This is a genomic window from Paraburkholderia sp. SSBN10T (assembly GCF_056619545.1).
In genome coordinates this window covers 57,524-172,866 of sequence record NZ_JBWQQI010000006.1, presented here as the reverse complement: position 1 = coordinate 172,866, position 115,343 = coordinate 57,524, and the positions used below count along the sequence as shown (strand labels likewise).

At 62.2% G+C, this 115,343-nt stretch carries 95 protein-coding genes (2 of these 95 running past the window's edge); 19 read left to right on the top strand and 76 right to left on the bottom strand.

Going from position 1 to position 115,343, the window contains the following annotated elements; translation table 11 throughout:
- The 10 genes from AC1ECK_RS11685 to AC1ECK_RS11640 form a co-directional block, all read right to left on the bottom strand.
- Positions 1-353, bottom strand: the start of a protein-coding gene (locus AC1ECK_RS11685) for a LysR family transcriptional regulator (RefSeq protein WP_480319091.1). Its footprint begins 568 nt before the window's first position; only the first 353 of its 921 coding nucleotides appear in the window; it begins with the start codon at positions 351-353; the stop codon falls past the left edge of the window.
- Positions 350-1,429 carry an acetamidase/formamidase family protein gene (locus AC1ECK_RS11680; RefSeq protein WP_480319089.1) on the bottom strand — a complete coding sequence of 360 codons (1,080 nt, stop codon included), beginning with the start codon at positions 1,427-1,429 and terminating at the stop codon, positions 350-352. The genes AC1ECK_RS11685 and AC1ECK_RS11680 overlap by 4 nt, the downstream gene beginning before the upstream one ends.
- Positions 1,430-1,447: 18 nt before the next feature.
- Positions 1,448-2,395 carry a PDR/VanB family oxidoreductase gene (locus AC1ECK_RS11675; RefSeq protein WP_480319087.1) on the bottom strand — a complete coding sequence of 316 codons (948 nt, stop codon included), beginning with the start codon at positions 2,393-2,395 and terminating at the stop codon, positions 1,448-1,450.
- A gap of 38 nt (positions 2,396-2,433) precedes the next feature.
- Positions 2,434-3,261, bottom strand: coding sequence for a 4,5-DOPA-extradiol-dioxygenase (ygiD, locus tag AC1ECK_RS11670; RefSeq protein WP_480319085.1), 828 nt, complete (start codon positions 3,259-3,261; stop codon positions 2,434-2,436).
- Entirely contained in the window at positions 3,258-5,108 is a 1,851-nt protein-coding gene (locus AC1ECK_RS11665) for a dipeptide ABC transporter ATP-binding protein (RefSeq protein ID WP_480319083.1), read from the bottom strand. The genes ygiD and AC1ECK_RS11665 overlap by 4 nt, the downstream gene beginning before the upstream one ends.
- The gene (locus tag AC1ECK_RS11660) at positions 5,105-5,998 is read right to left on the bottom strand and encodes an ABC transporter permease (RefSeq protein ID WP_480319081.1); all 894 of its coding nucleotides are present in this window, start codon (positions 5,996-5,998) and stop codon (positions 5,105-5,107) included. Before AC1ECK_RS11660 ends, AC1ECK_RS11665 begins: the two co-directional genes overlap by 4 nt.
- The gene (locus AC1ECK_RS11655; RefSeq protein ID WP_480319079.1) at positions 5,995-7,056 is read right to left on the bottom strand and encodes an ABC transporter permease; all 1,062 of its coding nucleotides are present in this window, start codon (positions 7,054-7,056) and stop codon (positions 5,995-5,997) included. Before AC1ECK_RS11655 ends, AC1ECK_RS11660 begins: the two co-directional genes overlap by 4 nt.
- Before the next feature lie 16 nt (positions 7,057-7,072).
- Positions 7,073-8,320: an aromatic ring-hydroxylating oxygenase subunit alpha gene (locus AC1ECK_RS11650; protein WP_480319077.1), complete on the bottom strand. Its 1,248-nt coding sequence runs from the start codon at positions 8,318-8,320 to the stop codon at positions 7,073-7,075.
- 41 nt (positions 8,321-8,361) lie between these two features.
- Complete coding sequence (locus AC1ECK_RS11645; protein WP_480319075.1) at positions 8,362-9,918, bottom strand: ABC transporter substrate-binding protein; 1,557 nt, start codon at positions 9,916-9,918, stop codon at positions 8,362-8,364.
- Between the two features lie 148 nt (positions 9,919-10,066).
- Positions 10,067-11,182, bottom strand: a complete 1,116-nt coding sequence (locus tag AC1ECK_RS11640) for a porin (protein ID WP_480319073.1) — start codon at positions 11,180-11,182, stop codon at positions 10,067-10,069.
- A 290-nt stretch (positions 11,183-11,472) separates the two neighbouring features.
- Between AC1ECK_RS11640 and AC1ECK_RS11635 the strand changes: the two genes are divergently transcribed.
- Positions 11,473-12,198 carry an SDR family oxidoreductase gene (locus AC1ECK_RS11635; RefSeq protein ID WP_480319071.1) on the top strand — a complete coding sequence of 242 codons (726 nt, stop codon included), beginning with the start codon at positions 11,473-11,475 and terminating at the stop codon, positions 12,196-12,198.
- A 138-nt stretch (positions 12,199-12,336) separates the two neighbouring features.
- On the top strand, positions 12,337-13,410 hold the full coding sequence (locus AC1ECK_RS11630) for a TauD/TfdA family dioxygenase (protein WP_480319069.1): 1,074 nt from the start codon (positions 12,337-12,339) through the stop codon (positions 13,408-13,410).
- Positions 13,411-13,594: 184 nt separating this feature from the next.
- On the opposite strand, the gene AC1ECK_RS11625 is transcribed toward AC1ECK_RS11630, so the two are convergent.
- Positions 13,595-15,304 carry a thiamine pyrophosphate-dependent enzyme gene (locus tag AC1ECK_RS11625; RefSeq protein WP_480319067.1) on the bottom strand — a complete coding sequence of 570 codons (1,710 nt, stop codon included), beginning with the start codon at positions 15,302-15,304 and terminating at the stop codon, positions 13,595-13,597.
- A 650-nt stretch (positions 15,305-15,954) separates the two neighbouring features.
- Between AC1ECK_RS11625 and AC1ECK_RS11620 the strand changes: the two genes are divergently transcribed.
- On the top strand, positions 15,955-18,150 hold the full coding sequence (locus AC1ECK_RS11620; RefSeq protein WP_480319065.1) for a glycoside hydrolase family 28 protein: 2,196 nt from the start codon (positions 15,955-15,957) through the stop codon (positions 18,148-18,150).
- 172 nt (positions 18,151-18,322) lie between these two features.
- On the opposite strand, the gene AC1ECK_RS11615 is transcribed toward AC1ECK_RS11620, so the two are convergent.
- Together AC1ECK_RS11615 and AC1ECK_RS11610 are read right to left on the bottom strand one after the other, a co-directional pair.
- Entirely contained in the window at positions 18,323-18,643 is a 321-nt protein-coding gene (locus tag AC1ECK_RS11615) for a DoxX family protein (RefSeq protein ID WP_480319063.1), read from the bottom strand.
- A 1-nt stretch (position 18,644) separates the two neighbouring features.
- Positions 18,645-19,025 (bottom strand): DUF4267 domain-containing protein, encoded by a 381-nt coding sequence (locus tag AC1ECK_RS11610; RefSeq protein ID WP_480319060.1) that lies wholly within the window; start codon positions 19,023-19,025, stop codon positions 18,645-18,647.
- Between the two features lie 114 nt (positions 19,026-19,139).
- Here AC1ECK_RS11610 and AC1ECK_RS11605 point away from each other — a divergent pair, with 114 nt between their 5' ends.
- On the top strand, positions 19,140-19,733 hold the full coding sequence (locus AC1ECK_RS11605) for a TetR/AcrR family transcriptional regulator (RefSeq protein WP_480319058.1): 594 nt from the start codon (positions 19,140-19,142) through the stop codon (positions 19,731-19,733).
- A 107-nt stretch (positions 19,734-19,840) separates the two neighbouring features.
- On the opposite strand, the gene AC1ECK_RS11600 is transcribed toward AC1ECK_RS11605, so the two are convergent.
- The 3 genes from AC1ECK_RS11600 to AC1ECK_RS11590 form a co-directional block, all read right to left on the bottom strand.
- Positions 19,841-20,914 (bottom strand): polyamine ABC transporter substrate-binding protein, encoded by a 1,074-nt coding sequence (locus tag AC1ECK_RS11600; protein ID WP_480319455.1) that lies wholly within the window; start codon positions 20,912-20,914, stop codon positions 19,841-19,843.
- A 524-nt stretch (positions 20,915-21,438) separates the two neighbouring features.
- Positions 21,439-21,801 carry a cupin domain-containing protein gene (locus AC1ECK_RS11595; RefSeq protein WP_480319056.1) on the bottom strand — a complete coding sequence of 121 codons (363 nt, stop codon included), beginning with the start codon at positions 21,799-21,801 and terminating at the stop codon, positions 21,439-21,441.
- Between the two features lie 266 nt (positions 21,802-22,067).
- Entirely contained in the window at positions 22,068-22,232 is a 165-nt protein-coding gene (locus AC1ECK_RS11590; RefSeq protein WP_480319054.1) for a hypothetical protein, read from the bottom strand.
- Between the two features lie 360 nt (positions 22,233-22,592).
- Between AC1ECK_RS11590 and AC1ECK_RS11585 the strand changes: the two genes are divergently transcribed.
- The 4 genes from AC1ECK_RS11585 (at position 22,593) to AC1ECK_RS11570 (ending at position 26,607) form a co-directional block, all read left to right on the top strand.
- Positions 22,593-23,399 (top strand): AraC family transcriptional regulator, encoded by an 807-nt coding sequence (locus tag AC1ECK_RS11585; protein WP_480319052.1) that lies wholly within the window; start codon positions 22,593-22,595, stop codon positions 23,397-23,399.
- A 154-nt stretch (positions 23,400-23,553) separates the two neighbouring features.
- Positions 23,554-24,975 carry an NAD(P)/FAD-dependent oxidoreductase gene (locus AC1ECK_RS11580; RefSeq protein ID WP_480319050.1) on the top strand — a complete coding sequence of 474 codons (1,422 nt, stop codon included), beginning with the start codon at positions 23,554-23,556 and terminating at the stop codon, positions 24,973-24,975.
- A 40-nt stretch (positions 24,976-25,015) separates the two neighbouring features.
- Positions 25,016-25,363 (top strand): cupin domain-containing protein, encoded by a 348-nt coding sequence (locus tag AC1ECK_RS11575; protein ID WP_480319048.1) that lies wholly within the window; start codon positions 25,016-25,018, stop codon positions 25,361-25,363.
- A 122-nt stretch (positions 25,364-25,485) separates the two neighbouring features.
- Complete coding sequence (locus tag AC1ECK_RS11570) at positions 25,486-26,607, top strand: polyamine ABC transporter substrate-binding protein (RefSeq protein WP_480319046.1); 1,122 nt, start codon at positions 25,486-25,488, stop codon at positions 26,605-26,607.
- Between the two features lie 188 nt (positions 26,608-26,795).
- On the opposite strand, the gene AC1ECK_RS11565 is transcribed toward AC1ECK_RS11570, so the two are convergent.
- Both AC1ECK_RS11565 and AC1ECK_RS11560 read right to left on the bottom strand, forming a co-directional pair.
- Complete coding sequence (locus AC1ECK_RS11565) at positions 26,796-28,067, bottom strand: ATP-binding protein (protein WP_480319044.1); 1,272 nt, start codon at positions 28,065-28,067, stop codon at positions 26,796-26,798.
- Between the two features lie 233 nt (positions 28,068-28,300).
- Positions 28,301-28,930, bottom strand: coding sequence for a TetR/AcrR family transcriptional regulator (locus tag AC1ECK_RS11560; RefSeq protein WP_480319042.1), 630 nt, complete (start codon positions 28,928-28,930; stop codon positions 28,301-28,303).
- 165 nt (positions 28,931-29,095) lie between these two features.
- Between AC1ECK_RS11560 and AC1ECK_RS11555 the strand changes: the two genes are divergently transcribed.
- From AC1ECK_RS11555 to AC1ECK_RS11545, 3 genes are all read left to right on the top strand, one after another.
- Positions 29,096-29,752, top strand: a complete 657-nt coding sequence (locus tag AC1ECK_RS11555; protein ID WP_480319040.1) for an O-methyltransferase — start codon at positions 29,096-29,098, stop codon at positions 29,750-29,752.
- An 18-nt stretch (positions 29,753-29,770) separates the two neighbouring features.
- A complete protein-coding gene (locus AC1ECK_RS11550; RefSeq protein WP_480319038.1) occupies positions 29,771-31,129 on the top strand; it encodes a hypothetical protein in 1,359 nt (452 codons plus the stop codon).
- Between the two features lie 70 nt (positions 31,130-31,199).
- Positions 31,200-32,540, top strand: a complete 1,341-nt coding sequence (locus AC1ECK_RS11545; protein ID WP_480319036.1) for a carboxylesterase family protein — start codon at positions 31,200-31,202, stop codon at positions 32,538-32,540.
- Positions 32,541-32,640: 100 nt separating this feature from the next.
- On the opposite strand, the gene AC1ECK_RS11540 is transcribed toward AC1ECK_RS11545, so the two are convergent.
- From AC1ECK_RS11540 to AC1ECK_RS11480, 13 genes are all read right to left on the bottom strand, one after another.
- A complete protein-coding gene (locus AC1ECK_RS11540) occupies positions 32,641-33,297 on the bottom strand; it encodes a type II secretion system protein (RefSeq protein ID WP_480319034.1) in 657 nt (218 codons plus the stop codon).
- Positions 33,294-33,683, bottom strand: a complete 390-nt coding sequence (locus tag AC1ECK_RS11535) for a type IV pilin protein (RefSeq protein WP_480319032.1) — start codon at positions 33,681-33,683, stop codon at positions 33,294-33,296. The genes AC1ECK_RS11540 and AC1ECK_RS11535 overlap by 4 nt, the downstream gene beginning before the upstream one ends.
- Positions 33,684-33,692: 9 nt before the next feature.
- The gene (locus AC1ECK_RS11530; protein WP_480319030.1) at positions 33,693-34,232 is read right to left on the bottom strand and encodes a type II secretion system protein; all 540 of its coding nucleotides are present in this window, start codon (positions 34,230-34,232) and stop codon (positions 33,693-33,695) included.
- A gap of 9 nt (positions 34,233-34,241) precedes the next feature.
- On the bottom strand, positions 34,242-36,503 hold the full coding sequence (locus tag AC1ECK_RS11525) for a secretin N-terminal domain-containing protein (protein ID WP_480319028.1): 2,262 nt from the start codon (positions 36,501-36,503) through the stop codon (positions 34,242-34,244).
- On the bottom strand, positions 36,504-37,193 hold the full coding sequence (locus AC1ECK_RS11520) for a hypothetical protein (RefSeq protein ID WP_480319026.1): 690 nt from the start codon (positions 37,191-37,193) through the stop codon (positions 36,504-36,506).
- Positions 37,190-37,765: a hypothetical protein gene (locus tag AC1ECK_RS11515; protein WP_480319024.1), complete on the bottom strand. Its 576-nt coding sequence runs from the start codon at positions 37,763-37,765 to the stop codon at positions 37,190-37,192. The genes AC1ECK_RS11520 and AC1ECK_RS11515 overlap by 4 nt, the downstream gene beginning before the upstream one ends.
- Complete coding sequence (locus tag AC1ECK_RS11510; RefSeq protein ID WP_480319022.1) at positions 37,762-38,292, bottom strand: hypothetical protein; 531 nt, start codon at positions 38,290-38,292, stop codon at positions 37,762-37,764. Before AC1ECK_RS11510 ends, AC1ECK_RS11515 begins: the two co-directional genes overlap by 4 nt.
- Positions 38,289-39,176: a hypothetical protein gene (locus AC1ECK_RS11505; RefSeq protein ID WP_480319020.1), complete on the bottom strand. Its 888-nt coding sequence runs from the start codon at positions 39,174-39,176 to the stop codon at positions 38,289-38,291. Before AC1ECK_RS11505 ends, AC1ECK_RS11510 begins: the two co-directional genes overlap by 4 nt.
- A complete protein-coding gene (locus AC1ECK_RS11500; protein ID WP_480319454.1) occupies positions 39,157-40,806 on the bottom strand; it encodes a GspE/PulE family protein in 1,650 nt (549 codons plus the stop codon). Before AC1ECK_RS11500 ends, AC1ECK_RS11505 begins: the two co-directional genes overlap by 20 nt.
- Before the next feature lie 139 nt (positions 40,807-40,945).
- Positions 40,946-42,148, bottom strand: coding sequence for a type II secretion system F family protein (locus tag AC1ECK_RS11495; protein ID WP_480319018.1), 1,203 nt, complete (start codon positions 42,146-42,148; stop codon positions 40,946-40,948).
- Positions 42,149-42,211: 63 nt separating this feature from the next.
- The gene (gspG, locus tag AC1ECK_RS11490) at positions 42,212-42,661 is read right to left on the bottom strand and encodes a type II secretion system major pseudopilin GspG (RefSeq protein WP_480319453.1); all 450 of its coding nucleotides are present in this window, start codon (positions 42,659-42,661) and stop codon (positions 42,212-42,214) included.
- 166 nt (positions 42,662-42,827) lie between these two features.
- Positions 42,828-43,517, bottom strand: coding sequence for a response regulator (locus AC1ECK_RS11485; protein ID WP_480319016.1), 690 nt, complete (start codon positions 43,515-43,517; stop codon positions 42,828-42,830).
- Positions 43,518-43,547: 30 nt separating this feature from the next.
- Positions 43,548-44,180 (bottom strand): SCO family protein, encoded by a 633-nt coding sequence (locus tag AC1ECK_RS11480; protein ID WP_480319014.1) that lies wholly within the window; start codon positions 44,178-44,180, stop codon positions 43,548-43,550.
- Between the two features lie 416 nt (positions 44,181-44,596).
- Here AC1ECK_RS11480 and AC1ECK_RS11475 point away from each other — a divergent pair, with 416 nt between their 5' ends.
- A complete protein-coding gene (locus tag AC1ECK_RS11475) occupies positions 44,597-45,730 on the top strand; it encodes a PAS domain-containing sensor histidine kinase (protein WP_480319012.1) in 1,134 nt (377 codons plus the stop codon).
- A gap of 18 nt (positions 45,731-45,748) precedes the next feature.
- Here the strand turns inward: AC1ECK_RS11475 and AC1ECK_RS11470 are convergent, their stop codons facing one another.
- Positions 45,749-46,531, bottom strand: a complete 783-nt coding sequence (locus tag AC1ECK_RS11470) for a response regulator (RefSeq protein WP_480319010.1) — start codon at positions 46,529-46,531, stop codon at positions 45,749-45,751.
- Between the two features lie 555 nt (positions 46,532-47,086).
- Between AC1ECK_RS11470 and AC1ECK_RS11465 the strand changes: the two genes are divergently transcribed.
- Complete coding sequence (locus tag AC1ECK_RS11465; RefSeq protein ID WP_480319451.1) at positions 47,087-47,719, top strand: lytic transglycosylase domain-containing protein; 633 nt, start codon at positions 47,087-47,089, stop codon at positions 47,717-47,719.
- A 98-nt stretch (positions 47,720-47,817) separates the two neighbouring features.
- Here the strand turns inward: AC1ECK_RS11465 and AC1ECK_RS11460 are convergent, their stop codons facing one another.
- The 11 genes from AC1ECK_RS11460 to AC1ECK_RS11410 form a co-directional block, all read right to left on the bottom strand.
- Positions 47,818-48,327 (bottom strand): DUF1269 domain-containing protein, encoded by a 510-nt coding sequence (locus AC1ECK_RS11460; protein WP_480319009.1) that lies wholly within the window; start codon positions 48,325-48,327, stop codon positions 47,818-47,820.
- 193 nt (positions 48,328-48,520) lie between these two features.
- Entirely contained in the window at positions 48,521-49,744 is a 1,224-nt protein-coding gene (gene ccsB / locus AC1ECK_RS11455; protein WP_480319007.1) for a c-type cytochrome biogenesis protein CcsB, read from the bottom strand.
- Positions 49,745-50,183: 439 nt separating this feature from the next.
- On the bottom strand, positions 50,184-50,858 hold the full coding sequence (locus AC1ECK_RS11450) for a c-type cytochrome (RefSeq protein WP_480319005.1): 675 nt from the start codon (positions 50,856-50,858) through the stop codon (positions 50,184-50,186).
- 78 nt (positions 50,859-50,936) lie between these two features.
- Complete coding sequence (locus AC1ECK_RS11445; protein ID WP_480319003.1) at positions 50,937-52,283, bottom strand: cytochrome C; 1,347 nt, start codon at positions 52,281-52,283, stop codon at positions 50,937-50,939.
- Between the two features lie 347 nt (positions 52,284-52,630).
- The gene (locus AC1ECK_RS11440) at positions 52,631-54,325 is read right to left on the bottom strand and encodes a type 1 periplasmic-binding domain-containing protein (RefSeq protein WP_480319001.1); all 1,695 of its coding nucleotides are present in this window, start codon (positions 54,323-54,325) and stop codon (positions 52,631-52,633) included.
- A gap of 5 nt (positions 54,326-54,330) precedes the next feature.
- Positions 54,331-55,167, bottom strand: coding sequence for a LolA-like protein (locus tag AC1ECK_RS11435; protein WP_480318999.1), 837 nt, complete (start codon positions 55,165-55,167; stop codon positions 54,331-54,333).
- A 26-nt stretch (positions 55,168-55,193) separates the two neighbouring features.
- Entirely contained in the window at positions 55,194-56,033 is an 840-nt protein-coding gene (locus AC1ECK_RS11430; protein ID WP_480318996.1) for a LolA-like protein, read from the bottom strand.
- 42 nt (positions 56,034-56,075) lie between these two features.
- Positions 56,076-56,576, bottom strand: coding sequence for a hypothetical protein (locus tag AC1ECK_RS11425; protein WP_480318993.1), 501 nt, complete (start codon positions 56,574-56,576; stop codon positions 56,076-56,078).
- A 10-nt stretch (positions 56,577-56,586) separates the two neighbouring features.
- Positions 56,587-64,914: a choice-of-anchor Q domain-containing protein gene (locus tag AC1ECK_RS11420; protein WP_480318991.1), complete on the bottom strand. Its 8,328-nt coding sequence runs from the start codon at positions 64,912-64,914 to the stop codon at positions 56,587-56,589.
- A gap of 17 nt (positions 64,915-64,931) precedes the next feature.
- Complete coding sequence (locus AC1ECK_RS11415; RefSeq protein ID WP_480318989.1) at positions 64,932-66,584, bottom strand: multicopper oxidase domain-containing protein; 1,653 nt, start codon at positions 66,582-66,584, stop codon at positions 64,932-64,934.
- A gap of 10 nt (positions 66,585-66,594) precedes the next feature.
- A complete protein-coding gene (locus AC1ECK_RS11410; RefSeq protein WP_480318987.1) occupies positions 66,595-68,160 on the bottom strand; it encodes a multicopper oxidase domain-containing protein in 1,566 nt (521 codons plus the stop codon).
- Between the two features lie 437 nt (positions 68,161-68,597).
- Between AC1ECK_RS11410 and AC1ECK_RS11405 the strand changes: the two genes are divergently transcribed.
- Positions 68,598-69,449, top strand: coding sequence for a hypothetical protein (locus AC1ECK_RS11405; RefSeq protein ID WP_480318985.1), 852 nt, complete (start codon positions 68,598-68,600; stop codon positions 69,447-69,449).
- Between the two features lie 30 nt (positions 69,450-69,479).
- On the opposite strand, the gene AC1ECK_RS11400 is transcribed toward AC1ECK_RS11405, so the two are convergent.
- From AC1ECK_RS11400 to guaB, 12 genes are all read right to left on the bottom strand, one after another.
- On the bottom strand, positions 69,480-70,064 hold the full coding sequence (locus AC1ECK_RS11400) for a TlpA disulfide reductase family protein (protein WP_480318983.1): 585 nt from the start codon (positions 70,062-70,064) through the stop codon (positions 69,480-69,482).
- Positions 70,054-71,064 carry a transporter family protein gene (locus AC1ECK_RS11395; protein WP_480319449.1) on the bottom strand — a complete coding sequence of 337 codons (1,011 nt, stop codon included), beginning with the start codon at positions 71,062-71,064 and terminating at the stop codon, positions 70,054-70,056. Before AC1ECK_RS11395 ends, AC1ECK_RS11400 begins: the two co-directional genes overlap by 11 nt.
- 184 nt (positions 71,065-71,248) lie before the next feature.
- Positions 71,249-71,563 carry a DUF2946 domain-containing protein gene (locus AC1ECK_RS11390; protein ID WP_480319447.1) on the bottom strand — a complete coding sequence of 105 codons (315 nt, stop codon included), beginning with the start codon at positions 71,561-71,563 and terminating at the stop codon, positions 71,249-71,251.
- A 1,578-nt stretch (positions 71,564-73,141) separates the two neighbouring features.
- Positions 73,142-76,351, bottom strand: a complete 3,210-nt coding sequence (locus AC1ECK_RS11385) for a DEAD/DEAH box helicase (protein WP_480318981.1) — start codon at positions 76,349-76,351, stop codon at positions 73,142-73,144.
- A 251-nt stretch (positions 76,352-76,602) separates the two neighbouring features.
- The gene (locus AC1ECK_RS11380) at positions 76,603-79,047 is read right to left on the bottom strand and encodes a DEAD/DEAH box helicase (protein ID WP_480318979.1); all 2,445 of its coding nucleotides are present in this window, start codon (positions 79,045-79,047) and stop codon (positions 76,603-76,605) included.
- A 137-nt stretch (positions 79,048-79,184) separates the two neighbouring features.
- On the bottom strand, positions 79,185-81,179 hold the full coding sequence (locus tag AC1ECK_RS11375; protein ID WP_480318977.1) for a hypothetical protein: 1,995 nt from the start codon (positions 81,177-81,179) through the stop codon (positions 79,185-79,187).
- Entirely contained in the window at positions 81,176-82,495 is a 1,320-nt protein-coding gene (locus tag AC1ECK_RS11370; protein WP_480318975.1) for a hypothetical protein, read from the bottom strand. The genes AC1ECK_RS11375 and AC1ECK_RS11370 overlap by 4 nt, the downstream gene beginning before the upstream one ends.
- Before the next feature lie 151 nt (positions 82,496-82,646).
- Positions 82,647-82,829, bottom strand: a complete 183-nt coding sequence (locus AC1ECK_RS11365; RefSeq protein ID WP_480318973.1) for a hypothetical protein — start codon at positions 82,827-82,829, stop codon at positions 82,647-82,649.
- Between the two features lie 130 nt (positions 82,830-82,959).
- Positions 82,960-83,760: a hypothetical protein gene (locus tag AC1ECK_RS11360; protein WP_480318971.1), complete on the bottom strand. Its 801-nt coding sequence runs from the start codon at positions 83,758-83,760 to the stop codon at positions 82,960-82,962.
- 490 nt (positions 83,761-84,250) lie between these two features.
- Positions 84,251-85,834: a glutamine-hydrolyzing GMP synthase gene (gene guaA / locus AC1ECK_RS11355; RefSeq protein ID WP_480318969.1), complete on the bottom strand. Its 1,584-nt coding sequence runs from the start codon at positions 85,832-85,834 to the stop codon at positions 84,251-84,253.
- Positions 85,835-86,043: 209 nt separating this feature from the next.
- The gene (locus AC1ECK_RS11350; RefSeq protein WP_480318967.1) at positions 86,044-86,745 is read right to left on the bottom strand and encodes a hypothetical protein; all 702 of its coding nucleotides are present in this window, start codon (positions 86,743-86,745) and stop codon (positions 86,044-86,046) included.
- A 6-nt stretch (positions 86,746-86,751) separates the two neighbouring features.
- A complete protein-coding gene (gene guaB / locus AC1ECK_RS11345) occupies positions 86,752-88,212 on the bottom strand; it encodes an IMP dehydrogenase (RefSeq protein WP_480318965.1) in 1,461 nt (486 codons plus the stop codon).
- A gap of 242 nt (positions 88,213-88,454) precedes the next feature.
- On the opposite strand from guaB, the gene AC1ECK_RS11340 reads away from it, so the two are divergent.
- Positions 88,455-89,438, top strand: coding sequence for a DMT family transporter (locus AC1ECK_RS11340; protein ID WP_480318963.1), 984 nt, complete (start codon positions 88,455-88,457; stop codon positions 89,436-89,438).
- Between the two features lie 95 nt (positions 89,439-89,533).
- On the opposite strand, the gene AC1ECK_RS11335 is transcribed toward AC1ECK_RS11340, so the two are convergent.
- Together AC1ECK_RS11335 and AC1ECK_RS11330 are read right to left on the bottom strand one after the other, a co-directional pair.
- Positions 89,534-89,866, bottom strand: coding sequence for an RnfH family protein (locus AC1ECK_RS11335; protein WP_480318961.1), 333 nt, complete (start codon positions 89,864-89,866; stop codon positions 89,534-89,536).
- Positions 89,863-90,300: a type II toxin-antitoxin system RatA family toxin gene (locus AC1ECK_RS11330; protein ID WP_137958683.1), complete on the bottom strand. Its 438-nt coding sequence runs from the start codon at positions 90,298-90,300 to the stop codon at positions 89,863-89,865. The genes AC1ECK_RS11335 and AC1ECK_RS11330 overlap by 4 nt, the downstream gene beginning before the upstream one ends.
- Before the next feature lie 100 nt (positions 90,301-90,400).
- Here AC1ECK_RS11330 and smpB point away from each other — a divergent pair, with 100 nt between their 5' ends.
- On the top strand, positions 90,401-90,847 hold the full coding sequence (gene smpB, locus AC1ECK_RS11325) for an SsrA-binding protein SmpB (protein ID WP_090694127.1): 447 nt from the start codon (positions 90,401-90,403) through the stop codon (positions 90,845-90,847).
- Between the two features lie 19 nt (positions 90,848-90,866).
- Here smpB and AC1ECK_RS11320 read toward each other — a convergent pair whose 3' ends face one another.
- The 3 genes from AC1ECK_RS11320 to ppsA form a co-directional block, all read right to left on the bottom strand.
- Positions 90,867-91,796 (bottom strand): SPFH domain-containing protein, encoded by a 930-nt coding sequence (locus AC1ECK_RS11320; RefSeq protein WP_480318958.1) that lies wholly within the window; start codon positions 91,794-91,796, stop codon positions 90,867-90,869.
- 27 nt (positions 91,797-91,823) lie between these two features.
- Positions 91,824-92,348: an NfeD family protein gene (locus tag AC1ECK_RS11315; protein ID WP_480318956.1), complete on the bottom strand. Its 525-nt coding sequence runs from the start codon at positions 92,346-92,348 to the stop codon at positions 91,824-91,826.
- A 122-nt stretch (positions 92,349-92,470) separates the two neighbouring features.
- Positions 92,471-94,876 (bottom strand): phosphoenolpyruvate synthase, encoded by a 2,406-nt coding sequence (ppsA, locus tag AC1ECK_RS11310; protein WP_480318954.1) that lies wholly within the window; start codon positions 94,874-94,876, stop codon positions 92,471-92,473.
- A 589-nt stretch (positions 94,877-95,465) separates the two neighbouring features.
- Between ppsA and ppsR the strand changes: the two genes are divergently transcribed.
- Positions 95,466-96,281, top strand: coding sequence for a posphoenolpyruvate synthetase regulatory kinase/phosphorylase PpsR (gene ppsR / locus AC1ECK_RS11305; protein ID WP_480318952.1), 816 nt, complete (start codon positions 95,466-95,468; stop codon positions 96,279-96,281).
- 125 nt (positions 96,282-96,406) lie between these two features.
- On the opposite strand, the gene AC1ECK_RS11300 is transcribed toward ppsR, so the two are convergent.
- The 16 genes from AC1ECK_RS11300 to rpsB form a co-directional block, all read right to left on the bottom strand.
- Positions 96,407-97,198, bottom strand: a complete 792-nt coding sequence (locus AC1ECK_RS11300) for a TrmH family RNA methyltransferase (RefSeq protein WP_480318950.1) — start codon at positions 97,196-97,198, stop codon at positions 96,407-96,409.
- 71 nt (positions 97,199-97,269) lie between these two features.
- Positions 97,270-98,031 carry a ribonuclease HII gene (rnhB, locus tag AC1ECK_RS11295; protein ID WP_480318949.1) on the bottom strand — a complete coding sequence of 254 codons (762 nt, stop codon included), beginning with the start codon at positions 98,029-98,031 and terminating at the stop codon, positions 97,270-97,272.
- Positions 98,028-99,197 (bottom strand): lipid-A-disaccharide synthase, encoded by a 1,170-nt coding sequence (gene lpxB, locus AC1ECK_RS11290; protein ID WP_480318948.1) that lies wholly within the window; start codon positions 99,195-99,197, stop codon positions 98,028-98,030. The genes rnhB and lpxB overlap by 4 nt, the downstream gene beginning before the upstream one ends.
- A gap of 3 nt (positions 99,198-99,200) precedes the next feature.
- Complete coding sequence (lpxA, locus tag AC1ECK_RS11285) at positions 99,201-99,989, bottom strand: acyl-ACP--UDP-N-acetylglucosamine O-acyltransferase (protein WP_480318947.1); 789 nt, start codon at positions 99,987-99,989, stop codon at positions 99,201-99,203.
- Positions 99,990-100,184: 195 nt separating this feature from the next.
- Positions 100,185-100,652, bottom strand: coding sequence for a 3-hydroxyacyl-ACP dehydratase FabZ (gene fabZ, locus AC1ECK_RS11280; RefSeq protein WP_480318945.1), 468 nt, complete (start codon positions 100,650-100,652; stop codon positions 100,185-100,187).
- A gap of 169 nt (positions 100,653-100,821) precedes the next feature.
- Positions 100,822-101,925 (bottom strand): UDP-3-O-(3-hydroxymyristoyl)glucosamine N-acyltransferase, encoded by a 1,104-nt coding sequence (lpxD, locus tag AC1ECK_RS11275; protein WP_480318943.1) that lies wholly within the window; start codon positions 101,923-101,925, stop codon positions 100,822-100,824.
- Between the two features lie 20 nt (positions 101,926-101,945).
- Entirely contained in the window at positions 101,946-102,509 is a 564-nt protein-coding gene (locus AC1ECK_RS11270) for an OmpH/Skp family outer membrane protein (protein ID WP_480319445.1), read from the bottom strand.
- Between the two features lie 52 nt (positions 102,510-102,561).
- Positions 102,562-104,865 carry an outer membrane protein assembly factor BamA gene (gene bamA / locus AC1ECK_RS11265; RefSeq protein WP_480318941.1) on the bottom strand — a complete coding sequence of 768 codons (2,304 nt, stop codon included), beginning with the start codon at positions 104,863-104,865 and terminating at the stop codon, positions 102,562-102,564.
- Between the two features lie 66 nt (positions 104,866-104,931).
- Complete coding sequence (gene rseP / locus AC1ECK_RS11260; protein ID WP_480318938.1) at positions 104,932-106,320, bottom strand: RIP metalloprotease RseP; 1,389 nt, start codon at positions 106,318-106,320, stop codon at positions 104,932-104,934.
- 7 nt (positions 106,321-106,327) lie between these two features.
- Complete coding sequence (locus tag AC1ECK_RS11255) at positions 106,328-107,533, bottom strand: 1-deoxy-D-xylulose-5-phosphate reductoisomerase (protein ID WP_480318936.1); 1,206 nt, start codon at positions 107,531-107,533, stop codon at positions 106,328-106,330.
- A 10-nt stretch (positions 107,534-107,543) separates the two neighbouring features.
- Entirely contained in the window at positions 107,544-108,365 is an 822-nt protein-coding gene (locus AC1ECK_RS11250; protein ID WP_480318934.1) for a phosphatidate cytidylyltransferase, read from the bottom strand.
- On the bottom strand, positions 108,359-109,141 hold the full coding sequence (gene uppS, locus AC1ECK_RS11245) for a polyprenyl diphosphate synthase (protein WP_480318932.1): 783 nt from the start codon (positions 109,139-109,141) through the stop codon (positions 108,359-108,361). The genes AC1ECK_RS11250 and uppS overlap by 7 nt, the downstream gene beginning before the upstream one ends.
- A gap of 63 nt (positions 109,142-109,204) precedes the next feature.
- Positions 109,205-109,765 (bottom strand): ribosome recycling factor, encoded by a 561-nt coding sequence (gene frr, locus AC1ECK_RS11240; RefSeq protein ID WP_480318930.1) that lies wholly within the window; start codon positions 109,763-109,765, stop codon positions 109,205-109,207.
- 98 nt (positions 109,766-109,863) lie between these two features.
- The gene (gene pyrH, locus AC1ECK_RS11235) at positions 109,864-110,577 is read right to left on the bottom strand and encodes a UMP kinase (protein ID WP_074264280.1); all 714 of its coding nucleotides are present in this window, start codon (positions 110,575-110,577) and stop codon (positions 109,864-109,866) included.
- Positions 110,578-110,799: 222 nt separating this feature from the next.
- Positions 110,800-111,681: a translation elongation factor Ts gene (gene tsf / locus AC1ECK_RS11230; RefSeq protein WP_137958700.1), complete on the bottom strand. Its 882-nt coding sequence runs from the start codon at positions 111,679-111,681 to the stop codon at positions 110,800-110,802.
- 166 nt (positions 111,682-111,847) lie between these two features.
- Positions 111,848-112,600, bottom strand: a complete 753-nt coding sequence (gene rpsB / locus AC1ECK_RS11225; protein ID WP_480318927.1) for a 30S ribosomal protein S2 — start codon at positions 112,598-112,600, stop codon at positions 111,848-111,850.
- Between the two features lie 452 nt (positions 112,601-113,052).
- Between rpsB and map the strand changes: the two genes are divergently transcribed.
- On the top strand, positions 113,053-113,865 hold the full coding sequence (gene map / locus AC1ECK_RS11220) for a type I methionyl aminopeptidase (RefSeq protein WP_480318925.1): 813 nt from the start codon (positions 113,053-113,055) through the stop codon (positions 113,863-113,865).
- Between the two features lie 29 nt (positions 113,866-113,894).
- A protein-coding gene (locus tag AC1ECK_RS11215; protein WP_480318923.1) for a [protein-PII] uridylyltransferase crosses the window boundary here: on the top strand, positions 113,895-115,343 show its 5' portion. It continues 1,131 nt past the right edge of the window; only the first 1,449 of its 2,580 coding nucleotides appear in the window; it begins with the start codon at positions 113,895-113,897; its stop codon lies off the right edge, out of view.

Here is a 115,343-nt window from a genome sequence, read left to right as displayed (position 1 = left end):
GCACGCGCCAGCAAACCCGCCCACAGCGGCGCGAGATGCGCGATCCCAAAGCTGACGGGTGCGCTGATGCGCAACTCGCCCGAGGCGTGCTCGCGCTCACCTTGCGCAACCCGCTCCGCTACGTCGAGCCGCTCCAGGATGTCGCGACAAGACCGGTAGTAGGCCTCGCCTGCCGTCGTGAGCGCAATCTTGCGGGTCGTCCGGTGCAGGAGCCGCGCACCGAGCCGGCTTTCGAGTTCCTGGATGGTGCGCGACACCAGTGCGCGAGAAACGCCGCCCGCTTCCGCGGCGGCGGTAAAGCTGCCCGCATCGACTACGCTGACGAACGACTCGATCTCGCGCAACCTGTTCACTTCTTGCCGGGCTTCGAAAAAATTCCGCGCGGCAGGCGCACGTGGGCGCCGAGGGTCGAATCGACCACCTGTGTGATACCCACATCGCCCGCGACGCTCATCAGCGAATACGCATCGTTGCGCGACAGGCCGACGTGCTCCTCCAGCAGCAGCATCGTATCGAGCGATGCATTGCGCAGCGCTTGATTCAATTCCGGGTCGAAGCCGTGGACGATCCAGCTATCGGCCGTTTCAAGCAACGGCGTTGGAAACGCAAAGTCCTTGCGCAGGACGATCTGCATCGTCACATTGAGCGACGCTTCGATCGCGGTGCCACTGATTTCGCCGTCGCCTTGCGATACATGCGGATCGCCGATCGAAAACAGCGCGCCCTCCACCTGCACCGGGTAATACATCGTCGCGCCCGCGCCGATACGCCAATTGTCGATATTGCCGCCGTGGCGTCCGGGCGGAATCGTGCTCACGCGGCCGTCGACGGCAGGCGCGACGCCTGCCGTGCCCAGATGCGGACGGGCGGGAATGCGCACGCCGTCGAGTGCGGGCTGCCGGTCGCAGGCGGGACACTCGGTGATCGTGCCGGGCGTCAGGTACTTGCCCTTGAAGTCGTATGCATACAGCGCGGACGCGTGATTCGCACCGTCGTCCAGTTCGTAGATGGTCACGCGCTCTTTCTCGCCCATCTCCTTGTACAGATAGCCCCAGTTCGCCGCCAGGTTGGAGCCGTAGCGACAGCGCGGCGCCAAGTGCAGAAAGCGCACTTCGAGCATGTCTCCAGGCTGTGCGCCTTCCACATGGATCGGACCTGTCATGATATGCACCCCGGGATTGCGGTCGTGCTCGGGAATCGCGCGCCACAGTGCATGCAGCGCGTCGTCCATCATCAGGTCGGGCGCATCGCCCGCATGATGCGTGACGGCTTCCGCGTACACCAGGTCACCACTGCGCACTTTCAATGCAGGCGCGAGCGACGCGTCGAAATAGCCCCAGTGAACATTTTCACGCGTCGCGCGCAGCGTATGCAGCGCGCCGGGCTGGATGGCGGTGCGCGGCGCGCTTTCGGTCGGAATCAATGCCATGGAATTGCTCGTCGAAGGTTAGAGATCGAGTATAAGAAGCGGGGTTGTCGAACGCGAACAGCATGGCGTGAACACTTTGCCGGAAGCCTGCTCGTCCGCGCTCAGAACCCAGTCACGATGATCAGGCGTGCCGTGGAGCACGCGCGTGATGCACGAGCCGCACACGCCCTGCCCGCACGACGTCGGTATCTGCACGCCGGCGTCCGCAAGGGCGGAGCAGACGCTCTGTCCGGCCGCGACGCTCACGCGCCGGCCCGTCGATGCGAGTTCGACGTCGAAGGGCATATCGGCGTGCGCAGCAGCGTCACGCCCGACCGATGAGGGCGCGCTAAAGCGCTCGTAATGCAGGTGATCGTCGGGCCAGCCCAGTGCGCCCGCAGCGTCCAGCACCGCGTCGATCATCGCGAACGGTCCGCAGACATAGAGATGCCGCCCCGCTTCGTAGCCGCCGATGAGCGGCGCGAAGTCCTCGCACAATCCGAGATGGCGCGTGACGCTGCCGCCCCATGGCGCCTGCGCGATCATTTCGACGAAAGGCTGGCGCTCGCGCGTGGCCGTGAAGTCGTGCATGTCGAAGCGCACACCTGCCGCATGCAATGCCCACGCCATCGCCAGCATCGGCGTGATGCCGATGCCGCCCGACACGAGCAGCGCCGAATGCTGGGTCGCCACTATTGGAAAATGATTGCGTGGGCCGATGGCATCGAGCGTATCGCCCACCCGCACTTCTTCACACATGTAGCGCGAACCGCCGCGCCCCGATGTCTCGTGTTGCACGGCGATGCGATAGCGCAGTGCGTCGGCGGGATCGCCGCACAGCGAGTATTGGCGGGCGCGCCCATCGCAATCGATTTCGATGTGCGCGCCCGCTTCGAAGAACGGCAGCGGCAGGTGGTCGGCCGCTTCGAGTTCGAAGGCGACGATGTTGCGGGCGACCTCCACGCGGCTCACGATGCGCAGTTTCATGCGCGCTTCCGTTTGCCTATGAAAGGCGTCACGCAGGATCATGCGGCCTCCTGCGTACGCGCGCCGGCTGCGGCGCCAAGCGTGAAGCTCAGCATGCTGAGCGAGCCGTATTCGAGGAAGTTGCTTTCGAAGGTGACGACGTCGTCGGCATGCCGTGCGCCGAGCGCATATAGCACGGGCCAATAGTGATCGGGCGTCGGCACCGAGCGCTGCGCCGGCTCGCCCCCCGCTTCATAGTCGATCACGGCGTCGGGGCGGTCTTCCCCAATCGCGCTCACGATGTGGTCGTGAAACGCCTGCGCCCACCCGTAGCCCGCGCCCGGCGTGTTCCAGTCCATCGCCGGCAAGTTGTGCACGATGTTGCCGCTTGCCGCAATCAGAATGCCTTCATCGCGCAGCGGCCGGAGCGCGCGGCCCAGTTCGTAATGAAAACGTGCGTCGCGCGTGCGGTCCATGCTCAGTTGAACGACGGGAATGCGCGCCTCCGGAAACGCCTTCAGCAGCACGGACCACGTGCCGTGATCCAGGCCCCAATGCTCGTCGAGCGCGACGGGCAGCGGCGCGAGCAGCGTAGCGACACGCTGCGCCAATGCCGGGTCGCCCGGCGCAGGGTATTGCTGCGCGAACAGTGCGGGCGGAAACGCGCCGAAGTCGTGGATGGTGCGCGGCTGCCGCGTCGCGGTAACGGCTGTGCCGCGCGTCAGCCAGTGCGCGGAAATCATCAGGATCGCGCGCGGCGCGCCGGCGGCTGCCCCCATCGACGCCCAGGCGCGGGTCGCGCGGTTGTCGTCGAGTGCGTTCATCGGGCTGCCATGACCGAAGAACATCACGGGCAAGCGGTTGGAGCAGGCGGTCAGAGAAGTCATGCGTTCAGTGCGGTGAGTGAGATGGTCTGCGCGACGTGCGGGGCCGAGTCGATCAGGCTTTGGGTATAGGGATGCTGCGGGTTCGAGAGCAACGCTTCCGTCGGACCCGCTTCGACCACGACGCCGCGCCGCATGACGATCACGCGTGTGCACAGATAGCGGACGACGGCCAGATCGTGTGAAATGAGCATCAGCGCGATCTTGTGCGACTCGCGCAGCGCGAGCAGCAGTTCCATGATCTGCGCCTGCACGGACGCGTCGAGCCCCGAGACGATTTCATCGGCGACGAGCAGACGCGGCACCTCGCACAACGCTCGTGCGATGTTCACGCGTTGCCTCTGCCCGCCCGACAACTGTGACGGAAAGCGGTTCGCGTATTCGGGCGCGAGTCCCACTTCATCAAGCAGATCGAGTGCGCGTCGCGCACGGTCCACGTGCAGATGCGGGCGGCTTTCCATCGGCTGCGTGACGATGCCCGAGAGCCGCCGGCGCGGATTGAGCGCCGCACGTGCGTCCTGAAAGATCATCTGGATCGCGTCGATCCGTTTGCGCCACATCTCGCGGCTTGCATCGAGCGCCACGCCGTCGAGCAGGATGTCGCCTTCCGACGGCGTTTCGAGGCCCATGACGAGCCGCCCGAGCGTGCTCTTGCCACTACCGCTCTCGCCTACCACGCCGATGAACTCGCCCGGCGCAACGGTAAGATCGAGGGGCTGCAGCGCGGCAGCGCCGCTTTTTCCGTAGTGCTTGCCGACACCCCGCAGGATGAGGAACGGTGCCTCGCCCATCGCTGCGCGCACGGCTAGCGGTGCGCGCCCGGGCGCATGGGGCAGATCGTCGGCGCGCAGGCAGCGCACGCCGCCGTGCACATCGGTTCGCAAGACAACGGGTGCGCTTTCACAGACCGGCGTGACATACGCGCAGCGCGCAGCGAACCGGCAGCCGCGCAGTCCGCCTAGCTCCTCGAAGCCCGGCATGTGGCCATCGAGCGGTTCGACCCGCACGCGTTCGCCCTTCAGCACTGGATTAGCCCTCAGCAGCGCCCGCGTGTACGGATGACGGGGCGAGGCCACCACTTCCCGCGCCGTACCCCATTCCATCAGATCGCCCGCATACAGCACGGCGATATCGTCGCAGGCGTGCAGCGCAAGCCCGATGTCGTGCGTGACGAATATCACGCTCGTGCCGCGCCGCACCTGCATCGCACGCATCAGTTCGACCACATGGCGTTGCGTAGTGACGTCGAGCGCCGTCGTCGCTTCATCGGAGATGACGAGATCGGGATTGCTCGCGAAGGCCATCGCGATGCACACACGCTGACACATGCCGCCCGACAGTTCGAACGGATAGCGCGCCAGCAGAGCCTCCGGATCGTGCAGCAGCACCTCGGCCAGTGCGTCGATAGCGCGCTGGCGCCGCTCGTGCGACGCCACGCCGAGCCGCGCCAGATGCAGCGCGAACTGCCTGCCGATCGACAAGGTGGGATCGAGCGCGCTCATCGGTTCCTGCGGCACATAGGCGATGCGCTTGCCGAGTAGCGTGCGCTGCTGCGCGGCGCTGGCGTGCAGCAGATCGATGCCGGCGAAACGCAGCGCACCCGCACGCAACGCGAAGCCGCGCGGCAGGCTGCGCGCGAGCACACGCCCGAGCATGCTCTTGCCCGCACCGGATTCGCCGACCAGTCCCAGTGTGCGGCCGCGCCGCACCGTCAGCGTGATATCGCGCAGCAAGGCTACGCCGTCGCGCTCCACGTTGAGTGCGTCGAGCGTGAGCAGTACATCTTCCGCGGTACCAGCATGTGCTGCGACAGTCGCGGGCTGCAGTGAAGTCCTGAAGAGGCGCATCATGCGCGCCGTCCCGAACGTTCGAGGAGACGGTTATCGGTCGCGCGGCGTAACCCCTCGCCGAGGAACATCGTCGCCAGCACGGTGACCACCATGCACGCGATGGGAAAAATCAGCTCCCACGGCGAAGTGAACACGTTCGCGAGGCCGTCGGAGATCATGCCGCCCCAGCTAGGCCGACTTGGATCCGCCGACAGGCCGACGAACGACAGGCTGCATTCCGCAACAATCGCGATGCCCACCTCGAGACTCATCAGCGTGATGAGCGTCGGCAGCAGGGCGGGCAGCACGTCACGCACAATCGTCGCGAAGGTGCCGGCGCCGGCGATACGCGCGGCCGCAACATAGTCGCGCCGCCGTATCACGAGCACCTCGGCACGCAACACGCGGCAAAAGCGCGTCCAGTCGACGAAGATCAGCGCGATGATCACGTTGGCGACGCTCGGCGATAACGCGACAATCAGCACCAGCGCGAGCACGACGGCGGGAAACGACATCCACACCTCGACCACCCGCAGCACGGCCCAGTCGATTTTTCCGCCGCACCAGCCCGCCAGCAGCGCGAGCAGGCCGCCAATCAACGCGGTGCCGAGCGGTGCGATGAAGCCCACCAGCACCGCGATGCGTGCGCCGTAGATCGCGAGGCTCAGCACGTCGCGGCCGAGTGCATCCGTGCCGAGCCAGTGCCCGGCCGCTCCTCCTTGCGCCCAGGCGGGCGGCAACGATGTCGAGAGAAGATCCTGATCGTCGGGGTGAAACGGCGCGATCATGGGCGCACACAGCGCGACGATCACGAGCAGCAGCAGCACGCCGGCGCCGAACAGCACGCGCGGCTCCCGCAGGACACGCAGCGGCGCGACGCAGGCGCGCGGCGGAGTAACGGTTGTGCTCATGCGATCCTCAGACGTGGATTGAGCAGCACTTCGAGCGCGTCGGCCGCGGCGTTCGACAGTTGCACGACGACGGCATAAATCAGCGCCAGCGCCTCGATCACGGGTAGATCGCGTGCGCCGATGGCGTTGATCATCAACGTGCCAATGCCCGGCATGCCGAACACCTTCTCGACCAGCAACGTGCCGCCGATCAGCAGGCTCGCCTGCATCGCGAGAATGTTCATCGTCGGCAGGGCTGCGTTGCGCCAGCCGTGCTGCCACAGGATTTGCGCCTCGCGCAGGCCGCGCAGACGCGCGGCCTGAATGTATTCCTCCGCATACACATCGAGCAGACTCGAGCGCAGCATGCGCATAAGTGGCGGTGCGATGCCCATACCGAGCGCCACGCACGGCAGCACGAGATGCAGCAGCACGTTGCCGAACGCCCCGAATTGTCCGTCGATCAGCGTATCGAGCAGCAGGAAGCCGGTATGACGCGTGACGTTGTACGCGTTGTCGATCGGACCCAGAAACGGTAACCAGCGCAGCACGATGCCGAACAGCAGCATGAGCACGATGCCCCACAGAAAGTCGGGCATCGTCATCGCAAGGCCGTTGAGCATTTCGCAGATGCGCTCGGCCCACGTATCGCGGCGACTGAACGCATATAGCGCGCTCGCGATGCCCACGGCCACGCCCAGCAGCAAACCGCCCGCGAGCAGTTGCAGCGTGGTCGGCAACGCATTGGCGATCAGTACGCCGACCGGTTGCCCGTTTTGCAGAGAGTCGCCGAAGTCGCCGTGCAGCATGCCCGCAAGCCAATGCAGATACTGCATGACAAACGGCTGATCCAGGCCGAGCCTGTGGCGCACTTCGGCGATCTGCGCGATGCTCGCGTTCGGCGGCAGTAGCATCGCCGCCGGGTCCGAGCGCAGCAGGCGCAGCGCGCCGAAGATCACGGCAGATACCGCGAGCAGGATGACGATGCGGCGCAGAGCACGCAGTGCGATTTTCACCGCGCGCTGCCGGGCGAGCTTGACGGGCTCGCGCAGCGCGCTCACTTCGATAGATGTGCTCATCAGCGCCCCTTTTTCGTCAGTCCGTCACGACCACGCCGATCGAGGCCAGCTTGCCCTTCGCGGCGGTGGCGTCCTCGCTGATGCGCCGGTAGGCGGTCTGATAGCGCGGCACGAGCCATGCGTTGAGTTCCTGCTGCGCGCGCTCCTGCCACGAGTAGCGACCGCGCACCGCGTAGCGCGATTGCAGGCCGACCTGCACCATTTCATCGACATGCAGATCCTGCGCGATGATGTCCGACACCGCGCTCATGCTTATCTCGACCCGCTTCGCGAAGAGCGGGTCTTTCATCGCGCCGGGCGCATACAGCACACCCTGATCGAGATAGTGCGTGCCCGCCGAATCGGCGCGCAGAATCATGTAGATCACGCTATCGACCGAGACCACCAGGGAAAGCGTCGGCGGAAGATTGGCAAACAGCATGCGATTGCGCTCTCCGTCGGTCAGCTTCGGGAACACCGGAAAAAGTGCCTTCTGCGTCGGGTTGAATGCCGCATCCGCGTGCAGCGTGCCGTTGAAGCGATAGTAGCCGGCCGTGTCGACGGGCAACTGCGCCGGGAAGGTCGACAGCGAGCTCGGCACGAAATCGTGCAGAGGGCCATGATGCAGACGATTCGCGTGATAGCCGTCGTTGTTGTTCTCGAACATCACTTTCCAGTTCCACTGAAAATGAAACGGCTGCTGGGGACGCGGACCCTCGGCGTGCTTCAGGTCGAAGTTTTCGAGCACGGCTTCGAGCGCGGTGAGGCGCGGCGCAAGCGGGGGAGCGTCATGGTCGAAGTTGATGAAGATGAAGCCTTGCCAGCATTCGACCTGCATCGTCGGCAGGCAAAAGTCCTTCTTCTCGAAGCCTTCGGTGTCCTCCATCGCGGGCGCCGCGATCAGTTCGCCGTCGAGCGAATACGCCCAGTGGTGATACGGGCACAACAGCGCGCGCGCGTTTCCGAAACCTTCAGCGACCACCATCGCGCGGTGCTGGCAGACGGACGACATCGCCTTGATCTCGCGCTTCGCGTTGCGCGTGATGACGAGCGGCTCACCGACGATCGAAGTCGTGAAGTAATCCCCCGGGTTGCGTATCCAGTCCTCGCGTCCGACGCAAAGCCATTCGTGATTGAAGATCGCTTCCTTTTCGAATTCGAAGAAGTCCGGGTCCGTGTAGCACGACGGCGGCAGTGTTTCCGCGCGGCTGACGGGCGCAGCGGAGCGCTCCAGTGCGTCGAAGAAGGCGGCGTCGTACTTCGGATTCAGGCGTGTCTTTAACATTACCGGGTCTCGTGGTGTCGTTGCTTCGTTCGTCGCGCGCGTCACGCGCTCCAGTAATCGGGCAGCATCCAGCCGCTGAGGAACGGCGTGTATTGCAGGCCCTTGCGATACGACGCCGTGGCGATGCCTTGCATCAGCGGTAGCGCATAACCTTCGCCGACCGCCCAGCGGTGAAATTCCTTGTAGCCCGAGATGCGCTTCGCTTCGTCCAGCTCGACGAGCAGCGGGTCCAGACGCGGCGATACGTCCGCGCTGCGCCATACGGAAAATCCCGTCTTCGGATTCAGATACGAGCCAGCCGAGAGTTCGGGGTCGCCGCTGCCGTTCTGCCACATCCACAGCATCGGTCCGGGCAGCGTGCCGGCGACGGCCTGCGCGAAGAACTGGGCGGTTTCGATCGGGCTCAGCTCCGCTTCGATGCCGACCTTCTTCCACATCTGCTGGATCGCGCGCGCCATGTCGTAGTCGCTCGGATACACGCCATTGGTCGCGAGGAATTTCACGCGCACGGGCTTGTCTGTCGAATAGCCGCTTTGCGCGAGCAGCGCCTTCGCCTGCGCAGGATCGAAGGCGAACTTGAAGTCGGGGTCGAACGCAGGCGTACCGGGCGCAGCAGGCGTTGCCATCGGCGCCGCCACGTTGTTGAAGAACGCGCGCACGAGCGCCTGCTTGTCGATGGCGTGATGCATCGCGAGGCGCACGTTGCGGTCCTGAGTCGGACCGCTGTTGACCATGTGGATCAGATACGAATCGATGGTCGGCGTGATCTGGCTTTGGTGCGCTCCGCCCTGCGACAGGCGCACCGCTTCCCGCAACGGCAGCATGCCTGAAACGTCCGCTTGCGATGCCTGCACGGCAGCGACGCGTGCCGTCGGATCTTTCACGACCTGGAACACCACGTCGCGGATTTTCGGCGCACCGCGCCAATGCCTGTCGAACGCCGCGAGGGTGATGCGGGAGTCACGTTCGTAGGCCGCCAGCCGGTACGGGCCCGAACCGACAGGTTTGGCGATGAAGCCCTGCGCGCCGACACTTTCGAAATACCTGCGCGGCAGCAGATAGCTGCCCATATAGCCGAGGAACGCAGGCGCGGTGACCATCGGCGCCTTGAAATGCATCACGGCGCGCGTCGGCGACGGCGTCTCGATGCCTTCGAGCGCCCACCAGATGCCGCCGAGCTGCAGCGACTTGTCGGCCTGCAGGCGGTCGAACAGCGTGAATTTAAAGTCATCGGAGGTGAGCTTGTCACCGTTGTGGAACAGCACGTCGTTGCGCAAGTCGAGTTCCAGCACCTTGCCCGCCGTATCCTTCCAGCGCCACGCGGTGACGACGCCGGGGCCAAGCTTGCCCTTCGCGTCGATATCAAGCGCGGCATCGAACACACTGCGGTAGATCGAGATCGGGTTCGGCGCGACGCGTACGAGCGGGTCCCACGAGGGCACGTCGGTCGGAAAGGCGATGGTCAGCGGTCCGTTCGCGGCTAGCGCCGCATCGCTGGCGGCGAGCGAACCGAGGGCGCCGAGGGCGCCCGCGACGGGCGTCGCAAGCCCTGTCAGGGTGCCGCCCAGCATCTGTATGAAATGTCTGCGAGTAGTCATGGGGGTGTCCGTTTCGGCGTCTTGCGCCTCGATGCTGCCGCGCCAGGCAATCGTCACGGCATGGCTGAAGGTTAAAAGGGCAAAACCTGGCTGTCTTGTCGGCGCGCGCACGCAGTCGTGTATTTCGTGCACGCGCCGCAAGGCAGGGTCAGAACGAGTGAATCATTGCGATACGCGAAGTCAGTTGCGTGTTCGAGTTCGACGGCAGCGAATAAAAGCCCGCCCCCTGGTTCGCATCGACGCCCGCCTGCGCACGCAGATACGACACGTTCACATAGAAGCTCGTGCGCTTGCTCAGGTAGTACTGCGCGCCCAGGGTCGGCTGATGCCAGTGCGTGTGGTCCCATGTCGTGTACTGGTAGCCGCCCAGCAGCGCGATATCGGGCCGCACAAAATACATGGCGCCGACTTCATAGACATCCATCGTGCCGCTGCCGCTGTAATTCTCGAGATGTGTCGACGTGAAGTTGGCCGATAACGTCAGCTTGTTCAGCGTGTAGCTCGCGCCGACCCCGAACTCCGCCTGCTTGTCGACCGTGAACGCCGTCGTGTAGTAGAGGTCATTGACGCTGCCGTCGGCGTTGCGCGTCGCGACCGTTTCGCCGAGAAAGTTGAATACGCCGAATTGCGCATACGGATAGATGTCGACGTCGTGCAACACCTCGTAGATCGCCGCTGTGCTAAAGCCGCCGTTCTTGTAGCTCGCACCGACGCTCCATGCGCTGTCCTTGTTGAAGTTGCCCGCAACGTTACCGAAGCTCCACATGCCGCCAAAACTGAAGCCATCGATCACTGGACTCTGATACTTCACGGAATTGGACAACTCTTCGGCCGAGATCCGGTCGATGTCGCCCATGTGGCCCGCGTAGACGCTCGCGTAGCCATTGAGGTTGAAAGGCGTGATGTAGTCCGCGATGAAGTCGTACTGGTTGCCCATTGTCAGCGTGCCGTAAGAGCTGGAAAGACCTACGAACGCCTGGCGACCGAACAGCGCGCCGTTGTTGCGCAGTTCGCCCGTTCCCAGACTGAAGCCGTTCTCGAGCGTGAAGATGGCTTTCATGCCGCCGCCGAGGTCCTCGCTACCCTTCAGGCCAAAGCGGTTGCCGAAGTTGGCGCCATCCTGGAACTCGTAGAGATGGCCCCCGCTTTCATTGCTGATGTAGGTAAAGCCGGAATCAATCAGGCCGTAGAGCGTGACCGAACTCTGGGCATGTGCGCAGCTCATCGCAATCAGCATGACGATGCCCATCAAATATCTTTTCATAGCGTGGTCCTGGATAGAGGGGGACGTACTTGTTCGAAACATCGCCGTCGCGCACCTCCCCGGTTGCAACGTGCGGTACGTTCAACGCTATCCAGGCAATTTCGGCAGTTCTTGACCAATTGCGCCCGGAAATTTGTTTAATACCCTGTCAAAAATCCAGCCGTTCTACTGTCAAAATTCACGCGCCATTCGACAAGTCGCGAAGCGCATCCAGACAAGCGCGCGCGCCCCTTCCCTCTTAAGCTCGCGGTGCTGCCGTGCAGGCATCCACCGCCAACAGGAGAAAAAACTTGTCGAAAGGTCTCGTCATCATCACAGGCGCGAGTTCGGGGATCGGCGAGGCTACGGCCCGCCTGTTTGCGCAACTCGGTTATCCGCTGCTGTTGCTCGCCAGAAGAATCGACCGGCTCGAAGCGTTCGATCTGCCCAACACGCTGTGCCGTCAGGTCGACGTGGTCGACCGCGCCGCCCTTATCGCAGCCGTCGCGCAAGCCGAGGCGCGCTTCGGCCCCGCCGATGCCATCGTCAACAATGCCGGTGTGATGCTGCTCGGCGACATGACGGCGCAGCCGCCCGAAGAATGGGAGCGCATGCTCGACGTGAACGTGAAAGGCGTGCTCAACGGCGTGCATGCCGTGCTGGCGGGCATGGTCGCGCGGCGACGCGGCACGATCATCAACGTCAGTTCCACGTCGGGCCGCAAGACCTATCCGCAGCACGTGGCCTACGTGGGTACCAAGCACGCGGTGCATGCGCTGTCCGAAAACCTGCGCGAAGAGGTCTCGCCGCACAATGTCCGCGTAGTGCTGATCGCGCCGGGCGCGTGCAACACGGAGCTGCAGACCATCACCACCAATGACGCGATCAAGGAAGGCTTCCGCGCGTGGAAGGAATCGATTGGCGGCGTCATCCTGCAGCCGGAAGAAGTGGCCGAGGCAATCCGCTTCGCCTACGAAATGCCGCAAAACGTTTGTATTCGCGAGATCATGCTCGCGTCCACCAATCAGCCCGTGTGACGCGTGCAGACCTCGATCCAGGCCATTGCACCGTCAAGCAGCCGTACGCGGGCGGACAAGAATACCGGCGTCAAATTGGCCATGATACGTTGGTGATCGACGATCACGCTCTTCCGTGACCACTCTGCCAAGACCACCATGACAACCTCCGTAGCATTGTCCCCCGTTACCGGCGCCGCCGCCTGGCGCGGCGACAGACTTCTCGACAGACAGGACTGGATCTACCACCTGAGCGAGGATCAGATCAGCGAACTGGAAGCGCTCGGCCGCCGCTTCGTCGAAGACGACCCGGACCTGCGCTTCGTCAAGGCGTCGGATTATCCGTTGAACGCCTGCACCGCCGCCGTGGACGAGTGGTGCAAGGACATCGACGAAGGTCGCGGCTTCGTGCTCGCGCGCGGCCTGCGCACCCATCTGTATTCCGATGCGATGTCCGCGGCGATCTACTACGTCCTCGGCCTCCACATGGGCGAGCCGATCCGCCAGAACGAACTCGGCGATGTGCTCGGTCACGTCTACGCTACGTCGGACAAGACTCTGGACGATCCGGACGCGCTGTCCGCGAAGATCCGCGATAAGCTTCCGTTCCATTCGGACAGCTCGGATGTGGTCGCGCTGCTGTGTCTGCGTCCCGCACTCGACGGCGGCGCCTCGTGCCTCGTCTCCGGCGCGGAGATCTACAACGAAATCCTCAGGCGCCGCCCGGATCTCGCGCCTTTGCTGCTCGAGCCGTTTCACTGGGACTGGCGGCGTCAGGATCACAACGCGCCCGCCAACACCTATGTGTCGCCCATCGTGAGCTTCGTCGACGGCACGTTCAGCATGTATGCGGGATCGCTCTATATCCTGACAGCGCAGGAATATCCAGAAGTGCCGCGCCTCACGCCTGAGCAGCGGGAAGTGCTCGAGCTGTTCGAGCAGATTACTTACGAGCCGGGTATGTCCCTCGCGATGGACTTCCGGCCGGGCGACATCCAATGGCTGTCTAACTACGCGGCGCTGCATTCGCGCACGCTCTTCAAGGATTTTCCGGAGCCGCAGCGGCGTCGACACCTGCTGCGTCTGTGGTTGCGCCGCAGTTCACCGCGCTCGATGATTCCGGGCTTCGGCAAGAACGGCGTGGTGCAGCAGCGCTATGAGGCGCGCGATCGGGAAAACGGCGACACGCGCGGCAACTTCAGGATCGGCATTGCCGCTGTGCCGCGCATGTGAGCGACATCCGGCGCGGCAGCGATCCGCGCCCGCGTACTCGTGATCCGAGGCACCCATTGCCCGCAGCTTATCGGTTGAACCAACCGGGCAACACGCTCGCGGCGCGGACCTGGCCCGCGGTCCGTGCCTGCTGCTCACGAGCGCGCTGGCCGGCTGGCTGTGGGGCCGCTTAACCCGGCAAGTCCTACATATTTTCGCGGATCATGGCGAACACATCAGCGGACTGCCCTTGCAACATCGCTTTCGCCGAATAGAGGACCATCCCGTACGCAGCCCCCCACTCGATCTTCGGCGGCATCACGAGCGTCATCGTATCGACCTTGACGTTCAGCAGCGCGGGGCCGGGTTCCTTCAACCACGTAATGACTGCGTCTTCGAGCTCATCAGATTTCGACACCGTGCGCCCCCACCATCCGATCGCCTCGGCGACCTTGCCGAAGTCCGGGTTTTGCAGGCCCGTATAGAGCGGCAGCATGCCTTCGGACTTCTGCTCGATGTCGATAAATCCAAGCTTGCCGTTGTCGAACACGACCACCTTGATGGGCAGCTTCTCCTGCACTGCCGTCATCAGTTCGCCGAACAGCATGGCGAGGCCGCCGTCACCGGACATGGAAATGACCTGACGCCCCGGCTGGCACTTCTGCAGACCTAATGACATCGGCAAGGCCGCCGCCATCGTGCCGTGAAGCAGGCTCGAAAACACTCGACGCTTGCCGTTCGTTTCGATGTGCCGGTAAAGCCAGACGGTGGGCGCCCCGTCGTCGGCGCAGAAGATGGCATCGCTCGCGGCGTGCCGGTTGATCAACTCGGTCAGATAGATGGGAGGAATCGTTCCACGATCCGACGCAACGGCCTTGGACCGGTGGCTTTCCAGCGCACTGGCATGCCGTTCGACGAGCTTGTCGCGGAACTCGGTTGAGGTGCGCGGTTTGAGGCGTGGCAGCAAGGCCTCCATCGTGGACTTGATATCCCCAACCAGCCCGAGCGTGACCGGATGCCGGCGGCCGAGATGATCGGGGGCGAGGTCGATCTGCACGATCCTGGCCTTATCCGGGTAGAACTGCCGCCACGCAAAGTCGGCACCCAGCAGCAGCAAGGTCTCGCATTCGGATACCGCCAGATAGCCCGCTTCGCCGCCGATAATGCCGGTCATGCCGACGTTGTACGGATTGTCGTGCTCGAGCACGTCCTTGGCGCGGGACGTGTGTGCAATCGGCGCCTTGAGCCGTTCGGCCACCGCGAGAATTTCAGCTTGGGCGCCGCGACATCCCGAACCTCCATAGATCGCAATCTTGTCGCCTGAATTGAGGATTTCAGCGACACGGTCGAGATCCGCGTCACTCGGCCGGACCACGGGAACATTCGTGTGGACCGAATACGGGACGTCATCCTTCGCATCGGTATGCGCGATGTCGACCGGAACGATCAGCACTGCGACGCCACCCTTGGCAAGGGCGGTTTGACACGCAATCACGGTCTTGCGCCGCGCCTGCTCCGGCGTAATGATCATGTCGCAGAACACGGTGCACGATCCGTAGATCGCCTTGAAATCGACTTCCTGCGGAAAGTTAAAGCCGAGTTCCTCGCTCGCGACCTGGGTTGCGATCAGGATAACCGGAGCCCGGTTACGATTGGCGTCCACCAGGCCGTTAATGAAGTGAAGACTGCCCGGACCGCAGCTTCCCGCAACGGCCGTCAGGTTGCCGGTCAACATGGCTTCGCCTTCGGCGGCGAACGCTCCCGCTTCCTCGTGGCGCACATGGACCCACTCGATCTCGCTTTCGTTGATGTGGTGAGCGATGAGATTCAGCGTATCACCCACGATCCCATAGCAGTGCTTAACGCCTGCCGCGGCGAGTGTGTCCACAATGATTTCGGCAACTTTCTTGCTCACGAGATTCTCCTGGGGGTGCTTCATTCATGAAGAGACCGACCGCACCTGTAAACCGAACGCGCGGAGTTGATCGGTGCCCGTCGCGCGCTCATCGGAGCGGCGCTTGGGTTTTACATGTTGAATGGAGTTCTTTCCATTTGGTATCCCCCATTGGAGGCAAACGAACCATGCTGGCCTCCCCAACCGCTGAGAAGACACCGTCGCCGTTGTACAGGTCACTCGACGCGGTCTCGCTGGCCGTTTAGCCACCCGCAGCTTCGAGCGCAGTCGCAATTGTTCTTCAGCGTAGAACCGATGGCCCCGGATCAGCAGATACGCGCCACGGATCTCGATATGCGGCCGGTCGATCTGTAGACGCGGACCGTGGCACGGGTACGCGAGTGCTGCGCCGATTTCAACTCGGCACCACGTTGTAAGGCATCTTTCATAAATTCACGGTAATTGGCGGAATACGGGACACTACCAGGTTGAATATGATTGACGATCTCCATGTCGTCTGACAACAATAGAGGGTAAGGATCCCATCAGAAGGTCCTGCCCGATCTCGTCACTGCGTCTGCGTGTTCCAGTGCGCACGAGCGTCGCCACACTGCGACCTGGTAGTCGAATGAATGACCACTTATCGGTAAGACAAAAAGGAGATGAATCAAATGGCAGCGCATGACAAAGACGATCCTCTGCTCCCCGCGCCCTACACCAATGCGCCCGCCTCGCCTCGCCGGCGCGCGTTTATGGCCTTTGCCGGAGTATCCGCAGGTGCAACCCTCCTCGCGACCGGCCGCGCAGCAGTAGCAGCAGAATCCATGTTTCCGTTTTCTTCGGCTCCCGGAGATCAACCTCCGGCACAACCCGGCCACCCGTTCGGTTCCGACCCAATCTGGGGCCCAGCCGGCGAGGCCACGGCGATCATCAGAAGGCTCGCCCACCTCAAGCCCGAGATGTTCTCCCACGCCGACTTTCACGTGACGAGCTACGGTGCGCGCACGTTGCCCGCCTCCGCGTTGATTGCGTCGACCGCGTGGCCGAGCGGCAAGATTCCCTGGGTGACCGGCGGTACGGAGCAGACGGCGCATCCGGCCAACGACCTGCAAAGCCCCGGCTCGGACGTGATGGTGCCGTGCGACTACACGGGCACACAGTACGACTCGTGTGCCGCGTTCAATGCCGCGATCACGGACGCGAATCGTGCCGGCGGCGGCCGCGTGGTGGTGCCGGCCGGCAACTGGTATTGCGGCGGTCCGATCGTGCTCCTGAGCCACGTGAACTTCCATCTGGAATCGGGCTGCACGATCTATTTCAGCCCGAACCCTGCCGATTATGCGAAGAACGGTCCGTTCAGGACAGCGAACGGTAATCTGTACCACACGCGCTGGCAGGCGAACGATTGCCTGAATTTCGGCTCGCCGATCTATGCGTTCCACCAGACCAATATTGCGGTGACCGCGGACGACAATACCTGCGTGCTGAATGGTCAGGCGATGACGCCGATTCAGCCGAGCACCCAGGCGCCGACCTCGTGCTGGTGGACCTTCAAGGGAAGCAGCAACGAGTACGGCTGTGCGGGTTCGTCGACGCCTTCACAGGCTTATCTGAATCCGAACAACGTCGCCTTGACAAGCCTTCCCGCCTCGCAAATCCGGAACCCGCAGGCAAATGTTTCCTTCACGACCCAGTACGGCACGACGACCACGCTGATGGACCTGCTCACGGGCACGGGCTGGAACGAGGACCAGAACTATCTGCCCGCGCTGTCGGAGCTGCGCGTGCCGGTCGAGGACCGCATCTTCGGCAACGGACACTATCTGCGTCCGTGCATGATCGAGTTCATCGGCTGCACGAACGTGCTCCTGCAGAACTACCACACGCAGAACACGCCGTTCTGGCAACACCATCCGACCGATTGCACGAACGTGGTGATCGACGGTGTGTTTGCCGACAGCGTCGGCCCGAACAACGACGGCTTCGATCCGGACGCGTGCAACTACGTGCTCGTACAGAACGTGCAGTTCAACACCGGCGACGACTGCATTGCGATGAAGTCCGGCAAGTACCTCGACACCGGGTACGGTCCGATGCAGAACATCGTCGTGCAGAACTGCACGATGCAGAGTGGCCACGGTGGCCTGACGATCGGCAGTGAATTGAGTGCGGGCGTGCAGAACGTCTACGCCCGCAATCTGACGATGCAGAACGAGAACTGGGCGAGCAATCCGCTGAACATCGCATTGCGGTTCAAGACCAACATGAACCGCGGCGGGTTCATCAAAAACGTCTGGATCAATGGCGTGACGCTGCCCAACGGCGTGAACCTCGGCGGCAAATATGGCGGCGGCACGCTCGGCGCCGCCATCAGCCGGATCACCGGTACGGGAACGACCGGTCTCGCGACGAACCCGTCCACGGGTCAAGGCGGACTGATCACGTTCGACTGCGATTACAGTCCGTCCGGCGATGCGGTACGCTGGACTCCGTCGGTGATCAGCAACATCAACATCACGAATGTGAACGCGAGCAACGTGTCGGGTGCGGTATCGTACTCGATGCCTTCGGGCTTCGTCGCCGGGTCGAACTCGTGCTTCCAGGCCCTCGTCATGCAGGGCCCCGAGGCGGTCGACTATAACGGTCCGCTGCCGGTGCCGACCGTGAGTCCGATCAACGGCGTCACGATCTCGAACTGCAACCTCGGCTCGCCGGTGTGCACGGGCGCAGCTCCGACGACGCCGTCTACGTCTGCGTCGGCCGCGCCGGGTCCGATCTTCGTGAGCAATGTCAGCGGCATTACGCTGAGCAATGTGGTGATCGCGGGCACCACGTACAACACGACGCTGAGCGCATCGGCGACTTGATGCTGACGCACACGGCCGTGGGCAACCGTGTCCGTGTGCGCAGCACGCATTCCTCCCAGCGAACTCTCGATGTTTCGGCACGGACCGCCAGGCCCTAAAGAGCCAGGCAACGGCAAGATCCCGCCTTGGGTCATCCATCCGGACGGTGCATGGTTCTTTCCGTGCCGCGCTCTCAAGACGAGATTTCTGCGAGCGCGATCACGGCGACAAAGGCACCAAGCGGCACGAGGTGCCTAAATTCGCGGTGGCGCAGAACGGTCAAAACCGCAGCCACAATGATTACCGCCCCAAGCGCCAGGCCAACCGTGCGACTGACAGGAAGCGCAATCAGAACGGCGCTCACCATCTCCAGTCCGCCGGTAAAACGGCCCCACCAGCGCGGGTAACCCCACCGGGCGAAATCGCTTTGCGTCGCGGGCGTGCCGATCGCGTTAAAGAGGCCGGCACCGAGGAAGCCGGCAACGAGGAGCCAGATCGAAACAACATGGACCATCTCAGCGCCCACCCATCATTAGAAGAATGGCCGTTAGGACCATCAGCACGGCCGTAGGGGCATGCATGCCGAAGGCGCTTCTGGTGGAGCCTTTCGCTGCAAGAATCAGCAGCATGTCGCCGACAGGGATGATGGCTGCCACAAGCAGGAAGATGCCGACCCCGCGGGGGGCGTCCCACACCATGAACGCCAGTACCGCCAATCCCGATGCAATGTCGCGCACCCCCTTGAGGCGAAGCCACCAGGCGATGTTGGCGCCGTTTTCAGGAAGCGGCAGGCCGAAACTGCGTGTCGCAGTCGTGGGGCTCAAGAGATATTGGGAACCGATCGCGATAATCGCGAGAGCCAGGAACAGCGCCAGTCCGATCGCAAGCCAATGCATCGCAGCGTCCTATGTTGGTGTCGTAGCGATAAAATATAAACTAGCATTGCTATATTATCAAGCTTCCGTATCATCACAAGGCATGTGGGCCATCCTGGTCCGGGAGATCGAAGGTTGAGTATCGCCGAGCGGAAAGGCAGGCACCGGGCTGAGCGCGAGTCCCGCATTATCGCGGTAGCGCGCGTGATCGCCGAGCGCGAAGGATGGGATGCCGTCACCATCCGGCGCCTGGCTGAAGAGATCGAATATAGTCAGCCAGTCCTCTATTCACATTTCGAGAACAGGGATGCGATTGTTGCAGCAGTTGCAGTCGAGGGTTTCAAGGAGCTCGCCGTAGCGCTTCGGGAAACGGCGCGTGGATCGACCGGAGAAAACGCCCTCGAGAATGTCGCCATGGCCTATGTCGGCTTTGCATTCCGTCGTCCTGCACTCTACGAGGCCATGTTTGTCCTCCCGACGGATCTGCGATTCGCTGAAGCTGAAACCAGACCGGAACTGCGGGCGGCTTTCGAAGCGCTTGCGACAGTCGTAACGCCGTTCTGCGTCGATGTAGATGTCGTGACCGAGACTTTTTGGGCGACCCTTCATGGGCTCGTCGAACTCGAACGTTCAGGCCGAATCAGGCCCAGCGCGCGTGTTGAACGGATCATGCTGGTTGTTCGGGCACTCCTCGTTTCCCGAGACAGCTCTCTCGACCCCAGATCATAAGCCTGGACCAGCAGCTCGCGGGGGCGGCCCCTTACGCCCCCCACGTCCGGGAAACCTACTCAGCAGCAAAAATGTACCGGCCGGAACCTCTCCTCTTGTTACACCCGCTAAATGCCCGATTTGAGCTGCGCCCACAGCCGGTTCTGCAGCCGCATGATTGCAGCCGGTTGCGGGCGCATGACGGTCATCTTTGCAAGCAGGTCTGCCGGCGGGTACGTGACCGGATCTTTCGCGATTTCCGGCTTCACAAACGGTAGCGATGCGCGGTTCGCCGTAGGATAGAACACCTCGTTCGTGATCCCCGCGCTCGTCTTGGGTTCTTCAATGTAATTGATCCACTCGAGCGCCGCTTCCGGATGAGGGGCGTCCTTAGGAATCGCCATCATGTCGAACCAGACGAGCCCGCCTTCCACCGGGTTGACAAACTCGACGTCGTATTTGCGTTTGGCTTCCAGCGCACGCCGCCGGGCGATACCTGCATCCCCGGAATACCCGACGGCAACACATACGTCGTTGTTCGCGAGGTCGTTGATGTAGCCCGACGAGTTGAATTGCGTAATGTAAGGACGTACCTTCTTCAACACTTCGTAGGCCGCCTGATAATCGGCCGGATTGATGCTGTTCGGATCGCGATGCATATATTGCAGTACTGCCGGGAAAACATCGCCGGCAGAATCGAGAAACGACACACCGCAGCTCCGCAATTTCGAAAGGTTGGCCGGATCGAAAACAAGCGCCCAGCTATTTTTCGGTGCGTTTTCTCCAAACGCTCGTTCAACAGCCTGCACGTTATAGGCAATGCCGTCCGTCCCCCATGCCCACGGTACGCCATACTGGTTACCCGGATCTGCGTCGGACACCAGCTTCAGTAGTTGCGGGTCCAGATTCGCGAGGTTGGGCAATTTCGACTTATCAAGCTTCTGGTAAACGCCCGCCTCGATCTGTCGCGCCATATAGGCCGATGACGGAACAACGATGTCGTACCCTGCGTTCCCCGACAGCAGCTTGGCTTGCAGTGTGTCATCGCTGTCGTAACTGTCATAGCGAACTGTGATGCCACTTCTTTTCTCGAAGTCCGGGATGGTGTCGCGCGCGATGTAGTCGGACCAGTTATAGACGTTGAGCTGCTTGTCGTCGGCGTGTACAGCTCGTGTCGCCAGCCCGCTGATACCAGCGAGCATCAGAACCTGCGCAAGCAGCCTAAAAGTTTTTCCAGACGTCTTCATGTAATTCCCCAAGATGACCGTGCTACCTGAAATACGGATCGCCGGGCCCAATACTGTTCTATTCCGATGGGATCTCACACGCCCCTGTGTGCGCCAACGCTGGTCGCGGACGAACGACGTCTCTGACCGGTGTTGACATGACAGCGGGACATGCGCGACCCGTCCGGCTAACGAGCTCGGGCCAGGTAGAGAGTGAAAGACACTGCAGGGAGAATTGACTACGGCTGGGGGAGCAACGATGTGACTTCATCCTGACGAACCGCGATGAAGTCGTGGGTCACAACGGAATTATGTCTCCGCACGGAGCGGATGGAGAGAACAGTGTCGATCGAACGGTAACAGCAGAGCCGGACCGACGTACGGGTCCCCAACGAAATCACGCTGCGCATGGCGAGAAATCCACCACGGCCTCGATCATAGCGTACCAGGGGGCCACGAAATTTCATGGTAGTCGGAGTGCTTCGTAATCGACGCCAATGCTATGCATTGAACTCGACTGCAACAAAGACCTTACGGCATGGCTCGATGACCTCCCAGGAGCCTTTAAACCCGGCGGGGATAAGAAAGCGGTCACCAGCCCGTACCGTTCTGGCATTACCGTCCTCATCGCATAGTTCGCACACACCCGCGAGAATTTCGCAATACTCACTCTCGGTGAAGTGCACGGACCACTTTCCACAGGCACTCTCCCATACGCCAGCCGACAATTGGCCACACGGGCTTGCGAAGTGCAAATGGGTGGATTGCGCAGGTTCACCCGAAACAATCGTTTCCGGCCTCGGCATGCCATTGATAGTCTGCTTCGCGGGCTGGGAGAAATCGACGATATCTTGGATTTTCATGATGATGCGAATGTTCAGGATTAGAAACGAAAAATGCCGCGAGCTACGCACTCGACGAGTACGCAGCCGCGCGTATTCTACAGTCGGGCTGCGCCAATCGTGACCGCACCGAAGGTGCGGAAGATCGCGAGCGAGGTTACTTCCTGCCGTTGCGCGAAATGACAATGACTTGACGCATGCAACAGACGGCCGTGCGGCCTACGCGCGAGACGAAACCCGACGTCGGCAAACGGCGAAAAGGAAGAACCACGTGGAAAGAAAAGGCGCTAGGGCAACAGCGACGCGATTTCGTCGGTGCGAATGGCGACAAATTCGTGCGTTTCGATGGAGTTATGCCGGCGCACGGAGCGGATGGAGAGAACGGTATCGATCGAACGATAACAGCAAAGTTGGGTCGATTTGCTCGCCCCTGAAGAAACCATGCTGCGCATGGCGAGAAATCCACCTCGACCTCGATCGTATCGTACCAAGGGACCACGGACTCTCACGATTACACTCGATCAGTAACGTCAAATGCGCTGAGAAAGCGACTCGACAAAACAATGTCTGAACTGGACATCCGATCCTCGTCGCAGCCGTCACATCAGCGTCTTGCCATGCTGGTGAATCCTGACTACGACAATTGAAACCGGCTTGTGAACAGCATATACGAGTCAAAAAATTTTCGTCAAATCTTTTTGGAACGATTCCGCCGGTCTCCGCGCGAAGCGTTTTCCCAAGCAGATACTTCGTGCCGAAGGTCGCTTCCTGGCCCCTTCCCAACCGATGCGCCCTGCGGCATCCTGCAGGTTATGCAAACCACATCTTCCGCCCCGGACGCTCACCTGACCGAAAGCACGCGCGAGGTCGTCCTTGCCTACCATAACAGTTGGAAGGCTCGCGATGTCGATGCGGTGGTCGCGCTCTACCATCCCGACATGGCGTACCACGACTTCTTCCAGAACCGCCGCCTGGGCCTGGCCGACCTGCGCGAATACGTTTCCCAAACCATGCCGCGCTGGCCCGACGAGTTCCTCGATCATATCGACCGCATCCGGGTTGACGGCGATACGGCCTTCATCCAGTACCGCACGGCCATCACTCTCGGCAAGCGCCTTGCGGTGTTCCACTCCAGCGAGGCCATCACGGTGCGCGACCGCCGGATCTGGCGCGTCAATGAATATGCGACCCTCGTGCGCGAGTCGTCCCCGGACACTTCGTCCGGCGCCGGCAAGCCACGCCCGCCGGCCAGCCGCCTTGGCTTGTCGCCGCGCCAACTGGGGCAGTTGGGCCACGACCTGGAGGAATACTTTCAGAAATTCCAGCCACATCTGGCTCCGGATCTCGATCTGTCCCAGGTGGCGAGCACCATCGGCTATACGCGTAATCAGGTCTCCTACCTGCTCAACCAGGTGATGGGGCTGAGTTTTTATCAGTATGTCAACCAGATGCGGCTCCAGCATCTGCTGGAACAACTCCGCCCCGGACTAGATAGCCGCGTCGACGAACTGGCCTTCGCTGCCGGCTTCAATTCCCTGTCCGCCTTCTATCGGTGTTTCCGTCAATATACGGGGCTATCGCCCCGGGAGTACATGCGCCGGCTGAGCGCAGATCGCTGAGCCACCCCGCCGCGCACCGCCCATAGCACGGCGGTCATCAACCCGTTGCTGCCTGTCAGGTTGCACATTCCCAGCGTGCCCGCACGCACGACACGAAATTTTCTCGCATCTAACCTAGGCCTCGTTCTCTTAACCTGCTCTGCGAGGCAATGACATGTCGGACTGGCGCCAAATCAGTCTGTGGATGGGCCAACTGGATGACGACTCCGCCCCGCGCCCCGCTCTCGAGGAACATCTCGATCTGGATGTGGCGATCATTGGTGCGGGGTACACGGGCTTATGGACCGCCTACTATCTGAAGACCCGCGCGCCCCAACTGAAGATCGCCGTTCTCGAGGCCGAGACGGCCGGCTTTGGCGCCTCCGGACGAAACGGCGGCTGGCTGATGGGTGGCATGCTGGGTGAAGATCGTCTCATCGGCAGCTTGCCCGAACCACAGCGTCGCGAGAGTTGGGACCTTTTGCACGGCATCCCGGATGAAGTCGCCCGGGTGCGGCAAATCGGGCGCATTGCGTGCGACTACCGCAAGGGCGGTGTCCTGTACTGCGCGGCGCGCTATCCGGAACAGGAGCAGCGCCTGCGGCAACATCTCAGCGACCTGCGCCAATGGGGCCTCACCGAAGAGGATTACCGTTGGTTGAACCCCGCCGAGCTGCGCGCCCAGCTACGTATTTCCGGCGCGACGGGAGCGCTCTACTCGCCTCATTGCGCGACGCTCCATCCCGCGAAACTGGCCCGTGGCCTTGCTCGCGCGGTCGAACACCTGGGTGTCAGGCTGTTCGAGAACAGCCGCGTGCGCCACTGGGAACCCCGCCTGCTGCGTACGGACAAGGGCAGCGTCAAGGCGCACTGGATCGTGCCGGCAGTGGAAGGCTACGCCACCAACCTGCCGCCGCTTGGCCGATACCAGTTGCCGGTGCAGAGCCTCCTTGTGGCGACTGAACCGTTGTCCGATACGGTATGGGAGGAGATTGGCCTCACTCGAGGCCAGGCGTTCAGTGAAAGCAGCCGTCAGGTCACGTACGGTCAGCGCACCGCGGACAACCGGCTCGCCTTCGGCGCGCGTGGGTCGTACCGCTTTGGTGGCAAGCTGCGCCACGATTTTCGCCTGACCGGGTCTGAGGTGAAATTGCGTCGCGACCTGATGGTCGATCTGTTCCCGATCCTTAAGAACGTCAAAATCACCCACACCTGGGGCGGCAACCTCGGCATGTCACGACGCTTTCAGCCGCACATGCTGATCGACCGGCGTAACGGCGTTGCCCTGTCCGGCGGATATGGCGGTGAGGGGGTCGGGGCTAGCAACCTCGGTGGACGAACGCTCGCCGACCTTATCCTCGAACGCGACAGTATCGAAACCCGTCAGAGCTGGGTCGTACACGACCGTCCGGTGCACCGCGCCTTGCGTGCCTGGGAACCAGAGCCCTGCCGCTGGCTGGGATACAACGCCGTCATCCGCAGCTTCGTCCACGAGGACGAAGTACTGGCCAATCCGCGCAGCGCTCAATGGCGTCGCCGTCTGGCGCAAAAGCTGGCGGCTACGGCGGAAAGCCTGATGACCTGGAAGGTCGGTTGACATGCTGCGTCCATCTGAACTCTCTCTGCGTGAAACCCTCATGGAAATCACTCACCTCAACGACACGCACAATGCTCCGCTCGGGTCGGCCAATGCCGTCGCGGTACCGCTTGGCGAACCCGTCTCGCACACGCGTACCTATGCCGTCGAGCGCGCCGACAAGGTCGAGACGGGAATCTGGGAATGCAGCCCCGGGCGCTGGCGCCGGCAGATCGTCGAGCAGGAGTTCTGTCATTTCGTGACCGGCAGTGGAACCTTCACGCCCGATGGAAGCACGCCGATCGCGTTCCAGGCAGGCGATGCCTTTCTGCTTCCGCAGAACAGTTTTGGCGTGTGGGACATCAAGGAAACCGTGCGCAAGACCTTCGTCATCATCAAGCGCGACTGAAGCCATGCGTCGACGGCATTGCGCAGCAACTGGATCTTTCGTAGCGCATTTCGTTCGTGGCCTGCCGCGCATCAAGAGTGCTGATCGCTGCGGACCGACTCTCACCATCAGGAGAATTCAACATGAAGGTCCGTCGACTTCCTCATGCGATCGCGCTGGCAAGTCTCTTTCTGTACGCGGGACTCGCCGTCACATCGAGCCAGCCAGCTCGCGCCGAGGACAATGTATTGAACGTCTACAACTGGTCCGACTACATCGCGAAGGGCACAATCCCCGGTTTCGAAAAGCAGACCGGCATCCACGTAAGGTACGACAACTACGACAGCAACGACACCTTGCAGACCAAGCTGCTCACAGGTAATGCGGGCTACGACATCGTTGTGCCTACTTCGAACTACATGGCGAAGCAAATCGGGGCCGGCGTTTACCAGAAGCTCGACAAGTCGAAGATTCCGAACCTGGCGAACCTCGACCCGACGCTGATGAAGCTGATCTCCGACGTCGATCCCGGCAATCAGTACGGCGTGCCCTGGGCCTGGGGCACGGAAGGGATCGGCTACAACGCCCAGGCCGTGCAGAAGGCGCTGGGCGAGGACGCACCGGTCGACAGTTGGGCGCTTGTGTTCGATCCAAAGAACGTGTCGAAGCTGAAGGGCTGCGGCGTATCTTTCCTCGACCAGGCCGTCAACGTATTCGCAGCGGTGCTGCAGTACATGCACAAGGATCCCAACAGCACGAATCCCGCCGACTACCAGGCCGCCTACGAAGTGCTGAAAAAGATTCGCCCGTATGTCACCCAGTTCAACACCGCCAGCTATATCAACGACCTCGCGAACAACGACATCTGCGTTGCGGTCGCCTGGTCGGGCGATGTCGGAATCGCGCACCGCCGTTCCGCTGAAAGCAAGCACCCCTACGACATCAGGTTCTCGAACGTGAAGGAAGGCGGCCTGCTGTGGTTCGATATGATGGTCGTGCCGAAGGACGCCCCGCATGCCGATGCAGCAATGAGGTGGATCAACTACATCGAGAGCCCGCAGGTCAACGCAGGAATTACGAACGAGGTGTTCTACCCGACGGCCAACAAGGCCGCACGCCAGTATGTCGCGCCCGCTGTCGCACAGGATCCGGGCGTCTATCCTGCCGATGAAGTGCTGCGCAAGATGACGCTGCTCAAGCCGGTGCCGCCCGATATCCTGCGTCTGGAGAACCGCCTTTGGGCGCAGCTCAAAACGGCTCACTGAATTGCCGAATGAAGTCGATTCGCGGAAACGGGCCCTGGTCTTACTGCGTCATAGGTTCATGGCTCGGTTTCCATTCTCTGGTGTTGAGTCTCGTGAATAAAAAAGCCGGCGTGTGCCGGCTTAAAAGTTCGGTCCATTCCGAGGGCCGACCGAACCTGAGAGAACAGATACGCTTGTACCGTCGCCCTTCATTTCGGAAAGCTCAGGAGAACGACAAATCCACCATCGGCCGCATTGCGGCATTCCATCTCGCCTTCGTTCTGACGCGTGAGCCGTTTGACCACCGCGAGTCCAAGCCCATAATTCGATTTGCCGGCTTCCTCGCTTGCCCCACGCATGAACGGCTGCATCACGGTCGCTAGCAGCTCATTCGCCACACCGCGCCCATGATCGCGCACCACGAGCCAATGGTGGGTCGCATCGCGCCGGGTCGAGATTTCCACGGGGGTTTCACCGTAATTCAGTGCGTTCTCGAACAGGTTCGACAGGATGCGATCGAGATCCACCGGTGGCAGCCTGAATCCGTGCCCCGCGTTTAGATCAAGCTTCACGAGTCCTTCATCGACGAGCGTTCCGGCATAATTGGCGCGGCAATGCTCATCGACGTTTTCGAGCGTTGCCGGTCCCGTCTCTATTGACGAAGACACCGCAGCCGATTGTTGAGAATGCTCGAGAAACTGCGCCAGAATGTTCGATAGCGATTCGGCATCACGCGCGAACCCTGCGCGCCGCTCTTCATCGTTCATCAACGACACGCGGAGCTGCATCCGCGTGATCGGTGCCTTGAGGTCGTGCGCAATGCCTGCGAGCAACAGCGCCCTGTCCTGCTCGGCCCGTGACAGTTCGTGCATCATTGCATTGAAGTTGACGATCAGCGAGCGGATTTCGGCCGGCCCGCTTTCCCTCACGGGTGCCGTAGGACGCCCTGAACGGAAATGACGTGCTGCAACGGCAAGCCGCCGCAGTGGGCGCTGGAATTGCCAGGCAGCCGTCAGGGCAACGACAAGCGCGAGAATGAACGCTGCAGCCGATTCGCCGATAAAGCGGAACCGGTGAACAAGCAGGTTTGACAGGCACATCCAGTACGGCGCGTTGCCATACCGCACCCATATTGAGCCGGTCGCCCCATCCGAGACAACCCGGCTTCCGGCAGGCAATCCTTTGAGCAGGTCACGATCAAACGGTGTGTTCGGATCACTGCACGGCGCAGGACATCCCGCATCGATCACCCGTGCGGGGTCGACGTAGCGCACGCCCAGCGCCTGCGCCACGCCGGCGACATCATCGCTGTTCATGGCCCTCAACCGCACCGCAGCAAGGATATCCCTCCGCGCATGCTCCGTATCGATCATGTCCCGGCCATCATTGAGCGTGACGCGGGCCGAAATGTGCACGAGAACGACCAGCCCGATCGTCATCAGCGAAAGACGGCCAAACAGGGTGTTGAAAGGATTTTTCATACTCGTTTATGGCAGGCGGTTGAAGCAACGGTCATTGAACCGGTGGACCTCGGATCCGCAAACAGGATAGAAACGCTCATGGGAGGATTCCGACAACATGCCGAGGTGGCTGAACCCTGAACTGCTGTTACGCATGCCCAGTGGAGTATGAAAGCACGGCAGTCGGTTCTCCAACGCTTCCGGCCGGCCGCTACGCTTTGCGCTCTCAAGGGGCCGCGGAGAGTGCGGGCCGTCTAACCGACAGAACCGGTACCGCGCAGAAAAATCTCCAGCCGCCTTTTGATGTGCCCGGTCCTCAGCGCACGCTCCGCCGCGTTCCTTAGCCGCCGGCGCGGCAGCAGCGCGCCGAAAACGATGTCCATCAGCATGCCAGCGTAGACCAGCGGGTCGTCCACCGTCATCCGGCCGCGCCGGGACTCCAGTTGCAGCCATTCGACCAGCGCTTCGCGGGAACGGATCACCTCGTTCTCGTACAGATAGTCGGACAGCTCCGGGAACAAAACGGACTCCCGCATGATCAGGTTCAGCACAGCCTCGCGCGCCACTTCCGCGTCGTCGTCGATGTCCAGCCGGAAGATCCGGACCAGCGTCTCGAGCAGCGGCAGATCTTCGCCGACCGGTCGAGGCAGGTCGACGATCATCCGCTGGCAGTCACGGATCACTTCAGCAAAGAGTTCTGTCCTGTCGGTAAACGCTTCGTAGATCGCGCGCTTCGATACCTTCGCCCGTGCAGCGACCTCGGCCGTTGTCGTGCGTGCGAAACCCAGCTCGACGAACGCCTCGCGCGCAGCGTTCAGGATCAGCCGCCTGCGTTCGTCGTCACCGATGACCTTCGGCCGGCCGCGGCCGCGGACAGGCCGCACCGGCGCAGCGGAGTCGCTTTTCTTCTTGCCTTTTACCGTTGACAACGCGCTCCTCCCAAATACGGTACCATATAAGTACCTTATTTTATGCCAGATGACCGCGAAACGGTCATTGCGGAATCAGTATACGTCCCGACGTTCATGCATCGAGCAAGGAGCAAGCGCATGCCACGTGAAATTCCCCAGTCGAGCGGGCCCTGCCCGATCCGCGATCCCCGTGTGCTGGACGTGATCCAGCGCCTGAATGCGACACGCCGTCATCCGCAACGCGAAGCGTTCGACGGGCCGTCGCGCCACGACGCCCAGGTGTTCGCCGACTACGGCTTCTCGATCCATCCGGACCAGGGCAACCTCATTTACCTGCTGTGCCGCGGAATGGGCGCGAAGCGGGTCGTCGATTTCGCGACCTCGATCGGCATGTCGGCGCTCTACTTCGCCGCCGCGATGCGCGACAACGGCGGCGGCCTCGTGATCGGCTCCGAGCTCGTGCAGGCGAAGGTCGACACGGCGCGCGCGAATCTCGCGGATGCGGGGCTCGCGGACTATGCGGACATCCGCGTCGGGGACGCACGCGAAACGCTGCGCGACCTCGGTGGCCCGATCGATTTCGCATTGATCGACGGCTGGCCCCAGCCGGAAGGACCCTCGCTCGCCCGAACCGTAATCGAGATCGTTGCCCCGCAGTTGCGCGTTGGTGGCTATGTGCTGAACGACAACGCGGAACCGGATTTCCTCGAATACATTCGCGACCCGGCGAACGGTTTCATCTCGACCACGCTGCCGATCAAGCGCGGCACCGAGCTCGCGCTGAAGATCGGCTGACGACGGGTTGAAAAGCGGATGCGCTCCCGACGCGAATTTCTGCTGGCAGGACTTGGACTGGGTGCCGCGGCGCTGACGCTGCCGGGCATCTCGAACGTTGCGATCGCAACCGATGCCTCGCGGTTCCGGGCCGGCGCTGGTCGAGCCGACGTCATGTTGCGGTCGAGCCTTTACCCGCTCGACGGCTTCATCGGCGAACACGATCCGCTCGCGGTGCGCGTGCTGCTGCTCGATGACGGCAACACGCGGATCGGCATCGTGGTGGTCGACCTGACCTCGATCGCGGACGGGATGATCACGTCGATGAAGGCGATCCTCACCGGGGTTGCGGGCGTCCCGGCCGATCATGCAATCGTCTGCGCCGGCCATTCATTTGCGACCCCACACGTATTCGTTGGCGGCCAGCTTCCGCCGGGTACCGATACCGCACGCAACGACGCGATGCGGCAGGCGTTCGAGGCGGCAATGCGGGCCGCGGCGACGCTCGCCGTTTCGTCGCTGCAACCGGCGCGACTCGGCTTCGGCTCCGGCACGAGCCCGGTAGGCGTCAATCGCGACATGCCGACACCGCACGGCTGGTGGCTCGGCGCGAACGATGCGGGCTTCGCCGATCCATTTATCGGCGTGCTACGCGTCGACGGAAGCAATGGCAAGCCCTTCGCCATCCTGATGAATGTCGCGGTGCAGCCTTCGGTGATGGACGGCTCGCAACTCGCGGCGGGCGGCAGGCTGATCTCGGCCGATCTTGCCGGCGCGGCCGCGCGCCATGTCGAGGCGCACTACGCGGGCGCCGTCGCGCTGTTCATTGTCGGCGCCGCGGGAGACCAGTCGCCGTCTCTGCAGGCGAACCGCCACGTGGTCAACGACGACGGCAGCGTCAGCCGCATCGACCTGCACGAGACCGGCTTCACGCTGCTCGACCTGCTTGGCGAGCGGCTGGGCACGGACGTCGTCGGCGTCGCCGACAGCATCCGGACGCAGTCCATGTCCACGCTTGGCATCATGCGTGCGCGCATTGCGGTGAACGGCCTGTATTTCTCGCCGCGCAATGCGCCGCTCGGCCCGGTCACGTCGTTCACGTACCGGCCCGGTGCGAAGGTGGAGGTGCCGGTGGTGCTGATCCGCATCGGCGATATCGCGTTCGCCGGCCTCCAGCCCGAACTGGCCGCGAGCGTTGGTGCGAAGATTCGCGCCAGTTCGCCGTATCCGCATACGGTCGTCGCGACCATGGTCGACGGCGCGGCCAAGTACCTGCCGGACGCGCAAAGCTACGAGCGCTTCACGTACGAGGCGCGCAGCTCGCCCTACGCACAGGGCGCTGCGGAGAGCGTCGGCGACGCGATTGTTCGCAAACTGAAACAGATACATGGAAGCTGAAACGCTGCACCCGATCAGGAGCTCAGAGAAAGTGAAGAGTCAGACAGGACGAACGAGACGGAATTTTTTGATGATGAGCATCGGCGCCGGGGCATTTCTGGCGATCGGCACGACGGCGCTGGCGAAAACCGGGGCCGCGCATGCGACGCGTGCCAGTGCGATCACGCAGGTGTTCGGCGACGGCATCCGCTTGACGGCGGTCGCCATCGAGTACAGCTTACCGGTCAACGACGTGGACCTTGCGGCGGCGAGCTTCAAGGTCGAAGGCCGGACCGTCACCGGCGCCTACATCTGCACGTCCGCGAATCCGGCGGATCGTGCCGACAGCGGCCGCTTCGTGATCGTCACACTGTCGCCCGATGATACGAATGCACCGCTCGCCGAAAAGATTCCACAATCGCAAGGCAATCCGCAACCCCAGGGCGGCGCTCCAGGCAAGGGGAATGTTAATGGTGGTGGCGTCGGCAACGCTGGCGACATCCCGCAGCAGGACACCTTCTACCGCCAGGCGCAAGCCACGGTCATCCAGTCCGGTCCGGTGCCCGCGGCAAGCGGAACCGTGATCCCCGCATCCAGTCATCCGTTAAGGACTACGCACGTCGAAAACCTGATCGTCGATGACTTCCGCGCGCTTGAGTTCCACAGCTCGAAGACCGGAAAGACGCTCCGGTACAACCTGTTTATACCGAAGGACTACGACGCAAACCGGTCGTATCCGCTGGTGTTGTTCATGCACGATGCCGGCGCGACCAGCAATTTGACGCGAACTACCCTCTATCAGGGCCTGGGCGCCGTCGTCTGGGCCAATCCCGTGGATCAAGCGAGGCGCCCCTGCTTCGTGCTGGCGCCGCAGTATGCCGAGATCATCGCGGACGACGACTCCAGAACCTCCAGCGCGCTCGACACCACGATCGATCTGGTGAATGCGCTGACGAGGCAGTACAGCATCGACCGCAACCGGCTATACGCGACCGGCCAGTCCGGCGGCTGCATGATGGCAATCGCGATGAACATCAGGTACACGGATTTCTTCGCCGCGTCGTTCCTCGTCGCCGGCCAGTGGGACCCGGCGCTGACGAAGCCCCTCGCGAAACAGAAACTGTGGATTCTGGTCTCGCAGGACGACGACAAGGCGTTCCCTGGCCAGAACGCCATTACCGCAGTGCTGGAGAAGGAAGGCGTGAAGATCAGCCGCGCGGCGTGGGACGGCACGTGGACGGCAGAACAGTTCCGCGCGGCGTTCGATAAAATCGACGCCGCAGGCAGCCCGATCAACTATGTGACGTTCGAAAAAGGCACCGTGATCCCGCCGGGGCAGACCACCGCGGGGGCGAGCGGACACCGCAATACGTGGCGTATCGCCTACACGATCGAGCCCATCCGCGAATGGGTGTTCCGCCAGGTCAGGTAGCGACGATACCGTTAGCCATACCGAGAAATCCAGTCGGCAGTTCTTCCGTTGTGCCTGGAAGGCGAAGGACCGAGGGCAGCCCGGGTTTGCTCCTGTCACGCTAACGACCACCAATCCTGTTTGGGCCGAAGCCTGCCGACGGAAAGCTGAGCGCGCCATCCTGTGGATGAATGGTCTGCACTGGACGACCGGGCGCTGCGGTAACAGCATTGGTGGGCGTGCTGCGCAGCCCCGGCGCGAGGTAGATGAATTTCCACCCGCCGTAAGTCTGCTCGGTCTCGAAGTCTGCATAGCGCCGCGGAAACTCTGCGCGCTTGATCGTCGGCGCCTCCGAGCTGCTATACACACCATAAAAGCGATCGCCCTGCCGCAAGAAGAGCCAATCGGTCTTGCCGGTAACCGGATCCGGGTATGCCTGACGCAGATGATGCATCGGAACCGGAAAGCGCGCGTCGTCCAGCAGATCGTCGACCGACGCCGGGTAGACACGGCCAACGCGGTAATACCGCACGATCGCCTGGCGGTACTGGTCGCCGGCGAACAAGAGTTGCTTCTCCTGCTCGCGCCGCCGTTCCAACGACCAGACGTCGAGCGCGCCCGCCAACGCGATCGACATCAGCATCAGCGCGATCAATAGCGCCAGCAGCACGAGCCCACGCTGGCGCGCGGGGCAAGGCCGGCTTCGATGCCGCGCAACCCGCTTCGATACCGGCGCAATGCGCGCGCCGCCTCGCGCCGGGAATGCGCCGCGACTCACTTGCCCGCTCCTGCCGGATCGGCAGGCGTGCCCTGCGGAGCACTCGCCGGCACGACGTCGTACACGCCCGTTTTGGTTTCATCGGGCGAGGCGATGACCGCCCACTTGTCGTCGCCGTTGACCGGGTCGACCGGAACCGCCCGCAGATAGTGTTTCGCCACCAGTTCATCGAGTGTTTCGGGATACTGACCGTTGTCGCCGTAGTATTTATCGATCGCATCGCGCATCACCGCGACGTTCTGCTGCCGGACCTGCTCCTTGCCGCGTTCGATGCTGTGCATATAACGCGGCAGCGCGATCGTCAGAAGCAGGCCAATGATCGCCATCACGACAACCAGTTCGATCAGCGTAAAACCGCGGGATCTGCGCGTATGAGCGGGTTTCATGATGCACCGTCACCATTGTTTGTACGGCACGCCGTTGATGCCGGCGCGAGCGGATTTCGACGACACATCGAACACATCCTTGCCGGCCTGATCGTTCCCGGACGCCCCGTCTGCACCGCTCTGATCCGGCGGCACCCCATAGGAGCGCACGTTCCACGTATCTTCAGCAGCCGTGTCCGGCTCTCCTTCAAAGAACGGATCACGCGGCACGCGGCGAAGAAACATCAGCAGACTTCCTTTCGGATCCTTCGCGTTGGGAACACCTGTCACGAGTACGGTCAGCGACGGCGGATAGCCGGACGCCTCAGCCTCCTTGTCGATCAAACCCGCGTCGCTCGAATCCTTGTATGCGTCGAGCGCCGTGCGAATCTCGCGTAGCGCGGCACTCAACTGCTGTTCCTTCTGACGCTGCACGATCAGTTCGGAGAACGGCATGATCGCAAGCGCCAGGATGGCCACGAGCGCGAGCGTGATCACCAGTTCGATCAACGTGAACCCACGTTGATCGGGCCGGCTTGCGCCACGCGAGCGGAGCGGGTTCGTCGGCATGGCCACGGCTCAGTACCCGTTTTGAATCGAGCGAAGCGGGTTATCGCTCGGCATGTCGCCAGGCGGCATCTGCAAGATTGACGGAGCGGGCGCGGGCGCCGGTGCGGGCGCCGTCTGGGCAGGCGCCGGCGGCTGGGCGGCCGCCGGCGCCCCGTTTGCCGCACCGCCCTGCTCCGCCTCGCCTCCCGCCTGCTCCGCTGCCGGCGGCGCATTGGGCACCGGCACCGGCGCTGGCGCAGTCGGCTGCGGCGCGAAGCGTCCGCCGTAGGGCAAGGGAGGCGGCGTCGTGCGCGGCGCCGGCGGCAGTTGGCCAAACGAACCGGTCGGGGGAGCCGCCATCGAACTGCTCGCCGCGGCACCCGCCTGAGCGGACTTGCCGCCTGCCGTGCCACCGCCTACGCTGCCGGGCAGCGGCTTCACGGCAGCCGCTCCGGGCGCCGCCGCGGCAGCCATGACGGGATCGAGTCGAAGCTGGTCGGCGTGCACGTTGACGTCGGTGCCGGACCAGACCTCCTGTGTGTCCACATCCGCCGCGAGCTGCGGCCGGACAATGTGCGGCGTGATCTGCAACACGATCTCCGTCTTCGTATGGTCGCCGTTGTGGTCCGAGAACAGGCGCCCGAGCACAGGCAATTGCCCGAGGCCGGGCACCTTGTCGGCCGACCTGCGGTCCTGATCGGAGATCAGGCCGCCGAGAATCTGACTCTCGCCATCTCTGAGGCGCAGGCTTGTCGACGCGCTACGCGTTCCTATCTGATAAGCGAGCGAACTCAGACCTGTCTGCGAATTGCCGCTCTGGATCGTATTGGTGATATTGCTGACTTCGAGATTCAGTTTGATGCCGACATCGCCATCCCGATAGACCTGCGGCTCCACTTCGAGCTTGATGCCGACATCGATGTACTGAATCATTTGCGTGTATGACGGACCGCTCGTGCTCGGCGTGCTGGAACTCGAAATCACCGGCAACTTATCGCCGATCAATATCCTGGCCTTCTCCTTGTTGCGCGTCCGGATCCGTGGACTCGCCAGCAGATTCGCGTCGGTATCGGTGAGCTTGAAGTTCGCCGTCGCGGACAGACCGCTGACATTCAGCGCATTGATGGGAAGATGGTGCAACGCGCCCCATGTGTCCACGGTGGACGGCGTCGACATCGTGAACGAGTTCGGCCATTCGATCCCGAGATTGGACAGGCGCTCGTGCGACACCTCCAGCACCTCGACTTCCAGCATCACCTCCGGTTCCGGCAAATCCTGAGCGGCGATCATCTCCTCTGCAACCTTGATGGTGTCAGGCGTGCCGCGGATCGTCACGGTATTCGCGCGCTCGTCGATCACGGCTTCCTTGATCTTCAGCAGGCTCTTCAGCAACGACTGGATCTGTTTGGCTTCGACGTTCGACAACTGGAACGTGCGTACCTTCAATTCCTGATATTCAAGCTGCTTGGCCGGCGTCGCCGGGTAAATGAAAAGCGTATTCGCATTGAGCTGCTTCTTGTCGAGCTGGTTCTGCATCAGGATCATGTCGACCGTATCCTGCAGCGAAGCGTTCGTCACGAAGATGGTTGTCTTCAGGTCCGCACGAACGTCGCGATCAAAAATGACGTTGAGTCCCGAAGTGCGCGACAACGCTTCGAAAACCATCCGCACGTTGGCATCGCGAAACTGCAGCGTAACCGGCGTGCGCATGATCGACGAAGCGGCAAGCTGCTCCTCCTTGTCCGCGCGTTGCTGCCGAATCTTGTCGTTGATTTCCTTTTCCATCTGCAATGCCAGCGGGTTGGTCGGATTCGCCAACAGGACCCGGTGCACACGATCGGCTGCGGGTCCAAACGAGCCACGCTGCATCATGCGGTCCGCCTCCTGCAGGGTCGCAAGATCGCGGCGGTCCTGGTCGATCAGCGCGCCGATCTTGCGGCCGCGTTCGCTGGTCGGATCGATCTGGCTCGCCGCATAGAGCTTCTGGATCGCGGCGTCGAACTGGTAGCTCAGACGCAACTGGTCGGCCTGATCGAGCAGCGCATTGACCGCATCATCGCGATCGTGCAGATAGTTGACTTTCACCTCGGCGTTGGTCGGATCGTCCTGTCGGTTCGGAACGTGCATGCAACCGCTGATGGCAAGCATGGAGACGGCGATCGCGAGCACACGCTTTCTCGCGCCCCCGCCGGTTGGCATGCGCTGGGCGCGGAACGAGACAGGTGGCGAGAGATGGTTCGATGGGCCGCTGTCCCCAATGCGGCTCGCACCCCGTGTGCGTGAGGTTTTCATCTACTTTGCCTCTCTTGGAATGGAGATGGCCTGCGTCTGGTTAAGCGGTAGATAGGTCAGCACCACGTCGGATTCGGAAACCGACTCGACACGGTACTGGTCATCGACGACTTCGCCCGGTGAAACGATCAGCAGGCGGTCGCCGTTGCTGAGAAATACCTGCGGCTTCGCCGCTTTCGCATCCAGCTCGCCCACGTAAGTAAAAGGCACTGGCGGTGCAGTTGGCGCCGGTGCGCGCACCTCGGCTACGACCGGCGCCTCGACAGGAGGCGGAGGCGGAAGCCACGAAGAAGCGGCGAACGGATTGTTGGCCGATTCGATCGACAGAGGCGCGCGCAGGGCGACCAGCCCTGCACGCGGCGGCGCCGCTATCGTCGGCTTCGCGCTGGCGGCGCCGGCGCGCGACGCAGGAACCGGTGCTGGCGCCGCTGCGCGCGAGGTTGCGGAGATGGCCGAGGTGGAGGACTGAAGGTGAACGGAAGCAGGCCGTGTCCGCATGTCGTTATGCCCCTGCCCGTGGAGCGTGGCAAGCACCGCCGGCGCCTGGGTTGCCACCACCTGCGCGCGATACCCAAGCCCCGCGACGGCGATCCCGCAGAACGTCAGCAACACGCGTTTCACCAGAGCGGGTTTGATGGTTTCGCGATCCGGCAGATGAGCTCGAACGCGTTGAACCAGAGCGGCTTTCATGGCTGTGCTGTCCGATAGATGAGCTCGAAGCGGACCCGCGCATCGAGAATATTGCCGTCGACCGCAGGACGCTCGACGTGGATCGCCTGGAGCGCCGCATTGGGCACGTTGTTCAGGACTGCCGCGAGAAAACGCCGGATCGCACTGTACTGATCCTTGACGGGCAACAGCACCTGATACCGCGTAAAGGGCGCACCGGCTTCGGTCGTCACCTGATATTCGGCTGAGCCGAGCGTCAAATTGCTCTCGCGGGCCTGCGCGAATATCGCGGCGATATCGTTCGCGCTTTGCGTGAAACCCGGGAACAGTCCCGGCAAGGTGTCGAGTGCGACCGGATCCACCGCCGCGCTGCGCTCGCCGGCAAGGCGATGCGCGTTCGCCATCCGCGCGACTCGCGCAGGATCCTGCATCTCGTTCATTCCGTGCGCCCCGGTGTCCAGGCTGGGAGTCGAGACGGCCACGATGGCGGCCGCGCCGATCGTCAGCGCGCCAAGCAGTCCCGGCAAGCCGAACCAGCGCTGCATCTCGAAGCGCAGCGTCAACAGCATGTCCTGCAGGCGGTCCGCTTTCATGACTTCCTCCAGACGGCCGTGATCTGGAAGCGCACCGGTTGGCCCGGCACGTTCGTCTCGATCAGGTGATTGTTGAGCACGGCTTCTCGCAGCAGCACGCTGGTCTGCAGATACTTCAAGTACGCAATCATCGCGTCGAAGTTTTTTGCCTCGGCCGTGATACGGATCTGGCTTTGCGCGGGGTTCTGATCGATGCCGATCAGCGCGACATCGCGATCCGGATAGTCTTCGACGATTGAAAAGAGGTCCTGCCACGGCACGGTCAATTCCCGCAGCACCGACTGGCTCTGCTTTTCCGCGAGCCTGGCGGCCGGCGTCAACGGCGCCTTCGCCACATGCCGGCTTGCCATTGCCTGCCGCTGGACGGCCTCCAGTTGCGCCTGCGCGCGCTCGTTTTCCGCGTACGCATGCCAGAGCCGCGCGCCGCTTGCGAGCAACAGCACGGCAGCGGCGCACAGCAGGATCACTCCGCCCGCCGCGGGGGCGGCGCGGCGCCGGCTGAAGTCGAGGTCGAGGCGCGGGATCATTGCGCACACTCCATCAGCCGATGCGCGGGCGAGCGGTCCGCCAGCGGTGTCTGCCGGATTGCCGCGGCGAAACGCGCTTCGAACGGCGCCAGCTCGGTCTCGATTCCGAACAGATAGATCTTGCAGTCTTCGTGCTTCAGGTTCGTCCAGGGTGCGCAGCGTTCGAACAATTGCTCGGCCAGTTCGGCCAGCCGGCACGCGTCGCCCGCATCACCGGGAAACAGGCGCTGCGCGTCGTAGGCGACCCAGCGACGCTGCTCGATCATGACCGCCTGCATCTGCTCGTCCGCGACGAACAGCAGCAGCGCCGCACCGCCCTCGGCCGCAGCGCCGATGCGATTGAGCATCGCCGGCAGGCATAGCGTCAAGCGGCCGATCCCGACGTGTTCGGCCGCACTTACGTCGTGGATACCGTCAAGCAATTCGCGCGACATCGCGCTGGCAAACAGAGCCCGGCCGCCGCGCTGCACGCTGAAACGCACCACCAGCGACGCGCCGTCGATCCCGTAGGTATCGGCGAAATGCGCTAACGCGATCTCTTCGAGTTCGCGCGCGCGCAGCGAGCGGAAATCGCCACGCAAGATCGCGTGATTGCCCCAGAAATCATCCAGCACAACGGATGCGCTACGCTTCTGCACAAACTCCTGCGGCACCGGCGCGGCATCGGCGGCGGGCGTCGCGAGATGCGTGCCGGCAAGCGCCCGGCGCAGCGTATCGAGTGCGCCTGGTTCAGTACAGCACCGCTCCTCGGGAATCGCAACGCTGGCAGGCCCGGCGGCAGATGCCGATTTGCGCAGGCGCAACGGCCAGGGCACGCGCGCACCGACGACAATCTCACGCGTGCCGACTCCGATTGCAACCGGACTATTCAACCATGGTGACACGGTTAATCTCCTCGAGAGTCGTTTCGCCGCGCTTCACGAGCTCGACTGCAGCGGTACGCAGCGACTGCATGCCGTAGCGCATCGCTGCCGCCTTGATCGCCCCAAGCGGTGCACGTTCCGACAGCAGTTGCCGCAACTCGTCGTTCATGCGCAAAGCTTCTGCGATTGCCCGGCGTCCGCGATACCCGCTGCCGCGGCACGCCGCGCAGCCCGTGCCGCGATGAAACAGGTAGCTGCCGGCGGTATCCGGATCGATGCCTGAACGGACCAGCGTGTCCGCGTCGACCGCCTCATCGGTCGTGCAATCCGGACAGCACTGCCGCAAGAGACGCTGGGCAACGACGCCGTTGAGCGCGGACACAAAGCTGTACGGATCGACCTCCATGTTCGTGAAGCGGCCGATCACGTCGAACACGTTGTTCGCGTGCACGGTGGTGAACACCTGGTGACCGGTCAGCGCTGCCTGAACAGCGATTTGCGCGGTTTCCGGATCGCGGATTTCGCCGACCATTATCTTGTCCGGGTCATGCCGCAAAATCGACCGCAGTCCGCGCGCGAACGTCAGCCCCTTCGCTTCGTTGACCGGAATCTGCAGGATGTCGCCCAGTTGATATTCGACCGGATCCTCGATCGTCACGATCTTCTCAAGGCCATTGTTGATCTCGGTCAGAATCGCGTAGAGCGTCGTCGTCTTGCCGCTGCCTGTCGGCCCAGTCACGAGCAACATGCCGTACGGCATCGACGCGATCGAGCGCATGAAGCGTGTATCGGCCTGCTGAAAGCCCAGCGCCTCGAGCGTCAGACCGCCGGAGGCCTGCGAAAGTTGATAGCGGTCGAGGATCCGCAGCACCGCGTCCTCGCCGAACTGGTTCGGCATGATCGACACGCGGAAATCGATGTCGCGTCCCGCGTACTGCGCCTTGAAACGCCCGTCCTGCGGAACGCGGCGCTCGGAAATATCGAGTTCGGAAATCACTTTCACGCGCGACAGGACCTGGTCCGCGACATCGCGGCCTTCGACCCGGCCAACCACAGTCAGCACACCGTCCACGCGGCACTTGATCATCAACCCGTTGGCGCGGCATTCGAGGTGGATGTCGCTGGCCATCATCTTCAGCGCGTCATAGATCGTCGAGTTGAGCAACCTCACCACCGGGCTGTCGTCACTACTGATGCCCTGCAGCGTCAACGCGAGCGAAGACGGATCGACTGCATTCTGGATCGGGTCGTCGAACGCCAGCGAGTCCATCGCCCGCACGTCTTTTTCGCGCACGGCCAGATACGCGCTGATGTCTCCCGCGCTCGCGAGCGCCCAACGGTACGGTACGGTCGGCCGCGAGCGCATGCGGTGTTCGACGCAGCCTCGCGTGCGCGCGTCGAGCGGATCGGCGATGACGAACAGCAGACCCTTGCCACTGCCTGTGCCGCTTGCACCGTTTGTACCGTCTGTACCGTGTGTTCCATCGGCCTCGCGAAAACACACGCACAGGCGGGTCGTCGCTTCGACAAACGACATCACCTCGAAATCGGGTTCGTACTGGTTCAACTCGCGCATGCTGATCGGCTTCATGCGAAATTGCGCAGCCAGTTTGGTGCGCATCTCGTCCGCGCTCAGTGCCGTCTGTGTCATCAACTCTTCCAGCGCACGAATCCCGGAACCATGCAGCTCGCCGAGCGTTCGCAGCGCGTCGCGCAGTTCGACACGCGGTTCGGCATTGACGCTTGCCGGAATCGTGCTGACGGTATCCACGTGCTTTCTCCAGGAAGGTCTATTGAATGCTCGAGGCGATTTCGAAAATCGGCATGTACATCAGCACGACAATTCCGCCGATCACCACACCGATAAAAATCATCATCGCGGGTTCGATCAAACGCGAGATCAGATCGATCGTGCGGGACACCTGCGCCTCCTGAAACGCGGCAATTCTGTCGAGAACGGGCCCAAGGCCGCCGGTCTTCTCCGCCACCGTCAGGAGTCGATAGGAAATCGGGTTGGCGAGTCCGCCCTGCTGAAACGCATCGGAGATCTTCGTGCCGTTGCGCACCTGCTGCAGGGCGTTCGCGAGTGCGGCCTGGTCTGCGCGGCCGACCAGCCCACGCGCAAGATCGAACGCCCGCACGGCGGGAATACCGCCGTCGACCAGCATGGCGGTCGTGCGATAAAACTGCGACTGGCGAAAGATGCGGAAGTGTTGCCCAATGCCCGGCAGGGCAAACATGCGATCGGCGATCCAGCTCCGCACCGCCGGTCTGCGCAGCGCAAAGCCGGCCGCCACCGCCAGCACAGCGAGGCTGGCGCTCAACTCCGCCCCGTGGGCGTGCACCATGCCGCCCCATGCGATCAGCAAGCGCGAGAGCAACGGGAGCTCACGCCCGCTGTGCTCGAGCAAGGTCGCGAACCTCGGCACGACGAAACCCAGCAGGAACAGCACGACCGCCGCGCCCACCAGCAGCAGAACGGATGGATAGATCGCTGCCGACACCACTCGTCCACGCAGTTCGTGCAGCATTGCGCTATTGCGCGAATAGCGGGTCAAGCTATCCGCGAGGCCGCCGGTTTGCTCGCTGGCCTTCACGCAAGCGACAAGCACAGGCGGAAAAATGTGGTTCGCGTGCTCGAGCGCCGCGGAGAGCGACTGCCCCTCTTCCAGCAGCCGCAACAGTTCGCGGTACACCTGCGCAGAAGCCTCGCGGCGCTCATTGCCGCCAAGCGTGCGCAATGCGTCGACGACGCCGACGCCTGCGTCGAGCAAGGCCGCGAGTTCGCGCGCGAACAGTTCGACGTTGAAGCTGGCGCCGGGCAGCGTCACCCAGTTCTTCTGGTAGCGCCGCCGGCCCGCTTCGGCTCGAACCGATACAACGCGAAGGCCGCGGGCGCGAGCGAGCGACGCCGCAGTCGACGAGGAATCGCTATCGATGCGAAGCGTCTGGACCGCACCACTGGTATCGAAGACACGCAGCACGTACTTCACGTCGATTCTCCTTGCAAACAACCCGCTACCGGCCCGGCGTCGCGGCAACCGCGCGGCGCGCCTTTACCACGAAGAAACGGTCGTGTTCTCGCCGACACCGCCGCCTCGTCCATCCTTGCCAAGCGAAAACAGATCGTAGTCGCCGTGTTCACCCGGCGACCGATACTGGTACGGGCGATCCCACGGATCGACCGGCACCGCCTTCGCCAGATACGGCCCGCTCCAATGTGCCGCGTCCTGTGGTTTGGCCACGAGCGCCTGCAGCCCTTCTTCGGTCGTCGGATACGACCCGACATCCAGCCGGTATTGATCGAGTGCCTGCCCTAGCGAGACGATCTGCGCGCGCGCGATCTTCGTATTCGACTTGCCGACCTGTTCGAAATATCGAGGGGCAACGAGACCCGCCAGCAAGCCGATGATGACCATCACCACCAGCAGCTCGAGCAGCGTGAAACCGCGGCTGCATCGCACGCGCCTTTCGGGACGGACGCACTGCCGCGGACACCCGGGCATGCCGGGCTTGATAGAGGACAATTCGTTGTGCACGGCTCCCCCTGTATCGACCCACCGCTTCGGCCTTGCCGAAGCCGTTGAATGCATTCTTGTTCAGGTCGATACGGGCAAGAAGTAGGGAGAGCCGTCCAAAGACATGGGTAAAGACCCTCCAGTTGCACCGCGCTTACACGGAGGGCTTGTGCACGCGTTGTTCGTCCGGCAGCGTCAACACACCCATGTCGATTGCGATGCGCACAAGACCGGTCACGTTCGTGATGCCCAGCTTGCGCATCAGATTTGCGCGATGCTTTTCGATCGTTTTCGGACTCAGCTTCAGGTGCTCGCCGACCTGCCGGTTGGTGTGCCCCTCGACAACCAGCCGCAGCACCGACCGCTCGCGGCCGGTCAGCGTATCCCAGAGGTGCGTTTTTGGCGGGGTGCCTGGCGCGAGATCCGACGAACCGGTGCAGCGACCGCAAACGTCGGGATTCGTGCTGCGCTTGCCCTGCATGACCAGCCGCATCTCACCGACCAGCTCTTCGAATGACGCGTCCTTGATCACATATCCGTCGGCACCCGCGGCAAACGACTCTCGCACGTGTTCTTCGCTGCGGTGAACGGTGAGGACAATGATGCGAATCTGCGGGGCGCGGCGCTTGATTGCGGCGATCGCCTCGAAACCGCTGCCGCCCGGCATGGACAGATCCATCAGGATCAGATCGGGCGTCGTCGCGATCGCAAGCCGGTATGCCTCGAGTCCGTCGCCCGCCTCGCCGACGATGCGGTAGTCGCATAGTTCGGACACCATGCGACAAAGACCGCTGCGCAAAAGATGCTGATCCTCCGCAATCAGCACACGATGCTGTTTTGCCAATTTCGTCGCTCCTGATTGCACCGTGCGCCGCTAGTTGGACGCAACGGCATCATGGTAGGCGCTCAGCAGTTCCGTCGGCGTCGCGAAGCCGTCAATACGCAGCCACGACTTTCCAGGCGCCGCCCGCACGAATACAACCGGCGTGTGATTCATCTTGTCGCCCCGATAGACGTTGAAGGCGCGTTGCGTCGCAATGCTAGCCTCGACGGTGCCGGTGTAGTGCCGCCACTCCGGGCCGGCGTCGAATCGGACTGCGTACGCTCTGAGGCGTGCCGGCGTGTCCTGCTCTGGATCGATCGAGATCGACACGATGTGCACCTTGTCGCGATCGCTGCCCAACTCGCTTTGCAACTTCTCGAGCGTCTGGCTGACCATTGGGCAAATAGTGGTGCACGTGGTGTAGATGAAAGTCAGGATCACTGGCCGGCCGTCATTCAGTTCATCGATCAACGAAACCTTCTTGCCGTCGTCCCTGACCAGCTTCACCGGCGGCAGCGTGTAGTCGACGGTGGAGCGCATCGTCCCCGACATCATGTGATGATGCATATGCGCGTCGGCGCCATCGGCGGCGTCCGCGGCAGATGCGCACCATGCCGCGGGACCTGCCAGTCCGGCGCCGGCCAGCAGGACCACGCCGATCAGGACTACGTTGGTCGTTTTCATCGCTGTCTCCAGAAGTGACAAGCAAGGTTCAGTCGCGCGAGGCGCAGGTCACGTCGACTGCCCACCCGCTTCGCGACTGCACTGACGGAGCGTTCCGGCACTACGACGGAAACGGGCCCGGACCCAACCAGCGTTCCTCGGCGATCGATATCCTGAGTACGGCGTCGATACCAGCGTGAGCGCATGAAAGGCGCGCCGCCGTGCATGTTCAGTCTCATGAATTTGCGTGCGGGCGTCATTGGATAAGAGCCCCCAAAGCACGGTAGGGCATGTCCGACTGCGGGAAAACCCGCCGCGTTCAGCCGGGGGTTCCCACATCGCCACTCAGTACATGCCCGGTTGCGGTGAACCTCAGTCGAGGCTTACAATCAGCTATAGGCTTAAGGTATCCTTAAGAAAACGCATCAGGAGCTCCAATGGATGCAAACGAGCCCGCGGGATTGCAGGTGAAGCTGGCCGACCTGATCGAGGCTATGCGCAAGCTTTGCATTGCGGCCCGGCCCCACGAACCCGGTACCGGCAGCGTCACTGATGCGCGCGGTGCGGCACTTGCCGTTCTCACGCCAGATGGAATGTTCCTGTCGGCGAGCCGTACCGCGGCGGCCCTCCTCGGCTACTCGACTGCCGAGCTGGTCGGCAAGCAACTCCTCGACATGGCGCCGGACAATTTTCACGCGTCGCTCGCGAGCGAATTGTCTGTCAGCACGCATCGCGAATTTCACTCCTTTGCTGCGGTAATCAGCGGCCGCACTGGCCACCCGACCCGGCTCACGTTGTACCAGCAGTCGGTCCCCAGCAACCAGACCGGGCGCCGCGCGTTGCTGACGCTCTTTGAGGAACCGCTGATTTCCGGGCCCGAACTTGCGGATGCCACACGTTTGCTCGATCCGAGCGCGCGAGACCGTCTGACGTACCTGACGATGGGTCAACAGAAAGAACGTCAACGCCTTGCAGCGGAACTGCACGATGGCCTCGGGCAAGCATTGACACTCGTCAAGCTGATGGCTGAGGACGCGCTGATGCGGATACGCCGCGGACAGGTCGACGACGCGGCCCAGTTGCTGGATGCAACCGTGCTCAGAATTCGCGAGACGATCGGCGACGTGAGGCAGATATGCGGCGAACTGCGCCCGCTGATGCTCGATCAGCTCGGCCTGCCCGCCGCGTTGAGTTCGCTATGCCGGCGTATCGAGCGCGGCGCCGAAAACGTCTCAATTGTGTTCAACTGCGACGTCGGCGACGAGGACGTGCCGGAGCATCTGAAGGCCGACATATTCAGGCTCGCTCAGGAAGCGCTGAACAACACCATCAAACATGCCGCAGCCACGGAAGTCACGCTCGGGTTCCGGCGTATTGCGGGCGGCCTGCTGATGACGATTCAGGACAACGGCATCGGCTACGAAAACCGTCCTCTGTCGACAGAAGACGCCTGCACAACCGGGCTTGGCCTCATCGGCATGCAACACCGGGTGGAGTCGCACGGCGGCACGTTTTCAATCCAGTCGTTCGGTACCAGCGGAACGCTGGTCTCGGCGGCATGGACCGCCTAGTGCAATTTCCGTTGGCGCTCAGCGCGCCCCGCCCAGCCCGTACTTGGGCAACCCCATGTCTTCAGGCGATTCCGGTGGTAGATCCGGGGCGGCCGGCAAGCCGACAGGCGTGTCGTCAACGTTCGGCTCAGAGCACTTCTCGGCCAGAGAAGTCAGCAAGCCCATGCTGATGGCGACGAGAACCAGTTCCGTCAGGTTGGCGATATTGAGCTTGTGCATCATGCTGGCGCGGTACTTCTCGATCGTCTTCGGGCTGAGATTCAGGTACTGCCCTACTTGCCGGTTGGTACGCCCTTCGGCAATCAGTTTCAGCACACTGCGCTCCCGCGCCGTCAGGACGTCCCACGCCTTCTTTGGCGCGTGCGCTTCGTGCCCTGTGACGAACGAGTCGACCATATACCCGTACACATCGGCGCTCAGATGTTTCTTCCCCTGCATGACCATACGCATGGCGACCAGCAGCTCATCGAACGAGACGTCTTTCAGCACGTAACCCTCGACGCCGGCGCGCAGCGCTTCACGCACATACTCTTCGCTCTGGTGAACCGTGAGCACCACGATTCGCACGTGCGGCGAGCGGCGTTTGATCGCCGCACTGGCATCGATGCCGTTCATGCCTCGCATCGACAGATCCATCAGCATCAGATCGGGATTCAGCGTCATCGCCATTTGACAGGCTTCCTTGCCGTCCCTCGCTTCACCGACGACCTGATAGTCCCCTTGCGCCGAAAGCATCGAGCGCAGACCGTTGCGCAGCAGATCGTGGTCTTCGACGATTACGACACGGTAGTTGGTATTCATTTTTTCCCCCGGCAGCCATGAACCGGTCGTGACAACGTGGTACAGCCACTAGACAGTGCCCACCGCATGTCTCGTCTTTCCCTTGCAACTCATACTTTCGAATTCCTAATCTTCTGTTTCATTTGCGAGGCAGCCATGCTGCACGCCTCTCCGCGCTGCAAGGTTCGCGCCATGTCTCCGCAAGCCAGCATTGATCAGCATGCGCAATTCATACGACGTTTGAAACGATCGCAGTTAGCCAGGGTTATGTTTCAAATTTGAACGGATTTTCCGGGGACTGGAGATTGGTAGCAATACTGATAGAGAAAATATTGCACATTGAATCGACCGTTCAAGCAGAGCTTGCCAACCATCGATCCGAATCAGAAATATTCCGCCCCGACGACTATCCCAGGTCAAAACGCATCCGATAGCCGGCGTTTACCGCTCATTACGGATGTAACGATTCTGCACAGCCCGCCGATGCGCCTGTCGTGTGTCTCAAAGTGTAGGGAGGTGCCCCATTGCAGATGTGCTTTTCCCCACACCACAATTGAGATGCGGGAGAACACGACCATGCACCATAGCCCTTCATCCGGACCGGTAAACGCGATCCTCATCGCATGCGCGGTGCTTGGCGTGGCGTCATCGGGTGTGGCGCGCGCAGAGATTTTTGGAGCGGTGGAGAGTAACGGTGCGATCGTCCTGACCAACGAACCCGGCAAGGCCGGACTGGCCGTCATCGTTGCCGGCGATCCGCCTCCGGAACGCGATGCGAAGCGTGCACAGGCCCCGTCATCCGAAAGCGGCGACGCGTCGCGCTTCGCGGATGTGATCGACGAAGCAAGCCGCACCTTTCGCGTTCAGCCCGAACTGCTGCGCGCAGTGATCGACGTCGAATCCCGATTCAACCCGAAAGCGGTTTCAGACAAAGGTGCGCTCGGCCTGATGCAAGTCATGCCGGAGACCGCACGTCGTTTTGCCGGTGGAGACATGCTCAATCCGCGCGACAACGTGCTGACCGGGGCACGGTATCTGCGCTTCCTACTCGATCTTTTCAAGGACGATGTCGAACTCACCGTGGCCGCGTATAACGCTGGGGAAAATGCCGTGATCAGGGCCGGCTATCGAGTACCCTCTCTGCCGGAAACGCGCCTTTACGTGCCACGGGTTTTGGCGCGCTATCGGCGCATGCTCGCAGCCGGCTAAGGCTGCGGACTCCCGCGGCAAGCCGGCACTCGTGCCAACGACATCTGGACGTGACCGGCCGCCGGCCTGGTCGTACTGTTGCCGAATGCGGGAACGGACTACGGAAATGCGGGAATGGTCGGCTCCGTTCCCCGGATCTCGGCCTCCGCGTGATGAAGCTTGATCATCTCTTCAATTTCCTCGACGCGATCCTTCGGAACGTCGATCATCATCAGCAGTTCACCCTGCTCGATCGCCTCTTCGAAGCGTTTCAGCCGCGTATTCGGTACATCGACACCGATCATCGTCGCGGTCCACGCGCCAAACCCGGCGCCCGCAAGCGTAAGCGCAACGACAACGCCGCCCGCAATGGTCAGGCCCGCGGGCGGATAAGCCAGCGCAACCAGGCCCGTCAACATTCCGGTCGCGCAACCCGCCGCCGTCCCTCGCGTCAGCGCGTGCAGCAAGTCGCTGCTCTGTGCAAGCGTGGCGGCCGGCAAATCGTCGAGCCGTACATTATGGTTGGCAATCACATGGATGTGCCGCCAGTCGACTCGCCTCAACAGAAGCTCGTCGACAATCGTCCGCGCACATTGCGTGCTCGGCAGCAAAAAGTATATGCGTCTCATGGCCGCCTCTCTGACCGTAGATCGGGATCCATCCAGATCCCGCCTCTATATTCTCGTGCGCAGCGGCGGCGGGATAAAGTAGGAATACCCGCAGAAAGGAATGGGTAGAGACCCGCAGGGGGTATCGTTCGTCGAACCATGCTCCGCCATGCCGGAGCCTCGGGCGAAGAGCGCGAGCGCTCCGACATTCCCTTTAAAGTCGACCGTAGCTATGCAGCCCCGACAGGAACATATTGACGCCGAGGAACGCGAAGGTCGTCACCAGCAGGCCGGTCACCGCCCACCATGCCGCCACCGCGCCGCGCAGGCCCTTCATCAGGCGCATATGCAGCCAGGCCGCGTAGTTCAGCCACACGATCAGCGCCCACGTTTCCTTCGGGTCCCAGCTCCAGTAACCGCCCCACGCTTGTGCGGCCCACAGCGCGCCGAGAATCGTTGCGATCGTGAAGAACGCGAAGCCGACGGCGATCGACTTGTACATCAGGTCGTCGAGCACATCGAGCGGCGGCAGGCGGTCTGCCAGCACGCCGCGCGCCTTTCCCAGATACGCGAGCGCGACCATTGCCGACAGCGCAAAACTGCCGTAGCCGATGAAGTTGGCCGGCACGTGGATCTTCATCCACCAGCTCTGCAGCGCCGGCACGAGCGGCTGGATCTGCTGGGCGTCGCGCGCTACCGAGTACCACATCAGGAAGCCAACTGCCGCGCTGATAACCAGCAGCACAAATGCACCGAGCGCACGCGTGTCGTAGTACTGCTCGTAATACAGATAGAACAGCGCCGTAATCAGGCTGAACAGCACGAACACTTCATACAGGTTCGAGATGGGGATATGACCGACGTCAGCGCCGATCAGGTACGACTCGTACCAGCGCACCATCAGACCGACAAAGCCCATCACCACCGCCGCCCACGTCATTGTCGAACCGATCGCAGCGCCGCTCGGCGAACGCGACAGCAGGCCGATCCAGTAGAAGACGGTGGCGAAGACGAACAGCGCGCTCATCCACAGAATCGCAGACTGGCTCGACAGGAAGTATTTGAGGAAGAACGCGTTATCCGCGCGCGTCAGATCGCCGTGATAGATCTGGATCGCCAGCAGCGACAGCGCGGCGATGCCCATCATCAGCGGACGCACCGGCTTCCAGCGCCAGCCCAGCACGACGAACACCGGTACTGCGCAGCACAGCACCAGTTTGTCGTAGCCGTTCATGAACGGGTGATAGCGCGACAGCGCGAACCCCGCGCCCGCAACCATCACGACGGCGAACAGCCAGTCGACAATGCCGAGGCGTTTCAGGAAGGGACGCTCGTCGAGCGAAGTCACCGTTGGACCCGCGGTCATCGAGACATCCCACTTGAGCACAGGCGCCGGGTTCCGCGCACGGGCATCAGGGGACCATCGTGTCAGGTTCATGGTCCTCTCCGTTGTGCGGATCGCATCGACAGGACGCCGTCCGCATGCAATCGACCGACTTCCAGGCTCGCATTGAGCATCGCATCGTTCGACGTCTGCATCCCAGGGCGCGGTCCTTTAGTGCCGCTTCCCCGTCCCACGCATCCGCCACCGGAGGTGACCGGGAGAACCCTTGCTGCGATGAGCGCCCGCTTGCCGATTCGCTCCGTGAGTTTGCATTGCAGATTGAAAAAAAAGCGCCCGCCAGGGGGAGACGGAGCGCAAACTGTTCGCCACTTCGCGACTGATGCCCCCAAGCGGGGCAATCTCAGCAACGACGCAGACGTTCTTGCAGGCACCGTTGTCGCGCAACGGTTCATCCGCGCAGCACAGACCAGCTGGGCGGCCTGGAATCTGAATCGCCAGGCCCGCGGGCGTGGCGACAGGCAAGGCAGCGTGCTCATTGATCGACCGGCGGGCTGGCCGCTGCCTCGGTCTCTGGCGGAAACGCTTCCACGAAGGCCGCCACGGCGCGCATATCCTGCTCCGACATATTGCCGCAGACCGCCTTCATGACCTCTCCGCGCGGTCGCTGATCGACGTCGTGCTGGAAAACCAATAGCTGCTTGATGATGTAGTCCGCGTGTTGACCGGCGAGCCGCGGAAACTGATTCATTCCCTCGCCACGCTGGCCGTGACACGAAACGCATGCCGCAACGCCCTTGTCCGGCAACCCGGACACATAAATCGCTTTCCCTTCGCGAATCAGCGATTGATCGCCGGGTTCACCCATAACCGGTTGCTGACTGGAAAAAAACGCGGCAAGTTCGTCGATTTGCGCCTCGCTCAGGTGCGTAAAGCCCCACATAAAGCGCCTGGCGTTCGGGTCTGATCGGGCGTGCGACTTGAAGTCCGTCAATTGAGCAACAAGGTATTCCCGTGGTTGCCCCGCCAGTTTGGGAAAGGTGGGCGACACCGAAACGCCTTTCGCACCGTGACAGTTCGAGCAAACTTGCAGAGCGATTGTCTTTCCGGGGACAGCCGGATTGTCGATCGCCCGGGTCCGTTCCAGATCGTTACAGGCCGACCCGGCGAGCAACATCCCGAGGGAAATGAATTGCGCGACTTTGTTCATGTCGAGAACCTCCAGACCACACCCTTTACCGCCTTTAACCGGCTTCGCTCCACGGCCAGGCGCAGCCCGAAATAAACGTCACCAATACGCTGCCCATAGATAGACAAACAGCGTGTCGTTGTCTCTTGCGTTGCGCCCGTTGCCGTCGTAGTTGGTCGTCGCGCCCAGGTATTTGGTGAAATGGGTGTACTGCACGCCAACGCGAACGTTTTGCACAGGAATCCAGAATAACTCCGGCATCCAGCCTTGCGTGTTAGGAGTGAAATTCGCGCTGCTGGCGTAAGCCGCACTATCGGCGCTACCCGTCGTATTGAAGAACGAAAGACTGATACCGTACCTGGACTGATAGACGTACGAAGCCTTGAGTCGCAGCGTATTCAGATTGGCCGACGTGTTATCGGCAAGAACCAGATTATTCGGATCGTGAATATTCTCCCGAACATAGCGCGCCTGTGCGGTAATCGTATGCGGCTCCAGCAGGTACTCGTACTGCGCGTCCACGCCGTAATCGCGATAGCGCGTCAGGCCTTGCCCGAATACGGGGAAAGCGTTTATATCGTTGGGATAGACGTTAACATTCAGGCCGAACGCGCCGAGCATGACGCTATGCGGCCCCCAGTCGCGAGTCAGGGCAATGCGCGCGTAGGGGTTGTAGCCTTGCAGATAGATCTGCGGGTGGGCCGTGTCGCCGGGCTTGTTGCCATGACTCAGGAATGACCAGATGCCGTCGGCCGTGCTATACGCGGTCAGTTCGGCATAGACCGTCTTGTTCCAGTACAGGTAGCCACCCAGGCCTACGACCTGCTGGGCCAATGCGCCCTCTATGATGGGCAGGTTGTGGATGCGTGCAACCGGGCTGATCGTGGAGGAAATGTAGGGATAGCTCCATGCCGGCGCGCTGTTCCAGACGTCCTGCACGGTCGGGTTGTTATGGAGTGTCATGCCGAGAATGAGGTCGTTGGCATCTCCCATGATCCTGTCCACGAAACGGAAGTCGGTGTTGTCCGAGGTCCAATGCCCCTGCCATTTGCCGTTGCCGTCCTGGTGGTCGTAGTTCGAGTACGTAAACTGGGTAAACGCGCCGATCTTGTCGGTTATTTTCCCTGCGAGGAAAATACTGGCCGCATCGAAAATCGGCAGGCCATCTTTGGGATTGATAGGCATCCCGTTGGAGTCGAGGTTGTACCTTGTCTTGCTCAAATCGGCCGATGCCATCGCGGCGAGCGGAATCGTGCGCTCACCGAGGGTATAGCCGTTTAACTTGAACATGCGTCCATACGGCGTGAGTTCGGGAAACTGGCCGCCGGCATGGCACGCCACGCAGCTTTGTCCCGTCTGACGGGCGAATATCGGCAGAGCGTGTGCGGCAGACGCATGGAACAGACAAAGCGCCACGACGAGCGTCGTCCAACCACAGTAAAGCATCCTATAAAATGCAGGAATACTGATAATAGTCCTTGCCATGGCTATATCTCCCTGCGCCGTGCTTCACACATTGACCCACTGCGGCAAAAATCAACGACTGCGTTGCTGTGTCGCGCCTGACGGTAACAAGCGAAACGAGAACAAGGTCTTGTGATTGCGGTGACCCTTGCCGATCAGGCATTTGTGCGTTTCGCCACGTTTCCATTGTGCAAACTGGCGACGGGAAACGACATGGGTCAAGGTCCTATTCTTGCGGTAGGGGAGACGCTCGACACCGCGGGCGATAACGTCTCGTGAGTTTTGGCACGCTGCTGCGCGCCTCGTTTCACGTCACCGTCGCGTCATCGTCACGGCACCATCCAGTCCCCATCGGCAACGAGCCTGACTCGATCCGGCTCGGCAAAGCGGACGATATAACCACCTTTGGAGGCGAAGCGCTGCCCCGGCGCCAGTGTCAGGCGCGGGTAGTAACCAGTCAGGATGCGCCGTTCAAGCATGTCCTGAATGCGCTCTATCAGGTAATCCCGCTCGAACGCATCGACCATATGGCTGAGCGTCTCCGCCAGCAGGCCGCACGCGAGATAGGTGTCAGCCTGGACCTGCGGCGCGACCATCGGAATCTTGCGGATCGAGAACCAGCCGAACGCATAGTCGACACGGACACGCCGTCCGTCCGGCAAGTCGAATGGATACGCGAGGCGCGTGACGCCGCGCCAGCCCGGCGACAACGGTATGCTGTCGAGCCCGCCCAGCAACCCCGACGCGAACACCGTGTCCGACGGCGGTGACAAGCGCCCGAGCGCCGCGATGTCGGGCGGACGCAGCCAGAGCACCAGCACGTCCCCGCGCGCAATTCCGTGCAGGGATTGCGCGACGCTGGCGTCTCGCGCAAGCGCACGGCTCGACACCGCGATGCCATGGCCCTTCAACGCGGCGGCAAGCGCCTCTGCGCCCCGCTCGCCGTTGTCGCCCGTGCGATAGACCTGCCAGACCGTTCTCTTCGTTTGCATGGGCCTGGCACTGGCTTCATCGAGAATCCGCCTGGCGAGCAGCGCCGCCTCGAGCAGTATGCCCTTCGAGAAATACACCGAATAGAAATCCTGATCGGTTTCGACCGGCACTTCCACGTTGGGAAAGAGACACGGCACGGCCTCCTGCTCGCAGAACTCGTGGACCGGCGCCCAGTTCTTGCCACCGAGTCCGGACAGCACCGCAAACACCGGCTGCTCCACCAGAAGTCGCTTCAACTGTTCATGCCACGTCGACGGCGGGCCGCTCAGCTCCCACACATGCAGTTCCCAGCGGCGATTGACCATGAACATCATCTTGCGCGATGAGCGCAGCGGCGGCGTTGCGCCGAGCGGAAAGATGTTCTTGTCATCAAAGTACTGTTTGAGCACATCGAGCATGCCGCGCCGTTTCACCGGGTCTGCATCGGGTGTAATGATCGTCGCGAAGTGCAGCACCGTATCCGTCACACCTGGTGACCTGCGTCGATCGAGGCGTTTCAGATAGCCGAGCAGCGCCGCCATGTCGATGTCGTTCAGCGCGTACTGCGGCATCAGATTGCTGAGCGGTTTGCCCTCCGAATCGAGCCCCTCGCGGATCGCTCTTGCGATCGTCTCATCGGTATAGGGTTCGCGATCGGTGCGCATGCTGGGAACATACGGCAGGTCGAATTCTTCGGGACTCTCTACGCGAGGATGCACCAGATACCGGTCGGTGATCGGCGGGATGCTGCTATTCCCTTCCCTTGAGCCAAGGCCGCTGCGCCGATGGCAATTCATGCAGGCCGCCGCGGCGCCTCGCAGGTTCACGCCACCGTCGTGCGTCGCCTCGAGCGGTTCGCCCGAACCCAGCACGCCATTCTGGAAGATCGCTTCCCCCGTGGTCGCGGCCGTCACCGGCGGCGTCGACGAAGCAGCGTGCGCCCTGCCCAGCGGGACCATCAACGCGGCGAGCAATACACATTGGACGAGCGCGAGCGCCGCGAGCGCTCGTCCCCGCGCGACGGCTCCGCGGCTGACCCGGGCGCAGTCCATGATGGCTAAGGGCCTGGCCGGCTCAAGGCGGGCGGCGCCGGCGGCGACACCTCGGCATTCACCGACACTGAATTTCGCCGGATCTGCGAGGCCGGCCTCGTGAACATCGCTTCATCAAGCGGCGGATTGAGCGACACCTTCTCGATCGTCAGCTTGTCGCTCTTGCCGGCGGCCGCCACGCCGCTTTCGATCACGAACGGTATCTGCAAACCGTCGACGCTCCGGTAGTCGCCGTACTTCACCTGCACGGTGACCGGCCCGCGAGGCCCCCGCGCTTCCCGGTCGTATTGGACGTCGAGAAAGCTCTGCGCGTCGACCCACACATGACGGCTCACGCCGGAAGGCAACCTCACGCCGAGGCGATAAGCATCATGTCCGTCGACCTTGTCGATTCCGTCGAGCGTGACGTCGATACCCTTCGCATGATGGTCGATCAGCAATCCGTCGATGACCTGTTCGTCATGCGCGGACCTCAGCTCGTCCATGGTGTACGGCCGCGCTTCCCCACTGCCCGTGGCGTTCGGGCTCACCTTCCAGCCCTGTTTGCCGTCGAATACCCGGACCGCCCGGCGGTTGAGTACGGTGATCTCGAAGCGCGTCTTGTTCGGACGTTTCAGCGCGAGGGCAAACGGCAATTGCTCTGCGGATGCATTCGCACTATCCACGTGCCCGACCCAGACCATCGTCTCGACCTTGCGCCATGCGTCGAGGCCGCCTCTCGCGGCAACGTTCTTCTCGACGATCTGGTCCGCACTCAGATCCTGCCCCTCCGGTATCTGTTCGCTCGCGTACACCGCCGCCGTCAGGCAGCCGATGAGCATCCACAATGCGATTCGTGTCATGGCAGCGGTCCTCGCACGGATATTGGCTAGTGGCTGGTGGCTGGTGCCTGCTGGTTCGGCACTTTGACCACGGCCAGTTGAGGTTTTGCGAACAGCGTGTCGTCCGTCGGCGGATTCACCGTGACATGGTCGATCGTCAGCTTGTGCGACGGCTTGACCCCGCTGACGACGGTCTCCAGCGTGTGCGGCATGACGAGCCCGTTTTCTTTCTTGTAATCGCGATAGAAGATCGCGACGTCGTGCATCCGCCCATCGAGCTTGCGTGGTTCGCCGTCGATCTTCAGTTCGAGAAAACTGCTTGCGTCGATCCAGATACGGCGCGACGTATTGTCTTTCTCCGTCAGCTTCAGGACGTACGCGCGATGCCCTTCCACGGATTCCATACCCAGAGCATCCACCCGTGAGCCCTTGCTCGCATAGTCGATCAGCGGCCCTTCCAAGTCAGCCGACGCCGCAGCCGATCTGGCTTCTGCAGGAGTATACGGTTCGACTTCGTTGCGTCCAAGGAAGGGCCGGACCTTCCAGCCCTGCGCGCCGTCGTAGACCTGAAACGCCGTCTGCTCATTGAAGCGAACCTCGAAGCGGCTCTTGTTCGGCCGCTTCATCATCATCGTGAACGGCAGCCTGGTGTTCTTTGTGCCGCCGGCTTCGATCTGCCCCGACATCGTCATCGTATTGACCGCGTGCCACGCCTGAAGCCCGCCGCGCGCCGAGACGTTCCGCTCGACGATCTGCGCCGCGCCCAGATGGCTCGCCGCCGCGGCTTGCGCCGTTCCTGCAGCCGAGGCTGCGTATGCGACCGGGCCGGATGCCAGAACACCGGCCACCGAGGCCGCCGAAATCGCTTTCAAAAGAAATCCAGACATGAGTCACCTCCCCCATTTGTGTTGCAAATCGCCGTCACGCGATCATTCGACAATCAGTCCGTCGACATGAAGCGAACCGATGAATACGTCGACACGCTCGCCGGCCTTGATCGGACCGCCCTTGTTGGAAAACACCATCCAGTATTCCTGCCCGGCCTGCAGAGGACCGGTCTGGCGCAACGGCCCGACCTTGTCCATCACCGGAATCTCGAGCAGCGCGTGACTCGTGTGCCCGTACAGATAGGCGGTCGCGGTCTTCTCGCCAAGCAGGTGCGCCGCCACCGGATCCGTCACACGATAGCTGAAGCGAATCAGATTGCCCGATGCCGTGCTGCGCACGCTCAGGTTGTCGATGCCCTTCATCAACCCGTAGTAGTTCTTCGCGTGCTGCGACACGCTCACCGGCAAATACGGCGAGTGCCTGGGCGTGAGCGCCCCCGGCGTGCTCTGCTGGGCCGCGACCCCTTGCACCAGGGTCGCGGCCAGGCACACGCTGCTCGTGAGCAGCACCGCCGGCTTTGTCGAGGGGAACCGAAGTTTCATGACAGCCCCCTCACCGTACGACCGCAGGCTGCGCCTGCGCCGGGATCAGCGCCGGCGGCGGCGTCACGACGGGCAGCTTCGGCGCCACTGCCTGGAACAGGCCGAACAGACCGCCTGCCGACGGGCTGCCCAATGCGAGCGGATCGATCGGCGGCGGGGTGCCGCCCAGCAAGCCCGGCTGCACGACCTCGACCGCGCCGATGTCGTATCCGGCACCCTGCGGCCGCGCTGTGCCGAAGATGTCATGATTCGGCGCACCGGCTGACGTGCCGTGATTGACTGCCGGCGAAGCAGCCGTGATCGAGTAGTTGCCCAGCACCACGTTGTAGCCAGTCATGCCCGACGTGAGCGCTTCGTTGAACAGCGACAGCGGACCGTACGTCATGTTGATCCAGTTGTTGCCTTCATCCGGCGTTGCCGACGGCAGCAGGCTGAACAGCGGGTTCGGAAGCACCGTATCCGAGATGCCCGGGGGCACCGCGATGCCGATTCCACCCGCTTCCGGCGGCACACGCGCACCGTTGCAGTACTGGTGCACCACCCCCGGATTCATACCGCTGTTGTTCGCCCCCGGGTAGTCGCCGGCATCGGTCAGGATCGAGTACTTCGGGCTCATCGTCAAAGCTGGCTGACGGTTGCTGGCCGAGGTGTCGCCGAACGCGCCGATGTCCCAATAGACCGCGGTCGGATCGCAATAGCCCGTCGTCTTGCCTGCCTGATTCAGAGTCGGATTCAATGTGACCGCGTTCTGCAGGCCCGCGATGTTCGGATCCTTTCCTCCCACAGTGATATGGAACGTGCGGTTCTGCCAGAACACGTCATTGGTCAGCACCGGGTTCGAGAACTTCGTGCAGTTGGGCAACCCGGCCGGACACGCCACATTCGGATTGGTGAACGCGACGATGAAGTTCGCCGTATGAGCCGCGGTCTCCAGTCCAGCCGGCTCGAACACCGACGTCGTGATCGGCGGGCACGTCGTTTCCGCCCCCACCGTCGTGCAGTTCGGCGGCCCGACGTTGGCCTGGGTGGCCGCCGACGTGTTGAACAGCACGCCCGCGGATGCCGTCGAGTCGTTGGAGACAACCGTGTTGTTGATGAATTTCACGGCCACCGCATCCTGCATCGACACACCGCCTCCCGCCCAACCCGCTACGTTGTTCGCGATGATGTTGTTGGTCACCAGAACCCCGTACCACGCGTGCGGATTGCTGGGGCTGCGCTGCACCTCGGTGCCGTTGACGTTCTGCAGCCGCAGGCCGCCGCCCTTGCCGCTTTCCGCCGTGTTGCCGACAATCAGATTGCCGTCGATCGTGAGGCCCGGGCCGACGCCATCCGAAAGCTCAGGCGCGCAATCGACATCCACCGTCGAGTTCTCGCAGAACGTGCCGTCAGGCGGTACGCCCTGGGCGATGATGCCGCCACCGTACGTCGGCAGCGTCGGGTTGTTGCTCTGGTTGAACAACACCCAGTTGTGCGAGATGTCGCCGTTATAGCTGAACCCGAAGTGCGCGACCCCGCCGCCGTCGCCGGCACTGATGTTGCCGCAGACCCAGTTGTAGTTGAAGTGATAGTAGTCGGCACCGGTGCAGAAGGTCACGCCGCCCGCCGACGAAGGCGTATTCGAGTTGATTTCGTCGCCATACGAAGCATTCGACGTCACTGCGTTGTTGTGAACGTTCACATGCTGGTTGAGCAGGAACGGCAACTCCGTCACGCCGTCCGCGGCGATAGTCGCTTCGGCGGTTTCGACCTGGCCTACCGTGATGCCGCCTGTCAGCGTCCCTGCGTTGGCGAAGACGCGGTTGTTCGAGACCTCCGTGTAATGGTTCCAGCCGTGCAGATAGATCCCGCCGCCGCCTTGCGAGCTGTTGGTGAAGGTCATGCCGTCGATACGCGACGGATTGCACAGGAAGTTGCTCGGGTAGTTCACGCAATCCGGCGGGTTCGGCTGCAGCAGGGTCGGCCCCGTGAGCGGCGTGCAAATGCCGTTCGCGGTGCAGTTCGGGTCGGCTTGCGGCACGCCGTTCACCGTCACGTCCTTCACGCCCTTGGCGAGCACCGTAATGGCCGCGCCTTCATACGCGCCCATCAGCGACGGCTCGATCAGCAGTTCAGCGAGGTTGCCGTTGAGGTTGAAATCCCATCCGGAGGCGGGTTCGAACGGTATCGTATCCACCTTGCGCTGCATCGCGGCCGGACAGGAATACGTGCCGGTCGGATCGTACGGATTGCTAGCCGAAAGCACGCCGCCGTTCAATGCGTCGCCGAACAGACAGCCCACCTGCCTGCGCCACGGGTCGAGCTTGCCCGATGGGTGGGGGTTCGCGTTGACGGTCACCGCCGTTGCACCGACACCTTGCAGCCGGACCGGTTTCCACATCAGCAGCATTTCGTTATAGACGCCCGGACCGACGACGATCATGTCGCCCGGAGTCGCGGTGTCGATCGCGGTCTGGATCGCGTTGCTCGTGGCGTTCTCGCCGCTCACATAGGTTGGCGTCTTGCCGCCGACCGTGACCGTGACCGTGTCGATCGAGCGTTTGCCGTTGGCCGCCGTGATGACGAGCTCACCGCAGAACGCGGGATTCGACACGCCGCGCTGCTGGATCGTGCAGCTCGACTGCGTGGCGAGCTGGACCGGCACCTGGACCTTGATCTGCGTATCGCTCCATGACTGCACGATGGCAGGCGCGCCGCCGATCGTGACGTTCTTGCACGGGACGGGGAGGCCCAGCACGTTGCATGCCGAAGGTTCGCTGCCAAAGCCATAGTGGCGCGTGAGGAACTTCTGGTTGAACGGCGCCGTGGTCGCAGCCGGACCCGTGTAGGCATGGTTCGGCACCTGCTGGTCGCCCTGAGCGTTGATGGTCAGCGTGTGGCCGAACGTGCTCACCCACGGTCCCGCGCCGCCGCCGATCGCATCGCCCGTTACGCTGGAGATCGCCGGCGTGGCATCCGGGTACGCGCAGTCCGGCTGGTTGTAGCCCTCCGCGAAGGCCGAGACCGGCACCACTGGCGTATCCATGTACTGGGTCTGTCCAGGCATGAACGGAATCTCGTAACAGAACTGGCTGTACGCCGGGTTGAAGAGCGGGTCGGTAATCATCTGGCCGTACGTCTTCGAGGTCGAATTCGTATCCAGCACCGGCCCTGGATCGTTCATGCAGGCGACCATCATCGTCGGTGCATAGCCGGTCGGGTTCGGCGGGTTGACCTGCCAGGTCGAATAGTTCAAGCCGTTGAAGATGCCCCACTGATCGGAGTACGTGCGAGCGACTTCGTTGCCGGAAAAATCCTTCATCGAGACCGGCACGTTCGGTACAGCGAACTTTTCACCGAATTGCGGCGAATACGGATCGAACTCCGATGAGAAGTCGTCCAGCATGAAGCCGGTGTAGTGCGCGGCCACGTGCGTCGAACTGAAGATCCAGAACTTCGCCAACGCCGTCATCTGGGGCGATACCGTCACTTCCTTGCGGTCGCACAGGTGCCGCGAGGCGCCCGCGAACGGGGCCACTTCCTGCACTTCCGGGAAAATGCTCATGTAGTCAGGCACGATGCGCAATTCACCGACGCAAGGCCAGAACTCTTCGATGCTGCCCGTGTCGCCCTCGTTCCGCGGATACGTAGTCGAGCCGAGATTCGTGGTCGCATTCTGCGCATTGTTCCGGTTATAGGTGGCGTTCACCGCAGCCTGGTCGGGCAGGATGAAGATGGCGCCGATGCCGGCGAACTGCTGCGTGACTGGCGCAATGTAGTTGTCGCCGATCAGGATGTTCTTGTCTTCCTCCTTCACGAGTTCATAGCCGGGCGGCACGATCACTTCGACCACATACTTGCCGGCAGGCAGCATCTGCGTACCGTCGCCCGAAGGATTCGCCACACAGATCGTGCAGTTCGTCGCGGTCGGCTTGCCGGTCGTCGTATTGCGACCCGTTACGCTGGGGAATCGGTACATCCCGTCGTACGGCGCGGGCTGTAACTGGTTGAACGCGTGCATGCCGTCGTAGCACTTGAACTGCGAATGCGCCGGCAACGCGCGTTTCTGCGCGTCGAGCCACTGGGGCGTGTCTTTCAACGTGAAGAAGAACGGGTCGGTCGTCTCCTGTCCCGGACAGTTCATGTTCGGCACGCCGTCGGAGCGGAAGCCCTGCGCCCAGTCGTCCCAGCTCGCGGTTTTGGTCGTGTCCACCAGCGTCAGGCTGGTGGTGCCGTCGGCAGCGGTGCCCTCCTGATACAGGTTCACCGTGACGTTCGGCACGTCGGGCGTCCACTTCGTGTGGACCAGCAGCGTCGGATCGTCGAACGGCCGCGTCGATGCATAGATGACTTCGCCGCGGATACCGCCGTTTTCATTCGCGCCAAACGGCGTCTTGCCGAACTCGATAAAGGAGCTCTGTCCCGAGAAGCCTTGCCAACCCATCGTGGTGACCCACGGCGGATCGACTCTGCCGGTCGAGGGCGCCGTACCCGAGCGGTCCTTGCAGTCCGCATCGTTGCAGTACACCGCCCCCGGCACCCGCAGGTTGGTCGGCAGGTGCGCCGTCGCGGATTCCAGCGTGTTGGCGTAGTTAGCTGCAATGGTCGAGTTGCCGCCTCCAGGCGTGCCGTCAGGCGGACCACCCGAGTCATAGACCACGTGTACGCCCGTCTGCTTGAAGCGGGTCTCGTCGGTATCGACGACGTACCAGTTAAATAGCGGGAACACTTCGTTGAAGGTCGCGTAGCCGTTGCCGTCGGTAATATTGAAGTTCGAATAGCTGCCGTCGCGGAAGCGGATATTGGTTGGAAGCTGCGGCAGCCCTGGGGAATTCGCCTGCGAGACGCCCGAGCCGGTCGTGTCGATAAAGCTCCTGGTGTAGAGATTGGTTTGCCATTGAAGCACCGACAGATCTCCGACATCCGTGGTTTGGCCGTTCGCCAGTTGAACCGCCGTCGCCAGCCCATCCATGATCTGATCGTTCCATTGATCGAAGATCGTGATTCTGTAGGTGCCCGAAGGCAGGCCGGTGAAGCTGAAGGTCCCGTCGGCATTGCACTTCGTGAAGGCGATATCTTCGCCGTCCGGATCGCCGACACTGACGTAGCACTGCGTAAAACTCAGCGAGGTGCGCGAGCCGGCGCCGTAGAGGTTCTCGTTCGGCGGACGGCTGTAGTGCAGGTTCGTCACCCGGCCCTTGAGCCCGTTGTTGCACGTTATGCCGGCGCAGAAGACCGGCAGCCGGGCATTGATGATCTTCGGATTGGCAAAGCCGATCGAAACGTGGAAGCCTGCCGGCCCGAACTCCTGGAAGTACGCCGGGCCGCCGATCTTGACGAAAGCGTCATGGCCCTTCTCGCCGTCCAGCGTGTTCGTCTGCAGCCATTCCTCGCCCCTGCCGATTCTGTCGGCCGCCGGCGTCGCGACGATGCCGTAGCGGCCGGGCATCAGGTTGGCAATGATGGCCTGGCCGACGAGCGGCGAAATCGTCTTGCCGTCCGACTCGAATTTCGGACAGGTCGGAATCATGCCGACGAGGCCGTCAGTCGACGTCGAAATCGGGCACGCATTGAGTCCCGTGACCGGATCGATCGTCCCTTGCAATGAATTGGACAGCGGCATGTTGAACATGTCGTAACTCATCTGTCCAGTCGCGTCGCCGGTTTGGCCCGCGTCGTCCCAGAGCTTGATTTCGAATCCGCCGAGTCCCGGCTCACGGGCGGAACCGAACGTGTCGGTTCCGCCGCTGACGTCCACTTCTCCGTTAAGCGGGGCGTCGTCCTCGAAGACGAACACGGAAACCTTTGCTGTCGGGAACGGCGATTCAGTCACGAGTACGTTGACGGGGGGCCTCGCGGTCGATCCGCTCGGGACCGGCGGGATCGGCGCGCCGCTCATGGTGTGGCCGCACTTGCCCGTGCCCGGGGCGAAATCCGCGCCGCCGGGACCGGACGGGCAGTCCTTGGCGATATCGAACTGTCTCGTCGGCCCAGTGGGGTTCTTCGGATCGATGGGCACCGGATTGCCCCCGCCATTTCCGAAGGTGTTGCCCGCATCGCCTGGCAGGACTGAAATGTAGTAGTGCTTCGTCGGATCGAGCGCCACCTGGCTGGGGTCGACCGGCACCTGTTGCGCAGAAGTCGTGCGGCACACGCCGTTGCCGACGTCGCACACTGCCGGCAGGTGGGAGCCGCTCACCGGGTCGTACACCGTCTGTCCTGCCTCGCACGCGACCTTGCCGACACAGCCTGCCGCCACCACCGGCATGTAGCTGGTGTGGAAGTTTGCGCCGAGACTCGGAACCGGCAGCGGCGGGCACGTCGACGGACGCGTTGACGCGGTCGTCTGGCATGCAGGATCGATCTGGAACGTACGGTCTTCCTCGATGATCCAGCGATAGTCGGTCAGCTTGACGGGCGTTTTGCCCGGCAGTGTGCTCGGCGCGTCCAGCACGTTGACGGTGAGTCCGCTGCCGCCCTTGAACGTCACGGTCACGGTCGCGGCTGCGCTCGAGGTGTTCTGCGAGTTCATTGCCGTGTATTTGAACGTCACGTTGGCGGTCGCCGTGCTGCCCACCGGCGGCGTCGCGGGTATCGCGACGAACGATCCGTCAGGATTCAATGTGACGGTCCCGCCGGTTACAGCACCCGAGATCGCTGCGGTGAGCTGCAACCCCTTTGGATCTGAAGCATAGGACAGCACGCCGGGCGCGCCGACCTGCAGGCGCGAGGCGATGTTGCTCGTGTAACTGCCGTTGTTGGCCGTCGGCGCACCGGACAGGCAACCGTTGGCGGCGCTACAGGCCGACAGCGTGACCGTCGCAGAAACCGCGGGATTGCCGTTCGCCTGATACACGAAGCTGTCGGCTGTCGTGCCGGCATTCGGCACATAGACGAACGTGCCGTCCGGGTTCAGCGTGAGCGCGCCGCCGGTGGTCGTCGTCTTGACCTCGACGCCGTAGACATTGACGTCCTTGGCTTTCACGCCCTTGGCCGGGTCCGACACGGTCAGCGTGGTGCCCGGGATAAAGAAGTAGTTAGCGGCATTGGCAACCGCATTCTGATTGGCGGCTCCTGCCGTCGGCAGCGCGCCGCCATTGACCGCGATATAAGCCTGCATGCCGCCGTCGCGTTGATTGTTGGTCGACAGGCTCAGTTCGCGATCGAACACCGGCAGCGCCGTTGCGCCGGTCGCCGGCGCATTGACCATCACGTCATAGGTTTTGCCGGCCGCCAGAAACACTTCCGACTGAACGCGCGGACTGCCGGGCAGCACGTTGCCGTCTTCGGCGATCAGCGAGAAACCGGACACAGCAGGATTGCCGGTTTGTGTACCGACTATCGACGGAACGTGCATCCGCAAGCCGGCGTTCACGAAACGCACCAGCACCTGGCCCGTGGCAACAGGCGCGGTGGCGGCGAACGAAGACCCGCCGGGATTGGTCCGGTCGAAAGCGACGCCGTTGATCAGGTAGTAGCGCGGATCGTAGTTGACCGTCGGCGGATAGCAGGTGCCGAACGACGTCGACTTCGAATCGCCGCAACCGCCGGGCTGACCCGACCACGCTTTGGTTTCGCTAAAACCCGTCGTCGTCACCGCCGCTGCGACCGCGGTGTTTTGCAGCGGATCGATTTCGCTCAGCACGAGCGGCACGTCGGCGTCATAGCAGATAGCCGGATTCGTATAGGCCTGATACGCCTGCGATGCGACCGGGCAGCTCACGGTGCCGCCGACCGGAGCCTTCACCACCAGCACGCCGTAAAGCCCCATCGGCCCCTGGATCGACGGATGCGTTCCGGACTCGATCAGATAGGTGCCAGGGTTGAGGTTGCTCCAGGTGAGCGCCGTCGTCTTGCCTGTCGCCACCTCGGTCGCAAACGACTGGACACGCGGCGCTTGCGCGGGCGGCGTGAACGACGCGCCGGTCGCACTGGTGGCAATCGGCCAGGTGACCGCGGTTTGCGTCGGATGCGGCGGACTCGGCATCGTCGTCGCTGTCGTCCCCAGACCGCCGCCCAACTGCCCCACGATCACGAGCGAGGTCGGCACAGCGCCGGGCAGGCTATTGGTGAGGTTGATCGTCAGGGGCCCAGGCGGCACGGTGATCACCACCGGCGACCAGCTCGCCCCGGCTTGCGGGTTCGTCGCCGCACAGGTGGCGGGCGCCACAGCGGCGGCCGAGCAACTGTAGCCCCACATCGGCACCGCCTGTCCGTCGGGCAACGTAGCAGTGCTGGTCTTCGCTGTCAGATTGACGACTTGAGCGAAACATACGCCACTGGCCGTCAGCAGAATGGACGCCGCGACACCTGCCTTGAGCAAGTCGAAGAGCGTCGCCCTGAACTTGTTGGATCTCATCGCGTTTCTCCCCGCCTCTAATTGGATTCGTCAATCAGGAATGCTTGTGGATCGACGAGCATCATCATCATCATTCCGCCTGGGAAGATGTTGTTCGTGGTGATCTCGCGCTCGTTATGCGAGTGCCACATGAATGCGAAGCCTGCTTCGGTTGCCGGTGGATTCAGGTTCGTCCCGGTCGGCGGCGTTGTCCCGGTGGGCGAGGTGGCGCGTATGGTCGCGTCGGGGCCGAGATAAGGACTGCCGCCATACCAGAAGCCGTTGGTCAACACATGCGAGTCCGGCAGGGTCACCGGTCCACCGCTGCCGACGTTGCCGAACGGATGCGTTTCGAGTGCCTTGCCGTGATCGGCGCACCACTCGTAGTAGTTCGGCGCATGCGGGTCGGCCGTGTAGTAGCCGTTCGCGTCCGGGGTGCAGACGACCGGCTTGCCGAGGTAAGCTGCGAATTGCGGCGCGGTGTCGGTGTACACGTCCACGGGCTTATGCCCGTAGACATCCCAGTTCAGGCCCCTGCCCGTCCAGTAGAAAATTCCGTCCATCGCGAGGCCCGGCGTCGTGGTGGTCGTGAACAGCAGCGGTCCGGCCACCTTGGTCGGGTCCGTCTTGCTCAGGATCATGTTTCCATCGCGCGCCAGCACCCGCACGTGATTGCCGTGCTCGTGGAACGGATGCTGCCAGCGGCCGGTGCCTATGATCCGCAACAGCACCAGTTCACCCGGGTGCATATGCGGATTGCCGTTGTAGGGCTGATGCGGATACTGCACCGCGTAGTTCGGGTCCATGTCGTCCGGCATCGAGCGGCCGTTGACCATGAAATAGGCCGGGTGATAGGGCTCCGTCTCCACCGTCATGCAGCCGTTCGGCGCCGTGCACGCGTTCGCCGCCTGCTGTTCCGCCTGCGCATGGATGCGCGGGTCCATTTCGGAGAACTGAAAAAGATACTCACGGTCATAACAGGCTGCGCTGTGATTGTAGGCCGCGCCGGCATTGCGGAAGTCCGTTTGCCCATCCGGCAGCGTCGCCGCGACCGCCCGGCAACCCGCAGGCACCGCGAGCGTGCCGGGCGCCGAGGTCGGCAAAACGATGATCGCGCCAAACAGGCCCATCTCGATCTGCAGATCGCCCTGCGTGCCGCTGTAGTAGGCATGCGTGCCAGGCGTCGCCGCGACGAAGCTGTACGTGACGGTACCGCCGGGGGCGGCCTCGCGGGTCAGTATTCCCGGCGAACCGGTGAGCGCGGCAGGACAGGTCCCGTCGGGGTTCAGCACGGCGGCGCAGACCTGGAATCCAGGAAAGAGGATCGACGTGTTGCCCGCCGCCGCAGGCAGGTTATTGGTGAGCGTCACCGTGATGACGTCGCCCTGCTTCACGATCAGCGTCGGACCGGGAATCTGCATGCTCGGGCAGTTCGCGCCCGCGATCGCGGACGGCGAAAATCCGGCCGGCGCCGTGCGGCATCCATAGCCCCACGAATAAATGCTCGCGCCGTCGGGCTGGGTGATGCGGTTCGCCTCCGCACTCAGATCGAAGTGCGTTCCCGTGATGCCTGGCGCGGCGGCCTGCGCGTGCATGCAGACGAGCGTGGCGAGCAGCGCCGCGCCGAGCCGTGCAAGCCGCCCAAGGCGCGCGAGCATGGCGATCCATGTGTTGTGAGTGATGTGTCCCACGGCTCTTCTCCTAAGTGCAGGACTTCTTGGTCGGGTCCACCGCGTTACAGATGTGGACCTCGGTCATCAATCCGCCAAAGTTCTCCTGATCGTTAGCCAGGTGATCGAGATTCGGCGTGTACAGGTAGTAGATCGCACCCGGCTTATATTTCGTCGTGTCGCTGGCATCGAGGATCACATCGATCGATTCGCCGCCGCCCAACGTGATCGAGTTGGTGTTGTAGGTCAGGTCGTTGCCGGACATGTCGCGCAGCAAACGGGCGTTGATGGCAATCACATGCATCGGAATGCCGAGCGACGCCAGCGTCTGATACTCGGTGACGTCGAGGTCTGAGATACGCAGCAGCGCCCTGCCACCGGCCGGAATATTGATCAGCGTCGGCAGCGGTTGCGAAAAATGCGGTGTGCCGTCGGCGACCTGTGTCGACAGCGGATTCGGATTCACGGTGTCCGGATAGCTGCGTCCGTTCAACATGAAGAGCTTGTCCTTCATGTCGGTGAACGGCTCCGGATTGAACGTCATGCCAATGAAGTGGAAGTTCGGATCGAAGCCGTGTATCTGCACCGGATACTCGACGTCGTAGGCGGTCGAACCGTCGCCGTCGTTGTACGCGTACAGCGTCGGCGTGCCGCTCTTGTTGTTGACGTGAAGGACGCCGTTCTGAGGCGGCAGCGGCGTGGTGCACAGAATGTCGGTGCCGCATTTCGTGCGCAGATCCAGTTGCTGCTGCACCAGCGAGTTGTACAGCGACGCACCGCCGGGAACGCGGTTCTGGCGCGGCCGCACGAAAATCTGGCCGACCATGCCCATCTGCAAGTGTTCTGGCGGCGTGATGTGGCAGTGCCAGAAGTAGGTGCCTGCATCCGGCGCGAGATAGTAGTACGTGAAGCTCGCCCCGATGTTGATCGCCACCGACGCGTCCGGTACGCCGTCATAGAACGACGACGCATTCGGGTAGCCGTGGAAGTGCACCGTGTGCTTCTCGAACAGGTCGGGGCGCATGATCATCCCAACGTTCGTCAGCGTGAGGAAGAACTCGTCATCCTCGTCGATCGCCATCATCGGCGCCGGCTCGTTGCCGTTCATCACGCCGATATCCATGATCGGTCGTGGATCGACGTGGCCGGTCAACTGGCCCGGTGGCACCGATTCCGGATCAGGCACGAGGCCGACCGCGCCGTTGTAGGTCGGGTCCGACCTTGGGTCGCCGACGGTGTTGAAGACCGACGCGAACTCGGTACCAGGCAGACCCGCCTTGATGTCGGCGAGCCCGGACAACGGGCCGAAGGCGAACAGGTAGGTCTGCACGCCGTTCGCCATCGTGGCGTAACCATCACCGCCCGAGATCTGCTGACACTTGATCGCGCCGTTGATGACGCCTGTCGACGTGGAGGTCTGTCCAGTGTAGGACGGCCCGGTGTAGGCGGGCTCCCCCGCACCAGGCGGCAGTGCCGTCGGATGCGCCGGCGTGGTTGACGGGCATTGCACCCGGAACGACTGGCCGAACGAAGGAACTGCAAATAGCAGGAACAGCAGCGCGGCAACACTGCTGCGATAAACGCGGGTACTGAACATATGACCTCCATCCCAGGGGTCAGCCAGCGCGATACGCGCTGGACGTCATGCTCTACGGCGAATGCGGGCCGGTTATGTTGTTACACCAGCCCGTATCTGGATTCTGAACAGGAGCGACGGAGCCTGGGATGGGTCACCCCCCTACACTTGCGGTAGGGCAAACCCAGCGATGCTCTTCAGGTCTGGCCAGGGTGGCGAAAGTCATATCGTCAGAACAAAAATTGGGAGCGCTTGCGCGTCGGTTCTAAAGAAATTGCTATTTATGTGTGCTATTCCTAATATCCACCAAACGTCCGGATGGGTAGAATTCCTACCATCAGCATGCTGCATTGCAATACGCAACCGTCGGCGCCTTGACCACGCGCTCAGGCGGACAATACCCACACCCTTGTCCTTTATCGCCCAAGGGTTCGACGCAATCACGAGTGGGGAGCGCCATGGAGTTCTTGGAAAAAACCGTCGCGACGGAATTAGTTGAGCGGAAGGATCACACCCTCGAACATGTTGGGTTGGATGGCGAGAGGCAGACGTATTTTCCGGCCAGGTCAATGTGGTTGAGGCTGGAACAGCTTCATGTGACGCAACAGCTCGCAGAGCCGCTGGACGCAGACAAACAGCCAACCCTTTCCACGTCGCTGCACGGAGTGGCACGTCTCGATGGCCAGGAGCTGTCGATTATCGGCGACGCTGGACACGCGATGCGCACCGTCGAGGTGTCCTTCGAGGCACGCGACGTCAGCAAGGCTGACCGGTTAGGCCTGCGCGAGCTGGAAGACGAACTCGGAATTTCGTTTGCCGACGTGCCGCTCGGCACTGCCCGTCTCGGCGCCAATCGGGCCGACGCAGAGACCGGCGAACCCGATCAGTGGTGGCTCGCCTGCCACATTCCCGAAGCCTGTATACATGCGCTTTCGAAGGCGATGTCCGATGGCCAGTTTGGCGCAGTCGAATTGGGACTGGCGCTGCGACACCTCTACACAGCCGAAAGCGCCAAGGCCACCCCTCACCGCGAGCCGGACCTTTTTCTCAGGCCCAACAAAAGCGACGGCGCAATTGAATGTCCGGAAATCGCCATTGGCTACGTCACCCACCTTCGTATCGACCTCGCAACGGCTCAGTTGCGTACCGCGGCGGCGAGCGGCGGCCGCGGCGATGAAGTAACGGCGAACCCTGTCGCGGACGCCGTGAACTCACTGGCTCTCAGGCTCTCCAGCCTCATGACCACGGTAAGATGGATTGGCTTCTTCATCGCCGTATTGCTCTTTCTTGAAGTTCTCGAGAGGCTTTGACGAGGCACGCCCGATCCGTCGCTCACGCATCTATTGCCTCAAAAGTGGTGTGATAACGCGTTGCAGACGCTCAGGTGTCCAAACGGGATATTTGTCGTCCCAGCCGTTGTCCGCCAGCAGACCCGTACGGCCAATCGTGAAACTCACTGGAATGCGCCACATGCGCCCATAATCGCCTGCCCAGGCGCTGCCCAGCAGCCCCACTGGAAAGCTCAAGCCCGCTGCAACCTCGCGAACCGCAGACAGATCGTCGGCTCCATCCAGACTGAACCCGAGCACTTGCAGCCCTCGATCCGCATTGCGTGCGGCGTAGGCGGACAAAAGAGGGAGTTCGTCACGGCACGGCTCACACCAGGTAGCCCAGAACGTCAGAACGATCACTTTGCCGAGTAGATCGGTGGTGATGATGTTCCGGCCATCCAGCGTATGAAGGACGAGCGACGGTGCGGGTTGGCCAACGGCCAACGTGCCGGCGCGGCTCGCCAGGGGCCGGCCCAACCCGCTCGCACCTAGAGACAATGCAAGGACCGCACGCAACCACGCCCGACGCGCCGCCGATGTCGAGGAGATGGAGTCCGTATGCGCCAGCGGCGCTCGCGATACGTCAGAACGCATAGCTCATCCCCACATTACCGGTCCAGCGTGGAAACAACTGATAACCGTCGAGCTTGCTGTATATCGCGCGCTGCACGAAGCCATACACCTCAAGGTTTTTCAGAACGCTAACGGTGATGCCGGGGCTGACATAAACGACCGTTCCCGCTGTGTTCGCGGTATCCGCGAGCGTGCCCTGGTCGTGGCTCTTGCGGGTAACGTTGATCTGCAACTGCGGAACCCACTTCGGGTTCGCCTCATAGCGCAGTCCCACGCTCAAACTGGCCAGATTCCCCGGGCGATATGTCGCGCCGGCATGATCGAGATTTTCCACGATGGCGGACTGGAATTGCCCGTTAATGAACGCGTCGAAGTTCTGGCTGATCGCCCGGTAATAGTAGGCGCCGACAATCAGGTCAGTACTGCCGGTGCCGGGCTGCAAGCTGGTGTCGAGCGTCTGGCCTGCGGCTGCATTGGGGCCGTTCGAGAAGAACACCGGGTTATGCCCGACGGTTGCACCCGTATTGACGTTCTGACCGCCGTACCGGCCTGTGGGTAGCTTGACACCAAGCTGCAAGCCAAGATTGTGCGTTGGCAGAAAACCCTGATAGCTGGCGATGAGCTTGATATCTCCCAGGCCTTTGCTGGTTGCGCCGCTCACGTTGTCTGGTGTGAGCTGGTCCGTCGTCGCGTTGCCGTACGTCGTGTGACTACGGTCAATGTACGGAATGAGCGCACTGAAGTTCCAGCTCGCGCCGGGGCTATAGCTGATGCCGAGATTGATGTAGCGATTGATCGTCTGGCGCTCCACCTCCTGGCTGCCACCGGCGTCATTGATACTGGCGGGCTGTGTGTTCGACACTGAACCGGTACCGCTGCGCAACTGGTTCTGGTTGATGAAGTCGTATTCGATGTTGATTCGCCAGCCTGGGACGGCGGAATAGCCCATCGCGGCGTCGGTGCTCAACGAGCAGCCGCAAGTGGCGCATGCGTGAGCCGCAGTGGGAAAGATCGCAGCCATGGCGAAAAGCAGCGTGCAGCGCAATAGCGCGTTCTGGTTGGTAGACATGATTTCCTCTCCGCTCGATACGGACGCGCGTCTCCCCTCCTCGGGTGGAAGGACGTGCGTGTTTTCCTGAGACGACAGACTGCCGCGACGGCCTGATTGCGAAGCAGGCTGACGCTGCGGTCGGCAAGAGCGACGACTAGGAAAGGACGGGAGGAGCGCGAGGCCGGCCAGATGGAAACGCAGCGGCGTGAGGGACAAACAGGGGCGGCGCCGATACTTGCGCATCCGCTAACAACAGCATTGCAATGACGCCAGCCGGAGGGACGCGCAGCACTGCTACATGATGAGCGACGAGATCGCAATACCCACACGCCGCAAGCTTGTCCGCAGACGCATGGTGTGCAGCGAGAGCCTCACTGTTGACTGCCGAACAAATGGCGCTGACCGGCTCATCGGCGCGGGACGCAACGAGCAACTGACTCACGAGCGGCGCGAAAACGACGAGCCACATGGCGATGAGGCCAAGCCATGCGACAGCGTGTTTGTGGGTGCGGAGCTTCATGGGTAGTCAAAATTTTTGCAGGCTTCTATCCAGCGGATAGCGAGACTGGATAGGCACTTTCCTGATGCGTGCCATCAGCCGGAAGGAGCCGGATCGGCTGGACGGGCACTTCGTTGGGTAACTGAAAGCCAGGACCGTTTCGCGCAGAACAGAAAGCGCCCGCGGTCAGATCGACACGTTGATCGGCCGAAAGAGTTTGCGAGACCGGCGGTGCGAGCATTGCCATCGGGATTGCAAGCAATCTGACAATGCCGCCAATCTTCGAATAGAAAAGGCTAGGCATGACCTTGACGGATTTGCCGACCAGTTAGCGAGTTACAGGCGATTATCGCGCGCGCCTTTTACAGATCCGATGGGTAGATGTCCTACAAAGGTATAGGGAAAGAGCGAGCCAGGTCTTTCCGTTGGACTGCATGTCCGATTGGTCGGTAGTTTTTGTTCGACACTGGCAGTTGAAATCCGGCCCTCAGAGCAGACGCACGCGATCATAAGCATGGTGTCCGCGGCTGTCAGCTTCGGGCGACGACATGGCAGACATGAACCGTACAAGAAAGTCCGATGTATGAGCGGAGCGGATGCTTGATCATCCGACCGGCAACACATGTGAATGGCGGTTTGTGGGCCGATTTCTGCCCGCAGGTATATTGACGCGGGCGTGCTCTGACATGAGATGCAGCATGGAGCGCTCAATGAGCGATCGAACCGCCTTCAATGAATGGCAATCCTTATTACCTACAGCCCAGAATTCTGCAATTTTGACGGGGGTTCCGAGCGCCTCCACAAACCGTGCCTCCCACCGTCATCGACGTAGCAATGGTCAAGTGCCTGTCACCCTGTTCCAGATGCCGTCGCAGATACCAATGATCTCTCTGACGGCATCAAGCGCGCCTCTATGGAGACGTTCGTGAATACCGTCAGAAATGCTGCCAAAATTGAGCTCGCGGGGCCTAGGAAAGTCAGATGGACAGAAAATCTCCGAATTTCTCAACAGGTTGCTAACCGATCTTCGCAAATTTAGAATTTGGCGAGTGTTATTTTTCAGCCACCGCAACCTATTGATTTAAAACGGAATTACTACCACCCCTATTCCCACTCAGTCGTCAATCCAGTGGCTACACCCTTGCGGGGACGGGGTTGCCGCGAGCTCGTGTATCCGACGATACCGTCACCGATACCGAAAAACCCAGTCGGCAGTTATCAGCTTTCGACAGGCTGCATCGGAGAATCAAACTGCGCTGTCGTTGAACGATCACAAACACTGGGCATTTGAGGACGATTTCTGCAGGGATACCGTCAGGCACTTTCCAACGAAATCCTGGCAGAGCTAGTAGAACCCATGCTCTTAACTCCGGCCACGCCGTCGGCCAAAAAAGCATGCGATACGTGCTGCAACCTCCGTGGGCGAAACGCAGTGGCCAGCTTCAACGAGTACTTTTCAGGGCGGACAGAAGCCTGGACACCACTGCCCCCTTTTTGTGATTGCGAGTTGTTCGTTCCATGTGTTGCTGGATGGCGCCCCGCTATCATCTACACTGCATGAGCACCCACGCTAGCCGGGTACGACATGCAAACCTGCCTGTGTGCATCAAGCATCGCAAGTGCGATATCAAAATATTGGTGAGGCCCCCACAGATCACGATCGCCAATGATGTACAGGTAGCTTTTCGCGCGTGTAACCGCAACGTTGAGCAGGTTCGGGGCTGCAGCAGCCCAATCTATCGCTCCGCTCTGCTCCGCGTCACAACCCAGAACGAAGAAGACCACTTCGCTTTCCTTACCCTGGAAAGTGTGGACCGTGCCGATCCGCTTTTTTGTCCATTCCGCCAGCTTGTCTGGCACGCCTCGTCCAGTTCCGGACAGTGCGGCACGCCACGCATCATGATCGCCCAGAAGCGCACTCAGCCCCTTTCTGACCTGCCGGAACGGCGTGATGACGAACGCATCCGGTAGTTGTGGCCGCTTAGGGTCAGTCAGATCCGGCGCTTCGCTGTACAGCCTGACCAGTGCCTCAAATACGCGCTGGCCCTGCGTGACGACGTACTTAGTTCCATCACTGCTATCGCCGGCCACATGCCACCATGCGCTATGACCGAGCACCCGATGTGCGGAGGGCATGCCCTTCTTCGCATGCTTCATTCGTCCATCGTATGCAATAGCGTTGGCGATCTCGAACATCGGGCTCGCGCACCGTCGGTGCATGACAAGCGGAATACCAATGAACTGATCGCGCTCAAGCGGATGCCGCACACCGTATGGATAGCACCGGTCAGCCAGAGTCTGGACGGACTGTGCGTCCACCGCATAACGTGGCCGAGCTTCCTGCAGCCAGTATTCGCCAAGGCGCATCAACAGACGGGTTGACTGCGTGACGACCGGTTCGATCTGGAGAGGGTCTCCCACCACCACGACGCGCCGCGCGCGCATGATCGCGCCAACGGCCGCCTGCGGCAAAGCTTGCCCGGCTTCGTCGACGATCAGCCAGCCCAGTTCCTCCGGCCCGATCCCGGCGAACTGTCGCCGAAACGACGCGAAGGTACTCGAAACCACTGGCACCAGTATGAAAAACCATTGCCAAAGTACCTTGCGCGCCTCGCCAATTGGACCTCGCGAAAGCATCTTCGACAGCGCGAACACCAGATCCCTCGTTTGGACCTCGTGAAAGAATGCCTCATGCAACGCCATAGCGGCTGAAAAGAGCTCGTTGCGCAAGCTATTCAGCTTTTCACCCTGCCAAAAGGCCCGGGCCTGGCAGGCTTCCTCTGCAAGCTCGGTGCCTTCCCATATGGTCACCTCCGTCTGCGCCAGCAGCAACCTCATGGTCCGCAGTCTGTCGCACACGACACGAAAGGAAAAGGCGGCTTCCGCAGTCTCGCACCATCGCCGATACTGACCGGGGCGGAACCATCTGGACAGCCAGCGGATAAACGGCGGACCAAGGCGTTGCCCGATCAGGTCTGCCTCCTTATCCAGTTCGCGCACCATCTCGCTCAAGCGATCCAGCGTCGCGTCACTCGTATCCGGATGAAACAGATCGGGACAACGTTGCGTCACCTTTGCCCACTTTCCCTCCAGTTCGGTCAACGCGGCATCAAGCGCTTCGAGACGCCTGTGCTCTGTCTGCCAGGCCGCATGCGCCGCCTTGAAGCGGTCCTGCGACGCACGAAAACCCGGACGCGTGCCACGCGCCTGTTCACGATACCGCCAGTAGGTCATCGCGCCCACCGCGTCCCAGCTCGATAAATCGACCTCTTCGTTCCGGAGAAACCGGTCGCCCGGCCGCTCATCCGGCTTCGCGGCGCGGTTCGAAAACACGTCGCCAAACCGTGTGCGGTTGTCCCGCTTGCCCAGCGCAGCGGATACCAGCCCCCACACAGGCTCTTTGGGAGTCTTCCACTGCTTCGTCGCATGGGTGCCGGCATAGCGGGTTGCGACAGGCTTGAAGTAACCCAGCGTATCGAGTTGTGCGGGATCGAGGTGCCGACTCTGCGGCAGTTCGAGCGACAGGTTTTCCACCGCTCCGTTGTTGCTCGAGGCCACCACGATCTCGAATCCCGTCAACTCCGCTGACAGCACCGGTAGCATATAAGACTTGCCACCCGCGAAGACCGCATCGATGGTCGAACCGGACAAGCCGTCCCTAGCACTACCAAGCGACGCCAATACCCCCGCCCGCTCAACCACGAGATGGGCAACAAGATCCCGAAGCAGCGTGGTCTTTCCGGTACCCGGCGGGCCGTTCACCGCTAGAATTTCGCCCTCTCCGAGGGTCTTCATCCGGTTCAGCGCGTATTGCTGCATCAGCGCCTGAAAATGGCCAACGGGCGATGGCCAACGCCCCTCGATTCCATTGCGAGGTCGCAGCGTCTCGAGAATGGTCCGCTGGCCGTCAGGCGCATCCAGATCGAGCTTCGATGTGTCCTGCAGAGAGAGATAGGCCTTCAGAGCACGCGGCACGCGCGATCCGTCCAACTCGCGCTGCGCCTGGATCAGGTCATGAACGTAGAAGCTGTTCAGGATCGGCAGGTCCCGCTCCTCATCAGCCTCCTGCTGCTCCTCCGCCGATGCATCGGTGGACTGCCTTGCCGCTGCGCCCTCATCCGTACGGCGGGTCTGCGCCCCTGTCGGCTGTGCTCGCACCGGTGATATGACCACCCACGCAAGGCCATCACTGACAGGTTTGTAGCGCGCCCATTCATGAAGCCGCTGCACCATCGCAATCAACTGCGTCGCATCGAAGGCTTTGTCCTCGGCGACAAGCGCCACCAGATCATCCCTGAGTGCTGTCAGGCTCGATTCGAACGAGTCAGCACAAAGATCTTCCAGTTCCCCACTTTGCAGGCGGCCCAGCGCCCATGGCAAAGCTGACACGCTGAGGCTATCGGCACTCACCCGGCCACCTTGTCCCAGCTTCACTTTCGCAAAGCACGTCAACCCTTCCGGGGCCATTTCATCATCGCGAATTTGCTCGATCAAAGAACGTGCTTTCGACCTTGCCGCGACATAATGCTCGACCACAGACGTCGCCTGCGCCACATCAAACGGAACAAGGTACAGCTCTCCCGAGCGCCCGGACACCTCGTCCCACCCATGAATCAACCCAGTGGTCGTCGTCCGGATGCAAACCGTTCTCTGGTTCGATTCTCTGGCTTCCTCGAGTTGATCATCGAGGCTGTAGCTGTTGAAAAATTCGACGCTGTGCCAGTAATCGAGGATTCGGGATATCTTTTGAATCGTCACAATGGGATACGCAACATCGTCGGGAAGCAGCTAGATTAACCTATATATGGCCTGCTCATACGCAACCCGGTAAAGGGTAACGCATAACAATGCAAAGGGTACCGATGCTGTGGGTGAGCCTGTAGACTCCGCACCGTCATTGTCAGAATCTCATAGCAGGCGGTGTCTCGGACTATTGGCAGCGCCGACGCCGAGCGTCGGCCCTTCCTGCACGTACTGTCGACTGCGGGGCCGGGACGGCCAGGCGTGGACTACCTCGGCGAGAAATTCGGCGCCGCGCTGTTGATCTCCTCCACGATCTCCGGCGGCACTGCCGAACGGCGGGCCGTCGCAGGCGAGATCACCACGCCCTGCAGCTGCGCGCGCAGGTCGTCCCAACGCTCTCGCAGCACCGTCCAGCTCCACTCATCGTAAGTACCCTTGAATATCACCGGACGAATCTCGATACGCGGGAGCTTGCCGGGTTCCACCTTATCCTCAATGGATTTTTCGAGGCTCTTCTGCCACAAGCTCCCGATGCGATCCACCCGGCCGATCTGTTGCTCGACCACTCCCGGGTTCCACTCCGGATGGAGTAGCACCACCGTTCGGCACGCCTTGTGAAGATTGAGACCCTCACGCCCCACGAGGGACTGTGCCACGAGAACCTTTGGGAAACTATGCTCGCGATTGAACGCGAGTTGCAGAAGCCGGCGCGTGCGCGGCGACGTGTCGCCGTTCATCAGACGGGCAAAGCCTCCCTGCGGGCTGTTGAGTTCATCGACGACCCGCGTCCACAACGTCATCGCATCGCCTTCGTCGAGTTCGGTGTCGCCTTCGTCGTCATCGCCCCGATCTACCGAGGCGTCGACCAGTTCCACGAATGCGTCGGCAAATGCGCGAGGCTGCCACGCCTGCTCGTCGGAACCGAGCCACTCCTGCATCGCACGAGCCACCAACGCAAGCTGTGAGGTTTCGTCGTCCGCGACGGCATCCGCGATCGTATTCTTAAACGCTGCAAATAGCTGCTTTGCCAGCGACGCGCCCGCATAGCCCGCAAGGCCCGCCTCGAGTTGGGCAAGCAATTGGGTACGAAAGCTCCGCCTTTTCCGCTCGACGTCCTTGTATTGCGCGGCAAGCTCCGACTCGAGCTCCTCGCGTTGCAGCTCGCCCTGGCGGCACAACTGACGGTGCGCCGCCTGCGCTGCGGCCCACTCGCTATCGGACAACGTCGTCTGTGGCCAGGACTGGCCTATCGCAAGACTGGCCAGCATCGCGCGCGCGTTGAGCAAATCGACCAGCGCCCTCATCGGCGCGGTGAAACGTCCGAATACGAGGACCTTTTCACCATCGTCGCAGATCGCTTCGATTTCCTTGATGGCCGCAAGAATCGCCGGATGATCGAATAGCTCATCGCCATCGCGGCTGAAGGCCTCGGCAAGCACATTCATCCACCAGGCCGCACGCTGGTCGCGCTTCTCGCTGACCTCAGCACCGGGTTCCTCGGCCGCCTCCTTCGCTTGATTCGTGTCGACGTCGCACGGCGCATCCTGCGCATTCAAACGCAGCAGCGCTGCAATACCGTGGCCGTTACCGAGCGTCAAACGCAGTCGCTTCGCCTGCTGGCCTTTAGACTGATGCATCACCACCGAGAGCGCTTCGGCGGCACACACCGCGCGTTTCCACGACGGTTCCAGAGAGGCCGTATCGACAACAATCTCGGTTTCTCTCCGGTAAGCATGCGTCGGTTCTTTGGCATAGTGCGCGAACGATCGAACGTATTCGTCCTCCCGCTTGTCGCGCCTTAGCAGGAACGGATGCAGCGCCGCATGAAAGCGGTCTGCGGCAAGCTTGTAGGTGTGCCGCGTGTGCGCGTCGAGCGGCGTTTGACGGACCTCCTTGACGGCTCTCGCATAGGCGTCGATCCGGTCCGCGATCGTATCAGAGTCGACACCTATACGCTTCAGAATGGTCTTCCAGTCGGTTACGTCGAGCTCGACCGGCGTGGCGGTCATCGCAAGGCATCGGGAAGATTCGTTACGCAACACCACCCGGTCGAGCAACGAGTTCAGGATACTTGCCGCACCCCGGCTCTTATGGGCCTCGTCGACAATCACCAGATCGAATGTGCCAAGTCCCAACCCTACGGCGCGCTCCAGCCACGGCCTCAATTGCGCGTCGCGCTGGTAGGCCCCGGCATCGAGCGCGCCAGGCCAGGGTGTCTGCGCAAAAAGCTCCTCGATCAATTGCCGCGGAAACTCGCCCGATGCATTCACAATGCCCTCGAAGATGCTGCCGGCGGCAGCACGAGGCAACGCTGCGTACAGTTCCTCGCTACGGTGAAAACCATAGGGGACTTTCGCTTTGCGGTGCTTATACCAGCGAGCGTACAACTCGGGCAACAAGGCCCATCGCCATGGATCGCTCTTCTCGCCCAGACGCCAGTTAGCGAATGCCTGCGAGATGACTATCACGTTGTGATCGAACCACGGTTGCGGTTCGTCCTGAGTCTCGGTATCCCAAGCCCTCAGGTATTGCCAAAGGCTTCGCAAGAGCGGTACGTCTTTGATGCCGGCGTCAGCGAGTTCAGCTTTCCACTGGAACGGCAGTCCCGGCGGCACCAGAATGGCAACTCGCCCACCCGCTTGAATCACGCTGCGGGAAACCGCCGTCGCGATGCGCGTCTTGCCCATTCCGACTTCGTCGGCAATCACCACGCCGTTGCCCGGAAGGCGTTGCGCGATCTGATTCAGACTCGCGCGCTGTCCCTCATTGAGCCATCCCGTACTCGAACTGGCCGCCGCGATCTCGCGCAGATTCCTTGCGACAGCGGCCCAACCTGCAAATGATTGCTTCATGACGCTGCTCCGATCGCTAACAGATCACCCACTCCCCATTTCTGCGCGATGGAATCGAGCAGCGCTTCATAAGTCTCGCCCGCCGGCTTCTGTTTCGATTCTGCAAACGTGGGACGGAACGACGGCACTTTCAATGGGCTAAGGGGATTCAGTTCAAGCTCGCGAAAAACCTTGACCCCTTCGCTATCGGCAAGGAGCATAAGGGTCTGCTGCAATCTGCAGCACCATGCAGTCCATTCGTATTCGGCAACCGAGGTCTGGCGCTCGGCCACCTGTTCGATGAACTCCATCATCTGCCGCACGGCGTAACTCGATGCGCCACGATCCGCATGACCCGCTTTCCGCGCCGACAACTCGGCCGCCCCCGTTTCTTCGACTGACGGATCCTCCTCGTTCGGCGGCAGCGGGAAATTCGCCAGATGCCACCATGCGTCCGTCACCTCGAGCGTTGGCAGCGGGGTCGCAGCAATACGGCCGAACTCGTCCACAACCGGCACTTCGGCCAGGTGCGCCTGACCATCCACGCGCCAACTCACGCTAACCACGCGGGGCCGCGAGGCGGGCCAGAGGAATCGGTCGCCGTCCCTGTCGCAGAGCGCGCCCTCACCATTCAGTACCTCAATCTCTCCAGCCTCGTTGCCTGCGACCAGTGCACCTGTTTGAGCCTCTCCCGACTGCCACCGAAGCCATGCAACGGGCGGGGCAACGTACGCATCCGGGCGCTCCGGAATCTCACCGCCGGCTTGCAAGCGGCCCGGGCCGACGCAGTCGTCCCATTGAACCGGCAAGACGTTTTCAACGACCTGTTCTAGTGGAAGGTCCGGCTTCCATAGCAATCGTCCCGGGGCGAACACGACGCCCGCCTCCAGATTGCCCGCCCGGGGATGCATAGCCTTCGTGAATCCGGGTTGAGTCAGGTTGCCCGAGCCCATATAGAGCCAGGCATCGAGGCAGAACCTCGAGTTCTGCTGACAGTTGTAGCCAAGCAGGAATTTGGCGTGAAGGGTGCGCTCTTTGTCTTCACCGAAGAGAACCCGCGGCTGACCAGCCGCCCTTACCGTGATCCTGGCCTTGGCCAGGGCAGTGGCCGACAGCGCAATCGCCTGACAGGCGTCCACATTGACGAAGACGTCAACCTTGGGATCGTTTGACAGGAACTGCGCGGACTGAAGCGTCTGGAGGATGTCGGACAACACCTTCGGTACGGCGCCCGGCTCGGCCGCCCCCTCATAGAATCCGGACCCCATCGCCAACCATTTGCGTGAATTCCGGATTCCGGTAAGGCGAATCTTGTCAGGCAGTTGCGAGAGCAACGATTGCTCACGACTGTCAAAGAAGCGTGGCGAACACTCGCCCGCCCCCTTGTCGCAGCGGTCGATCCATTCGTCGAATCGCTGCATGACGATTCCCGTCTCGCTTTGCAGCGACTGCGAACGAATGTCGAGCAAGCGCGTATCGAACCGCTTCGATAGCCAGTCGAGTAATGAACGGGCGGCCTTGATGTCTGCGCAACGCTGCTGCGTATCCTCGTTCAAGGCGTGGAGTTCGTCGCTGCGAACGTCGATGCTCCACACAAGGTCGAGGCTCTCTTCCATCGTCTCCCGGGTCCAGTTCCCTGTGGAGACGATCAGGCGCACGATCCAGTCGCTCGCGTCATCGCGATGGCGAAATCCAAGCAGCGCCACTTTCGCGTGCAACAACGAAAAGGGCTTCTCGCTCAGCTTCAATAACGGCAAGTGGGCAACGCCGGGAACCGCCAGAAGCGACAGCGGAGCATTACCGGTATCAAGCATCAGCGCCAGGGAAATGGAACCGCCATGCGCACGCTGAAGTTGGGTCCGGCGAGTAAATAGCTCGATGGCCAAATTAAGAAAATCGCCATCCGCGGAGTAGCCGCACATCCACCCAAAGCTGCCCAGGTAATCGGCGTCCGGACCCTCGAAACACTGGGCAAGCGTGGGACGAACCAGCTTGTTTCCTGACTTGCTCATGCGGCCTCCTCGAGCGTCGGCACAAGATTGAGCCACTGATCGAGTTCGCCGCGCAGATCCGCATTGAGCAGAAACAGATTCTTCACGCGAAAAGACAGGCCCAGCGGCCACACAATCCCAGGCACGGCAACCGCGGCATCGTCGCCCTGCTCGCCGTCGTCCACCGGCTGCGTCGATGCCTGGGCAACACCCTGAAATGCCGGCCCGGGCACGACCTCATTGCCTCTCAGACGCAACACGCGTCCATCGAGAGAGACGAGGCGTTCCAATACCTGGGCGGAATTTCCGCTGCTGCATGCGATGCAGAATTCATTGGCCTCGCGGTCAGGATGGTTGACGCGCAGAAAGTCGTCCGCGGCGCGCTTGAGTTCGGTGAGCTTCGTTTCCACGGCAGCCGGAACGGGACTTCGCAGCGCATGCCGCTGTCCTGTGCCGTCCCTCGCCATGCAGGATTCGAGCGCATCCAGCGCCGCGATCGCGGCATCTCTGGCAACCACGAACAAGGCACCCGCGCGCATATCGGCCCAGTGCTGGGGCTCGCTGATCTCGAATGGACGAGTGTCCCAGCCAAGTGCGGTCTCCGGCTTCGCCCTGATCGACTCGACCCATGCAAGCGCAGCCTGACGCCGCTGTTTGGCCTGCGGGGTCTCCGTTCCTGCGCCGCGCACGAGTCGTTCCTTCAGCAATACACGGGCGCGCTCGGGCAACGGCTGGGTCGGCGACAACGCTGCCTGCAGAGGGTCCGTTCCGACCTTGTCGAAATCGTTCGACGAAGCCCACTCCTTCAGATGGTCGATCACGGTTCTATTATGGGGACGCCAGTCTCCACACGCGGCCCCCAGGAATTCTTCGCCTTCCTGCGAACATTTGAAGGTGTTAAAGCGCGCCCCGGTTGCCGTGACGAGACCTAGCGCAGGCAACGCTTCGACGGTCGACATCCGCATGGGCTGCGTGACATAAAATTTTTGCTCCCGCAGATGGCGAAATGCGAGGTCGGTTTTGCCTTTCATCTTGTTGACGCCACGTCGACGAGAATCGGGTTCCCAGTTGTTGGCCTTGAAGTCGAGCCAACAGGCCAGTGCCTCGATCGCGTTGGCCGTTTCGATGTTGGTGACGGTCCATTTGGGCCGGGTTGCGAGTTCTGCAACCTTGACGCCCAAGGTCGCAAGAAAAAGCTGTTTGCCGAACCAGACGCCCCCAAGTCCCGGGACAGCCGATTCATTGAAGCGCCTCACAGACGCTGCGACACCCAGCGTTCGCACACGCCGTTCTCTCGGCAACGCGCCGGGGCCGATCAGCCCCCAGGTCAAAGTCATACTTGGTCCCTCGAGATTTTTCTGGTTTTCAATGCGTTGCGGCCTCATTCACGCTATTCTGTTTATCGACATCCTGTGCCCACTTCTGAATGCCTGTCGCGTCTAATCGTCGCGAGCACGCACAGCCTTTAAATCGCATATACTGACGTTGTTATCGTTTCAACTCCCATCCAGCCACGGTGCGCACATCCCCCTTGGCGCACGTCATCGACACTTCGACAAGAGCGAACACGAAGAAGTAATCGGGATGATCTTCCATCCCGACAAGTCCGATCTTCGCCCTACCCTCTTGGTCGCGAACGCAGCGCTCGCCCATCTCCTTGGTCTTGGACAAGAGTTCATGGGACTGAGTCACTATGATGCAGAGATACGCAACCTTCTGCGGCAATGGGCAGTCACTCGCAAATAGCTTGGGCATGAGTAGCGCACAGGTCGTGTCGACTCGCTGAGATGGAAAGGGTTCTTTAGGTAGCACGACCCTTCTTATATTCGGCCAACATCTTGCTCGCATGACCGGTCGGCTTTGTGCCAGTATGTCCTTCGAAGTCCGTTAGAAATGCTCGGAGCGGAGCCTCCAAATAAGCTACGCCTTGCTTTCGTGCGACGAAGATCGTGATCATTATCGACCGATGGACGTAGCCGACCAATTGGGCTCGCCACTCCTCGATCCGAGGTGTACCTAGCATTCCAGACATATGAAAGCACGGCGGGTCTCCACCGAATAATTCCATGATATGCGGGTATGCTCCGTGTACATAGCCGGAGAATGCTTGCTGTACCGTGCGAAGGAGTTCCTGTGCATCAGATGGGTTCAATTCATCAGCGGCTAACTTCCCGAACGTTGCATGTATTTTTTTTGCCGGCACAGTGTCTCGCTTTTGAGGCGAGCGAAGTGGATCATCGGGGCGTTCGAACTCCTCCTGATAGAAATTTTCCAAGAATTTGACTTGGTCATCGCTGCAGCCTGCTTGCCCCTGTGGAACCAGCAAAAAGAAAATCTCGTTACAAAAATCATCAGCCATTCGACAGAGAGCACCAACCTCCTGCGCGTAGCCATGACGCAGTAGTAGTACGCATGCGCGAAGCGTCGATATGATCTTGATACCCTTCAAGTAGCAGGCTAGGGAATCAGTGAGGGATACGTGCCGAAACTGGCGCTGGGGTCCAATGTCGCGATAAACCACAGTCCCCGCGAATGGCTGCATCTCCGAATAGAACTGCTCAAGACGACTGAGAGTTTGATCTAGGAAGTCTTCGATTGGCATGTCGCAACTCAGCATTGATTCGTCTGCGGCAAGCGGATCCTCGAAACCACATGCCGCGCTAACTGAAAATCTGGACTCTTTCAGGACAATCCGCATCTTAACCCTCAGCTTCCCGCAAAATGATTCCACGCTGTTGCTGCCACAAGCAGAATTTCTCCATTGAAATGGCGCTAAGCCTGTTCACATAAGCGCCCATCCCATTACGTACTGCCCGAACGAGGAGTTCAGGTGAGTCGTGTCTGTATAGGTCTATGCTGGATGTTTTGAGGCTTCCGCCTGCGCCATCAATTGATGGTATCGGCCAACCGCGTCGTCAGCAAAAGCCTGATACCGCTACCTGTATCACGCAAAAGATTTCCTTGACCGTGCTTTGCGTTGCCGCGGCATTTTCGATAGCGACAGGAATGAAAAAGCCCGCAGAATCGCGGGCTTGGGTCAATTTAGTGCCTGCACTTGCCTGATATTGCCAGGCCATGCACAAAAATGGGACTCACTCCCACTCAATCGTCGCCGGCGGCTTCCCCGAGATGTCATAAACAACCCGGTTAATCCCCCGCACTTCATTAATGATCCGGTTCGACACATGCCCGAGCAGTTCATGCGGCAGATGCGCCCAGTGCGCGGTCATGAAGTCCTGCGTCTGCACCGCCCGCAGCGCCACGACATATTCATAGGTTCGCCCATCGCCCATCACACCGACGCTCTTCACCGGCAGAAACACCGCGAACGCCTGGCTCGTCAAGTCATACCACGACTTACCAGTTTCCTTATCGACAAAGGTACGCAGTGTCTCAATGAAAATCGCATCCGCCCGGCGCAGCAGATCCGCAAAGTCACGCTTCACTTCGCCAAGAATCCGCACGCCCAGACCCGGGCCCGGGAACGGATGGCGATACACCATCGCCGGCGGCAAGCCGAGCTTCACGCCGAGTTCGCGCACTTCGTCCTTGAACAGCTCGCGCAGCGGCTCCAGCAGCTTCAGATTCAGCGTCTCCGGCAAACCGCCCACGTTGTGGTGGCTCTTGATCGTCTGCGTGGCTTTCTTGCCCTTGCCTGCCGATTCGATCACGTCCGGGTAAATCGTGCCTTGCGCCAGCCACTTCGCGTCCGTCAGCTTGGCCGCTTCGGCCTGGAACACTTCGACGAATTCCGCGCCGATGATCTTGCGCTTCGCTTCCGGATCGGTCACGCCGGCGAGCTTCGACAGGAACACCTCGCTCGCGTCCACGTGAATCACCTTCACACCAAGGTGATCCGCAAACGTCGCCATCACCTGCTCGGCTTCGTTCAAACGCAGCAGACCGTGGTCGACGAACACACAGGTCAGTTGATCGCCAATCGCACGATGCAGCAGCGCCGCGGCCACCGACGAATCCACGCCACCCGACAGCCCCAGGATCACGTGCTCGTTGCCGACCTGCTCGCGAATCTTCGCAACCGCCTCGTCGACATAGTGGCCCATCTCCCAATCGGAGCGCGCGCCGCAAATCTTCAGCACGAAGCGCTCGATCATCGCGCGGCCCTGCACCGTGTGCGTGACTTCCGGGTGCCACTGCAGGCCGTAGAAGTGGCGCGCTTCGTCGGCCATCGCGGCGATCGGACACGATTCCGTCGACGCCATCAACTGGAAGCCCTGCGGCATTTCCAGCACCTTGTCGCCGTGGCTCATCCACACCTTCAGCATGCCGTGACCTTCCGGCGTGGTGAAGTCGCTAATGCCTTCGAGCAGGCTCGTATGGTTGCGCGCCCGCACTTCGGCGTAACCGAATTCGCGCACGTGGCCGTTGTCGACCTTGCCGCCGAGTTGCTCGGCCATCGCCTGCATGCCGTAGCAGATACCGAGCACCGGCACGCCAAGCTCAAACACCGCTTGCGGCACGCGCGGCGTATCCGTCTCGGTGACCGAGCTCGGGCCGCCCGACAGGATCACGCCCTTCGGCGCGAAGTCGCGGATGAACGCCGCATCGACGTCATACGGATGAATTTCCGAGTACACGTTCGCCTCGCGGACGCGACGTGCAATCAGTTGGGTGACTTGCGAACCGAAGTCGAGAATCAGGATTTTGTCATGCATGGCAGCGGACGGAATCAAAAGTGAACGGATAAGGAAAGCCGCGCACGAGGCGCGGCGTTGAATTCAAAACGGCCTCGGCCGTGAAGCCATGTCGGGCAGCGCGGGCTCCGGTGGTGTGACACGATCGCGGCAGATACCCGAGGCACAGCATCCAGCACGCGCGCAGACGGAATCCGGAAGCTTCGGCAGGGGGCGCGGCGCTCCGGGCCTCAGCCATGAAACGGCGGCCGTGGCGCGCCAGGCGCATCGGCCGCGTCGCTACGCGCTTCGACGTCGCTTGCCGAAAGCGTGCCCGGGCGATTTGCCGCGGCAAAATCCGGTTCCACCGGATGCCCGGTGGCGGGACTGATCGGGTTGGCGGGACGCGTAGCAGGAGGCACGACGGGTTCCACGACAGGATCCCGCACCGCAGGCTCGGCCCGGTAAGCCACTGCATCACGCCCTCTGGCGGCATCTTTCGCAGCCTGCTTTTCGGCACGTTCCGCAGCGGCGGCCTCGGTGAGACGCAACCGTTCGCGGCGCCGTACCGCGCCCGACAACCGTACGCCGCCCAACCCTACGACGACCAGAATCACACCAGCCAGCACCGCGACAAGCTGGCCGAAACCGGTCAACTCGGGACGGTGCATGCCGATAAGCCAGACCAGCATCAGGAGGCCCGTCAGCCAGTTCACATGCCCGACGACCTTGGCGACCGTAGCGGTCAGCGCGCCGTCGATCGACGCATGGAAAGCCAGCCACGCGAGCCCGATCAGCGCGATGCCAAGCCCTTGCCCCACCAGAGTGGGTTCGGTCTGCACCAGTTGCAGCGCGTTGTACAGCGAAGTCCAGGGCGTCAGCAGGAACAGCAGGCCGAACGCCAGCAACAGCAAGGCATCGATGATCAATACAGCGCGCAGCAGTGGCTTCATGGGCGATTAGTCCACGTGGTAGTTGGGCGCTTCCTTGGTGATCTGCACGTCGTGAACGTGCGACTCGCGCAACCCGGCGCCGGTGATCTGCACGAACTCGGCCTTTTCGTTCATCTCGGCAATGGTGCGGCAACCGCAGTAGCCCATGCTGGCACGCACGCCGCCGATCAACTGGAACAGGATCGCGTTGACCGAACCCTTGTAGGCGACGCGGCCTTCAATGCCTTCCGGCACCAGCTTGTCGATGTTGGCCGAGTTGTCCTGGAAGTAACGGTCTGCTGCGCCGTCCTTCATCGCGCCGACCGAGCCCATGCCGCGATACGACTTGTACTGGCGGCCCTGATACAGGAACACGTCGCCCGGCGCTTCTTCCGTGCCGGCAAACATGCTGCCCATCATCACGGCGTTCGCGCCGGCGGCCAGCGCCTTGCTGATGTCGCCCGAGAAACGCACGCCACCATCGGCGATCACCGGCACGCCCGTGCCCTTGAGCGCTTCCGAGACGTTGGCGATGGCCGTGACTTGCGGCACGCCGACACCCGCGACGATCCGCGTGGTGCAGATCGAGCCCGGGCCGATACCGACCTTGACGCCGTCCGCGCCGTATTCGACCAGTGCCTTGGCAGCGGCCGCCGTAGCGATGTTGCCGCCGATCACTTCGACATGCGGGAAGTTCTTCTTGACCCACTGCACGCGCTCGAGCACGCCCTTGCTGTGGCCGTGCGCGGTATCCACGACGATCACGTCGACGCCGGCCTGCACCAGCAGTTCCACGCGCTCTTCGTTGTCCTCGCCGACGCCCACCGCCGCGCCAGCGCGCAGCTTGCCGTGTTCGTCTTTACAGGCGTCCGGGTGTTCGGTCTGCTTGGTGATGTCCTTCACCGTCATCAGGCCGCGCAGTTCGAACGCGTCGTTGATGACCAGCACGCGCTCCAGACGATGGCTGTGCATCAGCGCCTTGGCTTCGGCGAGCGGCGTGCCTTCCTTGACCGTCACCAGCCGTTCGCGCGGCGTCATGATGTTGCGCACCGGCTCGTCCAGACGCTCTTCGAAGCGCAGATCGCGGTTGGTGACGATGCCGATCAGTTGCGAGCCTTCCACCACCGGGAAACCCGAAATGCCATGCTGCTGCGACAGGGCGATCACGTCGCGCACCTTCATTTGCGGCGGCACGGTGATCGGATCGCGCACCACACCCGATTCGAAGCGTTTCACCTTGGCGACTTCACGAGCCTGCTCGGCCGCCGTGAGGTTCTTGTGGATGATGCCCACGCCACCCATTTGCGCCATCGCAATGGCGAGGCGGGCTTCGGTGACGGTGTCCATGGCGGCGGACACGAGCGGCATGTTCAGGGAAATGTTGCGGGTCAGCCGGGTCTTGAGGCTGGTGTCGCGCGGCAAAACATCGGAGAAGGCCGGGACGAGGAGCACGTCATCGAACGTGAGTGCTGTTTGGATCAGACGCATGGCAAATCCTATAGGCGCAAAAGCGAATTATACGCGATACCTCCCCGGTTTTCACTGCACGAACAGCAGGTTAGCGAATTTCCACTGATTTTCCAGGGTCTTTCCGCAGGGGAATTTCGCTTCGCCGTTCGGGTCGGGTTCGATCCGGTTTCGTTTCGCCAGGCGAGTGCAGGATCGAACAAGACGCCCCGCCGCGGCCCGGTTAAGCTGCGCACCTGTTCAGTTTTATGTTGGAGTAGTCGATGCAGCGTGGTGTAGCGTACGGCGTCATGGCCGGAGCGTTGTGGGGCATGGTATTTCTGGTGCCGCGGATGCTGCCCGATTTTTCCCCGTTGCTGCTAAGCGCGGGCCGCTACACGATGTACGGTCTCGTTTCGCTGGCCGCGGCCCTGCCGATGGCGCGCTCGCTCGTCACCCGCCTGAGCCGCGAGGATTTGATTGCGCTCGTCAAGCTGGCGCTGGCCGGCAACCTGCTCTACTACATTCTTCTGACCAGCGCCGTGCACCTGATCGGGATTGCGCCGTCGTCGCTGATCGTCGGCGTGCTGCCGGTCACCGTCACCCTGCTCGGCCGGCACGACCACGGCGCCGTGCCGCTCGCCCGCCTCGCGTGGCCGCTGGCGATGGTGCTAGCGGGCATCGCCTGTATCAATGTCGACGTGTTTACCGTGGCCGAGGGAGCGGCGGGCGCCCCCGCCGGCATCCTCAGCAAGGTCGCCGGCCTCGCCTGCGCAGTCGGCGCCCTCGCCTGCTGGACCTGGTTCGCGGTCGAGAACACCCGCTATCTGCAGCGCCAGAACCATTTCAGCGGCAACGAGTGGTCGGTGTTGTGGGGCGTCGTCACGGGGGCGCTAGGCGCGGCGCTGTGGCTCGTGATCGCCCTGCTGCCCTCGGGCAACCTGCAAACGACGCTCGGCGGCGAGCGCTGGCAAACCTTCTGGATGCTCAATCTGGGACTGGCGATCGGCGCGTCGTGGCTCGGCAACGGGCTGTGGAACGCCGCCTCGAAGCGTTTGCCGCTCACGCTCTCGGGTCAGATGATCGTGTTCGAAACGCTGTTCGCCCTGCTGTATGCGTTCATTTACGACCACCGGCTGCCGCGCCCGCTGGAAATGGCGGCCATCGCGCTGCTCGTGGCGGGTGTGAGCTGGTCGGTGCGCCAGCACGCGGATGACGATTCGGCAGCGGTGCCGATCGAGGAGAAGGCGCAGGCGTCGGCGCATTGAGCGCCCGGCTGGCTCGTGCGGCACAGTGCGCGCCTGGCGGAGCGGCACAGGCCAGGCCGGTTACCTGGGTCGGTTAGCTGGCTAACCAGCCCGCCCTAGCGCGAATCGCGGTTCTGCCACTTGCGCCCTTCGATCGAGCCTTCCTTGCGAGTCTTTTCGACGCGGCGCTGGCGCGCCGCCTTCGGATCGACGATCAGCGGACGGTAGATTTCCACCCGGTCATGGTCGGCGAGCACCGTATCGAGCGATTTGAGCTTACCGAACACGCCGACCTTCTGCTGCGCGAGATCGATCTGCGGATAGCGCTTGAGGATGCCGCTGGCGTCGAGCGCCTGCTGCAGGGTGGCGCCCTCCGGCAACTCGACGGATATCAGCGCCTGCTTGTTGGGCAACGCATAGCAGACTTCAATCGACAGCATCGCGCTCATGCCTTACCGTAACGCGTGTCGGCGCGCTTCACGAACGATTCGACGAAGGTGTTGGCAATATGGCTGAACACCGGGCCGATGATCTTCTCGAGGATGATATTGGTGAATTCGTAGTGCAGCGCGAATTCGATCTTGCAGGCGTCCTCACGCAACGCGGTAAAGCGCCAGTAGCCGGTGAACTTGCGAAACGGGCCGTCCGCGAACTCCATGTCGATGCGCTCGGGTCGCTTCATGCTGTTGCGGGTGGCGAAGTGCTGCTTGATGCCCTTGAAGTTGATGTCGATCTTCGCCTCCATGCCATCTTCGTCCTGGCGACGGATCTCGACCCCGCCGCACCAGGGGAGGAAGTTGGGATAATCGGCGACATCGGTAACGAGGTCGAACATCTGTTCCGCCGAATGGCGTATCAACACGGTTTTCTGGACATCTGCCATAAATTGGACAGCACGTGGCAAGGGTGGACAAGCGCTGCGGGCTTTCCTTGCCCCGCTTTGCTAAAATCGTGATTTTAAACGAGTTGGGCACTTTCCATTCATGAGCATCATAGACAACAGAAAAGCCTTCTACGACTATTCGGTCGAAGAACGCTACGAGGCAGGACTCGTGCTCGAAGGATGGGAGGTCAAAGCCTTGCGCGCCGGCCGTGGCCAGATCAAGGAAGGCTACGTGGTCATCAAGAACAACGAGCTGTTCCTGATCGGCACGCACATCAGCCCGCTGCCCGAAGCGTCGACCCACATCACGCCGGACCCGGTGCGCACCCGCAAGCTGCTCCTGCATAGCGAGGAGATCAGCAAACTGATCGGCAAGGTCGAGCAACGGGGTTATACGCTCGTGCCGCTAAATTTTCATTACAAGGGCGGCCGCGTCAAATGCGAAATCGGCCTCGCCAAGGGCAAGAAGCAGCACGACAAGCGCGAGACCGAGAAGAAACGGGACTGGGAACGCGAGAAGGCCCGGCTGATGCGCAACCCGACCTGAGCTCGCGCACGGTGCGGCGTTACCGCACTTCGGGACTCTTACCCTTGTTCACGATAGTCAGCGCCGAGGCGATCATCGCGCTCATATTCGACAGATCGCCGGGCACGATCAACGTGGTGCCCTGCTTGGCCAGATTGGCGAACGCATTTACGTATTGTTCGGCCACCTTCAGGTTGACCGCTTCCATGCCGCCGGCGGACTGAATCGCTGCCGCGATCTTCTGGATGGCCTGCGAATTGGCTTCGGCCACCGCCAGAATCGCCGCGGCCTGCCCCTGCGCCTGGTTGATCGCCGCCTGGCGCTCGCCCTCGGACTTCTGGATCGCCGCCTCGCGCCCGCCCGAGGCGATATTGATCTGCTCCTGCTTGCGCCCTTCCGAAGCCGCAATCAACGCGCGCTTCTCACGCTCGGCGGTGATCTGCGCCTGCATCGCGTGAAGGATCTCCTTCGGCGGCGTCAGATCCTTGATTTCGTAGCGCAGCACCTTCACGCCCCAGTTCGCTGCAGCTTCGTCGAGCGACGAGACGATGCTGTGATTGATGAAGTCGCGCTCCTCGAATGTCTTGTCGAGTTCGAGCTTGCCGATCACCGAGCGCAGCGTCGTCTGCGACAACTGCGTAATCGCAAACACGAAGTTGCTCGAGCCATACGACGCCTTCATCGGATCGGTGACCTGAAAATACAGCACGCCATCCACCTGCAACTGGGTGTTGTCGCGTGTGATACAGACCTGGCTCGGCACGTCGAGCGGGATTTCCTTGAGAACATGCTTGTAGGCGATGCGGTCGACGAACGGCACGACAAAGCTCAGGCCCGGCGTGAGCGTGGCGTGGTAACGGCCGAGCCGCTCCATCACCCACGCATGCTGCTGCGGCACGATCTTGATGGTCTGCGCCGCGAGCACGATCACGATGATGAGAAACACTACTCCGACGATAGTCGAATCCATGGTTGCTCCATTTTCTTGTCTAAGTTGTTATGGTGCCTGGTGTGAACGGCCAGGCGTGTGCGAGCCGTCGGCGGAACCCTTTGCCGAAGCGCTCGCAGACCCGCTTTCAGGCCCACCGGCAGGCCGCTTGCTCGCCACCACGATCAGACGGCTGCCATCGAGCGCACTGATCTCGTAGACACCCGCGTCTTCCGACTCACCCGGCGCGAGCTCGACATCCCACGCGGCGCCGCGATAGTTGGCTCGCGCCCGCCGGTCGCGCCAGCCGGTCACGCTCAGCGTCTGACCAATATCCAGGTTCACGTCGGGATTGCGCGCGGCCTCTTTACGCTGTCTGCGACCAAAGCGCGAACGCCGCAACAGGAACACCGCGACGAGGGCCACCACTGCCGCCAGCGCGAACTGCACGTCGGCATTGGCGCCGGCCAGGCGCGCCAAGGCGGCGGCCACGAAACCCAGCGCGATCATCAACAGATAGAAGGTGCCGCTCATCAGTTCCAGCACGACAAGCACGCCCGCCCCGATCCACCAGAACAGTCCACCAGGCGCCACATCGACCTCCACAAAGCAAAACACCCCGGATCTACCGAGGTGTTTATAGCACGAAGCTGGTGCATTTTACCGTCCGGTGCGGTTCACTTTGATGAACCGCACCATCCGGCGATGCGCACTGCTTATTTTGCCGACGATTTAGCCAACGCCTGCCACGTTTCGATGATCGTGTCCGGGTTCAGCGAGATCGACGCAATGCCTTCGTCCGTCAGCCACTGCGCGAAATCCGGGTGATCCGACGGACCCTGGCCGCAGATGCCGACGTACTTGTTCAGCCGCAGGCAGGTTTCAATTGCGCGCTTGAGCATGAACTTGACCGCCGGGTCGCGTTCGTCGAAATCGACTGCCAGCAACTCCATACCCGAGTCGCGGTCGAGGCCGAGCGTCAGTTGCGTCAGGTCGTTCGAACCGATCGAGAAGCCGTCGAAGAACTCCAGGAACTGTTCGGCGAGAATTGCGTTCGACGGCACTTCGCACATCATGATCAGACGCAGGCCTTGCTGGCCGCGCTTCAGGCCGAACTTGTCCAGCAGCCCAATCACACGTTCAGCCTGTTTCAGCGTGCGCACGAACGGCACCATGATCTCGACATTGTCGAGGCCCATCTCTTCGCGCACCTTCTTCAGCGCGATACATTCCATCTGGAACGCTTCGGCGAAGTCTTCGGCGATGTAACGCGAGGCGCCACGGAAACCCAGCATCGGGTTTTCTTCGTCCGGCTCGTAGCGCGAACCGCCGATCAGCTTCTTGTACTCGTTCGACTTGAAGTCCGACAGACGCACGATGACGGGCTTCGGATAGAACGCAGCAGCAATCGTCGCGATACCTTCGGTCAGCTTGTCCACGTAGAACGCACGCGGCGAGGCATGACCGCGAGCCACGCTCTCGACCGCCTTCTTCAGGTCCTGATCGATGTTCGGGTACTCGAGAATCGCCTTCGGGTGCACGCCGATGTTGTTGTTGATGATGAACTCGAGCCGCGCCAGACCCACGCCGCCGTTGGGCAATTGCGAGAAGTCGAAGGCGAGCTGCGGATTGCCGACGTTCATCATGATCTTCACCGGAATCGGCGGCAGTTCACCGCGCTGGACTTCGGTGATTTCGGTTTCGAGCAGGCCGTCGTAGATCTTGCCTTCGTCGCCTTCGGCGCACGACACGGTAACCAGCGCGCCGTCCTTCAGCAGGTCGGTTGCGTCGCCGCAGCCCACCACCGCCGGCACGCCCAGCTCACGCGCGATGATTGCCGCGTGGCAGGTCCGGCCGCCACGATTCGTGACGATCGCCGAGGCGCGCTTCATCACCGGCTCCCAGTTCGGGTCGGTCATATCGGCCACCAGCACGTCGCCCGGCTGCACACGGTCCATCTCCGACGGATCGTGAATCACGCGCACCGGACCCGCGCCGATCTTCTGACCGATGGCGCGGCCCGTGACGATGACTTGCGACTGGCCCTTCAGCTTGAAGCGCTGCTCGGCCTTGCCGCCCGCCTGGCTTTTCACCGTTTCCGGACGCGCCTGCAGGATGAAAATCTTGCCGTCGCGGCCGTCCTTGCCCCACTCGATGTCCATCGGACGCTCGTAGTGCTTCTCGATGATCACGGCGTACTTCGCCAGCTCGATCACGTCCTCGTCGGTAATCGAGAAGCGGTTGCGCTGCTCGTGCGGCACGTCGACCGTCTTCACGCGGCCCGGCTCGCCCGGCTTGGTGAATTCCATCTTGATGAGCTTCGAGCCGATCGAGCGGCGGATGATCGGGTACTTGCCTTGCGCCAGCGTGGTTTTGAAGACGTAGAACTCGTCCGGATTCACCGCGCCCTGCACGACGGTTTCACCCAGGCCGTAGCTCGAGGTGATGAACACCGCGTCCTTGAAGCCGGATTCCGTGTCGAGCGTGAACATTACGCCGGCCGCGCCGACGTCCGAACGCACCATGCGCTGCACGCCCGCCGACAAGGCGACTTCAGCGTGGGTAAAGCCCTTGTGGACGCGATACGAGATAGCGCGGTCGTTGTACAGCGACGCGAACACGTGCTTCATGCGATCGAGCACGTCCTCGATGCCGACCACGTTCAGGTAGCTTTCCTGCTGGCCCGCGAACGACGCATCCGGCAAATCTTCTGCCGTAGCGGACGAACGGACTGCGAACGAAAGCTCTTCAGGCGAGCTGTTCTGGAGCGTGTCGAAACCCGCCCGGATGTCAGCCTCGAGCTTCGGCTGCAGCGGTGCGTCGACGATCCACTGGCGGATTTCCTTGCCCGCTTCGGCGAGCGCCTTCACGTCGTCGACGTCGAGCGTCTCGAGACGTTTGGCGATGCGTTCGGTGAGGTTGTTGTGATGGAGGAAATCGCGGAATGCGAGTGCCGTCGTGGCGAAGCCGGTCGGCACCCGAACGCCTGCCTGAGCGAGTTGACTGATCATCTCGCCAAGGGACGCGTTCTTGCCGCCCACGATCTCCACATCGGTCATCCGCAACTGCTCGAACGGCACTACATACGCCTGATCCTTTGCGACGTTAACTGCGTTAGTCATACAAGCCCCTAAGTGTGGAAGAAATACACGGCTGTGCAAGTGGGCTTGGACGCGAGCGCTCATAGGAAGCGCCTGATGAATCGGTGTTCTCGCGTCTTGCACAACCTGTTAGATAAGCAATCGCCTGGAGAGGCGCGCTGAAGCGTCATCAGCAAGCGCTTAACCGGGTAACCGCTTTTACAACCGTCTTGCCACGAAGCGTGCAAAAAACACGATGAAGCCAACGGTTGGACGAAATTATTCAAAATCGTCGCAAGTTACCAGCAAAAAGCGGTGCGTTCAGCGGGCGATAAATGCGAAATAAGCGCGATTCGCCTGCAATTGCTTATCCAACAGGTTGCCGCTATTCTACCGTGCCGACTCTCAAAATGTGACTGTCGGACGAGAATTGCGCCTCGAAACGCGCCCCGGACCTGTCGTCGGGCTCTTCGCGAGGCCACGGCTGTCAAGGGTGCGCGAGCGGCGCCCACGGCGCGGCGCGCCGATACTCCTGGAACTCCCGGTTAGCCACCGTACAGTGAGCGTCGGCGCGACGATGTTAGATTCGAGCGAAATTTCCCGCTCACGTTCCCTGCCCACTGCCCCACTGATGCCGCCCACCGTATTTATCGTCTCCGACGGTACCGGGATCACTGCCGAAACCTTCGCGCATTCGATCCTCTCCCAGTTCGACCAGAAATTCCGCCTGGTGCGGGTTCCGTTTGTCGATTCGACCGAGAAAGCCTACGCGACGCTCGAGAAAATCAACGAAGCGGTCAAGCAGGACGGCCGCCGGCCGATCGTTTTCACGACGCTCGTCGACAGCGCGTCGAACAAGATCGTCAAAGGCTCGAACGCGCTGGTGCTGGACATGTTCCAGACATTCGTCGAACCGCTCGAACAGGAACTGGAGCTGAAGTCGAGCCATGCGATGGGCCGCGGCCACCAGAATGCGGACACCGAGGAGTACAAGAACCGCATCGAGGCGATCAATTTCTCGCTCGCCCACGACGACGGTCAATCGAATCGCAATCTGGCGGATGCCGATGTGATCCTGGTTGGCGTGTCGCGCAGCGGCAAGACGCCGACGAGCCTGTATCTGGCGATGCAGTACGGCGTGAAGGCAGCAAACTATCCGCTGATTCCCGAAGATTTCGAACGCGGCAAGCTGCCGACTCCGTTACTGGCGCACCGTTCGAAGATGTTCGGGCTGTCGATCGATCCGCAGCGCCTGTCCGAGATCCGCAACGAGCGCCGTCCGGGCAGCAAGTACGCGGCGCCGGAAAACTGCCGTTACGAGATCAACGAAGCGGAAACCATGATGCGGCGCGAGGGGATCAAGTGGCTGTCGTCGACACACAAGTCGATCGAAGAGATCGCGACGACGATCCTGCAGGAGATCAAGCTGGACCGGCCGTCGTATTAAGTGAGGCGAGCGGCCGCGGCTTTACGCTTGCGGCCCGCTTATAGCCGCTTTTAACGGTTGGAGACCACCGGCCGGCGTTCCTCGTCTGGCCAGAACCGTACCCGAGGCAATGAGCGCTCCGGGTTTCACCGGCCGCCGCCGCCGCGCTGCTGGCGGCACTGCTCGAACAGGCACACGGCGGCGGCCGCCGCCACGTTCAACGACTCCATTCCGCCTGGCTGCGGAATTGTCACACGCAACGTGACTGCGTCGCGCCACGCCTGCGACACCCCTGCTCCCTCGTTGCCCATCACCCAGGCAAGCGGACCGGAAAGGTCGCAGTCATAGATCGCCTCGGCGCCGTGCGAGTCCGTAATCACCACCGGCACAGCCAGGCGCTCGGTCAAGGTCTGCGGCTCCACATCTTCGTGAATCTCCAGCAGGAAGTGCGCGCCCATCCCCGAGCGCAGCACTTTCGAGGACCACGCGTAAGCCGTCCCAGGCGCACAAAACACCTGCTGAATCCCGGCCGCAGCCGCGCTGCGCAGAATCGAACCGACATTGCCCGCGTCCTGCACGCCATCGAGCACGACGCAGGTCTCTTCGACCCGCTGCGGCAGCGCCGGAGCGAGCTTCTCGACGAGTAGCAGAATCCCGACCCCGTTCACCACATTCGACAACTGGCCGAATAGCGCATCGGGCAACGTAACGATGCGGTGCTCGTCGATACGGGAAACGATGGCTTGCGCCTCGTCGTGACGCAGCGCGCCTTCGGTGACGAGACAGGTTTCGGGCTGCCCAGCGACGTCCAGATACGCGCTCGCGAGGTGGAACCCTTCGAGCAGCGCATGACCGCTGCGACGCTGCTGGTGCGTCGAGCCGGCCAGTGCCTTGAGGCGCTTGTAGAGCGGATTGTCCCGCGAGGTGATGGCTTTCACAGGCAGCGAAGACAGTGAGAATGTGAGAAAAGCAGAACGAAGCGCCCGTGCGGGCACTTCAGGAAATCGCGCTATCGGCTCGACCTAGTCGACCCGCCCAGCGGGTCCGGCTCGCCGTCGAGCCAGGCCGTCTCCACGACGGGCGAAAGCCGCGTCAGCTCGACACCCGGCACCGCCGCGCGCCTGCTCATGCGCAAATGCGCTTCGCGCACCGGCGCAAACGAGCGTCGATGATGCTCGCACGGACCATGCTCACGCAGCGCCGCCAGATGCTGCGGCGTGCCGTAGCCCGAATGCGCATCGAAGCCGTAAACCGGAAAGGTCTGATGCAACTCCAGCAGCATACGGTCGCGCGTGACCTTGGCGAGAATCGACGCCGCCGAAATCGACTTGACGAGCGCGTCGCCGCCGACGATGGCCTCGCTGCGGATACTGAGCACCGGACAGCGGTTGCCGTCGATCTTCACGAGCGTCGGCACGACCGCGAGGCCTTCGACGGCGCGCTTCATCGCCAGCATGGTTGCGTGCAGGATATTGAGCGTGTCGATCTCTTCGACGGAGGCCGAGGCGATGCAATAGGCCAGCGCGCGATCGACGATCTTGTCATACAGTTCGTCGCGCTTTTTGGCGCTGAGCGCCTTCGAATCGTCGAGACCGCGAATCATCGGCTTCGCTGGATCGAAAATCACCGCTGCGGCCACCACCGGGCCGGCCAGCGGCCCACGCCCGGCTTCGTCGACGCCGCAGACGATCTCGTCGGCGGCATTGAAGTCAAAGCCGGGTTGCTTCGCCACCGTAGCGGCCTTGCGCCGGGGTGCGCGCGCGCCGGTCATCGACGCCCCTTGCGCGTCTCGACGACGTTCGCCACCACTTCCGCGGCACGCTGGGCTGTGTTCTGCTTCAGCACGTGATGCATTTCCGTGAAAATTTCCGTCAGCGTGCGCCGGTTGGCGTCGTCGCGCAACTGTTTCAGCGTGGCATCGGCGAGCGCCTCGGGCGTCGCAAAGTGCTGCAGGATCTCCGGCACCACGAAGCGCCCGGCGAGGATGTTCGGCAAGCCCACGTACGGCAGATAGCCCTGCCGCCGCATGATCTGACCGGTCAGCCAGGGCACCTTGTAGGAAATCACCATCGGCTTTTTCAGTAGTGCGGCTTCCAGCGTCACCGTGCCGCTCTTGACGAGGATCGCGTCGGCGGCGGTCATGGCCACCTGCGACTGCCCTTCCGTCAGCGTCAGCGCGAGACCCGGACTGGCGTCCACCAGCGGCTGCAGCAGTTCGCGCAGCGCCGGCGTCGCCGCCGGCATCACGAAACGCACCCCCGGCTCGCGGTGCTGCATCAACTCCATCGCCGCGAAAAACGTCGGACCGATCAGATCGATTTCCGAGCGCCGGCTGCCCGGCAGCACGGCAATCACCGGGCCGCTTTCCGGCAAGCCTAGCGCGCGCCGCGCGCCCAGTGTGTCGGGTTCGAGCGGAATCTCGTCGGCAAGCGGATGGCCGACATATGAAGCCGCCACGCCGGCCTTCTCGAGCAGCGCGGTTTCAAACGGAAACACGCACAGCATGTGGTCGACCGCTTTGGCGATCTTCTTGATGCGCCCGCCGCGCCACGCCCAGATGGACGGGCACACGAAGTGGATGGTCGGAATGCCGGCTTCGCGCAGCGCGTGCTCGAGTCCGAAGTTGAAGTCGGGCGCGTCGACGCCGACAAATGCGGCAGGCGGCTCAGCCAGCAACTGGCGTTTCAGCTCGTTGCGGATGCTGAGAATCTCGGGAATATGACGCAGTGCTTCGACGTAGCCGCGCACCGTCAGCTTTTCCATCGGCCAGTGCGCGTCGAAGCCGGTGGCGATCATGCGCGGACCGCCGATGCCATAGTACTGGGTACCGGCCGGCAAGCGGCTGCCGAGGCCGTCCAGCAGGGACGCGGCAAGCAGGTCGCCGGACGGCTCGCCGGCCACCATTGCGAGCCGTAGCGGACTGGGTTGCAGTGCCATCGGCTAGCGGATGATGCCGCGTTGCGACGCGACTACGAAGTCGACCAACTGCTGCACCGGCGCATCGCCGTCGCCGCCGGCCGAAGCCAGCTCGCCCAGTTGCACCTTGGCATCTTCCAGCGATAGGCCGTTCTTGTACAACAGGCGGTACGCGGCCCGCAGCGCCGAAATTGCATCGGCGGAAAAGCCGCGCCGGCGCAGGCCTTCGACGTTGATGCCGTGCGGTTCCGCCTTGTTGCCCGCGGCGATCACGAACGGCGGAATATCCTGTACGAGCGCCGACGCACCGCCCAGCATCGAATGCGCGCCGATGCGCACGAACTGGTGCACGCCCGACATGCCGCCGACAATCGCATAGTCGCCAATCGTCACGTGGCCGGCCATCTGCGCGTTGCTCGACAGGATTACGTTGCTGCCCACATTGCAGTCGTGACCGATGTGCACGTACGCCATGATCCAGTTGTCGTCGCCGAGCGTGGTGACGCCCGCGTCCTGCACCGTGCCGGTGTGGATCGTGGTGAACTCGCGGATGGTGTTGCGGTTGCCGATCACGAGCCGGGTCGGCTCGTCGCGGTACTTCATGTCCTGCGGCCGGCCACCGACCGATGCATAGTGGCCAATGCGGTTTTCCTGGCCGATGGTGGTGTGACCTTCGATCACGCTGTGCGAACCGACCGTCGTGCCCGCGCCAATGGTGACGTGCGCGCCGACGATAGCATACGGCCCTATTTCAACCGTTTCGTCGAGCTGCGCGCCCGGCTCGATGATCGCAGTGGGATGAATCCTGCTCATGCGTCCTCACTTCTGATTCCGTTGTGTTGTCTGGATGCCGCGCCGGCGTGTGCCGCCTCGTCAGCTCTCCAATGCTGGCCGCCCCCGAACGGATGCCCATGAGAGGGACGTCCGCAGCGGTCCAGGGTTACCGGCCTCGCTTACTAGCCTCGCTTGGCGGCCATCAATGACTGGCCGTCCGCCAGCGGCCCTCGGTCAGCTACCCTCCGTATCCGTATGGCGGACTGCGCACATCAGGTCGGCTTCCGCCGCAACCGCGCCATCCACCTCGGCGCGCGCCTTGAATTTCCAGATGCCGCGCATGTGCCGTTCGAACGTCGCGTTCAGGATGAGCTGATCGCCCGGCTCCACCACTCGCTTGAAGCGCGCGTTGTCGATGCCGACGAACAGGTACAGCGTGTTGGCCGGATCGTGCGGCTCTTCCGAGAACGTCAGCAGCGCGGCGGTCTGCGCCAGCGCTTCGAGGATCAGCACACCCGGCATCACCGGGCGGCTCGGGAAGTGGCCCATGAAGTACGGCTCGTTGATCGACACGTTCTTCAGCGCTTTGATGCTCTTGTGCGGTTCCAGTTCGAGCACCCGATCGACCAGCAGGATCGGATAGCGATGCGGCAGTAGCGTGAGAATCTTATGAATGTCGAGATTGATTTTTTCGGTGCTCATGGTGTTTCTACTCACGCATTGACTGCGCGATGATGACTGCGGATACGGTTCAGGTGGGTTGGTAACGCGTGCTGCCGTCGCTTTCGATGATCCGGCAGCCCAGACTGCCCCGTCACGGAAAGCGACGCTTCCTGCTTGAAATCTGGCCGTTGCTTACCCGGCCCGGCGTTCACGCCTTGTCGTCAGGCGCATGAACGGCCGCGGCCGCCTCCAGCGCCTTGATACGGTCGCGCAGCTTGTCGAGGTTGCGCATCAGGGCCGCACTCTTGTTCCAGTCGCGATGCTCGACGGCCGGGAACGCGCTCGTGTACATGCCGGGCTTCAACAGCGATTTCGACACACCCGACTGCGCGGTGACGATCACATAATCGGCCAGTGTAACGTGCCCGGCAATGCCGACCGCGCCGCCGATCATGCAATGCCGGCCAATATTGGTGCTGCCGGCGATGCCCGCACAACCGGCGATCACCGTGTAGGCGCCGATCCGGCAGTTATGGCCGATCTGCACCAGATTGTCGATCTTCACGCACTCTTCGATCACGGTATCGGCCATCGCACCGCGGTCGATCGTCGTATTGGCGCCAATTTCGACATCCGCGCCGACCGATACGCCGCCGACCTGCGGGATCTTGACCCAGCTACCGGTCCGCGCCTCGCCGTCGCCGACGAAATCGGGTGCAAAACCGAAGCCGTCGGAGCCGATCACGGCGCCGGCGTGGATGATGACGCGCTCGCCGATCTTGCAGCCGTAGTACACGCTGACGTTCGGATACAGGTGCGAACCGGCGCCGATCCGCGTGCCGCGGCCAATCACCACGTTCGCATCCAGCCGCACATGCTCGCCGATCACCGCGCCGGCCTCCACCGTGACGTGCGGCCCGATCACCGCGGTGGGTGCAACCTGGGCGGACGGATCGATGGTCGCGCTGGCGTGTACGCCCGGCACGGCCTTCGGCGCGGCGAGGTCGATGAACGTCTGCGCGACGCGCGCGAAGTAAGCGTAGGGGTTCGGCGTGACGATGAAGTTACGGGCGCCGTGCAAGCGGGCGCCGTGCCCTTCGGCCGTGCCCAACTTGGCGAGATCCTCGGCGTTGATCAACACCGCCCCTGCGCGGGTGGTTTCGACCTGCGACAGGTACTTCGGATTGGCGAGGAACGCGAGCTGGTTCGGGCCTGCCTGGTCGAGCGGCGCCAGGCTGCCCACGCGGTGCGAGCGGTCCCCGACTACTTCACCTCCGAACCGCTGGACGATGTCCTCGAGCGTAAATGCCATGCGTGTACTGCTCCTGCTGTTCAGTTGCCGTTGGCGGACGACGCGCCATTGCTGGGCGCCGCCGCAAGTGCCTTGAGCACCTGGTCGGTAATGTCGATGCGCGGACTCACATACACCGCTTCCTGAACGATCAGGTCATAGTGCTGCTGCTCGGCGATCTGCTTGATCACCTTGTTGGCGCGATCGAGCACCGCCGCCAGCTCCTCATTGCGGCGCTGGTTCAGGTCTTCACGAAACTCGCGCTGCTTGCGCTGAAAGTCGCTGTCCAGTTGCGACAGATCGCGCTGCTTCTCGGCGCGATCGGCCGGCGCCATCGACGCGCCGTTCTTGTCCAGCGCGTCGGACATCGACTTGAGCTTCTGCGCCATATCCTGCAGATCCTTGTCGCGCTTGGCGAACTCGGCCTCGAGCTTGGTCTGTGCCGCCTTTGCGGCAGCCGACTCACGCAGGATACGATCCGAGTTGACGGCCGCAATCCTGGCTTCCTGCCCGTGCGCGACACCCGCGCCCAAAGTCATTGCCAGCGCAAGCGCGCACGTCGCATAGGCGCATCTCACACGTTTCGAAAACATACCGGTTCGCAAAGTCATCCTCTCGATACTGTAAAGAGGTCCGGGACTGGCCCGGACCGTCCAATCAGAATGCCGTTCCGATCTGGAACTGGAATTTCTGGTACTGGTCGCCACGGTGCTTCGTGAGCGGGTAACCCAGGCTCAGCTTGAGCGGCCCGATCGGCGAGATCCATGCGAGCCCCACCCCGTAGCCGTAGCGCAAGCCATTTGCGCCCACGCTGTTGCCTTCATCGCCCCAGACGTTACCGGCGTCCAGGAACGTAAACACCCGCAGGGTGCGATCATAGCCTGTGCCCGGCAACGGAAACGTTAATTCGACGTTGCCCGCCAGCAGCTTCGATCCACCGATCGGGTCGCCGGTCGACGCATCGCGCGGCCCGAGCGAGCTCGGCTCGTAGCCGCGCACCGATCCGATACCGCCCGCGTAGTAATTCTTGAAGATCGGGTAAGGCTTGCCGCCCAGGCCATTGCCGTAGCCGCCGTGGAGATTGAAACCCAGTACGAATCCACGCGCAAACGAATAATAGTACTGCGCGTTGATATCGGCCTTGTAATACTGCGTGCCACCCGCCGGCGTGCCATATTCGGCGTTCGCCTGGGTGAAATAGCCGCGGCTCGGCACCAGCGCGCTGTCGCGTGCGTCGCGTGACCAGCCCACCGTGACCGGCACGTTGGTCGACACCCGGCCGAACTCGTTCACGTAGTCGAGATAGCTTTGCGGCGTGGCGGCATCGACATCGAGCGTGTTCTGCTCGACACCGGCGCCGAAATAGACCGTATCGACTTCCGAGAACGGAATGCCGAACTTGAGGTCGCCACCTGCCGTGACGATCCTGAAGCTCGAATCCGTCGAGTAGTACAGCGGCTGCTGGGTGCGATAGTAGACGTCGGTAATGCGCCTGATGCCGTCCACCGTGAAGTACGGGTCGATCTGCGTGACGGTCAGCGTGCGGTACGTCTTCGCGGTATTGATATTCACCCCGAGGCTCGTGCCGGAGCCGAACACGTTGTCTTGCGCAATGCCCGCCGAGAGGATCGGACCTTGCCCGGAGCCGTAACCGAGCCCGAGCATAATCGAGCCGGTCGGCTTTTCCCTGACCTTGACGTTCACGTCCACCTGGTCCGCTGTGCCTTCCACCGGCACCGTGGTCACGTCCACCTCAGAGAAATAGCCGAGGCGGTTCACGCGGTCTTTCGAAAGCGCGAGGCGGTTCGAGTCGAACCACGAGCTTTCGAGCTGGCGCATTTCGCGGCGCACCACTTCGTCGCGCGTGCGGGTGTTGCCCACCACGTTGATGTGGCGCACGTAGACGCGGCGGCTCGGGTCTACTTGCAGCGTCAGGTCGACTGTGTGGCGCTGCTGGTCGATCAGCGGCTGTGCGTTCACCGTGGCAAACGCGTAGCCATACTCGCCAAGCTTGTCGACGAGTGCCTTGGTCGTAGCCTGCAGCTTGTCGGCCGAGAAAACCTCGCCGGTCCTGATGCTGACGACCTTGTCGAGCTCGGCTTCGCGATCCAGCAGATTGCCGGCCAGGCGGATGCCGGAAATCGTGTATGGCTCGCCCTCGTGCAGGGTGAGCGCCAGGTACATGTCTTTCTTGTCTGGCGAAATCGACACCTGGGTCGATTCGAACGAGAACTCGAGGTAGCCGCGATTCAGGTAGTACGAGCGAATCTTCTCGAGATCGCCGGCCAGCGTGTCTTGCGAGTACAGATCGCTCTTCGTGTACCACGAGAACCAGTTCGGCGTGGACTGCTGCATTTCGTCACTCAGCGTACTGTCGCTGAACGCCTTGTTGCCGATGAAGCTGATCTGGCGGATCTTCGCGCTCGGACCTTCGTCCACCGAGAACAGTAGCGCCACGCGGTCGCGGTCGAGCGGCGTGACGGTAGTCTTGACTTCGGCTGCGTAGTAGCCGCGCGTCAGATACTGATGCTTCAGCTCCCGCTCTGCCTTCTGGGCGAGCGCCGCATCGTAAAAACGGCCCTGCGACAGCCCGACCGAGCGTAGCGCCTTCGTCAGGTTGTTCTTGTCGAATTCGCGCAGGCCCGAGAAGTCGATCGTGCCGATGGCCGGACGCTCCGTCACCTGCACGATCACGAGCGCGCCTTCGACGAGGATCTTCACGTCGTTGAAGAAGCCCGTGGCGTATAACGCGCGAATCGCTTCGGAGGCCTTGTCGTCGGAGAAGGTATCGCCTTGCCGGATGGGCAGATAGGCAAATACGGTGCTGGGCTCGATGCGCTCCAGACCTTCGATACGGATGCCTTGCACCACGAACTGCGATGTAGCGTGGGCCACGAGGCCATGCGCGGCTAACGCAGCAGCAGCCACCGACTTAGGTACAAGGCGATCAGGTTTCGACAACGTACTTCCCCAATGTAAAGCTCAACCATGCCGGGCGAGCGCTCCTCGCGAGCGCCGCCGGGCACTTCAAAAATGGATCAGGCGAGCCAGATCGTTGAAAAGCGCGATCGCCGACAAGGCGACGATACAGGCCAGGCCAGCTCTCTGCAGAACGAGCTGCCAGCGGTCGGAGACCGCTTTACCGGTTGCGGCTTCAACCAAATAATATAACAGATGCCCCCCATCCAATACCGGAATTGGGAGCAGGTTAAGTACGCCAAGACTGATGCTGACAAGGGCCAGGAATGACAGGAATGCTGAGGGACCCAACCTCGCACTCTTACCTGCGTAGTCGGCAATCGTGACCGGTCCTGACAGATTTTTCAGCGATGCTTCGCCCGTGATCATCCGGCCAAACATCCGCACCGAGTAAGCGGCGAGATCCCACGTCCGGCGCGCGCCCAACTGCAGGCTTTCGATCGGGCCGTAATGCACCGTGACAGACGGCACCTGGGTCGCCAGTTCCGCACCGATGCGGCCGATCTCCTGGCCGCTGGCATCGTCGTGCTGCATCTGCGGCACGACGTGAAGGTCTTCTGTCTTGCCCGCCTGCTGCGCGTCGCCGCCGCGCTCGACCTGCAGCGCAATGCTCTTGCCCGCATGCGTCTTCACATAGGCGATGAAGGCCGTTGCGTTGTCGGCGGGCGTGCCGTCGATCGAGATGAGGCGGTCGCCCGCGACGAGGCCCGCGCGTTGCGCCGCGCTGCCCGGCTGGACGCCTGCCACGATCAGCTTGCCGCCGCCCGGCTCGAAGCCGAGATGCGACATGAAGTCGTCGTCGACATCCTTCTCGGACACGTCGCGCAGGTCGAGCGTGAAATCGGAGATCCCGCGGCCGTCTTTTGCGCTCAGGACGATGCGGCGGTGATCGAACGCGGCGCCGAGCAACTTCCAGCGCAGATCGGACCACGAACGCACCGCTTCGCTCTCGGCCGCAGCCGCATTGCGCACGGCAACCACGGTCTCGCCGCCGTCGAAGCCGGCGAGCGCCGCGGGCGTATTCGGCGCCGGCGTGGCGACGATGGCCAGCGGCTCGCTCACGCCAGTGGCGAACACCGCGGCGAACAGCACGATGGCAAGGAGGAAATTGGCGACCGGGCCGGCCGCGACGATCGCAAAGCGCTTGGCGACATGCTGACGGTTGAACGCATGAGGCAAGGCCTCGGCGGGGATCGGCTCGCCCGCTTCACGCTCGTCGAGCATCTTCACGTAGCCGCCTAACGGCAACGCAGCAATCGTCCATTCGGTGCCCGTCCTGGGGCTGACCCACTGAACCAGTGGCTTGCCGAAGCCGATCGAAAAGCGCAGCACCTTCACACCGCACCAACGCGCGACGCTGTAGTGGCCATACTCGTGAACCACCACGAGCACGCCTATCGCGACGACGAAGGCGAGCACTTCGATCAGCAGGTTCATATTCGCCTCACTGGACGGCACGTTCCGCGCGAAGGGCGTCGTGCGGCAGACGCGCGATGAAATCGGCAGCCGCCCGGCGCGCGGCTGCGTCGGCGTCGATCACGTCGTCGAGCGCGTGAGCGCTGCGGTTGGGCAACGCGTTCAACACCGCGTCGACGACCTGCGCGATCGCCATAAAACCGATCTTGCGCGACAGGAATGCATCGACCGCAACCTCGTTGGCCGCGTTCAACGCGGCGCTGGCGATACCGCCTTCGGCGAGCGCCTTCATGGCGAGCGCGAGACACGGGAAACGCGCGTAGTCCGGTTTCTCGAACGAGAGCGAGGCGACCTGCACCAGATCGAGCTGGGCCACGCCGGAATCGACCCGGTCGGGGAATGCAAGCGCGTGCGCGATCGGCGTGCGCATGTCGGGATTGCCGAGCTGCGCGAGCACCGAACCGTCGGCATACGACACCATCGAATGGATCACGCTCTGCGGGTGAATCAGCACTTCGATGCGCTCGCCCGGCAGCGCAAACAGCCAGTGCGCTTCGATGACTTCGAGGCCCTTGTTCATCATGGTCGCCGAGTCGACCGAAATCTTGCGGCCCATCACCCAGTTCGGGTGCTTGCAGGCTTCGTCGGGCGTCACGTTGACGAGACTTGCCGGCTCGCGGGTGCGGAACGGGCCGCCCGACGCCGTCAGGATGATCCTGGAGACGCCGCCATGCTGCGCGGCTTCGCGCGGCAGGCACTGGAAAATTGCGTTGTGTTCGCTGTCGACCGGCAGCAGCACGGCGCCGTGATCGCGCACCGCGTCCATGAAGATCGCGCCGGACATCACCAGCGCTTCCTTGTTGGCAAGCAGAATGCGCTTGCCGGCCCGGGCGGCGGCCAGGCTCGGCGCAAGACCCGCGGCGCCGACGATGGCGGCCACCACCGTATCGCAGCCATCACTCTTCGAGACCTCGACGAGTGCTTGCGGACCGTACGTCACCTCGGTCTTGCAGCCGGCCGCGCGCAGCCTGGCGGCCACTTGCGCCGCGGTTTCGGCATCGCCGACCACCGCCACTTCGGGCGTAAAGCGCAGGCATTGTTCGACGAGCTTGTCGCCGTTGCGATGCGCGGTGAGCGCGTAGACCGAGAAGCGCTCGGGATGACGCGCGACGACGTCGAGCGTGCTGTCTCCAATCGAGCCCGTGGAACCGAGCAGTGTCAGACGTTTTTGCATATCTCTTTCTCTAGCCGAGCAACAACATTGCGAGCGGCAGCACCGGCAATAATGCGTCGATGCGGTCAAGGACGCCACCGTGTCCCGGCAGCAGGCCGCTGGAATCCTTCACGCCGGCCTGACGTTTCAACATCGACTCGAACAGGTCGCCAACCACGCTGAAGGCCACCAGAACGGACAGCGCGACCAGCGCACGGACGGCGCCAAGGCGCTCCAGTAGCGCAGAATACAGGGTCGGTTCAAAAGCGTGCACCCCGATCGCCACCGCCGCGACGATCACGACCGCCAGCCAGCCGCCGATCGCCCCTTCCCATGTCTTACCGGGACTGATGGCGGGCGCCAGCTTGTGCCGACCGAGCGCCTTACCTGCAAAGTATGCGCCGATATCGGCCAGCCAGACCACCAGCAACAGGGACAGAACAAACGGCACGCCCGCCATGCGGGCTGCGACCAGCGCGTGCCAGCAGGCCACAAAGACGACAATCCCGGCGAGAAACAGGAACAGGCGCCAGGCGCCCTGTGCCAACGCCGGCTTGCGCAACAGCACGTATGGGGCGGCCAGGATCCAGAACACGGCGGCGGCCTGGAAGAGCGGCCGCGGCAGGCGCATGCCGGTACCGAGTTTGGTGCTCACCACCAGAGCCACTGCTGCGACAAGCGCGTACACGACGGGACCGACGCCGCCGACTTTCAGCAAACGGGCCCACTCCCACGCGGCAAAGACGACCACGAACGCGATCAGCGCGCCAAACGCGCCCACCGGCGCGAACAGCGTGACCGGCAAAAACACAGCCAGAAGGACGAGCGCCGTGATAACACGGGTTTTTAGCATGGAAGCGAATCGACGTTTTGCGATTGCGGCTCGAGCTGAGCGCTGGTGCGGCCGAAGCGGCGCTCGCGCTCCGCGTAGGAATCGATGGCGTGGCGCAGCGCGTCCGCATCGAAATCCGGCCAGAAGGTGTCGGTGAAGTAGAACTCAGTGTACGCGAGCTGCCACAGCAGGAAGTTGCTGATGCGCTGCTCGCCGCCGGTGCGGATGAAGAGGTCGGGCTCCGGCGCGTACGCCATGGCGAGATGCCCGGCGAACGATTCCTCGTTGACCTCGACGGCCTCGCCCGCCAGCGCCGATTGCTCGGCCAGCTTGCGGGTGGCCTGCATGATGTCCCAGCGCCCGCCGTAGTTGGCGGCGATGGTCAGGGTGAGACGGGTATTGCGGGCCGTTTTGGTCTCCGCGCGGCGGATCAGATCCTGGATGCGCTTGTCGAACATCGTCAGGTCGCCGACCACGCGCAGGCGGATGCCGTTGGCGTGGAGCTTGCCGATCTCGCGCTCGAGCGCGGTGACGAACAGACGCATCAGGAACGACACCTCGTCGTTCGGACGGCGCCAGTTTTCGGAGCTGAAGGCAAACAGCGTCAGGTATTCGACGCCGGAGCGTGCGCACGCCTCGACGGCGGCACGCACGGCGTCGACGCCGCGTGAATGGCCCGCCACGCGCGGCAGACGGCGCTGCGTTGCCCAACGGCCGTTGCCGTCCATGATGATCGCGATATGTCGCGGCACCGCCGCGACATCAGGCACGCGAACGGTTGAGCTGGTATAGGTCATGGCCGTCGGGACAATAACTACAAAAAAGAAGTGAGGATCTGAAGATACTGAAGCCTGGCGGCCTCAGACCGTCATGATCTCGGCTTCTTTGGTCGTCACGAGCTTGTCGATTTCGGCCACGAACTTGTCCGTCAGCTTCTGGACGTCGTCACCGGCACGACGCTCGTCGTCTTCGGAGATTTCCTTGTCTTTCACGAGCTTCTTCAGTTGCTCGTTGGCGTCACGGCGCAGGTTGCGCACCGCGATCTTGGCCGTTTCGGCTTCGCTGCGTGCGACCTTGGTCAGCTCGCGGCGGCGCTCTTCCGTCAGCGCGGGCATCGGCACGCGGATCACGTCGCCTTGCGTAGCCGGGTTCAGGCCCAGATCGGACTCGCGAATCGCCTTTTCGACGACCTGCACCATCTTCTTTTCCCACGGCTGCACGCCGATCGTGCGCGCGTCGATCAGCGTCATGTTCGCAACCTGCGAGATCGGCACCGGCGAGCCGTAATAATCGACCTGGATGTGATCGAGCAGGCCCGTGTGCGCACGGCCCGTGCGGATCTTCGACAGATCGTTCTTGAACGCGTCGATCGAGCGCTGCATCTTTTGCTCGACGCCCTTCCTGATATCAGCCACAGACATTTTTAAACCTCCGAACCTTCAAAACGGTGCGAGCCGGCCAGCGTGCAAGTAGCAGCGGCCCGGGCCCGCGTTAAAGCCCACGTTATGTGAACGAGAGTTTACACGTGGACGAGCGTACCCTCGTCCTCGCCTTGCACAATGCGCTTTAGCGCACCCGGCTTGACAATCGAAAATACGCGGATCGGCAGCTTCTGGTCGCGGCACAGCGCAAACGCCGTGGCGTCCATGACCTGCAGATTGCGGCCGATCGCCTCGTCGAAGCTGATCGTCGTGTAGCGCGTTGCCGTCGGGTCTTTCTTGGGGTCGGCCGAATACACGCCGTCCACCTTGGTGGCCTTCAGCACGACTTCCGCGCCGACTTCCGAGCCACGCAGCGCCGCCGCCGTGTCCGTCGTGAAGAACGGGTTGCCGGTGCCGGCCGCGAAAATCACGACCTTGCCTTCTTCCAGCTGGCGGATTGCCCGGGGGCGGATGTACGGCTCGACCACCTGGTCCATGCGCAGCGCCGACTGCACGCGCGCCTCGATACCGGCGTGGCGCATCGCGTCCTGCAGCGCCAGCGCGTTCATCATCGTCGCCAGCATCCCCATGTAGTCGGCCGTCGCGCGGTCCATACCGGCTGCGCCGCCCGCCACACCGCGAAAAATATTGCCGCCGCCGATCACCACGGCGAGTTGCGTACCGAGCCGCACCACCTCGGCCACGTCCGCCACCATTCTTTCGATCGTCGCGCGATTGATGCCGAAGGCATCATCGCCCATCAGAGCTTCACCGGAGAGTTTGAGGAGGACGCGTTTATAGGCAGTGGGCATAGGGATATCCAGATCGCGCAGAACAGGGCAACAACAAGAAACTAACTGTAGGGGTGAAATGCTGATTCGGGCAAGCGTCGCCAAATTGACGAACCCCAGGGTTCGGCAAAGACGGCTGCATCGCGAGGGTCAACCCGCATGCAGCCTTGCGGCGCCGCCGGCCGCGACAGGGTCTTGCCCCGCCGCGGGTCCAACGGTATTGCGGTAAAGCTTAAGTGAAACTTATTGTTGCTTTGCAGCAGCCACTTGAGCCGCCACTTCTGCCGCGAAGTCGTCCTGCTTCTTCTCGATGCCTTCGCCGACCACGAACAGTGCAAACTTTTGCACGCTCGAGCCTGCTGCCTTCAGCATCTGTTCGATTGTCTGCTTGTCGTTCTTAACGAACGTCTGGTTCAGCAGCGAGACTTCCTTCAGATACTTCTGCACGCTGCCGTCGACCATCTTGGCGACGATTTCAGCCGGCTTGCCCGATTCGGCGGCCTTCTGTTCAGCGATGCTGCGCTCCTTGGCGATCAGGTCTGCCGGGACGTCGTCCGACGACAGCGAGACCGGCTTCATGGCCGCGATGTGCATTGCAACGTCCTTGCCGACCTGCTCGTCCGCGCCGGTGTACTCGACCAGCACGCCGATACGCGTGCCGTGCAGGTATGCAGCCAACTGGTTGGCGGTTTCGAAACGCACGAAACGGCGGATCGAAAGGTTTTCGCCGATCTTGCCGACCAGCGCGAGACGCACCGCGTCGACCGTCGAGCCTTCCAGCGGCAGGGCTGCCAGAGCGGCGACGTCAGCCGGGTTTTGCGTAGCGACCAGCTCGGCGATCTGCTTCGAGAAAGCCAGGAAGTCGTCGTTCTTCGAAACGAAGTCGGTTTCGCAGTTCAGTTCGACGATTGCACCGACCTTGCCGCCGATGAACGAGGCGATCACGCCTTCAGCCGTGACGCGCGAAGCAGCCTTGCTGGCCTTGTTGCCGAGCTTCACGCGCAGCAGTTCTTCAGCGCGCGCCATGTCGCCGTCGGCTTCAGTCAGCGCCTTCTTGCATTCCATCATCGGCGCATCGGTCTTCGCGCGCAGTTCTGCAACCATGCTTGCGGTAATTGCCGCCATCATTCGCTCCTAGAGTCTGTCTTTCACACACCGCCCGCACTTCGATGCCGGCGGCAAGAATTCGTTTCCGCACAGCGCGTATTTTTCTCGCACTGTAGCCGGGTGTCGCGACTTAAAAAAAGGGGGCCTGTAGAAAGCCCCCTTTTTTGCCGGACACAGGGCAGCCTTACGCTTCCGAGTTGACCTCGACGAACTCGTCGCCGTCACCGCCACGTGCGGCCTGCACCACTTCGTTGACCGCGTTTGCACGGCCTTCGAGGATCGCGTCAGCCACGCCTTGCGTGTACAGGGTGACGGCCTTGCTGGCGTCGTCGTTACCCGGGATCACGTAGTCGATGCCTTCGGGCGAGTGGTTCGTGTCGACCACAGCGATAACCGGCACGCCGAGCTTGTTGGCTTCGGTCACAGCAATCTTGTGGTAACCGACGTCGACCACGAAAATTGCGTCCGGAATACCGCCCATGTCCTTCACGCCGCCAATCGACTTTTGCAGCTTGGCGATTTCGCGTTCGAACAACAGCGCTTCCTTCTTGCTCATGCGCTCCGTTTCACCGGCTTCCAGCGCTGCTTCCATGTCCTTCAGGCGCTTGATCGAAACCTTCAGCGTCTTGAAGTTGGTCAGCATGCCGCCGAGCCAGCGTGCGTTGACGTACGGCATGCCAGCGCGTTGCGCCTCTTCGGCGATCGTGTCGCGCGATTGACGCTTCGTGCCGACGAACAGGATCGTGCCCCGGTTAGCCGCCAGCTGACGCACATACTTCAATGCGTCGTTGTACATCGGCAGCGTCTTTTCGAGGTTGATGATGTGAATCTTGTTGCGATGGCCGAAAATGAAGGGGGCCATCTTCGGGTTCCAGAAGCGCGTTTGGTGGCCGAAGTGGACACCTGCTTCCAGCATTTGACGCATGGTAACTGCCATGAAAATCTCCGCTAGGGTTGGGTCTTAAGCCGACTGCCGTATCGGCCACGCCGTCTTCGCCATCTGCGAGGACCTGACGCGGCGGACACCCTGGGTGCTGCCGGCTTGCGAGTCTGCTGCCTTGGGTTATGCTGCTGCCTTGCACCGCCTCGCTTAACGCTGACACGGCCGACGGCTTACAGCACCACCCCTGAAACCTCCTGTAGCGCAGGCAACTATCGCGACAGGCCAGTCTTCTCCACGAATTTTCCGCAAAAACGAATAATCCGCAGCGACTTAGCCAGAGATTATAGCACGTGACTATCGGCAGACTCAACCTGCCCGGTAGCCCTGAATCGGCGCCAGGGTTGCGCCTCGCGGCAGCCGGATCGGTTTGCCACCCTCTCAAAACCCTGCGACAGCCGGAATATGGTGCGATAATCTCGAAATAACCGCATTTTCAGGCCCGCCTCATGGCTATTACACTCAAAAACGAACACGATATCGCGCAGATGCGCGTCGCTTGCCGGCTCGCCAGCGAAGTGCTCGACTACATCACACCGCTGGTCGCAGCCGGCATCACCACCGGCGAACTCGACCGCCTGTGTCACGAATACATGCTGAAGGTACAGGGCACGGTCCCGGCGCCGCTGAACTACCAGCCGCCCGGCTACCCGCCGTATCCGAAGGCAACCTGCATTTCGGTCAACGATGTGATCTGCCACGGCATTCCGGGCGACAAGACGCTGAAGAACGGCGACGCCCTGAATATCGACGTCACCGTCATCAAGGACGGCTACTTCGGCGATACGAGCCGCATGTTCATCGTCGGCGAAGGCTCGATTCTCGCCAAACGGCTCGTCCAGACCACCTACGAATGCATGTGGCTCGGCATCGATCAGGTGCGTCCAGGTGCGCATCTGGGCGACATCGGCCATGCGATCCAGCGTCATGCCGAAGGACAAGGCTACAGCGTGGTGCGCGAATATTGCGGCCATGGCATCGGCACGGTGTTCCACGAAGATCCGCAAATCCTGCACTACGGCCGTCCGGGCACGGGGCTCGAACTGCAGCCGGGCATGATTTTCACGATCGAACCGATGATCAACGCCGGCCGCCGCGAGATCCGCACCATGCCGGATCAATGGACGGTCAAGACCAAGGACCGCAGTCTGTCCGCGCAGTGGGAACACACGATCCTCGTCACCGAGAGCGGCTATGACGTGCTGACGGTTTCAGCCGGCACCCCGGCGCGACCGCCTGTGGTCGCGGCCACTACGGCCTGAGCGCCTCCCGTCCTCACCCGCGCGCGCCCATGAGCAGTGTTCCAGCCCTCGCCCTTTCCGATGCCACGTCCCTGAAGGCGGACTACAAGGTGGCCAAAGCCAAGTTGCTGGAACGCTTCAAGCTGGCGACCAACGTCGAATCGTTGATGGGCGCGCTCGCACGCACCACCGACGAGGCCCTGCGCGGCGCCTGGAACACCTGCGACCTGCCCCCCTCCCTCGCCCTGCTGGCGGTGGGCGGATACGGGCGCGGCGAACTCGCGCCGCATTCGGACATCGACATTCTGGTACTGCTGCCCGATCAGCCCATCGCACATCTCGAAGCGCGCATCGAACGCTTCATCAGTCTGGCGTGGGATCTGGGACTGGAACTCGGCAGCAGCGTGCGCTCGGTCTCGCAGTGCCTCGAAGAGGCCGCCAACGACGTCACCGTGCGCACTTCGCTCCTTGAAGCGCGCCGTATTACCGGTAGCTCGGCGCTGTTCGAGGACTTCTCGAAGCGTTATCGCGAGGCGCTCGATCCGCGCGCCTTCTTCCAGGCCAAAGTGCTGGAAATGCGTCAGCGCCACGCCAAATTTCAGGACACGCCCTACGCGCTCGAGCCGAACATCAAGGAAAGCCCGGGCGGCCTGCGCGACCTGCAACTGATCCTGTGGGTGACCCAGGCAGCCGGCCTCGGCAGCAGTTGGCAGGAACTGGAAGCCCGCGGTCTGATTACCGAGCGCGAAGCCCGCGAACTGGAGCGCAACGAAGGTTTCCTGAAGGCGCTGCGCGCCCGGCTCCATGTAATTGCGGGGCGGCGCCAGGACATCCTCGTGTTCGACCTGCAGACGGCTGTGGCCGAGAGCTTCGGCTACAAGCCGACCGCCACCAAGCGCGCCAGCGAACAACTGATGCGCCGCTACTACTGGGCCGCCAAGGCGGTCACCCAGTTGGCGACGATCCTGATCCAGAACATCGAAGCACAACTGTTTCCGAACACGAGCGGCATCACGCGAGTGCTGTCGGATCGCTTCGTCGAGAAACAGGGCATGCTCGAAATCGCCCGTGACGATGTCTTCGAACACGAACCGAACGCGATTCTCGAGGCGTTCCTGCTGTACGAGCAGACGCCCGGCGTAAAGGGCCTGTCGGCGCGCACGCTGCGTGCGATCTACAACGCGCGCGACGCGATGGACCAGCACTGGCGGCGCGACCCGGAAAACCGGCGCGTCTTCATGGAGATTCTCAAGCAGCCCGCGGGAATCACCCACGCGCTGCGGCTGATGAACCAGACCAGCGTGCTGGGCCGCTACCTGCTGAACTTCCGCCGTATCGTCGGGCAGATGCAGCACGACCTTTATCACGTCTACACGGTCGACCAGCACATCCTGATGGTGCTGCGTAATCTGCGCCGCTTCGCGGTGGCCGAGCACGCGCACGAATACCCGTTCTGCAGCCAGTTGATCTCCAACTTCGAGCGTCCGTGGGTGCTCTAT

Excerpts from the sequence above, each read along its gene's own strand:
- gspG (WP_480319453.1), bottom strand. The coding sequence starts at position 42,661 with ATGCCCGGGTGTCCGCGGCAGTGCGTCCGTCCCGAAAGGCGCGTGCGA.
- guaB (WP_480318965.1), bottom strand. The coding sequence starts at position 88,212 with ATGCGTCTGATCCAAACAGCACTCACGTTCGATGACGTGCTCCTCGTC.
- AC1ECK_RS11470 (WP_480319010.1), bottom strand. The coding sequence starts at position 46,531 with ATGAATACCAACTACCGTGTCGTAATCGTCGAAGACCACGATCTGCTG.
- AC1ECK_RS11420 (WP_480318991.1), bottom strand. The coding sequence starts at position 64,914 with ATGAGATCCAACAAGTTCAGGGCGACGCTCTTCGACTTGCTCAAGGCA.
- guaA (WP_480318969.1), bottom strand. The coding sequence starts at position 85,834 with ATGCATGACAAAATCCTGATTCTCGACTTCGGTTCGCAAGTCACCCAA.
- AC1ECK_RS11405 (WP_480318985.1), top strand. The coding sequence starts at position 68,598 with ATGGAGTTCTTGGAAAAAACCGTCGCGACGGAATTAGTTGAGCGGAAG.
- tsf (WP_137958700.1), bottom strand. The coding sequence starts at position 111,681 with ATGGCGGCAATTACCGCAAGCATGGTTGCAGAACTGCGCGCGAAGACC.
- AC1ECK_RS11645 (WP_480319075.1), bottom strand. The coding sequence starts at position 9,918 with ATGACTACTCGCAGACATTTCATACAGATGCTGGGCGGCACCCTGACA.
- lpxA (WP_480318947.1), bottom strand. The coding sequence starts at position 99,989 with ATGAGCAGGATTCATCCCACTGCGATCATCGAGCCGGGCGCGCAGCTC.
- AC1ECK_RS11465 (WP_480319451.1), top strand. The coding sequence starts at position 47,087 with ATGCACCATAGCCCTTCATCCGGACCGGTAAACGCGATCCTCATCGCA.
- AC1ECK_RS11480 (WP_480319014.1), bottom strand. The coding sequence starts at position 44,180 with ATGAAAACGACCAACGTAGTCCTGATCGGCGTGGTCCTGCTGGCCGGC.
- AC1ECK_RS11400 (WP_480318983.1), bottom strand. The coding sequence starts at position 70,064 with ATGCGTTCTGACGTATCGCGAGCGCCGCTGGCGCATACGGACTCCATC.
- AC1ECK_RS11370 (WP_480318975.1), bottom strand. The coding sequence starts at position 82,495 with ATGACTTTGACCTGGGGGCTGATCGGCCCCGGCGCGTTGCCGAGAGAA.
- lpxD (WP_480318943.1), bottom strand. The coding sequence starts at position 101,925 with ATGGCATTTACGCTCGAGGACATCGTCCAGCGGTTCGGAGGTGAAGTA.
- AC1ECK_RS11425 (WP_480318993.1), bottom strand. The coding sequence starts at position 56,576 with ATGAAACTTCGGTTCCCCTCGACAAAGCCGGCGGTGCTGCTCACGAGC.
- AC1ECK_RS11410 (WP_480318987.1), bottom strand. The coding sequence starts at position 68,160 with ATGTTCAGTACCCGCGTTTATCGCAGCAGTGTTGCCGCGCTGCTGTTC.
- AC1ECK_RS11575 (WP_480319048.1), top strand. The coding sequence starts at position 25,016 with ATGGAAATCACTCACCTCAACGACACGCACAATGCTCCGCTCGGGTCG.
- AC1ECK_RS11680 (WP_480319089.1), bottom strand. The coding sequence starts at position 1,429 with ATGGCATTGATTCCGACCGAAAGCGCGCCGCGCACCGCCATCCAGCCC.
- AC1ECK_RS11660 (WP_480319081.1), bottom strand. The coding sequence starts at position 5,998 with ATGAGCACAACCGTTACTCCGCCGCGCGCCTGCGTCGCGCCGCTGCGT.
- AC1ECK_RS11360 (WP_480318971.1), bottom strand. The coding sequence starts at position 83,760 with ATGCCAATCGAAGACTTCCTAGATCAAACTCTCAGTCGTCTTGAGCAG.
- AC1ECK_RS11665 (WP_480319083.1), bottom strand. The coding sequence starts at position 5,108 with ATGATGCGCCTCTTCAGGACTTCACTGCAGCCCGCGACTGTCGCAGCA.
- ccsB (WP_480319007.1), bottom strand. The coding sequence starts at position 49,744 with ATGAACCTGACACGATGGTCCCCTGATGCCCGTGCGCGGAACCCGGCG.
- AC1ECK_RS11475 (WP_480319012.1), top strand. The coding sequence starts at position 44,597 with ATGGATGCAAACGAGCCCGCGGGATTGCAGGTGAAGCTGGCCGACCTG.
- AC1ECK_RS11675 (WP_480319087.1), bottom strand. The coding sequence starts at position 2,395 with ATGAAACTGCGCATCGTGAGCCGCGTGGAGGTCGCCCGCAACATCGTC.
- AC1ECK_RS11610 (WP_480319060.1), bottom strand. The coding sequence starts at position 19,025 with ATGCATTGGCTTGCGATCGGACTGGCGCTGTTCCTGGCTCTCGCGATT.
- AC1ECK_RS11330 (WP_137958683.1), bottom strand. The coding sequence starts at position 90,300 with ATGGCAGATGTCCAGAAAACCGTGTTGATACGCCATTCGGCGGAACAG.
- AC1ECK_RS11500 (WP_480319454.1), bottom strand. The coding sequence starts at position 40,806 with ATGACACAGACGGCACTGAGCGCGGACGAGATGCGCACCAAACTGGCT.
- AC1ECK_RS11460 (WP_480319009.1), bottom strand. The coding sequence starts at position 48,327 with ATGAGACGCATATACTTTTTGCTGCCGAGCACGCAATGTGCGCGGACG.
- AC1ECK_RS11440 (WP_480319001.1), bottom strand. The coding sequence starts at position 54,325 with ATGGACTGCGCCCGGGTCAGCCGCGGAGCCGTCGCGCGGGGACGAGCG.
- AC1ECK_RS11255 (WP_480318936.1), bottom strand. The coding sequence starts at position 107,533 with ATGCAAAAACGTCTGACACTGCTCGGTTCCACGGGCTCGATTGGAGAC.
- AC1ECK_RS11545 (WP_480319036.1), top strand. The coding sequence starts at position 31,200 with ATGATGAGCATCGGCGCCGGGGCATTTCTGGCGATCGGCACGACGGCG.
- AC1ECK_RS11565 (WP_480319044.1), bottom strand. The coding sequence starts at position 28,067 with ATGAAAAATCCTTTCAACACCCTGTTTGGCCGTCTTTCGCTGATGACG.
- AC1ECK_RS11445 (WP_480319003.1), bottom strand. The coding sequence starts at position 52,283 with ATGCTTTACTGTGGTTGGACGACGCTCGTCGTGGCGCTTTGTCTGTTC.
- AC1ECK_RS11250 (WP_480318934.1), bottom strand. The coding sequence starts at position 108,365 with ATGCTAAAAACCCGTGTTATCACGGCGCTCGTCCTTCTGGCTGTGTTT.
- AC1ECK_RS11550 (WP_480319038.1), top strand. The coding sequence starts at position 29,771 with ATGCGCTCCCGACGCGAATTTCTGCTGGCAGGACTTGGACTGGGTGCC.
- AC1ECK_RS11395 (WP_480319449.1), bottom strand. The coding sequence starts at position 71,064 with ATGGCTGCGATCTTTCCCACTGCGGCTCACGCATGCGCCACTTGCGGC.
- map (WP_480318925.1), top strand. The coding sequence starts at position 113,053 with ATGGCTATTACACTCAAAAACGAACACGATATCGCGCAGATGCGCGTC.
- AC1ECK_RS11520 (WP_480319026.1), bottom strand. The coding sequence starts at position 37,193 with ATGAAAGCCGCTCTGGTTCAACGCGTTCGAGCTCATCTGCCGGATCGC.
- AC1ECK_RS11335 (WP_480318961.1), bottom strand. The coding sequence starts at position 89,866 with ATGAGCGCGATGCTGTCGATTGAAGTCTGCTATGCGTTGCCCAACAAG.
- AC1ECK_RS11595 (WP_480319056.1), bottom strand. The coding sequence starts at position 21,801 with ATGAAAATCCAAGATATCGTCGATTTCTCCCAGCCCGCGAAGCAGACT.
- AC1ECK_RS11580 (WP_480319050.1), top strand. The coding sequence starts at position 23,554 with ATGTCGGACTGGCGCCAAATCAGTCTGTGGATGGGCCAACTGGATGAC.
- AC1ECK_RS11320 (WP_480318958.1), bottom strand. The coding sequence starts at position 91,796 with ATGGATTCGACTATCGTCGGAGTAGTGTTTCTCATCATCGTGATCGTG.
- AC1ECK_RS11525 (WP_480319028.1), bottom strand. The coding sequence starts at position 36,503 with ATGAAAACCTCACGCACACGGGGTGCGAGCCGCATTGGGGACAGCGGC.
- AC1ECK_RS11535 (WP_480319032.1), bottom strand. The coding sequence starts at position 33,683 with ATGAAACCCGCTCATACGCGCAGATCCCGCGGTTTTACGCTGATCGAA.
- AC1ECK_RS11430 (WP_480318996.1), bottom strand. The coding sequence starts at position 56,033 with ATGTCTGGATTTCTTTTGAAAGCGATTTCGGCGGCCTCGGTGGCCGGT.
- ygiD (WP_480319085.1), bottom strand. The coding sequence starts at position 3,261 with ATGACTTCTCTGACCGCCTGCTCCAACCGCTTGCCCGTGATGTTCTTC.
- AC1ECK_RS11375 (WP_480318977.1), bottom strand. The coding sequence starts at position 81,179 with ATGAGCAAGTCAGGAAACAAGCTGGTTCGTCCCACGCTTGCCCAGTGT.
- AC1ECK_RS11390 (WP_480319447.1), bottom strand. The coding sequence starts at position 71,563 with ATGTGGCTCGTCGTTTTCGCGCCGCTCGTGAGTCAGTTGCTCGTTGCG.
- AC1ECK_RS11640 (WP_480319073.1), bottom strand. The coding sequence starts at position 11,182 with ATGAAAAGATATTTGATGGGCATCGTCATGCTGATTGCGATGAGCTGC.
- AC1ECK_RS11650 (WP_480319077.1), bottom strand. The coding sequence starts at position 8,320 with ATGTTAAAGACACGCCTGAATCCGAAGTACGACGCCGCCTTCTTCGAC.
- frr (WP_480318930.1), bottom strand. The coding sequence starts at position 109,765 with ATGTCTGTGGCTGATATCAGGAAGGGCGTCGAGCAAAAGATGCAGCGC.
- AC1ECK_RS11340 (WP_480318963.1), top strand. The coding sequence starts at position 88,455 with ATGCAGCGTGGTGTAGCGTACGGCGTCATGGCCGGAGCGTTGTGGGGC.
- ppsA (WP_480318954.1), bottom strand. The coding sequence starts at position 94,876 with ATGACTAACGCAGTTAACGTCGCAAAGGATCAGGCGTATGTAGTGCCG.
- AC1ECK_RS11655 (WP_480319079.1), bottom strand. The coding sequence starts at position 7,056 with ATGAGCACATCTATCGAAGTGAGCGCGCTGCGCGAGCCCGTCAAGCTC.
- AC1ECK_RS11530 (WP_480319030.1), bottom strand. The coding sequence starts at position 34,232 with ATGCCGACGAACCCGCTCCGCTCGCGTGGCGCAAGCCGGCCCGATCAA.
- AC1ECK_RS11435 (WP_480318999.1), bottom strand. The coding sequence starts at position 55,167 with ATGACACGAATCGCATTGTGGATGCTCATCGGCTGCCTGACGGCGGCG.
- AC1ECK_RS11515 (WP_480319024.1), bottom strand. The coding sequence starts at position 37,765 with ATGAAAGCGGACCGCCTGCAGGACATGCTGTTGACGCTGCGCTTCGAG.
- pyrH (WP_074264280.1), bottom strand. The coding sequence starts at position 110,577 with ATGCCCACTGCCTATAAACGCGTCCTCCTCAAACTCTCCGGTGAAGCT.
- AC1ECK_RS11510 (WP_480319022.1), bottom strand. The coding sequence starts at position 38,292 with ATGATCCCGCGCCTCGACCTCGACTTCAGCCGGCGCCGCGCCGCCCCC.
- AC1ECK_RS11350 (WP_480318967.1), bottom strand. The coding sequence starts at position 86,745 with ATGAAGCCACTGCTGCGCGCTGTATTGATCATCGATGCCTTGCTGTTG.
- AC1ECK_RS11570 (WP_480319046.1), top strand. The coding sequence starts at position 25,486 with ATGAAGGTCCGTCGACTTCCTCATGCGATCGCGCTGGCAAGTCTCTTT.
- AC1ECK_RS11600 (WP_480319455.1), bottom strand. The coding sequence starts at position 20,914 with ATGCTCGCTGGTATCAGCGGGCTGGCGACACGAGCTGTACACGCCGAC.
- AC1ECK_RS11450 (WP_480319005.1), bottom strand. The coding sequence starts at position 50,858 with ATGAACAAAGTCGCGCAATTCATTTCCCTCGGGATGTTGCTCGCCGGG.
- fabZ (WP_480318945.1), bottom strand. The coding sequence starts at position 100,652 with ATGAGCACCGAAAAAATCAATCTCGACATTCATAAGATTCTCACGCTA.
- AC1ECK_RS11555 (WP_480319040.1), top strand. The coding sequence starts at position 29,096 with ATGCCACGTGAAATTCCCCAGTCGAGCGGGCCCTGCCCGATCCGCGAT.
- AC1ECK_RS11615 (WP_480319063.1), bottom strand. The coding sequence starts at position 18,643 with ATGGTCCATGTTGTTTCGATCTGGCTCCTCGTTGCCGGCTTCCTCGGT.
- AC1ECK_RS11620 (WP_480319065.1), top strand. The coding sequence starts at position 15,955 with ATGGCAGCGCATGACAAAGACGATCCTCTGCTCCCCGCGCCCTACACC.
- rseP (WP_480318938.1), bottom strand. The coding sequence starts at position 106,320 with ATGAACCTGCTGATCGAAGTGCTCGCCTTCGTCGTCGCGATAGGCGTG.
- AC1ECK_RS11630 (WP_480319069.1), top strand. The coding sequence starts at position 12,337 with ATGACAACCTCCGTAGCATTGTCCCCCGTTACCGGCGCCGCCGCCTGG.
- rnhB (WP_480318949.1), bottom strand. The coding sequence starts at position 98,031 with ATGACCGGCGCGCGCGCACCCCGGCGCAAGGCCGCTACGGTGGCGAAG.
- lpxB (WP_480318948.1), bottom strand. The coding sequence starts at position 99,197 with ATGGCACTGCAACCCAGTCCGCTACGGCTCGCAATGGTGGCCGGCGAG.
- ppsR (WP_480318952.1), top strand. The coding sequence starts at position 95,466 with ATGCCGCCCACCGTATTTATCGTCTCCGACGGTACCGGGATCACTGCC.
- smpB (WP_090694127.1), top strand. The coding sequence starts at position 90,401 with ATGAGCATCATAGACAACAGAAAAGCCTTCTACGACTATTCGGTCGAA.
- AC1ECK_RS11585 (WP_480319052.1), top strand. The coding sequence starts at position 22,593 with ATGCAAACCACATCTTCCGCCCCGGACGCTCACCTGACCGAAAGCACG.
- rpsB (WP_480318927.1), bottom strand. The coding sequence starts at position 112,600 with ATGGCAGTTACCATGCGTCAAATGCTGGAAGCAGGTGTCCACTTCGGC.
- AC1ECK_RS11590 (WP_480319054.1), bottom strand. The coding sequence starts at position 22,232 with ATGCGCAGCATGGTTTCTTCAGGGGCGAGCAAATCGACCCAACTTTGC.
- uppS (WP_480318932.1), bottom strand. The coding sequence starts at position 109,141 with ATGACCTATACCAGCTCAACCGTTCGCGTGCCTGATGTCGCGGCGGTG.